Genomic DNA, 115,343 nt, shown 5'->3' on the forward strand with positions numbered 1-115,343 from the left:
GGCAATGGTATCAAACGTTACTCACACTAGCGGTATTGTACGTAAGTTTTGGTGGTGAATATTGGCAGCAGGGTCTGGCGCTGATCGGGTACGTCGTGTATCAGACATTACTCGTCTATGGCTATTATCAGCATCGTCAACGAGCAAATACTTCAGGCGTCTTTTATGGTGCAGTGGTAGCAGCGATCTTACCATTGGCATTGAGTAAAGTCACCCCTTTCTTTGTTGGGCATGCCTCACTGATTTATTTCTTGGGCATCTCTTATCTGACCTTCAAATCGGTGCAAATGATCATGGAGATACGGGATGGCCTGATCAAAGAATACCATCCTTGGCGTTATATCCAGTTTTTACTATACTTTCCAACGATTTCTTCGGGACCGATCGATCGTTATCGTCGCTTTGAGAAAGATCTGCTGAATCCACCGACAAAAGAAGTGTATCTCGACTATTTAAACAAAGGAGTCGCCAAAATAATGCTAGGGCTCCTGTATAAGTTCATTCTTGGTTATTATCTCGGTCAAGTATTACTACCGATCGTGACCAAAGAAGCCCTGCAAAATGGACTGTTCTCTTGGGGAATGCTAGGGTATATGTATGTCTATAGTATGTATCTGTTCTTTGATTTTGCTGGTTATAGTTTATTTGCAATTGGTATCAGCAACTTCATGGGTTATGATACACCAGCTAACTTCAATAAACCTTTTCTGGCGCCCAATATCAAAGAATTCTGGAATCGTTGGCACATGAGTCTGTCTTTTTGGTTCCGAGACTACGTATACATGCGATTGATGTTCACCCTGATCAAAAAGAAAGTTTTCAAAAGTCGTATAGTAGCATCTAATGTCGGTTATTTCGCCCTGTTTCTATTAATGGGCATTTGGCACGGTCTTACCTGGTATTACATTTTATACGGGGTATATCATGCGACACTGATTTGCGGAAATGATGCGTGGATCCGTTGGAAGAAAAAACAAGGAAATCTACCTTCGAACAAACTAACCAAAGCGGTGTCCACTGTATTGACCTTCCAAGCAGTTTGCTTTAGTTTCCTGATTTTCTCAGGAATCTTAGACAAATTATTCGTTAAATAAAAGGAGAAAAGAATATGACAACCAAAGAAGCAGTATTAGACATTTTAGTATCAGTTACAGGAAGTGACGAAGTAAAAGAAAACGAAACAATCGATCTTTTTGATGGAGGATTATTAGATTCATTAGGATCTGTTCAATTGCTGGTTGAACTAGAAGGGCGGTTAGGAATTGAGTTTCCTGTATCAGAATTTGACCGGGCAGAGTGGAATACACCAGCAAAAATCATTGAGAAAGTCGACACGCTGCAAAGCCGATGATGAAAAAACGACTATTCACGGCTTTTGGACCGCTTCTTTGTGCGGTGATTCTTGTCGGGGGACTCTTCCTTGGCCCTTGGAAGATCAATAGCCACGATCCGAAAGTCATCGCTCAAGCGGCGACGGCAATGAATGATGCGGTGTTTCGTGGGGATCATATCAAAAATGAGGCAATAGCAACAGGAAAATATGTCCCATTTTTTGGCTCATCCGAACTAAACCGTGTGAGTGCCACACATCCTTCCGTATTGGTGCAGAAATATCACCGTTCTTATACGCCATTTTTGATTGGTGCACCTGGCACCCAGTCGCTGACCCAGTACGCCATCATTCAATCAATGGCGAAAGAATTAGCAGGGAAAAAAGCAGTCTTCATCGTTTCCCCTCAATGGTTCGTTCCTAAAGGGTTGAAAGGAGACTATTTCAACCATCATTATTCCGAACAGCATGTGTACGATTGGCTCTCTTCGTTAAAGAAAATCTCTGACACCGATCAATACTATGCCGAACGTCTCTTAGACTATTCGAAAGTGAGAGAAAATCGCTTGACGGAACAAGTCTTGAATGAAGTGAAATCCGGTAAGATACCAACTGATTGGCAGAAAAAACAGATTGATCTGCAACGATCTATTTTGAAACGGGAAGATGAGCTTTTTAGTGGTCTTGGGTTGGGGCATAACTTGACTGACAAAATCACTGCTGCTGCAAAGAAATTACCTTCTACCTATAATCTCGCTCAAATAGAACAAGTAGCCGATAATGAAGGAAAAGCAGAAACGACTAATAATTCTTTAGGGATCAAGAATTCTTTTTACCAACATAATCTGCAAAGCCGCATAGATAAAATGAAAGGCTCTCAAAAGAAATGGGATTATCGTTTTGGACCAGAATATAGTGACTTTCAACTAGTACTGACAGAATTTGCTCGCAACAATGTGGATGTCTTATTTGTGATTCCGCCTATCAATCAGAAGTGGATGGATTATACTGGCTTACCGCAAGAGGTGTTGACTGGTTTTGACAAAAAGATCCGCTACCAGTTAAGAAGTCAAGGCTTTATGAATATCGCTGATTTATCAACGAAAGGCAATCAACCCTATTTTATGGAAGATACGATTCACTTAGGCTGGCGTGGCTGGCTAGCAGCAGATGAATACATTCAGCCATTCTTGGATTCTAAGGGCAAAGAGAAACCATCTTATGAAATCAACCATTATTTCCTATCCAAAAATTGGCAGCAAGAAGCACCAAAAGATATTCAGGGGGAATGAAAAAGGAGGACTGTTGGAGAATAGAAATGTTGGAGGCTTTATTCAATGAGTAGACATACGAAAAAACATGCAAAAAGAAACGTTCATAAACTAGTGCTTGGGATTGATATCCTTGTGATTATTTGTGGTCTCATTGGCCTCTACTACTTGTTTTTACCAACGGAACCAACGGATGCTTCTGATCATTTCAGTGAGCAAGTTGTACATTCCAGTACTGCCAGCAGCTACTCTTCCAAAAATGAGCAGCCCGCATCCAACAAGAAACAGGACTTGTTGGATGCGGGAAACTATGACAATCTCATTAGTAATCAAGAAGTCATCACACCTGAAGGAGCTATCTACGATCAGAAAATTATTTCCAGTGGCTTTATCGGAAGTGCATTGGTTGTAAAAAATGGGAAAGTCCTGCTGCATAAAGGGTACGGATATGCGGACAAGGCAGCTGATATTAAAAATACTCCGACAACATTATTCAATATTGGCTCGATACAAAAAGGTCTAACAGCTGTCTTGATTATGCGAGCAGTTAGGGACGGGAAATTATCCTTGACAGATACGTTAGCCCGCTTTTATCCCTATATTCCTGGTGCTGCTAATATTACGATTCAGCAAATGCTGCAGATGGCTTCCGGACTCAAGCTTTCAGAAAATCCCCAAGGACTGGAAGACGTGCAGCAGATTCTCGACTGGGATGCTGCACATGCTGTCTTATCCGGAACCCAAGGAACATTCAAATACAGTCCCATCAACTACAATTTACTAGCAGGCATTTTGACAAAAGTAACAGGAAAAAGTTATGATATGCTGTTAACGGATTATTTTATCAATAAGAATGGGTTGAAACACTCTTTCTTATATAAAGTTTTTTTGCAGCAGGATCATCCTACGGTCAATTACAAAACGGATGGTGAAACAGATCCTTATGGGAACCCTAACGATATTTCCTCAGCTAACTTGGCAGCTGAGGTAGGAACTGGAAATCTCTATATGTCAGTTGGCGATTTGTATCGCTATTATGATTTATTATTGAATGGGAAACTGTTAGATAAAGCTTCGCTGGAGCAAATGTGGCAACCAGCCGCTGGCGGATTCTATGCAGCAGGTTTTTATGACAAAGGGACTTATTTCCGTGCTCATGGTGGTAAAGGAGGATTCGAATCGTTTGGGTTGTTTTCTAAAGATAATAAAACTAGTGTGATTCTGCTCTCTAATCGTGGACGTAAAAGCGACACGGAATTAATGAATCAACTGTATCATCCGCTTTCAAATATTGATGTCTCTTTTTAATCAAATTATATGAGGAAATCAATTATGATATATGCTTGATTTCCTTTGTCTAAATATTATAATTCTGTTGATAGGACTCATTTTTATGATATCGCAGATTTTATGTATCAATACTGCATCTTCGGCATAAAATATTAAAAAATTTTTGTTTATCTGTGTATTAACAATGAAACAATGTATGGTTCTTATTCAGAATTGATATGGAACAATCTATTAGCTATCACTAAGTAGTAAGTGATAACTAAAATACATACAAACCAAGATAGCGGTTTCATATTTAGATTTTATAGTGTTGCCAAAGCTGTGCTATATTGCTTATCCGATTAATTTTTAAATTAATACTTTGAGGTGGTTCTATTTACAGCCTTTTTTTTCACAAGTGATAGAAGAAGTCGTAGACTGCCAATCTTGTGGATTGTCATCAATTCTTGCTCCACAACCAGTATAATTACCTTCTTTTCTATGAATTTTTCCGTTTTCAGATTTCTTTGTGTCATTACCAACATATTTTATGTTTGCCATAATGCTTCCTCCTAATAATAGTATTTCTTTTTTTATTTTTGGCACTACTACTAAATCTTAAGTCTATTTTAATTCAAAAAAGTATAAAATGCTAATTATATTTGAAAAATGATGTATGAATAATTTCAGTTTACATAACATAGATTTTATACAAAGTTGTCTCTTTTAAAAAGCTATAAATCAATATAATTAAAAACATGTAAATGTTTATGTTAACTAAAAATCTCGATCTCTTAAGCAACATGATAGTTCGACCCCTACTCTTCCATCAAATGGCGCCCTATTATCAAACAAACTACAAGATTACCTGTACCAATGATGGTTTATATTTGAATCTTGAGGTTCTTTCACTATTTAATGGAATGGCAATATTGTTTTCTTGTAACTATGATTCTATTCATTTATATCTCCTCTTTCTTCAATTTCTATTTCAATCTTAGCTATCGTAAATATTTTTATAGATATTGTTTTTCAGAAAATACGAAACTCAAAATCCTTTTCATCTACTCCTCTTAAAAAAAAATATCTTGTTGGAATTTGAAGCTGATTACTTTTTTAAATTATTTTATAAATCTAGTCATCAGTTAAATAATTAATCATACTATATTTATATAGATATTTTCTTTTTTCAGCACATCGTTTAGTTAGGGGATTCAAAGGCCAGCAGAGTATACTCTGTTGGACACTCCTTTAAACAGATTTTTAAATCATTAATAGTGTCCATGTAGATTGTGCAAAAAGCTTTCTCGAATCATAAAAAATTCATAATGAGTTATTTTGAGTAAGAGTGTTCAGAAAATGACTAATTTCTGGACACTCTTTTTAGATACTGTAATTTATGTGTATCACTCTATTTTTGTGTTCATAAACTCGTAGCTAAATCATTGTTCAATTAAAATTTAGGTTTATGAGTATTAGGACAAATCTTGGATGTGGTCAAAAACTTAAGGGTTTATGAGCTCTCTTTGATTGCTATAACTATAAAAGAGTTCAAGATAGAATATTCTTTAACAGTTCTTCTATGCTAAATTAACCTATAGTGAGAGTACTAACTATGCTATTAATTCCTATTTACTTAGAAATTATGAGTAAACAACTTGACCTTATATAGATGGTTGTCTATATTACATATATAGACAACCATCTATATAAGGAGGGTCGAAGAATGAATTATGAATCTCTTTCATTAGTATTAAAATCTCTAGCGGATCCAAATCGTATGAAAATAGTAGATGTGCTTTCTTGCGGTAGTTTGTGTGCATGTGATTTACTTGAATATTTTGATTTTACGCAGCCTACACTTTCTCATCATATGAAAGTACTTGAAAAAGCGGGTGTCGTTTGTGTAAGTAAAAAAGGGCAATGGCACCATTATTCATTGAGGGAAGAATTTGTTGTAGAATTTATGGAATCTATTCAACAATTACTTGTAAATAATGAAGACAACTGTGTATGCAAAGTAAAAGAAGGATCTAAGTAGGAGGAAAGTAAAAATGAAATCAAAAGGTAAAGCTGAAGGGTTAGGCTTTTTTGAAAAGTATTTAACTCTATGGGTAATCTTGTGTATGATAATCGGAGTATTGATTGGACAGTTTGCTCCAGCTATTCCTGATACATTAAGTCAATTTGAGTATTTTCAGGTCTCAATTCCAACGGCTATTTTGATATGGTTGATGATTTATCCTATGATGTTAAAAATTGATTTTACCAGTATTGTTCGTGCTGCTAAAAAACCTAAGGGATTAGTTATCACGTGCGTTACTAATTGGCTTATTAAACCGTTTACGATGTATGGCATTTCAGCACTCTTTTTTTATGTGATTTTCCAACAATTGATTCCAATAGAACTAGCAAAAGAATACGTCGCTGGTGCAGTTATTCTAGGAGCAGCACCATGTACAGCGATGGTTTTTGTGTGGAGCTACCTAACAAAAGGTGACTCTGCCTATACTTTGGTTCAAGTCGCAATCAACGATTTAATTATCCTAGTATTATTTGCACCTATTGTTGCTTTCTTGTTAGGTGTTGATAATGTAAGTGTCCCCTTAGCTACTTTATTACTGTCTACTGTTCTTTTTGTAGTTGTTCCATTGTTTTTAGGCTTCATTACTCGAGTGTTGATCATAAAAAAAAGAGGTTTAACCTATTTTGAAAATGTCTTCTTGAAGAAATTTGATTCAGTGACGATTATTGGTTTATTACTAACTCTGATCATTATCTTCTCCTTCCAAGGTGAAAGAATCATTGCTAATCCATTGCATATTTTATTGATTGCAATTCCTTTAACGATTCAAACGATTTTAATATTTACAATTGCTTATAGTTGGGCAAGATTTTGGAAGTTGCCACATAATATTGCTTCTCCTGCTGGAATGATAGGAGCAAGTAACTTTTTTGAGTTGGCAGTAGCGGTATCAATATCACTTTTTGGATTACAGTCGGGAGCAACTTTAGCAACAGTCGTAGGCGTACTTGTGGAAGTGCCAGTTATGTTACTTTTAGTTAAGGTTTCTAATAAAACAAAAGACTGGTTCATAAATCCGGAATCTTTGAGTGAAATCAAGAACGTATAAAGGATAGGTGCGGAGAAATGAAAATCATCATTATTGGATCTGTCGCTGCTGGAACAAGTGTCGCTGCAAAAGCAAGAAGAAATACGGAAGATGCAGAGATTGTTTTGTATGATAAAGATATGGATGTGTCTTACGCAGTTTGTGGGATTCCATATGCAGTGGGGGGAGAAGTGGAAAACTTTGATGAACTGACGCCTCGTAATGCTGAATGGTTTAAAAAAAGGTACGACGTAGATATTCATACCTCTCATGAAATAACTCAGGTTGACTATGATAAAAAATTGGTGCACGGAATCAATCTAATTACAAAAAAATCATTTACCAATAATTTTGATGTTTTAGTGTTGGCCACAGGATCGGTTTATAATACCCCAGAAATATTTGTTAATAGACATTTTGAGAATGTTTTTCAGGTGAAAAATATTTCGAGTGGGAAAAGTATCAAGAAGTTTGTAGATGAAAACGAGCCAAAAAAAGCAGTTGTCATTGGTGCTGGATATATTGGTTTAGAAATGGCCGAGCAGTTACAGAGACTAGGTCTTGAGGTCTCGTTACTTCAACGAAGTAAATATCCCATGTCCCATTTAGACTGGGACATGTCTTCAAGAATCATTAATGAAATGAAAAGGAAAAACACTGCCTTTTTCCCTGAAGAAACCGTCAGAAAAGTTAACGGTGATGGTAGTCTGAAGTCTATTGAAACGGCTAAAGGAACTATCTTTTCGGCAGATATTTTTGTATTAGCTACCGGAGTAAAGCCGAACACCGCATTAGCAAAATCCATGGGAATTAAATTAGGAATTACCGGAGCTATAGAAGTAAACGATAAGTTAGAAACCAATTTTCCAAATGTTTATGCTGTAGGTGATGTTGCAGAAAGTTTTGATCGCATAACTAGGCGACCAATTTATCGACCTTTAGCTTCAACAGCCAATAAAATGGGAAGGATCGCAGGAGATGTTATTACAGGTGGCAATCTACGACACAAGGGAATCTTAGGAACTGGTATTTTACGATTCTTTGATTTAACAATTGCTCAAACTGGTCTCACAGAAAAAGATGCTTTAGCAAATAATATAGCTATTACTACTTTATATAATATTAAACCTAATAAGCCGGACTATATGAATGGTAAAGAAATGGTGATCAAAGCAATCGCAAATAAAGAAAATGGGAAGATACTTGGGGCTCAAATCATAGGTTATGATGGGGTAGATAAGCGGATCGATGTGCTTGCTACTGCTATTTCATTTGGCGCAGCTGCTGAAGATTTATTTCACTTGGATTTAGCATATGCTCCACCTTTTTCTACAACAAAAGATCCCATTCATTATACTGGGATGGCTTTGAACAACGATATAAATAATGATACCCCGTTAATGACCCCTATAGAGCTATTGAGAAGAATTGATAGCGGCGAGAAATTACAAATTATTGATACCAGATCAAGAAAACAGTTTGAAACTTCGAAAGTTGAGGGAGCAATTCACATACCTTTAGCTGAGTTAAGAGATCGATATGAGGAATTGGATAAAGAATGTGTGACAGTAACTTATTGTAATAAAGGCGTTACTGGAAATGCAGCACAAAATATTTTACTGAACAAAGGATTTAAACAAGTTTATAATTTATCCGGAGGAAATAAAAACTATCAAGAAGTTTGTGAAACGATACAAAAATTATGATAGAATTACAAATATTGGAATAATTAGGAAGAAACTTATTTTGAGGTTTGACGTAACATTTGTATTTTTTTCAAGCTTCATTTTTTTATATATTATGGACTACTAGAGGTGAAATTGAAGATGGTAGATTTAACTAAAATTGAATACCGAGTTTTGATTTCATTATATGAATGCGAGGGAGGGATAACAAAACGTAACTTTGTAAAAAAATACCCAGAATTTAAGCTGAATACAGCTTATTTAGTTATTGATCGGCTAGTAGACAAAGGGTACTTAGAAATGAATTACTCAAAAAAAACTGAATTATCAGAAAAATTGTTTAGTCCAATCAAATCAATAACTGACTTCTATTCTGATATGTTTGGTATTTGCGCAGTTGATCGTACGGTGAAAAAAGTAATACGTGAACTAACTGATTATAGTCAAACAAGTTTTATTCTAGATAAAATAAGAGAAACAAAAAGATATGCAAAATAAATTTATATAGTTGGAATGAAAAGGTAAAATCTCATACTTATAGTCTTGGTATACAGTAAAAAAGAAATGGAGAAATGTCTATGGGACTTTTACATTTGCTTTATGTAATATTGTATTCAATTATAGTAATTAGCTTACTTATTTCCTATGATTTATTTGTAAAAAATTTTAAGAAACTCCATTTACGATATTCTTTTAAAATAATTATTGGTTTAATATTATTTGTATCGCAAATGTATTTTATCATAACTTTTGAGAGTGTAAAATATTTTGTGTAAATAGAAAAAAGGAAGTCCCTTCTGTAGAATAGAGTTACCACAACACATTCACAGAAGAGAGGACTTCCCTATGAACGATTCTACTACAGAAATTCTAAAGACTCTAGCGAACAAAGGCGATTTGAATGAATTATTCCGTGTCCATTTGGAGAAAGCAGTCAATACGCTTCTCAAAACGGAGTTAACGGCTTTCCTAGATTACGAAAAGTATGATCGCATTGGTTTTAACACGGGTAATTCTCGTAACGGCTCCTATGACCGTACGGTCAAGACCGAGTATGGGGAACTTCATCTCCAGATTCCGCGCGACCGCAATGGCGAGTTCAAGCAACAGACTGTTCCTGCTTATAGACGGACGAATGACACGTTAGAGGAGACCGTCATTCACCTCTTCCGAAAAGGTATTACCATGTCGGAAATCGCAGACTTGATTGAGAAAATGTATGGGCATCACTACACGCCCCAAACCATGTCCAATATAACAAAATCATTTACAGAAGAGGTAACGGCGTTTAAAGGGCGGGAGCTTCATGACCGTTATGCTGCTATTTATATGGACGCAACGTATATTCCGTTAAAGCGGAAAACCGTCGCCAAGGAAGCTATTCATATCGCAGTTGGCATTCGCCCGGACGGATCAAAGGAAGTATTGAGCTATGCGATTGCACCGACTGAATCCATCACGATTTGGGAGGAAATTTTATTGGACCTTCAAGAGCACGGTTTGAAAAATGTCCTCCTGTTCATCACGGATGGCTTAAAGGGGATGGTAGGAGCGATTAGTCGGTTCTATCCCAAAGCTCGTTTTCAACATTGTTGTGTACACGTTTCCCGTAATATCAGTCACAAAGTGCGTGTCAATAATCGTAAGGAAGTCTGTGATGATTTTAAAATGGTGTATCAAGCCTCATCTAAAGAGGTGGCGTTGGAAGCACGTGGTGCTTTTGCGAAAAAATGGAAAACCAGCTATCCAAAAGTGGTTGAATCGATTCTTTCGAACGATCACTTGCTCACTTTCTATGATTTCCCCTTGGCCATACGCAAGAGTATTTATTCTACGAACTTGATTGAATCCTTTAATAAGCAAATCAAGAAATACAGCCACCGCAAGGAACAGTTCCAAAACGAAGAGTCGATGGAACGTTTCTTAGTCTCGTCTTTTGATACTTACAACCAAAAATTCCTAGGTCGCAGTCATAAAGGCTTTCAACAGGCCGAAGGCGAACTTGAACAAATGCTAAGCCAACTGATTGAGAATTAGAAACAATCTGCAGTAGGGAAGAATCATTTACACAAAATTATTGACGCTCCCTAACTTTTTCGATAAATAATGTGGGGTATGTTTATTATGAATATACATTACCTTTATTTATCTTATACTTTAACTCATTCAAAATGAAAAATTATTTTCTTTTATTGGCTCTAATGATGGTGTTTATCAGACTATCGTAATAAGTATTATTGATATCAAGACATTACTTAGTATTCTAGTTCTAAGTATACTGGCATTCACTTTTAGTTTCGTAATTAAAAAAAGCTTTTATAAATATAAAATACAGATACCGTTTTATATATTTTTTGTTTTAATTACTCTAATGATGGCTGGATTGAATTCTATGCTCTTTTTTGAATATAAACTTACTTTTTGGGAATATCTATCTTTGTTTATAGGGTCTATAATTATTTGTATTTCTTGGCAATACTATCTAAGTACTCAAAAATAATTCTTAAAAGATATAAATAGAAAACTTATTGGGAGAAACTACGATGAATTGACGAAAGTTAAAAATATTAGAAGCTTAAATCAAGACGTAGATAGTATGACAGAGGTTGAAAAGGAAAAGCTTATTTTTGTTATGATGGATTTAGATCATTTTAAAAGAATTAATGATCACTATGGACACATTACAGGAAATCGTGCTTTAATATTCTTTTCAAAAAAAATAACAACTTTTCTTAGTGAAGCACACCAAGATCAAGTAGAGGTTTATAGATATGGAGGCGAAGAATTTTTAGTTATTTTCAAAGACAGTACATTAAAGTCTGTTCAAAAGACTATATTAAGATTTCAGGCATTCTTATTAAAAAATAAGTTGAATATTGGAGGGGAAAGAAAGATTACGCTTTATTTTTCTGCTGGCATTTCTAAGTATGATTCTTCTTTAGATGTATATGAACTCATTAATCAGGCTGATCAAGCGCTGTATGCTGCAAAAAAAAGAGGTAGAAACACACTTGTTGTTTATTCTTGATTTATTATGCAATTAAACATGATTTTGGCTTGATCAAGATCTCTTGGACGGTTCATTAAAATAGTATTGTTTAACAAGGGCATTTTACTTGCTATATATAAATAATTGTTCTAAAATTTTCTAGTGTGTCTCATTAAAAGAGTAGCGGGGAAAGCAGATTGGGGAAGTCTTCTTTTTATATGTTGCTTTTATATTTATAGGTGAGTAAATCTACTGTAATGATAATATATTTATCATTTTTCAGAAGGTTTCATCAAAGGACGCAAAGAGAAAGTTCTATTTTTCTCTTTGCGTCCTTTTCTAAACTATTTATTGGAAAGTAAAGATCTAATAAACTGAAACCGGTCATTGATATAACAAATCATGCACATAACTTAATATTTCTCATGCTATTGGAGGGCTTATGGAAGAAAATAAATACATCGAGATTGTTAAAGTGTTCTCAAAACTTGGGTTCTTTGCTTTTGGTGGACCAGCTGCTCATATCGCTATGATGGAAGAAGAAGTCGTGGATAAAAGGCAATGGATGTCTAAGGAAGAGTTTCTAGATTTATTAGGATTTACTAACTTGATTCCTGGTCCAAACTCTACAGAGATGGCAATTATATTAGGTCATCGGCGTGCTGGAAAATGGGGATTATTTTTAGCAGGTATTTCATTTATTTTACCAGCAATGGTCATTGTAATGATTATAGGGCACTTTTATAAATTATATGGAGACCTTCCTAGAGTTCAAACAATTCTGGAGTATATAAAGCCTGTCATTGTAGCAATTATTGTAGCAGCTCTAATAAAGCTTTTTAAAACAGCTATAAAAGATATGTCTACATTTATTGTTTTTTGCCTGTCTCTGCTTTTGGTTGTTTTTGGTGCTTCGGAACTCACTGTGTTAATAGTTGCCGCAATACTCTTACTATTAATAAAAAAAGATTGGAATTTTAAAAATTATGTCATAGAGCCATTTAGTCTCTCAATTTTATTTTTAACTTTCCTGAAAATAGGTTTACTTTTATATGGTAGTGGCTATGTATTACTTGCGTTTATCCAATCAGAATTTGTTGATAAGTTACAAGTATTGACCCAAGTTCAAATGATAGATGCCATATCTGTAGGCGAATTTACTCCTGGGCCTGTATTTACTACAGCAACTTTTATTGGATATTTACTTTTCGGTATCCCAGGTGCTTTGGTAGCTACAGTAGGGATTTTTTTACCATCGTTTCTACTGGTTCTTATATTAGCACCACTATTTTCCAAGCTTAAACAATCCAATACATTTTCCAAAATGTTAATTGGTATAAATGCGGCAGCATTAGCATTGATGGCTAATGTTACCATCCAATTAGGACAAAATATATTTGTTGAATGGTATTTCATTTTAATTTTTTTTATTAGTCTATTAGGTATTCTTAAATACAAAATTAACTCTGCATTCTTCATTTTAGGGGGAATTCTATTAGGTCTATTTTTATGATTTAGATTAGATGATCTATTGATAAGAGTTTTGCATAAGAATGTTAGGGTATTTATGTATAAAAACAATAGATTTTTTTGTAGGTAAGGGGTAACATACTATTGTAAAGATATCTGATGTTGAATTGAAATTTATTTGATTACGTAATATGTATTTTTAAATAGCAGAAGTGGTTAGTTAATCTCTCTTTTCGCTGAGTTTTTTATTAAGGGAAGGACGTGATTTTCCTGAAAGTTGAGAAAGAAGAATTTAAACGAGTTATTAATGACGCGTCTCACTTAGAATATAATTATATTCATCGGGATTTAGAAAAGATTACTGATCCTAACTTGAAGGACGAAGAAGTAGAGTATTTGATTGTAAATCAGATACATCACAGACTTTTAAAAAGTTCACACAGATCGTTATTTGGAAATAAAATAATAATAAAAAGTATTGATGAAAAAGATTACAAGTTATTAAGATATTATGTGGAAGCATTATCGGAAAACCACTATAGAATAAAATAATATTCCTTAAAGTCTTAGGTTTCGAAAAGTTAATTATTACTTATGTGAATGGTTTTTAAATAAATGATTGCTTGATAAAAAATGATTATGAATTCTACAATATTGATTTTAACGGATCAGAAATTATAGGATTTTGCTCTATTTTAAAATCGAGCTGAAGCTGGATCTAAGAATAGGAGACAATAAATAGATGTACTGCTTTATTAACATAAAAAAAGCAATTTTTAATCTGTGATGATTGGCTTGCTAGTTTGTGATATTTTTTAGTTAAAAGTTACTTGCATTTGCTATGTCTAACTGTAGGTAATACCATTTTGGAGGGATGATATGGAAGAAAGTGAGAGTTTTGAACAGCACTGGCTATTGTCATCTAGTATCCAACGTGTAAAATATCTGAAACTTCTTTCCGCCTATCCAAAAACTACTTGGACGGAGGAGGAAAAGAAGGTATTTCTCTGGTTGTGTCAGATGGATATCGATACACTTGAAACAATGGAGATCATTTTTAGCAAATTAGCACACAAAAAATGAATAAGACAGCTACTCATTCTTACAAGTAGCTGCCTTTAATATGAAAAGAGCTTGGCCATTAGAGAGTTTCACTCCTTATGCTAGTTTTTCTAATTCATGTACTGCATTTTCGATTGTAGTACCGGTTGCCACTTTGGTTTCATCATTTTTAGAAAAAACAATAAACAAGTTTAAGTTAGTGTCCAAAGTAACACGATAATCAATTGTTTTGTTAGTGAATGTCATAATACATTCTCCTCTCTCAAATAGTGACGAAAGGTAACGATAACGTTCATAGCGAAATTCTATATAGATAGTATAGCACATTAAAAATAAAATAGTGTATAGTGAGTGATAAGTTTATAAAAAAATAATATTTTTATGTAAAGTTGCAACTAAAGAGTTTGTGTGGTATACTACTTGTAGTGATAAACTTTGAAACGTATTAAGAGTGCTATACATAAATTTATACTCTCCTTTTGCTTATCAAACAATTATTGCAACAAAACGCATTCGTAATGATGCACAAGGAGGAAATAGTATGAATAAAGGTACAGTAAAATGGTTTAATTCAGATAAAGGTTTTGGGTTCATTACAGGAGAAGATGGTCAAGATGTCTTTGCTCATTTTTCAGCGATTCAAGCGGATGGATTTAAATCTTTAGATGAAGGTCAAGCAGTTACTTTTGATACTGAAGAAGGTCAACGCGGTTTGCAAGCTGCTAATATCTATAAAGCATAAAAGTGCCTTTTAACCCGTCTCAACATGTGTGAGGCGGTTTTTTCATACTTCAAAGGAGGGGTAAGAATGAGTTTTTCACAATGGAAACCACAACAACTTTCAATAGAAGGCCAAGCTTTTCATATAGATCAACAGGTCATATTTCGATATAGAAAAAAACAAGCAGCTGGAACAATTATAAAGCTACTCAGCAATTCGGCAGTTGTAACCCTTTCAAATTCAGAAGTGACGAATACTACGGAAAGAACAGTTATAAATTATAAAAATTTAATGAGTAACTGAAATCAATGAAGAATAGATTGAGTTTTTTAATCACGTACTATGTATATGTAAACTGGATAGACGATTGGTTTGAGTGGAGGAATAAAATGCAAAAAGAAGCTATTCATCAGTTAATCGTAAAATTGACACTTAACAAAAATTGGCTTAATGACCCAATGATTGTTAATGAAGTGAAATATCTAGGAGATCAACTTTCTTGTACACGACGTTCTCCGATTAATTATAATCAGATTCAGGGAATCAATGTTTATTATCTGGATGGTTCTGAAAAAATGTATACTTCTTTAAAAAGTTGCTGTGAAGGAGAAAAACTCTTCAAAGGAACCATCCAGAAATATATTTTATCTGATTCACCCATAGCAGATGGCAGATATTTCTGTGTCATTCGCTAATCTATAAACTTCTAAATCCGCCACCATAAGTTTAGCGATAAATATTTCTTTTTATTAAGCAGATTAAGGATGAACATTTAGTTCATTAGATACAGATATACAAAAAAACTAGTTATGATCAGCTAGTTAAATTATTTATACATAAGAGAGTTACATCTAGATTTAGCTTCCTCTAAAGTAGAAAATTTTTCGATATCAATATCGTAAATAAATAATTTGAGTTGAATATTGCGCAACTCTTTCAAATTTAGCACAGCAAATGACGTGATCAAAGGTGGTCTCGATTGAAAATCATACAAATTTGTTTTTGCTTTTGATGAATATAAACGGTAGTCCGAACTAAAAACTTCCACTGGATAAAAATTAGTATTCATATTTGAACACCTACTTTCATGGTACTTATCCAGTATAGCACTTAAAAGAAGTCAAAAGTAAAAATAGAAAAAACGTAAGGGATTCCTAAGCATTGCTTCTACATCGTAATTACTTGCAAAAAAGAAATATATAGCGTAGGCTGATTAAGCAACATGCATTAATCTAAGAAGAGTACCGGCACAGAAAACTTGGGGAAGTTTTTCTGGACTGCGCCGAATACTCTTCGTTTTTTTATTTTAACATTATTCTTACTTAATAAACATTAGAATATGAGAAGTTGCATTTAACTGATTTTATCTATTGCTTAATATTTTAATAGTCTACGGAATGTGAGGAGGTATTTAGTGTAGTATTAGCATAGAGACAAGAGGCTTCTGGTTTCTCTAGAGTTAACTCCATGGTTTATTATAAATAAGAAGAATGAGGAGGAGATTCGATGAATATAAAAAAGCAGCTGAAATGTTTGATTTAAGTGTGGATACACTAAGCTATTATGAGCGTGTTGGCGAGATACCACCCGTTCACCGCCACGAGAGCGGCTACCGAGATTATACTACCAATGATTTAAATTGGATTTATCTAGCAAAAAACTTACGAAATGCTGGATTGTCGATTGAATCTTTAATTGATTTTGCTCAACTAGCTCAATCACGTGAAGCACAAAATGATGCTATATAGATAGAAGGAAAAATTTGGGAGGTTATCATTCTGGATGAAAAATAAGCGTAGCTATTAAAGAATTTTACATTTAACTGCTGAAAAGGGATGGTAAGATTCTCCAAAAATTGTCAATGAGGTTCAAACGATAGAAACAACTATTTTAGACGGACGCGCTTCGCCCATGAACTATTAGGAGTCAAACGGAATAAGAGTTACTGAATCATAAGAACAATGTCAGAAACTATGCAACGATCAGTGGCTGCGTAGCTAACGAACTACCGTGTCGAGTAATTATTACAAAACTTATTAAGAATAAAAGTAAAGCAAACGACGGTAGAATCTTCACTACCTTCAAATTTTTTCATATTTTTTTATTATGATATACTTAAATTTGTATATTTAGAGTTGCGCTGCCCGTTATTGAAGTTTCAGGCAGTGCTCTTTCCAATACCTGTCTTCATTGATTTCCTTGAAATTACATGTTAAAATATACATGCAAATGAATTATTGGACATGAAAACACCACGAAACCCCAGAGAGGTCGGATTCTCTGGGGTTTCATTTTGTGGGCTGATGTCGCCTTCGTTGCTTTACTTCTTGTCTCGATTATTCAGCCAATACTCGAAGAGGGCTACTAGTAAGCCGACAAGAAGGGGGCAAATGAAGAATTGAATCATGAAAACACCTCCCTCCAGTCGCAAGACTGTCGGATAGGCGACTACTAATTTTAACATATTAAAAGTTCGTGCACTAGATTGATTACTAGTAAGTGATCCCACGCAAGTGTCACAATAGGTCAATTTTAATTATGTTCATTATTTTTAAGAATACATAATTATTTTAGTTTACATAAGATATATTATACAAAGTTATCGGTGATAAATAGCTTTAAATCAGCATGATTATTGTGTTGATTATATTTATGTCAACTAATTTCTCGTTATCATAAATATAATCAACTTAGCTAGATGAATTTTACTTGATTGGCTATCTTGATAACAAAGCTATTCATAATTACGTGATTTAAAAAAGAAATCATACAATTAGTTGATCCATTTCTTTTTTTATTCGGTAAACTGTTTGCCTAGTCACATTATAGTCTTTTGCAATCTTTGAGATAGCAACTCCATTCTCCAGATCCTGAACGATGCTTTTATAAACAAGGCGTCGCTGAGGATCTTTTGTTTCTGCACTGTATAACTTAGGACGACCTTTATAGACGCCGTTTGCTTTAGCAATCTTAATTCCTTGTGCCTGGCGTCGTTTAGATTCAGTACGCTCTTGTTCGGCAATCATGGCTAAGATTTGAATGATTAAGTCTTTGATGAATTTATCCAGGAGAGGATTTCCGATTGCTTCAGCCATGATTGGTAAACTGGTGATAATAAGTCGCACATTCTTCTTCTTTAGATAATTAACTGAATCGATAATTTCGTCATAATTTCGTCCAAGTCGATCAATGGCTTCTACAATAAAAATATCTTGCTCTCTGACAAAATCTAAAGCTTCCTGAAAAATTGGCCGATGACTGATAGTTGCTCCAGATTGCTTTTCTATAAAAATTTTTTCAGCGCCAAACTTTTCCATTTCTTCAATTTGGCGTTGTTCATTTTGATCGATGGATGAAACTCGAATATAAGCAATTTTCAAATTTATTTCCTACTTTTCTTAAGCATTTAAAATACACCCTAATCATACGTCAGAACGCTAGATTTTTCAACATAATATCAATGTGTATTTAGGGTACGCTTTAAATATACAATTTGATTTAGAATGATAAAAGCGGTTCTGTTGCAAAGTTTTAAATAAAGAATAAAATCCCTTATGGTATCTATGATTTAAGCTGGGATTCCCAATAATACCTTGATTTCAGTACAGACCGAAAACCCGAAGAGAGTACCTTCTTTTCGGGTTTTCTTATATAATCCTAGAATGGCTTCCATGCCTTTAATCGTGGTAGAGGCAGTGCGTAAACTTCGATAGAATTTATTGCGTCTCTTTACTGGACGATGGTCTTGTTCAATCAAATTATTCAGGTATTTAATGGTACGATGTTCTGTCCCTTGATAAAAGCCGTATTCTTTTAGTTTCTTAAAGGCACTTGTAATAGAGGGGGCTTTATCTGTGACTACAACCTTCGGTTCATCAAACTGCTTCACTAACCGCTTAAGAAAAGCATAGGCTGCTTGTGTGTCCCGTTTTTTACGTAACCAAATATCCAAGGTTAAACCATCTGCATCGATGGCTCGATACAAATAATGCCATTTTCCTTTAATTTTGATGTACGTTTCATCCATTTTCCATGAATAAAAGGATTTTTTATTTTTCTTTTTCCAAATTTGATAGAGTAGTTTGCCATATTCTTGCACCCAACGATAAATCGTCGTATGAGAAACGTTAATGCCACGATCATATAAGATTTCTTGAACTTCACGATAGCTAAGGTTATAACGAAGATAGTAGCCCACGGCTACAATAATCACATCCTGCTGAAATTGCTTTCCTTTAAAATGATTCATCGTCATTCCTCCTGCTATCTTTTTCTATTATTCTACCTTATTTGATAGTAGATTTAAAACTTTGCAACAGAACCCTAAATAGTATAGAACCATATTTTCGTTACAAGGTTAAGAATGACGACTATAGTTTTTCATCTACTAATTTTGTTTTATTGCTCTCCATGACTTTAAAAAATGGATAGTAGATGAAGATGCTGATGACGATCAACAGTAGGCAAAAGAGAATATTGCGCCAGTCCATACTTGAAAGATAAGCTTGTGCAAAAAAAGGTGTGAAGGAAGGATCGACGATAAATCCAATCCCAATCCATCCTAGTTGCTGAGCAAAGTAGGTCAGCAATAATGAAATGATGGGCGTAATCAAAAATGGAATTGCCAAAATAGGGTTAAAAACGATAGGTAATCCGAAAATCACTGGTTCGTTGATGGAACAGATTCCAGGAACCAATGACAATTTTCCAATTGTGCGATATTCGGGTACTTTGCTTCGCATCATCAATAAAACCAAACCCAAAGTACCACCGGCTCCACCAAGTACAGAAATACGGAACATTTGTAAGTTCATTAAGTGTGTCATGGTCTCACCATTTGCCAGTTGTTCAGCATTCAAACCAGTTTGAGCCATTCCCAATGTAAAGACGATAGGGAAAATAATTGACGAGCCATTGATACCAAATAGCCATAGGATGTTACCCAAAGTCACGATCAATAAGAAACCACCTAGACTGCCAGCGATGTTCGTTGCTGGAGTCAGGACTTCCATCACTGCTTCAGGGAAGATTTTGTTTGTTGCTGCCAAGAAAATCAGATTGATGCCATAAAAGATGAATATATTTGTCAGCAGTGGAACGAGCATATTGATAAAGGTTGCTACCATGGGTGGAACTGTATCTGGGAGTTTCAACTTAATATTTTTTACTTCAAATAGTCGGTTGATTTCCACTACTAGCAAGCCGATGATAATTGCGACGAACAATCCGTTTGTCCCAAGGAAATTAAGATTGATGGCACCTTCTTCCACTGGTGTACAAACCATTAGATAAATGACAGATGCAACCATGCCATTCATGGAAGGATTAATTTTGTATTCATTGGCAAGGGAAAATGCAATGCCAAAAACACTAATGAATCCGATGATTCCCATTGTCAAATTATAAGGGGCTGTGATGAGATCATAATTTGCTACGGCAAAATCTTTCCAGCTGGCCATAAATTTCATGAAAATATTAGCTGTATCTGGATTGTATTGATCAATATTGATGGGTGGATTTGCAAAAATCAGAAAAAAAGAACCGATAACAATAAAGGGTAGGCCAAACATCATACCGCTGGATATAGCTTTTAGGTGGCGCTGATTACCTATCTTGGCTGCGATGGGGCTAAGTATGTCATTCAGTTTCATGATAAACGCAGAATTTTCCATATAACTTCCTCCTATACTTGCCAAGGATTAAATGAAAACGTACTTGGCACGACGTGATCTGGATCATAGGTCTCGATGATTTTTTCGTATTGTTCCTTGTAGTCATTATCAACTTTTGCTTGGGGGATCACTTTACTTGCTTCATGCAAAAAGTGTTCTGAACCACGCCCCATTGCCTGTCCCCGAACAGTATGTTTATCCAACGCAATATCAGGAATTTCTGGAATATATCCCATAGCGAAACTCTTGATAACAATGTTCTTAAGTAAATCCGATGAACGATCTTTTTCAGATTGGCATAGGTAACGAATCGCGTGGAAAAAATACATCGCACGATCGGATTCATTGTATTGGAATTCTTTGCGCATGGCGTTTAAGTTATTGATCATGATGGCGGCCATAGGATTGCCCATGCCCACATCCTCAACACTGATCGCCAATAGCCTTCTCCAGAGTTTCTCTTCAAATTGTGGTGAGGTGATATACATTTCATAAGCAAATTCACATGCTTCTTTTTCTTTGCCTCGACGAATCGATTTCTGTAATGCTGAGATAGCTTCATCTCCACGTAAGCCGTTACGGGTAGTCATTTTTGACCACGGATCTTGAATAAATTTCGTTTCTGTCATGATATAATACTCCTATTAGATAAAATTTGAGGTGAATCTTATGGATGTTGAAATGCTTATAGATAAATACCAACTGAATGACTCAGAAGCTGAAGTCTTACGATTTATGAAAAAAAATCGTCAGTCTTTAAAAAATATTGGGATTCGTGACGTTGCCAAAGCATCGTATGTTTCTACTGCAACGATTATCAATATGGCGAAGAAAATTGGATATTCCGGTTATAGTGAGTTGGTATTTGCTCTAGGAAACAGCCAATCTGACATTACGATGCCAAGCACATTCTCCAATGAGGAGAAGGAAGCATTCATACATTTAATGTCTGCGTATCGCGATAAACGGATTATGATTCTTGGCTCAGGTTTTTCGCAAAATCTAGCCAATTATTTTTCGGAATCTCTTAATCTATATGGATTTCGTGCGACGGCCAATAGTCATTTAGAATTTCTTAGACGGCAAGTGCAACAAGATATTCTGCTTTTTATTATTTCCAATTCTGGTGATACAGTTCGATTAGCCGAATTAGCTAAAATTGCGAACGATCACTTTATCGATGTGATCGCATTTGTTGGGCAAAAAAATTCAAAAATCGGTACGCTGGCAACATTAACCATTAGCACGGAAACCTATATTCCACAAAAAATATCTGATTACCAACCAAATCTTTTCTTTGGCACGACACTGAATCAATTTGAGCTTTTGTTGAGCGCGGCGCTGAAGGCTATTTATAAATAGAAGAACGCTGTGGCCACTGTTTCTTCAAAATCTAGTATAAAGAATCTTCTTTAGAATGTAAGTGTTTTCTGTGTGTTCTGAACATGTTTAGGAATTTCCAAACTTGTTTAGAAAACTTTCTCATTCCCTCCGCTGTAGAATTGAACTCACATAAAAAACATCTAAACCAAAATATCTACAAGCTTGGAAAGGATAATAGGTTGTTATTAAAAATAATTTTTATTCCTGAATAATTCATAGCTTTAATTCTTTGACAAATCATATTCTTATAAATTAGACAAGAGAAAATAAATATTCCATATCTACTTTATTGGATCCATAACATGACTAAATTCTGAATACTTTTTAAAGCTTATCATTTGGTAAAACTGAATATAAGTTAATTTTATAGACTGAAAATTTTGAATTTTCAGAATAGAATAACTTAAAAGTACTGACAAAATTTTTTAAAGGGACAATATTAATGTTCTGAGATAATCAAATCTTACCGAAAATATCAAAACCCTAATGTGACACAATCAGATTATGTCACATTCGCTAAAATCGCTCCATCCTTAGAGGCTCTAAGAGGAAATCACTTTTCTTTTAGGGCCTTGTCATTTTAATATTTAAATGGCGCATAGTTTGCTTCATAACTAGCGTTCAAAAAAACTAAAAATGTATCATAAAAAGAAGGCACGCTTATAAACATGCCTTCTTTTATTTGTTGTGTTATTTAACTTTCATCAATCGTAATCCGTTTAATGTTACTAAAAGCGTTGCTCCCATATCTGCTACAATAGCAATCCATAGTGTTAGCCAACCTGGTATGACTAGTAGTAGAGCTAATAGTTTTATACCTAATGAGAAGGTGATATTTTGCTTAATTACTTTTAGAGTTTGGCGGCTAAGTCTAACAATGAATGGTAATTTTTGTAAATCGTCGCCCATTAGAGCAACATCAGCAGTTTCGAGAGCCGTATCTGTTCCTGCACCGCCCATTGCAATACCAACCGTCGATGCAGCTAATGCTGGTGCATCATTAATGCCGTCGCCCACCATTGCTACTTTATTATAAGTTGTCCGCAACGCTTTAATCGAATCTAATTTTTCTTGAGGCATTAGATCTCCTTTTATTTCAGTCACACCTAATTGCTTACCAATAGATTCAGCGGTTTTAGTATTATCACCAGTAAGCATAATAGTGTGTTCAATTGACAACTTGTGGAGTTCAGAAATAACGGCAGCACTTGAATCTCTTACTTCATCCGCGACAGCAATTACTCCTAAAATTTGTTCGTCAGTACCGAAATACATGGCGGTTTTCCCTTGTTCTTGAAATTGTCTGTATTGTACTTTGACCGCTGTTTCTTCGATTACTGATGCAGAAAACAGTTTAGGGCTTCCAATATAGTAACGTATGTTTTGATGTATACCTGTAAGTCCTTTACCTGTGATAGATTGGAAATCCTCGATTTGTATTGACTTGTAATCCACATTAGTTTTATCCGCTTCGTTTAAAATAGCAGAAGCTAATGGGTGTTGAGAAAGAGATTCCAACGATGAAATAATCGATAGATAATTTATATCAGTTTCAGAACTGGTTGCAATGAAATCCGTTACGACAGGCTTTCCTTTTGTTAAGGTTCCAGTCTTATCGAAAGCAATTGCTCTCAAATGACCAATTTCTTCCAGATAGACTCCGCCTTTTACTAAAACACCATTTTTTGCTGCATTACCAATAGCCGAAACAATTGAAACAGGTGTTGAGATCACTAATGAACAAGGACATCCGACAACTAAAATGGATAACCCTTGGTAAAGCCATTTATTCCAGTCACCACCAAAGAATAGCGGAGGAACAACCACTATCAAAAGGGCCATAATAATTATGAATGGCGTATAGTATTTTGCAAATTTATCTACAAAGGCTTGTGCAGGAGCTCGTTCTCCTTGCGCTTCTTCAACTAAGTGAATGATTTTGGCAATCGTTGTATCCGTTACTTTTTTTGTTACTTTGACTTCAAGAACACCTTCTTCATTTAGTGTTCCTGCAAACACTTCATCATCTAACTGTTTTTCAACAGGAACCGATTCTCCTGTTATTGCTGCTTGATTTACTGAAGAATGACCGTTGATAACAAGCCCATCCATGGCTATTTTTTGTCCGGGTTTAATGATCATAATATCGTCGATATCGATTTTATCGACACTGACTAATTGCTCTACATTGTTTCTCCTGATAAGAGCTTCTTTGGGAGCTATATCCATAAGAGAACGAATCGACTGTCTTGCTTTATCCATTGAAAATCGTTCCAAAGCTTCGCTAATAGCAAATAGTATTACTACAATAGAACCTTCGGCCCATTCTCCAATAAATGCGGCCCCAATAATTGCAATAGTCATTAAAGATTCCATGGAGAAGTCCAATTTGATCAAATCAGAGAACCCTTCTTTAAATAAATCAAATCCACCAATTATTATTGCCAATATATAAAGAGCTTTCGTTAATAAATGATCTTCGCCCAATGATAGTTGGGAAATCACAGCAACAAGTATAAAACCAAGAGAGATGATTAAAGCGATATTCCGTTTAATAAAAGACTCTTTTGATCTAACTTGTTCATCATTTTCTTGATCATCACGAATGATAAGATTTTCGAAGGCTCCCGCTTCTTCGAGTTCTTCAATTGTTGTTTGGCCTTCTACTGAAATCTTACTTGCACCAAAGTTTACTGTTGCACTCGTAACTCCTGGCAACTGTTTTACATTTTTTTCAAATTTACCTGCACAATTTGTACAGCTTAATCCTTCTATTCGATAGGTTTTTTCGGTCATTTTCTCACTCATGCTAGCACCTCTTCTTTAAAATTTACGCCAAGCTCCATAAGATTTAAGATTTTGATATTTTTAATAAAATAGTAGACTAACTTACCATCCTTGTGACTATCAACTACTCCCAATTTTTTTAAGGAGTTCAGATGGTGTGAAGTTGTTGCGACCGAAGCATCAATGATATTAGCAATATCACAAACACATAGCTCATCTTCATGGACTAAAGCATGTACAATTTTAAGTCGATTTTCATCTGACAATATTTTAAAGAAACCACTTACTGACGGAGTATCAAAGTTTGCTAGTTTAGATTTAGCACGATTAACTTTGTCTTCATGAATACAAGTTATTTCACAAATTTCATTATTCATACGATCATTCCTTTACATTCAAATGTTTGTTTGAATGTATTGTATCAGAACATCCATCTATATTCAAGTGAATGTTTGAATGTTCATAAAATGACTAATTTCTGGACACTCTTTTTAGATACAACGATTGATGTATATTGCTCTATTTTTATGTTCATAAACTCGTAACTAAATCATTGTTCAATTAATATTTAAATTTATGAGTATTAGGACAAATCTTGGATGTGGTCAGAAACTTAAAAGTTTTTGATCCTTTGTTTATTTCCTTAATTCATAGATCATTCATTGGCTCACTTAATTATGTTCAATAAGATATTGATTTCGATCATTATAGTGTTCTTATCTGTATGCTTTTGGTGATCAGACTGATAGATATATCAAAGGTTTTAAATGAAAAATAAACAATAAAAGAGCTGCCGACAGAAATCAAGTAATCGCATTGATTTTCAAACTAATGAATAGATTAGTGGTATAATAACGTTGTTTATAAATATATTTTCATGGAAAAATTATATGACCTTAGACGCAGCAATATTCCTTATTCTAAATTAATTTAAATATTTGGAGGATAGAATGACTGAATTGAGTATTTTTATGCTTAAGAATAAAAAAAGTAGTAGCATAAACAGTTTTATAGACGAAAAATACCTCAGATATTCTTCTGAGGATCTATTCGAAAATGCAGAAGATATCAATGAGTTTAATTTAGCTATATTTCCTTTAGATGATCAGTTGAGAAGAAATCATAATGTAACCGGGAAAATATTTATACTGCAAGAGAAACAAGCAGAAGTAAGGTGGTTAGAGAGCGTCAATTTATTTTCTGAAAGGCAGATAGATTTTACTACGCCTAATATACTTAATAAACCATTAATTATTATTAAAAGTACCAGCAGTAGTATCTATGCTATTTCATATTCTTATGGATATACTCTATTAAATAGAGAACATGTAGTACCTGATTTTGGATTAAATATCGCTAGAAAAGAACTAAAGTTACATACTATAAAGCGTGTAAAGAACACGAACTTCTCAGACACACTATATGTGAGTAATTTTTCTAGCAATAATAAGATTAATTTAAATGAAATTTCCACTTCACAATCCACTCCCAATATAGTTGATGAAATCTTTGGGGAAATGACAATTAGTTTTACAGATGGAAATAATAATATAAAAGCATTAAATATATTTGCGAGTAGTAAAGATTCAATTAAGATTAATGGTAATTTTTCTATAGAAGACGATCTCGTTCCAATTTTAAAACAATTAGGTAATACATACAGACAAAGGAGATCAAAAAGAACGTTTTTGGATAAAGAGATCCTAGCAGTATCACCTAGAAAGAAAGAGTATCTTAATAAGAATCTTGATGATTATCTATCCAAGTTGATGGTCACTTTCAAAAATAATAGCAATGAATTTAAAGTAAATGATCTAGATAAATTATTTATAGATATACCCTTAAATAAAGTGAAGTTTAAAATTGAAGATTTAGAATTTAGAGTTCACAGTATTTTTAGGCCAGATGAGTATTTCAATTTTTTCGCTAATACTCAGGAAGAAATATTTTCTAAAATATTTTCATTTTTTTTAAAATACAACGTTCAAGAATTTGCTGATAAACTAAAATCTATAAAAGTATCTATAAAGAATCGGAAATCCGATTCATCGAAAGACACATCTATTGGAAATCTATTTTCCTGTCTATATCTGGAGTTAGATCATGATTCTGATAAATATATTTTGTATCAAGGAGATTGGCTTAGTGTAAATAAGAACGTTTGGCGTGAAACTAGAGATTTTGTTAATAGTCTATCTTCCGAGGCTCATGGTATAGACTTTAATGAGTTTAATAATGAGGATGCTAATGAAGGTGATTACAACATCAAGATTTCCAAACTAGATTCAAATAAGGGGTTGATATGCCTTGATAAAGAAAATTTCGGAAACCAAAATCTGGATGGTGGATTTGGCTTATACGAAATAAATGGGAGGAGTCAAATCGAACCATGTGATATTCTCAAAGTAAATGAAGATAGCGCATTTTTTTGTCATGTAAAAAGAGGAACAGCGACTTCAGGACTCTCACACTTGTTATCACAGGCGAGAGCCTCGTGCATCTTATTGAAAAAATCGGAAGACTTTGTAAATCATATTAATTCAGCAATAAAAACTGAATCGTCTGAGTCAGGAGCAATTTTTCTAAATGAAACAAACCTTAAACGTTCCAAAATAATTCTAGGAATTATTATTCCAGAAAAAAAAGTTCATTTTAAAAACTCAAAAGTATTTCCTGTCCTTTTTTCTCTAAACTTGGTAGCGTTAGTGAATGCATTATCCTTAGAAGGATTTGAGGTATCTTTGGTTAAAATACCTGATAAAAAGGGGAAAAAAAAGAAAACTTAGAATTTAGATATTTAAAAACCAATGAGACACAAGCTGGTTGTGTCTCATTGGTTGAACAGGCGCTATCCATTGTGGCTCTAAGAGAAATGCACATTTCTTTTTGAGCCTTTTTCTTTCACTCGTTTTAAATAAGACATATTAGATGTTATAATGGGATTAAGTCTTATTAGAAGGAAGAGAGAAAATGAAGACAGTTGAACCTATTCGAGACAAAAAAAAGATCGATGCCATGAAAGCAATTTTGGCTTCAGGAAAATATGGCCAACGAAATTTGGTTCTTTTTTCAATCGGGATCAATACGGCGTATCGAATTTCTGATTTGCGTCAATTAAAACTGGCCGATGTGTTAGAAATTACTCGTGGCCGAGTAGTGGTAAAAGATCGACTATCAATGAAGGAACAAAAAACGGCGAAACACAATTCGGTGTACATTTCCAATAAATTGCGAAAAACGATTTTAGAATATGTGCAGCAAGAATTTCCGGAGCAGCTCCTTCAGCAGGAATTTGATCACTACTTGTTTCCAAGTCGCAAAGGAACAAACGAACCGCTCAATCGCCAAAGTCTTTGGCGAATCATTCATGATGCTGGAACTGCAATCGGGTTAAAAGATATTGGGCCGCATTCGATGCGAAAAACGTTTGGCTACTTTCTCTACAAGCAAGGAACCAAAACAGAAATCATTCAATCGCTGCTTAACCATTCCTCCCAGCGTGAAACGTTACGTTACATAGGGATCACGCAAGAAGATAAAGATACCGCAGTGAAAAGTTTAGATCTATAATTCGAGTTAACAATGGAAAGTGGAGGAATGTAATGGAATTTTTGAAAAAAAATAAAAAATTTGTAGCGTGGGCTTTGTTGGTTACACTTGTCCTAATCCCTTTATTTATTCAAGTACTTATTAATTGGGACACCATGAATAATGGATCAGATGATGGATGGTTAGGTTTTTGGGGTGGATATCTTGGATCTATTATTGGAGTCGTAGGAGCCTTAATCGTGATTCAAATCCAGTTGTCCAATGATAAGGAGCGTTTTGACAAGGAGACAAAAGCTAAAAATAAAGAGTTAGCAGAAGATAAGAAGCGCTTTGAATTACAAATTTTAGCTAGAGATAAAGAGCTAGAAGAAGAGAGAAAGGCTAGAAAATCAGAGCAAGTAGATAATACCTTCTTTAACTTGTTATTGCTTTTTAATGATCAAAAGAACACACTCTTGAAAGATAATAACCATTTTGAAGAATTAAGAGAAAGTATTTTTGATAATAGTGTTTTGGAATTAAGAAGAATGGGAATCGATAAATTATATGAGTCTAGTGATGAGTTAATTTCAATTTTGGAGAACATGATCAAAGAATTCGATATTGATTTTAATTCCAGAAAAACACAATATTCTCAGAATGTTCTAGATTGTTTAAGTGCTATCAGGAAAGATTACATAAACCAGACAGCATATCTTCATAAATTTCATGTAGGTGAGGAAGACTATGAAAGTATCCAACCAGAAATCGATATGGTACAAGTAGTTTTTATGATTGAGGATGATTTAATTCAAAATATTAAAAATAAAAGGTTTGCAGAAAGACCACAAACGCTTAATTACAATTTAAATAAGCTAATTAATGAATTACAAGCTGTTTCTAGAGTCGATTTCCTTGATTCAAAATCAAAAAAGAATTTGGAAAAATTTATAGGAAAACTATTGCCTTACACGGATACTAGCAATTTGAATTTATTAGAATTACCATATAAAAAAGTTGCTATTGAAAACTCTATCAATGGATATTACGCTTCGATTGACTCCTTCTTTTCTATGATTTTAAGAATTTTAAGCTATATCCATGCAAATGTAGATGAAGAAGAAAATGTAGGATTAAAAAGAGATTACATCAGTTTCTTACGAGCAAATATCAGTGAGATACAGTTAGTTATTCTGTATTATTTTGCCTATTATGCCGATAGAGGTGCTACTTTGAATAATGAACTATTAGAGACGTCATTTTTTGGTGAACAGGATGAATTGAGCAGTTTTGATAAGGCGTATTTTTTCCAAAAAGAGTCGCTTATATGGGGGGAAGAAGATTTAAAAAACATGCAGAAATTTTGCGTAAAAATTCTATAGTAATTGTGGAATAGAGCATATTAAGAACAAAAAATACGCACCAATTCGTTGAACTGTTATCAATTTTTGAGGAAAGGAAAAGTGGAGATAGAATGGATGATAAAGATGATTTTATGAAAAGTGAACTAACGTTTATAGATTTAATTGATACTTCAGAAGCTGAAAAAAAATTCTTAGAATTACTTGAACAGAAAAAAACATATTTTTTAAATGGTCCATGGGGTTCCGGAAAAACAACCTTTCTAGAAAATGTAGAAAAAATTGAAAGAAAAAAGAGAAATTGGAGATCACAAAAAAAGTTTATCTTTCTTGACCTATGGAACTTAAAAGATGATAGATCTACTATTCACATAGCAGCTTCTAGAATTAACCGAAAAATTTATCTTCTTTTTAGAATGGCTATTATTTCCTCAGTTGTAATCTCAATTTTAATGACACCCGCGTTTGATTTGGGACTTGGGCAGAAATTTTTAATACAAACGTTCAGACTACCAATTACTATAATTGCATTGTTTGTTTCAGTCTGGCAATTGCTTAAATTTAATAGTGATAGATTCTATACTGCATTATACGATTCGTGTATCGGAAGTTATTTATGTAGAAATAAAGTATTAATTATTGATGATTTTGATCGCATTTCTCCTGACACTCAAAAAAGTGCATATAAGCTTTTCAATGTATTAAATAATAAACTTCCTATTGTTTTTGTAGGTGATTTTGAGAATATAATTAATAATGAAAATGACTATCTAAGAAAGATTATTGATCAAAGGGTTGAACTTCCTTATGTTTTACATCCTCAAAAAATTTGGGGAGACTATTTTGAAAGATTGGGTACTATCTTTGATTTAGAAATTAAAGAAAGCTTAGCAACAATATTTATAGAAGATAATAGAAATTTACGTGACTTAGATCAATTTAGTTTTTACCTAAAACAAGAATTAATAAAATACAAGAAGCTAGGACATACACAAATTGAACAACAATTGGCAATTATTTATTTGTACTTATTTTATCCAGATAAGTACAAAGATACCCTTAAATCAAAAAAATTTTTAGGATCTGTGGAGTATCAAAAATATAAGAATGATGAAAAAATCCTACACGTAGTTACCAAAAAAAAACTGAAGACTTACTTTCAGATATACTTGAATATAATCAAAATTATCCCCAATGCTTCATTGATAATCCTGAGGGCTATTTTATTTATGAAAGTATCTCTAGCTTATCCATTGTAGACTGTGAAGAGATATTAAAAGATTCGGAACTTCTGAGAAAGAATATAAAAGGAGTAGAATCTTTTAATGACGATTTTTTCCATTTCATTAGAAGTAGGTTTGAAAATTTTGATTCTACTATGAGAGATAACTTATTACATCTGTCATGAGTTGACTGCAGAATCAGAAGATCTTGAAGTAACTGTCACTTATTCGCCAAACATGATCGAATCTACGGAGACCAAAGAGGTCAAGCAAACGATCCATTATGTTTATGAGGACGGTAAACAAGCCGCGTCAGACAAGACGGACACTGTGACTTTTACACGGACAGTGACAACGAATGAAGCAACAGGTGACAAAACTTTTGGTGAATGGCAAGCCAAAGATGATGATACAACGTTTGATGAAGTGAAAAGTCCTGAAATCAAAAACTATCACGCAGACAAAACAAGCATTGAGGAAGTCACAGGTTTGACAGCAGAGGACAAAGATCGCGAAGTGACTGTCACTTATTCGCCAAACATGATTGAATCTACGGAAACCAAAGAAGTCAAACAAACGATCCATTATATGTATGAAGACGGCAAAGAAGCCGCGTCAGACAATGTAGACACGGTCACGTTCACACGCACAGTGACAACGAATGAAGCAACAGGGGAAAATACCTATGGAGAATGGCAAGCCAAAGATGATGATACAACGTTTGATGAAGTGAAAAGTCCTGAAATCAAGAACTATCACGCAGACAAAACAAGCATTGAGGAAGTCACAGGTTTGACAGCAGAGGACAAAGATCGCGAAGTGACTATCACTTATTCGCCAAACATGATTGAATCTACGGAAACCAAAGAAGTCAAACAAACGATCCATTATATGAAGGCAGTGCTGTTTTTAAAAATAGCTACAATCCCGCAAAAGGAAGTGCGGTTCTAGAAGCAAGTAAAGAACTAACTGGCAAAGCACTAAGTGCAGATGAATATCGATTCCAGCTGTTGGACGAACAAGGGGAAGTGCTCCAAACCAAGACCAATGATGCCAACGGAAAAATTTACTTCGATGCAATCGACTATGACCAAGCTGGCACATACAAGTATACGATCCGAGAAGTCGTAGGGACAGATAGCACGATCACCTATGACCAAACAGAATACCATGTAACCGTAAATGTGGAAGACCAATCGGGGCAATTAGTGGCAAGTCCAAGCTATGAAGGCAGTGCTGTTTTTAAAAATAGCTACAATCCCGCAAAAGGAAGTGCGGTTCTAGAAGCAAGTAAAGAATTGACTGGCAAAGCACTAAGTGCAGATGAATTTCAATTCCAGCTGTTGGACGAACAAGGGGAAGTGATTCAAACCAAGAGCAATGATGCCAACGGAAAAATTTACTTCGATGCAATCGACTATGACCAAGCAGGCACATACAAGTATACGATCCGAGAAGTCGCAGGGACAGATAGCACGATCACTTATGACCAAACAGAATACCATGTAACCGTAAATGTGGAAGACCAATCTGGACAATTAGTGGCAAGTCCAGCGTACCAAGAATCGATTATTTTCAAGAATACTTATGTATCACCAAAACTTGGGAAAGTAACTCTGAAAAAAGTAGACAGCGAAACAGGAAAACTACTGGCAAATGCAGAGTTTGAGCTGCAAGATTCGAAAGGAAATATTGTACAAAAAAACATAGTTACGAGCAAAGATGGAAAGGTTGAGATAAGTAATTTAGAAGTAGGAGAGTATCAGTTGATTGAAACCAAAGCACCGAGTGGTTATCAAATTGATAAAACACCGATCAAATTTTCAATAAATGATCGCTCCACTAATATATCGAAGCCAAAAGTGTTAGAAAAAGAAAATAAAAGGATAAAAAAATCAGACAGTGCTGCTCTGCCTAAGACAGGAGAAACTGCAGATCAACGATATGTTCTCGTTGGATTGTTTTGTATTATTGGTTTCATCTTGTTAATGATATTTAAAATTTTAAAGGTCAAGAAACAATCTTAATCTTGCATACTATGAATGAGAAAAAGAGCTATCAAATAAGATTAGTCATATCAACAAAAGGAGCTGGATTCCCCAGCTCCTTTTATAATTGCTTTATACAGCTCAAAAAGTGGTGATAGTCACTATTTTGCAGGATTGCTTGTTGAATATCTTCACGATCCATCAACTCTAATAAAAGACTATAGATTTCTTCGGTATCTTCATATTCGTCTTTTTGAATCGCAAAGAGAAAGACGAATTTAACCAAATCACCATTTCCCCAATCAACGCCGTCAGGAATGATCGCCACTGAAACGGCTGAGCGTTTTGCCATCAAGGTCATGGGATGGGGGATAGCAAGCCACTCGTTAATATTGGTCTGATTGATTGCTTCTCGTTTTTTCACACTGTCATAAAAATCTTGGGGCACAAAATCTTTTTGGTACAGTTGCTGCGCCATTTTCTTTAGTAAGGTTTCTTTATCTGCATGATTTTCATGAAGAAAAAATGCTTTTTGAAACAATGAATAGATACCATCTTTTGATTCACTGAGCGTTTCAATGAACGGTTCGATTTTGCCAATTTCTTTATCTAGCTTGGCCATGTTGATGTAAATAGAAGGAACCGAGAACTGTTCTAATGGAACGGTTGTGATCACAAAATCAATGGCAGAAAGATCACATTGTTGTAGCTCGACGTAAGAAAAGCGATCAACGACTTCGATCGTTTCTTGATAGTGCTTGATAATTTTTGCTTCAATAATACGACTCATGGCTCGACCGGTTCCGCAAACAAGGATGACGCGATGTTTATGATGATTTCTGATGGAACTCCTTTCCATAGCACCTGCGATGTGCAAAGCGATATAGCCGATCTCATCAGGAGAAAAATAAAAACCGTGTTTCAGGCTTACCGTTTCTAAATGAGTCAAACATAAATCATAAGCCTGTGGAAAAGATTTTCTGATCGTTGCCAGCAATGGATTGCTACGGCGTGCATCCATTAGATTCATGTTGATAAAGCCCTCAATATGAGATGTCAAATCGTCTATTAGCATCTTGTCTGTCTCTAACGCATAGTTTGACGTCTGTTTGATCGCAGTTAATAATTCTTCCACAATGGCTTTCGCAGTTTTCGTGGAAGAATCGCTTGCATCGCCTGTTTCAACTAAACGTGGTGCATTCATCGCAAGATAGTAAATGAAGTATTGTTTTTCTCCAGCAGTCAATTGTATATCAAATGCATGATCGATTTCTTCTAAGAAGTGACCAACAACTTTCTGGGCGTCTTCTTTGAGCGCGGGCACGTGCAAGGGAAATTCGTTGATCTGATGGCCAGCTATAAAGCGACTGATTGCTAAAGCAAAATGAGAAAGAATGTTTTTATGATAGTAGTCAGAGTCTAACAAGTCTAAGGGCGCCAGATGATTTAATGACAATTCTTGCAAGCGGGTCAGATCAATCGTATCAAACAACTCAAGTTCCATTTCCGTAAAACCCACCAAATACTCTTGGAGATCTTTTTCAATCAAAAGATCACTGATTGCTTGTCGCTTGGCGAATTCGTTACCCAAGACTTCAAAGCCAATATTTGGACGATTTACTATTTTTAATTGATAGGTCGCTAAATTGTCTCGAGCCGTTTTTAAGTATGAGTAAAAGGTGTTTTTACTAATAAATAATCGATCAAGAAAATCATCTAAGGATAAAGGGTTTTCATTCTTAAATAAAAGGAAAAGTAGATAGGCTTGTCGTTCTTCACTCGTAGTTAGAAGGGACTCGGTAGTCGACATACTTTCAGTCCACCAGTCATGAAATCGTTCTTTTGAACCAATAGACAACAAATAGCCTTGCCCTCGAATCAACTTGATGGAGGCACCCACATTTGTTAACAAATCATTCAAATTTGCAATGTCGGTCCGAACCGTTCGCTCAGAAATCGAGAAGCTTTTTGTTAACTCCTTCATTGGTAGCGGCGCCGTTTGTCTAGTTAATACTTCCATTAGATCATCTAATCGTTGATAAGCAAGTTTTGACACTTGTTTCACCTCCGTGCTCTTTCTCATCATACAATAGAAAGAATAAGAATGAAATGCTTCACCAGTACCGAAAATTTCCAGAAGAGTTGGCAATCATTTTGGAAAACGCTTTACTAATGATTGCCACTTGAATTGGAAATTTGTTGTGTTTACATCGTGAATTAGAAACCGTAAATTAAACGTGTACAGAAAATAAACCACACGAATTACGCTAATGGTTTCATAATAAAGGAAAGGAGCAGATGAGATGGATTTTCAGAAAAAAAATATTCTCTTGAATGTGGCTGTTACATCAAAAGAAGAACTGTTTCACGTAATTGCGCATCATGCCTATGAATCAGGGATCGTTACCAATGCAGCAGATACATGTGCGGCATTCATTGAACGGGAAGCACAATATTCAACCGGCTTACAAGAAGGCTTTGCTATTCCACATGCAAAAGCTGAACCCGTTTTGGAACCGACCGTTTTGTTTATTCGTTTAGAGCAAGCCATCGAATGGGAAACCTTCGATGATTCAGCAGTCAAAAATGTGTTTGCTTTGATGGTTCCTAAAAAAGATGAAGGAACGGTGCATCTGCAAATGTTGAGTCGCCTAGCAACCGCATTGCTTGAAGAGACATTCATCCAGCAGATTCAACAATCAGAAGACAAAGCTTATTTAGCAGAATTGATCAAAAAGGAAATGATGGGAGAGAAAATTGTATGAAAATAGTAGGAATTTCCGCCTGTCCAGCTGGATTGGCACATACACCGATGGCGGCAAAAGCTTTAGAAAAAGCTGGTGTGAAACTTGGCTATGAGGTCAAGATCGAACAGCAAGGCTCATTAGGGCAAGTCAATGAGATCACTGCAGCCGAAGCAAAAGAAGCGGATTTCTTGCTTTTAGCGACTGACCAAAAAGTTGTTGGGATGGAACGGTTTGAAGGAAAACCGCAAATTCGAGTAAATATCAATACGTGTATCAAGGCACCGGAAGCGGTGCTGAAGAAATGTGTAGCTGCTGTTGAACAAAGAAACGCAAACTAAAGGAAAGAGGCAAGGATGATGAAAAGAGTTCTAGCAGATTTAAAAGGCCACTTGATGAGTGGAATTAGTTTTGTACTGCCATTGATTATTGGTGCTTCACTGGTTGTTGCCATTCCGAAAATGATTGCTCTTGGTATGGGGATCACAAGCTTAGATCCTTATGCTGACACGGAAGGCTTTAAACATGCGCTTTATTTGATTGAACAAGTAGGGTGGGCCGGAATCGGCTTGATCAATACTGTCTTGGCTGGTTTTATCGCGTATTCTGTTGGAGATAAGGCTGCGCTAGGTGCCGGCTTTATCGGTGGTGCAGTCGCTTCTAGCACCAATGCTGGGTTTTTAGGGGCAGTTATTGCTGGGTTCTTAGCAGGATACTTAGTGAAGTGGGCGAAAGAACATATCAAATTACCGGAGTCGTTTGCTGGGGTGATGCCGTTGGTAATTTTACCTTTGATTGCTACATTGTCCGTAGCAATCGTCATGGGCGCCTTACTCTCTGAGCCCTTGGCGTGGATCAATACTAGTTTGGTTGAATGGATCCGAACCATGATTGAAAATGACGTTAACAAAATTTTACTGGCATTCATCATGGGGGCAATGATTGGCTCTGACTTAGGGGGACCTGTAAACAAAGCTGCTTGGATGGCAGGAAATGTGTTACTAGCGGAAGGAGTCTATTTACCAGCCATCATCGTGAACGTTGCGATTTGTGCGGTACCATTTGGATATGCCTTAGCAACTTTGTTCCACAAAAATCGATTCAACAAAGAGCTACTGGATGCTGGGCGTAATAACTTTATTATGGGGTTCATCGGAATCACAGAAGGAGCAATTCCTTTTACATTAGTCAATCCATTACGGCTTGTGCCGATCAACATGTTGGGAGGTGCAATTGCTTCTGGTTTGGGGATCGCATTAGGAATGTATGACAAAATGCCACCAGTTGGGGGAATCTACGGCTTCTTCACTGTTGGAAACGGTTGGGCGTATTTGATTGGACTATTTGCAGGAGCAGCCTTCATCGGTTTTGTCGCGCCTTTATTCGTGAATTTCAATAAGCAAGAAGAACAAACAGAAGATATTGCCCTCGATGATATTGAAGTGAGCTTTGAAAACTAAGTAACAAGGCTGATTAGCTAAATAGTAGCAAAAGAAAAGGCACGAGCAGGTGATTTTTCAAGAACGCTTTAAGGTATCTGACAAGGACAAGACTTGGGGAAGAAAACAAGAGTATTTGAAGAGAAACGATTTTCAAAATTCGAAGCATTTATGTAAGGATCAAATGATGCGTACCAGATGGTAAAAAAATTGAGAAAAATTAATAGGCACGAACGACACCCATCGTTACGTGCCTTTTTTAATCACGGGAGAGGAATGATTGAATGAAAAAAACAGTACATGTCGTACCCCACAGTCATTGGGATCGCGAATGGTATTTTACGACGAGTCGCTCGAAAATCTATTTGATGCACGATCTAAAAAACGTCATTGAACAACTAGAAAAGGATGATCCTTATGAAAGTTTCATTTTAGATGGACAGGCTTCTCTGTTAGATGATTACTTGAAATGGCGCCCACAGGACAAAGAAAGGATTCAACAACTTGTTCAACAAGGAAAATTGATCATTGGCCCATGGTACACACAAACCGATCAATTAGTGATCTCGGGAGAAAGCATTGTTCGTAATATGTTATATGGCATGAAAATTTGTGAAGCATTCGGAACCTACATGAATGTCGGCTATGTGCCAGATTCTTTCGGACAAGCAGCTAGTATGCCACAAATCTATCGTGAGTTTGGTATCACAGACACAATGTTTTGGCGCGGTGTCAGTGATGACGATGTTAAACACACAGAGTACAAATGGCGTGGAGAAGATGGTTCTGTGGTCAATGTTTACCAGATCCCAAGTGGGTACTACATTGGCGGTGCCATTCCTGAACGAGAAGCAGAATTAGCAGAGTTCTTACATCAAGAACCGTTTAAAACGACTTGGGGGCGCAGTGCAACGGATCAAGTGTATTTTCCAAATGGTTTCGACCAAGCACCAGTTAGAGAAAATCTTCCAGAATTGGTTGATCGAATGAATCAACTGTATCAGGATGAGTATGAGTTACAATTTTCAACGATCGAAAAATACATTGCTGCGGTCAAAGTACGCCATCCTGAGTTGGAAGAAATCGCTGGTGAACTGATCAACGGCAAATTGATGCGAATTCACAAAACGATTTTTTCTTCACGTCCTGATTTGAAGGCGATGAACACACAGATCCAACATTACTTAGTCAATGTCATGGAGCCTATCTTAACCATGGCTATGCAATTAGGATTTGAGTACCCCGTAGAAACAGTCATAGAGATTTGGAAGTTAATGTTTGAAAATGCGGCGCATGATTCGATCGGTTCTTGTGTTTCTGATACGACCAACGAAGATATCTATATGCGCTATAAGCAAGCGCGAGATATTTCTATGAATCTTGTCGAATTGATGTTACGACAGATTTCTACTGCAATCAACAACCCACAAGCAAAAGAAATTACTTTTACGCTTTTCAATACCTATGACACAAAACGTAATGGGGTGATCGAAGCAGAGGTTTATTTGCCGCAAAAAGATTTTGCGATCCTTGACCAGTCAGGTCAGGCGTTACCTTATACGATTTTAGAGCTTACCGACCAAACGGAGTATGTGTTGAATCAGGGGAACATATTAGATCCAGTCAAGGAGATCTATTTGCCGGAGAAAGTCTATAAAGCAAAGATTGCCATAGAAACGACTGATGTGCCGAGTATGGGGTATACCCAGCTGACAATTGATTTAAAAGGTGATACAAGCGCACCATTGCAGGAGATTACAACCAATACGATCGAAAATGAGTACTATCAGATCACTGTCAATAGCAATGGCTCGTTAGATATTCTAGATAAAACCAATCAGGTGCTTTATCAAAATCAAGGGATCATTGAAGAAAATGGCGACGATGGTGATTCATTCAATTATTCACCACCTGTGAAAGATTTTGTGATTTCATCAATTGATGCGCAACCAACGATCTCGATTCAGCAATCAGCAATCTACCAAAAGATTGATGTGGTATTCACGCTGAGGGTTCCGAAGGATTTAGCTGAACGTGCAGAAAAGAAGGTCTCGGCTTCACTACCGATCCAATTGACGATCGTGTTGAAAAAACAATCGCAACAAATTGATTTCAACTTAACGGTTGAAAACCAACAAGTGGATAGTCATCGGGTATGTGTGCTATTTGATACCGGAATTGCCTCGAAATTTTCGCTGGCTGACCAACAGTTTGGCACGTTGCAGCGCCCTGTTGTGTTTGAAAAAGAAATGGCTCTTTGGGAAGCTAATAAAGAGCAATGGAATGAGCAGCCGATCGCCATAGAAACTTGTCAATCGTTTGTCGGTTTATTCGATGCATCCCATGGCGTAGCAGTCATGCCCAAGGGTGTACGTGAATATGAGATCGTGGGGAAAGCGTTTGATACGATTCGCTTAACGATTTTCCGAACCTATGGCTTCATGGGGAAAGAGAATCTACTGTATCGACCAGGGCGTGCTTCAGGAGAATCAGTGATTGCGACACCAGCTGCGCAGTGCCACAAAACGATGCATTTTGATTTCTCTGTTGCTTACTTTGCTAAAGGATTTGATCAAGCAAATGTTGCACAGAGTGCCAAACAAGCAGTAACACCGATCACTCTTTATCAATCCGCAGAATTCCTGAATTCCCGCTTGATATTTACTTTAGGACCGGTTGAACCAACCTTACCGGCAAACTTTAGTCTTTTTGAGATCAATGGCAATTTGACCCTGAGTGTATTGAAAAAAGCCGAAGATCGTCTAGGTTATATTTTGCGTCTATACAATGGGCTTTTAGATGAAGGTGGACACGCAACGATCACATTCAACCATCCAGTGAAGTTAGTAGAAACAGTCGATTTAAAAGAAGCTACAAAAGAAGCACTGGTTGTGGAAAAGAATGTAGTCACTCTTGAAAAGATAGGCCACGCAAAATTTGTGACATTGTATGTAGAGTAATTGCTACTGAGAAAAAGTCACGCGAAGCGGCGAGTCCGCTTGTGCCATAGAAAAGTGAAAAAGGTTCGTAAGTCTTATCAAAGTATTTACGAGCCTTTTTTAATACTAATGCGAAACAGACGAGAATCTTTGTAGGTTGAATGCCAATAGCGAATGTATACCTAAGCCATCCTTTCCAAGGTATGCAAAAATCTCTCCTCTGTACGAGTTGCACGAAAGGAGGAAAGTCAGAAGGCAGCTTGTCGGTTTTCTTTTAATTCTTATTTCAATCTCAGTTTATGTAGTTTTTGGTATTTCACATCAGCGGCGCAGAACGGGCTTTCTTGACAAATAAGCATTCTAAAAATATAGTTGAGTCAAAAGCTGCAAGACAGGAGAATATCATGAAAATTAGAGCCGCAGCATTGTCTGATCATAAAGAACTAACTCATTTGTCGAAAGTACTAGGCTATCCAATCGAAGAAGAAGTATTGATCGAAGGCCTAAAGAGAATTTTAGCTGAGGAGGATCATCTCTTGCTTGTTGCCGAAATAAAGGGTAAAGCAGTTGGGATGATTGAAGCACAGCCGTATTCAACAGTTTATTCTGCTGGGCAATTTTTTAATGTCCTAGGTTTGGTAGTGGATGATCAAGTGCAAAAGCAAGGCGTTGGCGGGAAACTACTGTCGGCAATTGAAGAAGAAGCCCGACAGCGAGGAATGCAAGGCATTCGATTAAATTCGAATGTTAAACGCCATGCTGCTCACAGGTTTTATGAAAATCATGGCTACCACAGCAGTCATGAACAGAAACGGTTTATCAAGGAATTATAAAAATACAAAGACGCTGGAGGAGTGACAAACGACACTCCAGCGTCTTTTTTTGTATTCACTTTAATTGGTTCAAAAGACTAATATTTATGGAATCAATGCTAACAACAGCCGTTTAATCTCCTCATAAACCTCTCCGGTTTCCGGCGTCACACGTTGACGATTCTGAATGATAAAAAGATCACGATAGCGGTACTCTGGATCAAGTTCCTGCCAAGGCAACTCTTCTGGTAATGAAAGTTTCGAAATGATCGATTTGCCGATGTTTTGTTTTAGTAGGGACAAAATCACTTCGCTATTATTGGCTTTGATGATTTGCGGATTTAGGTGCTGTGCGTAAAGATAGGTTTCGTTAATGTAATACATCCCCGAGTCGTTTTCTCGCAAGACCCAAAAATCAGAAGCGAGGTTGCCTGCTAACACCAATTCATCGCGATAAACGAATTCTTTTTGGATCAATGGCGAAACGATTGATTTTTCGATCAGGCCGATATGGGCTTTGTTTGATTCGACGGCATCGATCACTTCTTGCGAATTCATGATTTTGATTTCAAAGGCAAATGTTGGAAATTCTGCAATCAGCTGTGCCATGATGCTAGGCAGTAAGTAAACGGCGGTGGTATTCGAACAAGCGAGCACACACGCTGTTTTAAAATTTTTGGTGTCTTTGGCTTGCGAAAAAATAGTGGACAATGAGCGGAGGGACTCGACCACACGAGGATACAAAAACTCCGCTTGGCTAGTGGGTAAAATCAATTGTTTTCCTTTACGTTCAAAAAGTTTGAAGCCAAGTTCCGCCTCTAATCGTTGGATTTGCAAGGAGATCGTTGGCTGAGTTTTATAGAGCTGTTTTGCGGCAAGACTAAAGTTTCTCGTTTCATAAACAACAATGAAGGTTTTGAGCAATTCAATCATTTTGCGGACTCCTTTATTATTAATAATATTTATAATTAGTATTTAAAAGTACAATTTTACAAATAGTTATCAGGTGATTATAGTATAAGTGTAGAGAAAAAAGAAAGCAAATTTAATTGAAATTTTCATACGTTAAGAAAGGATGAGTTGATGAAAACATCGATCCAGCATTTTTTACATTCATTGCCAATCCCGATTTGCGGCTTGATTTTAGGCACTGTGTCTTTGGGGAATTTATTGTATTCAGAAGGAATGGAGACGGTTGGAAATGCGTTTTGCACCCTTGGTATTTTCATCATGGGGCTCTTCCTTCTGAAAGTATGCTTTACATTTAAGCACACGATGTCAGAGTTGCAAAACCCAATCGTTGCTTCGGTGGCGCCGACCTTTACGATGGCGCTGATGGTGATCTCCACTGTTTTTGAACGGGTCATTCCCAATGCAGTGGTGAATGATCTGCTCTGGTGGGGGGCTATCGGCTTACATTTTGCTCTAATGATCTATTTTGTTGTCGTGCATATTTTGCCTGTCGACCTTTCGCTGGAATACATTTATCCAAGCTGGTTTATTACCTTCGTCGGGATTGGCGTAATTCCCAATACTTCTGCTGTCTTTTTTAAAGAGCTAGGGGAAGTGATCGTCTGGATCGCATTGGTATTGTATTTTACGCTTTTGCCGATTATTTTAAAGCGAGTCGTCCATCAAAAGCTGACGGAACGTGCGGCAGTTCCTTTGATCACGATTTTAACAGCACCAGGTTCTCTTTGCTTAGCAGGTTACCTTTCCGTATTTGAACAAGGCTCTGCTTGGTTTGTCGCCTTTATGCTGTTATTGTCACAAACGATTTATTTCTGTGTTGTCGCTTATATGAAAAACATGCTGGCAGTCGGGTTTTACCCAAGCTATGCGGCATTTACGTTTCCTCTTGTGATCTCGGCGACTGCAATGTTCAAATCAGCACTGTTTTTTGCGAATCACCCACTGATATTTGGGTTTCTACAAGCCTTAACGATTATTGAAACCAGCTTTGCCGTGATTGTCGTCTGCTATGTGTTAGGAAAATATGCTGTTCATTTGTATCAGCAAACCAAAGCGCTGATTGCCGGTCATAGTTATTAAGGAAACACAAAAAATCATCCATTTTTTGAGAAAATGCGTACTCTACGCAAAACAATAGCACAAGTATTTGAAAAGAAAGGGAAGGGATCGCACATGAAAAGTACAAGCAGAAAAGTTGTCGTTGTCGGAACAGGTTTCGTTGGAACGAGCATTGCGTATTCCATGATCAATCAAGGACTAATCAATGAATTGGTCTTGATCGATGTCAATCGAGACAAAGCAGAAGGAGAAGCCCTCGATTTGTTAGACGGTATGTCATGGGGGCAAGAAAACATCAAAGTTTGGGCGGGAGAGTACTCGGAATGTAAAGATGCTGATATCGTCGTTATTACTGCAGGGATCAACCAAAAGCCAGGACAAACACGGCTTGAATTGATCGATGTGAACGCCGAAATTATGGCAAGCGTCACAAAACAAGTGATGGCTTCAGGCTTTGATGGCGTGCTTGTCATCGCTTCAAACCCAGTCGATGTCTTAACTTATCAAGCATGGCGTGTGTCAGGGCTGCCAGCCAATCGTGTTGTTGGTACGGGAACGACCCTCGATACCACAAGACTTCGAAAAGAAGTGGCGGCAAAATTAGCCATCGATCCACGGAATATTCATGGGTATATCATTGGGGAACACGGTGATTCGGAAGTCGCTGTCTGGTCCCATACAACGATCGGTGGTCAACCGATCGTAGAATTGATCAAGCAAAAGGATCGTTTGACCGTTGCCGATCTAGCGGTTCTTTCTGAACGAGTAAAAAATGCCGCCTATGAAATCATCGATCGAAAACAAGCAACATTTTACGGGATAGGGATGAGTGTCGCAAGAATCGTTCGAGCGATCTTAAATGATGAGCAAGCGATTCTGCCGGTGTCTTCCTACCTTGATGGGGAATATGGCATCAACGATTTATTCACAGGTGTTCCTGCAGTCGTGGACCAAAACGGCGTCCGCGAAATTATTGAATTGACGCTTACCCCTGAGGAAAAACGGCAGTTTGATACTTCGTGTCATCAGTTACGAGCAGTAATTTCCACAATTGGACAAAGCAAAGTCAGCTGATCTCAAGAATACTAGTAATGAAATCCTCGTGTTCGTTTTTGCCAAAGCATGGTTCGACTATTTACGGTCGGCCATGCTTTTTTTACATCTAGCCAAGAATGTTAAAAGGAAATGGCGTATTTTACGCGAAACGCCCACTATTCAACTCTCTTTTTTCTCACTCCTTTAGAAAAAACATCCTCAGTGAATGACAGAAAAAGAATGATCGATCAACCTTGCAAACATTTCGAGTTGTAAAAAGTGACAAAGTGTCACCTTGTGTGGTATTCTTCAAAAAGTGACACTTTGTCAACATTTGGAAAACAGGAGGAAAGAGCAATGTTTCTGGCTATAAAAGAAATGCGTTATTCAAAATTAAGATATGGGCTGATCGTAGGAATCATGTTTTTGATTGCCTATGTTGTTTTTATATTGTCTGGCTTAGCTACCGGACTTAACTGGGATTTTAAAAAGGCCATCGTCGACTGGGATTCATCCGCGATCGTTTTATCAGAAGATGCGAATGACACATTTGCGGCTTCGCAATTGACGAGAGGGGATCTAGACCGTGTAGCAGGAACCCAAAAAGCCCCGATTGGTTTATATAGCAGTGTCATCACGGTCAACGATGAACAAGTCAATGTGACTGTTTTTGGTACACAAGACGATGCGTTCTTGTTACCAGAAGTTTTAGAGGGCAAGCTGTTTTCAAAAGAAAATGAGATCACGATTTCAGAAAACTTAGCAGAAGAAGGTATCAAGGTCGGGGATCAAGTGAAAATCGGACGTTCAGATGAAACCTTCAAAGTCGTTGGGATCACCCCAGAAACGTCTTATACGGTGTCACCAGTGATTTATACTTCCCTCGATACTTGGACGAAAATGAAGTTTGCTAATCAACCATTTCCATCTGATAAGGAGCAGCCCATCAATATCATTGTGACCAAATCAAGTGATCCGAGAGTCGATAACCAAGAAGGAACCCAGCTCAAAGTCTTGGCAACGGAAGACTTTATTGAAAAGCTTCCCGGATTTTCTGCCCAAAACTTGACCTTAAATGCCATGATCTACTTCTTATTTGTTGTTGCAACGGCAATCGTGGGGATTTTCATGTATGTGATCACCCTACAAAAAACGGCGATTTTTGGTGTGATGAAAGCCCAAGGGATTCGGACCAGCTTTATTGCTAAATCAATTATTGCGCAAGCATTTATGGTCGGTGTGATCGGGGTAGCCCTAGCCTTTGCGGCGGCATACGGCACCAGTTTGTTTTTACCAGATGCCATGCCATTTTTCTTTGAATTAAAGCAATGGCTGCTTTATAGCGGCATCTTGATTCTCGTGGCAGTTCTAGGCGGCTTATTCTCCATTCGGACGGTCACAAAAGTCGATCCAATTACGGCAATAGGAGGGTAACAAAGATGAAAGACATTTTAGTAATGAAGGATATTATAAAAAAATTTGGCAAGCTGCATACCGAAGTAACGGCATTAAAAGGACTGAATTTTCACGTTCAAGAAGGGGAGTTTGTCAGTATCATCGGCCCTTCTGGTTCAGGAAAAAGTACCTTTTTGACCATCGCTGGCGGCTTACAAAGTCCAACATCGGGAGAGATCATCATCAACCAGGTGAACTTTTCCCAATTAAATGAAAAGCAACGAGGAAAGTTGCGTTTTAAAGAGATTGGGTTTATCTTGCAAAGCTCGAATTTGATCCCTTTTCTAACGGTAAAGGAACAATTTTATTTGGTCGACAAAGTTTCAAGAAAAGCCAAGGAAAAGGAACGGATTGATGAATTGCTTGCTTCATTAGATATTCTCGATCTTCAAGACAAGTTTCCCCGCGATTTATCTGGTGGGGAACGTCAACGAGTAGCAATCGGCAGGGCGTTGTTTAATGACCCAAGCTTGATTTTGGCGGATGAACCAACTGCCAGTTTAGACACCGATCATGCGTATGAAGTCGTGAAGTTATTGGTGAAAGAAGCGCATGAGAAAAAGAAAGCGACAGTCATGGTCACTCACGACGAGCGAATGATCCAATGGAGTGATCGCATTTTCCGAATGGAAGATGGCAATCTGATCGAACAAAACGCCCCGTCAAGAGAAACTGCACAAGTCTGAGTGGAAAAGTAGAGGGATTTGTTTATAATAGAGGGAGTAGATTGCGAATGATGGAGGAGAATCCCTTGCCAAGTACAACATTTTTTCATTTAAAACAAGAGAAAAAAGAAAAAATCGATGCCGTGCTTTTAGAAGAATTCTTCAGCAAGCACATCAGTCAAGTCAAGGTCTCTGCCATCGTCGAAAAGTCGCACATTTCTAGAGGGGCGTTTTACAAGTACTTTCAAAACTTAGAAGATGCCTATGACTATGCGATCGCCGACTATTCAAACCAAATCCATTCCGCGATTTTTACGTTTATCAATCGCAACAAAAATGATTTTTTCAAAGGGATCGAAGAATACTTGGCTTGGTGCAGTCAATGGTCACCTGAAGATGATCATTGGAAAATGATCCACTTATGTACCCAAAGCAATGCCTGGACGAAGCGCGATGCGATCCCTGACGATTCGCCCATGATTCGTCAGTGGTTGGAGCTGTTGGAAGAAAATCGCTTTACGATCCATGATACGCAAGAAGCTGTCAGTTTCCTTTATTTTATTATGGCGGTCGTGATGGATAGTCTGACAGATTTTATTTCGAATGAATGGACCGCAAAAGAGCTGATCAAAGATTTTCGCTATAAGGTGCAATGGATCAAGTATGGAATCAAAGAGGAAAATGACGAAGAATGAACGCTTCGGCAAGAGGATGGAGCAAATGCCTCGCACAGCGGAAAAGTTCATATATAAGGAAAGAGGTGCCCGACAACCGAAATAGTTGTCGGACACCTCTTTTTTGAGGGAATGATTATTTTTTATTTACACGTTTCGCAATGATCGGCAAGATCAAGCCAATCAAAAGAAAGGCGATTGGCGTAATGATATTTAAGGCCAATTGGAAGAACCAAGCTTGCGGATCTGCCGCATAATCAAGCTTAGGAACCATCCCTAAAATGCAGGCAAAGGCCGTGAACAAGAAGCACCATAAGCCGATCCCAAAGCCAACCTTGGTGTTTTTCACGAATTTATAATCGGAAGTAAAGCGATTGGCGTGTTTGTTGACTAACATAAAGGCTAAGAAGACCCATAAGTAACGCAATGGCATGACAACTGAATTCAAGTTCAACAACCAACGATACAGTTCGGTCATATTGCCGATTCCTAGTGCTGGAATAATGATCAAAATGCTGACTAGGATACCAGTCATAATATACCCATTTACTGGTGTTCCTTTTTTGTTTAGTTTTGCTAAGCCATTTGGTACAAATTCTGAATCAGCATCAGACAATAATATTTTCAATGGGGCATCAATTGAAAAAGCCAAAGCAGAAATTTGCGCCAACGCATTGGCGATGGAATAAAGAATGACAAAGAAATTGCCGATTCCGTAGAAGTTTCCTAGTCGTTGAAAGGCTTCATAAGCGCCGTTGACCATCAAATCTTCTGGAATATGGTTGGCATCAAAAAGCATCCCCATAGCAATCGAGCCTAGCAAGGCACATAACGCCACCATACCGGCTAAAAAGATCATGCCTTTTGGAAATTCTTTGGCAGGATTTTTTGTGTTATTTACGTAAGGCGAGATTTTTTCACAGCCACCTACCGCAAATACCAGCATCGAGATCGTGGTTAAATAGGTAAAGTCAAATTTAGGGATATAGGTTGAAACAGATGACATATTTGGTGTAGCAATCTCAGCACCAGTCATTGCTGGAGCAGTCACTGCTAAAAGAATAAAAAGAATCGACATCACGAACATGGCTGTTCCGGCGATGTTCCCAATCATTTTTAAGGTCGTCAATCCTTTAGAGGCAATCCATAAAAAGAATAGAAAAATAGCTAAACAAATCAACGAGACTTCCATGGAGCCCATCGTTGATACAAATGTACCATTTCCTTTAAATAACCAACTCAATGACACTAAGATTCCTTGGGGTTTTTGTGCCAAATAAGGCACGTGAACGACCCAATAAGTCCAAGCAGCAAAAAAAGCCAACCGCTTTGTTGAGGTTTCTTTGATCCATGAGGAAACCCCACCACTTGACTCTTTGAAGGTCGATCCTAACTGACCAACACTTAATGCATAGGGTACAAAATAAAGAGCCATAATTAATAGCCACGAAACAACAACAGTCAATCCTTGTTGAGCGTAGTTGTTTACAACATTTCCCAGTCCCCAAACAGAGACGAACGCCATCAGCGCAATATTATACCAGCGTAATTGTTTCTCATTCATCGCTTTCTCCTTCTTAAAATGATTTTTCTGACTGGTTAAAATAGAGCGTTTTTTGAAATTTAGTGAGAAAAAAATTTCTTTCCATAAGCGCTTGATCACTATCAAGTTTCTTATGCATTTTTTCACAAATGTCAAAGATCAAATTGAAAAAAAATTTTCATTTGCTTCTTTTTATCCAGTCGTTGATTTTCCATAGTTAGGATAAACCTCTGAATTCTTTTGGTCAAGAAAAATTAAATTGTTATTTAAAAAAAATAATAAATTTCTGATGATTGAAAAAGCAAACATCATCATTCATTAATAATTTGAAAGGAATCCAACTACATTTGGTCAAGGGCATGGATGAAAGAGGGAGTGTTTCATTTAAATGAATGGACGTACAAAGATGGAAGAAACCCTTTCGTAAGGCTTTTCGCTGGTACTTTTTGGATTGATATTTAAGCAAAGAAAGTAGGAGAGTAGTCGTAGTTTTTTTGGTTTTCTAAGAAAAATTTTACGCGAACATTCTTTCAAAGAAACACTAAAACAAAGTTAGCCGAATGCTTCGTTCCATCGAAATCACTCGTTTTTTTTCGCCAACTTATAGGAGGTGGGTGTTATTCGCTCAAATACTGGCCATAAAATCAGATAAAAGACGAAGTTTCCGCTGGCATGGAAGAAATCGAACAGTAGTCCTTGAAGGTAATAGGCAAGAAACGAAGGAAACTGATAAAGCCAAACTTCCATCAACGAAACGATCAAGCCATAAAGAAGTCCGCAAAGAAAGGCAAAGAAAGCTTGCAAGAAGCGGTTTTTCTTGATGATCGGTATTTTTCCAATCTGATGAAAAAGAACGATGGTGACAGTAAGTGCAGCCAATTGACTGATCGTCCAGAGACCCATGCCTAGATAGATATTTGTTCCGAGCAAACTTAATAAGGCAATCACCAACGCATCGGATAAACGGTAAGAAAAAGCCACTAAAAATAAAAGGGCACTCATAGGCTGAATGTTAGGGATAAAGACAAAAACTAACCGTCCAACGATACAAGCCGCAGTGATCAGTGCTAAATGAGAAATTCTTTGGATAGAAAATATCTTGGTTTGGGGAGGAAGCATGAGAATCGCCGTCTTTCTAATTGATAATCATTCTCATTATACATGGAAAATAATAAAATTCAAGATTGAAATGCACATTATATAGTACGATAATAAAAAACGAGAACAATATGTTGTGTTTTAGAAGGCGAGGGAAAGAAATGGAATACAAAAAACAAACGATTGAGAAATTGAACGAGGATATCAAGTTGTTCCAAGAAGTTTCGGCGATCACACCAGAAATGACCCAAACATTTGAGGGAATCGCTCGTTTGATTATGCTGGATCGTTATTCATACAAGGATCAAACCCATCAAACATTGCGTAAGGATGATTTGGTGATTTTGACAACGAAAGCTGATCCTAAATATCCTGCGCGAGGAATCGGTGTTGTGAAAGCAATCGATGGGGAACTAGTCTCTATCGAAGTGGAAGAGGCCTATCGCTCAGCGTTAGAAGATATTGATGAACAAGCCAATGGACTTGTTAAAAGAAGAAAAAGTGACATTGAAAAACCGTTAGAACTCTTTTTTGAGCAAGTGGCGCATCGTGTAGCCAAAGGGATTTCTGCCAACGAGTCCCATGACCAGGAGCACTTCTTTGAGGCGTTTTACCAACAAATCGTGGCGCAAAACCTAATTCCCGCAGGCAGAGTACTTTATGGAGCAGGAACAAATTCTCAAGTTACCTACTTCAATTGCTTTGTGATGCCTTTCATCCATGATTCCCGAAAAGGGATTGCTGTTCATCGACAAGAAGTTATGGAAATCATGAGTCGAGGTGGCGGGGTTGGAACCAATGGGTCGACTTTGCGACCAAAATCAAGTGTGGTCCACGGTGTCAGTGGTCGGTCTTCTGGGGCAGTTTCTTGGTTGAATGATTTGGCAAACTTGACGAACCTTGTCGAACAAGGAGGTAGCCGCCGTGGAGCGCAGATGATTATGATGGCAGATTGGCATCCAGATATTTTTACGTTTATTCTTTCTAAAGTTCAAAATCCTGCTGTATTGCTTCACCTGAAAAAAACAGTCACGAATGCAGCAATCAAACAACTGATCAATGAAAAACTGCAATTTGATCCTTTGACAAAAATGGAAGAAAGAATGTTCACTTATCTAGCGCAACTGCCTGAATCGTCAGATAAGGAACATAATGACATGATCCAAAAGGCAAAAGAAAAATTGCGCATAGGTGGCAGCTATACGGTAAAAGAAAGTGATTTCTTAACTGGTGCGAATATTTCAGTCTGCTTGACAGGAGAATTCATGGAAGCAGTGAAGACAGATGGGTGGTATGAGCTGCGCTTTCCAGATATTGACAATTATTCAGAAGCAGAGATGGCGCAATATGATGCAAAATGGGCGGAAGTCGGGGATGTGCGAGAATGGGCAGCTGCTGGTCATAAAGTCAAAACCTATCAAAGAATCAAAGCTCGTGAGTTATGGGAGTTGATTACTTTTTGTGCAACGTATTCTGCTGAGCCTGGTATTTTCTTTATCGATAATGCCAACAAGATGACGAATGCTACAGCATACGGACAAAAAGTCGTGGCAACCAATCCGTGCGGTGAACAGCCCCTAACCCCTTATGCCGTCTGTAACTTGGCAGCCATCAATCTCGCAAACATGGCGGATCGCCAGAAAGGCACCGTTGATTTTGCCAAACTAAAAGAAACCGTGAAAACAGCAGTTCGTTTCCAAGACAATGTTATTGACGCAACGCCTTACTTTTTTGACAAAAATGAGCAGCAGGCGAAAGGGGAAAGACGTGTTGGATTAGGGATCATGGGCTTGGCAGATTTATTGATCTACTGTGGGAAAAAATACGGATCGGCAGAAGGGAATCAATTCGTTGATCAAATTTTCGAGGCAATGGCAGTCACTGCCTATGAGGCATCCATTGAATTGGCGAAAGAAAAAGGCAGCTTTCCCTTCCTGATTGGAAAAAATGACCAAGAGACGCAAGCGTTGCGGAAGAAATTTATCGATACAGGATACATGAAAAAAATGCCAGCGCACATCCGCGAAGGCGTGCTGCGAATCGGTATTCGCAACTCTCATCTTTTGACTGTTGCGCCAACAGGATCGACAGGCACGATGACGGGAGTTTCAACTGGTTTAGAACCTTACTACTCCTTTTCTTATTTTAGAAGCGGTCGACTAGGTAAGTTTATTGAAATCAATGCGGAAATCGTTGACGAATACCTGATGGATCATCCTGAACGAACCAAAGCGGAGTTGCCGGCATGGTTCATTTCCGCTATGGAGTTGACACCCGAAGAGCATGTCGGTGTGCAATGCACCATTCAACGCTGGGTGGATAGCTCCATTTCAAAAACGGTCAATGCACCAAAAGGATATACAGTAAGCCAAGTAGCCAAGGTTTATCGAGATCTTTATGAAGGAGGAGCCAAAGGAGGGACCGTCTATGTAGACGGCAGCCGAGATTCACAAGTACTTACCTTAGAAGCGGTTGAAAATGAGCTGACCGCACAAGTTGAACCGCTGCCTGTCGTTCAAGTAGATGAACCCGTCGCCTCTGGTAAAATCTGTCCCATCTGCCATGAAGGAACCATTGAGGAAATCGGCGGCTGCAGTACCTGCACAAACTGTAAAATCCAATTAAAATGCGGGCTCTAAGAAAAACGGGATTGATAAAATAACTCTTATCCGCATATTGGATAGAAAAACGATTAGTATTTTGACTATTGGAGAGGAAGAAATAGATGAAAAAAGTATTTGTCGTATTCATGCTAGTGAACACACTACTCGTCGCTACAGGATGCCAACAGGTAAGTGTAACGTCAGAAAGCACGCAGCAAAGTTCCTTGAAGCAAGAACAAGGAACAGCTACGATCGTCATCCAAAATCAAGAAGCTGTGACCTCAAAAGAAGTAACGTTCCGAGAAAATGAGTCGCTGCTGGAAGTAATGAAAGAAAACTTTGCGATCAAAGAAAAAGATGGCTTTATCACTTCGATTGACGGCATCAGCCAAGATCAAAAAGCCAATCTATTTTGGGTCTATACCGTCAATGACCAAATGACCGATAAAGGGGCACAAGAGTTGTTTTTAAAAAACAATGACACTATCACATTTGATTTGAAAGCATTCTGATTTGTTTGATTCTAAGGATCTTTACTGGTACAAAAGAACTTGCCCATAAAGATCTTTATCTATACAGATAGACTCTTGCGTTGATTTTGGAGGCAGTTTTGCACTCAAGTTCTACTCAAGAGTCTATTCTTGTTTTTCTATCAGAGTTTGGAGTGGTGGCTTATTTTATTTTAAAATTGGAATAATAGAAATAAAGATACCATTACATACATAAGTTTTAGCCATGATGTTTCTTTCGTATTTTGGCTTTCGTTCCTATTTTTTGTAGAAAATAATTTTTTTATAGTAGAGTGGAAATGGACAAAAATTTGATTTATCCGTTAGCTTAAGTGGCTAACGCTTCTATTCTCTAATATATGATTTTACTTACTATTTTTCTTGCGATTGTTTCCCAATCTGCTTGTTGTTCATAAAAACAATGTTATCATTGTATCATCAGATGTGGGTGGCGAACAGTGGTCTAAAACACGAGCGTTGATTACAAATAAGGTTTTTTCGTTCTCTTTGTTTATTGTTCGAAAAAGGTAGGAGGAGAATAATGGTTGAGGTACTTTTGATGTGTGGCGTTAGTGGTGCAGGCAAAACCACTTACTCAAAACAAAAAGAGCAAGAAGGCTATGTAAGACTAGCAATAGATGAATTGATTTGGGAAGATTATGGCGTTTATGGTGTTGATTACCCTTCGGAGAAATATGCAAAAGTTTCTTCATTATCTTCAGTTAAATTGAAAGAGCTTACAGTGAAGGCTGTTCAAGAAGGAAAAAACGTAGTTGTCGATTCTAGTTTTTGGGCTAAAAGTCACCGAGACGCTTATAGAGAACTACTGGCAGCATATGATGTGACGATTAAAGTAATCTATCTAAAAGCTGATTATGATACTTTACGAAAACGATTAGCGATCAGAAATAAAGTCCAGACTGCAAATTCCGCTTTTCCTATTACAGAAGAAATCCTTCAACGTTTTTTTTCAGGATTCGAAGAACCGATAAATGAAGATGAAGTAGTGATTGAGCAAAAGAATAAATGAAGTAGCATCAAAACGTTTTTTACTCTTTTTCAATACAGTTAGTCTTATTCCTGTGCAGGACACGAAGGACAGTCATGCTAGAAGCAAAATAGTGATTGGCAATTTCTTTTCTTGTTGCATTCTTCGATTAATAAACGAATCAAAAAGCAAGCCGCTGAAGACAAAATGACTATGACAGCTGTTAAAGACCAAGAATCAATACATGAAACCGCCCATTGGATAAATAGGACGGCAAACAGTAAGCACCTTGAGCAATCGAAACCACAAGTTAGTCCGTATATCAATGCACTAGATTTTCTTTTTTCTGAGCAAATGATCTTTGAATATGAGGAACTCGAAAAAAAGATAAAATATGATCCATTATTGAAAGAAAAAAAAGAGCGATTTGATAGGATTATTCATTATATTGAGGAATATTTTAATATAGTGATAACAGATAATCGGGAGAAACTTCTGGTAGATTTATGTAATGCTGCGAACATTCATTTTGGTCCCCCATTTATTTTATACGATAAATTCAAGAGGTTTTCTGAAGAGGTGATGAAGTATAATAAAACTTTTTTTATCGAAATAAAAAAGGTTTTTATGTCTCAATTCCCCAATGAACCAGCTTATGTGATTGATACTTACCTGTATATGATTATAACGCATTGGCCACAACTGCTGATATCACTTAATAAAATGATTAGTCAAATCCGTATTTCTTTAGTATTTGATAGTGATATTGAACATATGGAAATGATTGGAAATCTAATCGAGATACTATTTCCTAGGAGGTTTACAATAAAAATCGTTTCACACTTTACGAGATTGGAGGAATTAAAGAATATTATTGATACGCAATTAGTTGTCACTAATATTTGTGATTTAAATATTCCAAAAAAAGATATAATCGTTATATCACTATATCCTTCTGAAAATGAATTAAAAATGTTGCGCGAATATTATGAAAATAATGTAGATTGATCTGATGTAAAAATGCTAGCTCTTATTAAAAAACTAGATATTAGTCAACATGAATGTTCTACAAATTTTGTACTGCAGTTACTTATTAAGAATCCATCGCTGATTAAGCTGTCCAGTATTATTGATAATGGGTAACTTAATCAATGAGAAATAATGTACTTACTTTCTAATGAGTAAAGTTATACAAAATTGTTTGGAAGTGGAGATAAATTATTCTTAAATGACTATTAACTAGGTAATAAATGAATGTTTCACAAAAATATCAAATTATGAATTTAGTACTAGATATACAGGGTCATAAACTTAAAAAGTTTTTGATCCTTTTTAATTTCTCATTTAATAGCTCTTTAAGCAGCTCAATTAATTAGGTCAGAAAGTATTTCATATAGCGGTCAGCAGAGTATACCTTGTTGGTCTATTTTCCGATTGAAATATATAAACGTTTTTTGACGGTCAGATATGTTGAGCAAATTAGATTTCAAAAAAATAGAATGTGTATAATGAAATTGTTAAAAAGAGTGTTCAGAAATGACGATTTTCTGAACACTCTCTTTAGATACCATAATTGATATGGAGTGCTCAATTTTTGTGTTCATAAACTCGTAACTAAATCATTGTTCAATTAAAGTTTGGATTTATGAGTATTAGTACAAATCTTAGATAGGGTCAGAAACTTAATGGTTTTTTATCCTTTTACTATATTAAAATATTGAAGAATAAATTATAATGAAAAAATTTTATCTTTAGAATCAATGGCTATTGAGAACACACTGTCTCATGTTATGGGTCTTGTTGTATCGAATAAGCGAGAGCAACTTTCTCCCGAGCTAGATTTCTTAGATGTCTATGCGGACCAATTAAACTTTAGAAATGTGTTCAGTGCTCGGATCCAAAATCAATCGGGGACGTTTGTTAATCAGTTAGAGGTTATTGCATCAATTTATAATGAAGATCAAACAGAAAGCCTCTATTCCACAGAGGCATCAGGAATGCAAATGGTGCCTCACTCCAATTTTGCCTTTCCAATTCCTTTGAATGGTGAGTCATTTGTCCCACGTAATTATGTTCTTCATCTACAAGCAAATTCTGGAGAATTGAAATGGGAGTGGACGAGATCATTTGAGGTAGATGATCATATATCTAAGACATTTAACCGACAAGATATAACTATTCCTAGCCAAAATAAATACTGGGTATTAGTTTCTATTTTTCTTGTTATACTATTACTTTTAGTGCTTTTTATGTTAACGGCAACGATAAAATGTAGGAAAATGGCAATTTAAAATTGTTGGTTTTCCTACATTTTTGTATGCTCTTCTTATCCCAAATGAAACGGAGGTTCAGGGATGAGAAAAGATATACGCGAAGGAGTGATGATCTACGTGATCAACGAAATCAAACCGAACTATGCCGCATTAGCCAAACAATATGACTGTGATTATCGAACAGTCAAAAATGCATACGAAGAAGCTAAGGGTGAAACGTCCACACCTACCCCGCGCAAGAAACGTCCAAGCAAGTTGGATCCATATAAAGAAATTATCCAAGACAAAGTCAAGGGGCATTGTAGTGCCTACAGTATCTTCAAATTTATCGAACGCAAAGGATTTGACGGGAGCTACAGCCTAGTAAAAGCTTACTGTCGCGAGTTCAAACAAGAAAAAGTGCAAAAGGCCACCATTCGTGTCGAGCATAACCCGGGACTTTCCACCCAGGTTGATTGGAAGGAAGATATGCGCTTAATCAGTAATCAAGGAGAAGTTTTTGAATTTAATATCTTCTTATACGTCCTTCCTTACTCGAAGAAAAAATTCATTACTTTAACCTTTGACCGTAAGCAAGATACCCTGTTTGAATGTCTGGATGATGCCTTCTATCACACCGGTGGTGTGCCAAAAGAAATCTGGTTCGACAATATGAAGACGGTGGTTGATCATTCTCGCAGTCAGTTTTCAAAAGCGTATTTCAACGAACGCTTTTATGCCTTCAGTAAAGACGCCAGCTTCACGCCAATTGCCTGTCGTCCCTTTCGACCACAAACAAAAGGATGTGTAGAAGCGTTAGCCAGAACTGTTGATCGACTGAAGGTCTATAACCATGAATTTTATGATACCGTAGAGCTATGTCATCTAGTGAATGACCTATGTTCTGAGTTAAATAGTGAAGTCTCCCAGGCAACGGACCAGACGCCAGATGAGCGTTGGTGGACAAACGAAAAAGAGCACCTACATGAATTACCGAAAAACCTTTTGAATCCTTATTTTGAGGACTTTATTAGCCGTAAAGTCACGAAGGAAGCCATGGTCGTTTTCCGTAAATGCAGGTACTCTGTAGATCCTCGCTATATCGGTAAAGAGGTTGAAATCGAGCTCTCCGACAAGGAAGACCAAGTACAAATTCATTATAACGGAGAACTGATCCGGTCGCATCCCTTAACGAAAAAACAATTGAACTATCATGAGGAGGACTATTTCCAAATCCTAAAGTCAGATGTCATGAGCCATAAAGAGGACGATGACATCAGAGCTTATACTCGCGAAAGTCTAAAACAATATGATTTGGTGGAGATTGCTGATGAAGAATAGCCATTATCAAGAACTGATGACCAACCTAGAAACGCTCGGTTTGAATCACATGCGGGAGTATGTTCCCAATTATATCGAGGTTGCCAATCGAGAGGAGCTTTCCTTGACGGAAGCTCTTCTGGAATTAACGCGAAAGGAAGTCAATCATCAACATAACCAGAAAATGAATCGCGTGATAGAGCGAGCGCGCTTTCCTAAACGGACCAGTCTAGAGGAATTTGATTTTACCTTCCAGCCAAGTATTAATAAACGTGAACTGCTGGATTTAAAGCACATGGGTTTCGTAGAAAAGCATGAGAACCTGGTCTTTATTGGGAGCCCAGGAGTTGGGAAAACGCATCTAACGATTGCCTTAGGAATTGAAGCCTGCCATCAAGGGTACCGGACTTTATTCATCCCTTGTCATGAGCTTCTTTTACGCTTACGAGCTGCCTATGAGAAAGGCACGCTTGAGCGAGTACTAAACCGATATGCACGATATGATGTGTCGATTATTGATGAGATTGGCTATCTACCGATACAAAAACAAGAAGCCGATTTGTTCTTCCAGCTTCTGGCCATGCGTTATGAACACCGCTCTACGATTATTACGACAAATATCGTCTTATCTCGATGGGGTGAATTGTTTCAAAGCCCAGAAATCGCGGCAGCGATCCTTGACCGACTGGTTCATCATGTCAAAGTGTTCAAGATTACCGGCAAGTCTTATCGTATGAGAAATAAAATCTAAACTGGCGATTGCCGACAATTCCTATTGCCGAAAACCTACATTTTTATTCTGCCCAAAACCAAAGGTGATAAACGTTTCATCTGTAAATAGTGGGTCTTTGATCTCAAAATAACCGTCTTTTTTGGTGCTTTGTTTTAAAGCACTTGCGTAGGCTAATGCCTGGCTTGGTTTTTCAGCTAAAATAACCGTACTCATTAACTATCCCTCTTTTCTTTGTTTTTTCTTTGATCTACTGTCACGTTATATCTTGCTCGATACCTTCTAAACGTTCGGCGATTGATTCAGTTTTGTGAAGAGTACAAATTGGTGAAATAAGGCTGGTTACATTCATCAACAAAAATAACTTATCTGTTTTGGAGGAAAATACTGTGTTAAAAACAATTAAACCCCGCGCACTAACGATGGTGTTTTTGGGGAGTACAATCTTATCTTTTGGCTTATTTAATATCCATTCCTTCAGTGGTGTGACTGAAGGTGGTGGTCTGGGGCTGACCCTGTTACTAGATCATTGGTTTCATTTGTCACCAGCAATCACTGGGTTCATCTTCAATATGTTATGTTATGCGGCTGGCTGGAAAATATTAGGGCGAGAGTTCATATTTTATTCCATTGTCGCTTCTGTGGGTTTTTCTGCTAGCTATAGTCTTTTTGAAGCAATCGGACCTTTTTGGCCCCATATCGGTGATACGCCCCTTTTGGCAGCAGTAGTAGGAGCTATCTTTGTCGGGGGTGGCTGTGGGCTTTGTGTTCGAGCAGGTGGTGCCCCGGGTGGAGATGATGCTATGGCCATGAGTATTGCCAAAGTTTTTAAAATGAAAATTCAGTGGGCCTACCTTGCTAGTGATTTGGTCGTCTTGGTATTGTCTTTGAGCTATATTCCCTTGAATCGCATTGGTTTTTCATTGCTGACAGTCATACTTTCAGGACAACTCATCGGTATCGTACAAGAATTTCATTTGCCAGCTTGGATGCATCAGGAAAAGCCGGCTAAGGTGGAGTAATCAACTTTTCTAGCAAGCTTAAATACAAAAGCGTAAAGGCAAGCAACCTTGAAAGAGGGCTTGCCTTTTTTTAGACTTGGTATTATAAAGTTTTCACAAGTGAAAACTCCATAATACCAAGTCTACAATCCGGCTGATTCTCCGGTAGCAAGGCAATCTTGTTTTCTAATTGATAGGAGGGGATGAAGGTAGCTTTGGGAGTAGCGCATTTCTTTAAAAAAACTGAAAAAAAGATACGTGAAAGCGGTTGACATTTAAAAAAGGTTGCGCTATTCTTTAATAGAGTTAGTTAGTTAAGCTAAACAACCTATTTGATGGAGGGATTTTCAATGAGTTATTTTCCAAGTATCGACAAGATTCAATATGAAGGCACAGACACAAAAAATATGTTTGCATTCCGCCACTACAATCCAGATGAAGTAGTGATGGGCAAAAAAATGAAGGATCATCTTCGTTTTGCCATTGCTTATTGGCATACAATGACTCAAGATGGTTCGGATCCATTTGGTAATCCAGTCAACCAACGCCCTTGGTTTGGTGAAACGCCAATGGAAACTGCCAAAAATCGGGTAGAAGCCTTCTTTGAAATTTGCGAAAAATTAGGCGCAGAATACTTCTGTTTCCATGATGTAGATATCGCACCAGAAGGCGATAGCTTAGAAGAATTCTTTGCAAATGTTGATGAAATTACTGACTTGATCAAAGAAAAAATGGATCAAACAGGGATTAAATTGCTTTGGAACACTGCCAACATGTTTTCTAATCCACGTTTTGTTAACGGCGCGGCTTCAACAAATAACGCTGAAGTTTATGCGATTGCTGCAGCACAAGTGAAAAAAGGCTTAGACATCTCCAAAAAACTTGGCGGTGAAAACTATGTCTTCTGGGGTGGCCGTGAAGGATACGAAACTTTACTGAATACCAACATGAAACTTGAACAAGACAATATAGCTCGTCTTTTCAAAATGGCGATTGCTTATGGTGAAAAAATTGGTCACAAACCACAGTTCTTGTTGGAACCAAAACCAAAAGAACCTTCAAAACATCAATATGACTTTGATGCAGCGACTACGATGGCCTTTATCCAACATTACGGTTTAGAAGGCGACTTCAAGTTGAACTTGGAAGCGAACCATGCTACTTTAGCTGGTCATACATTTGAACACGAAATTGCAGTGGCACGTTGCTACGATTCATTGGGTTCATTGGATGCCAACCAAGGGGATGTTTTGTTAGGTTGGGATACGGATGAATTCCCTACCAATGTCATGGACGTGACTTTGGCGATGTACGAAGTCTTGGAAAATGGCGGTATCGCTCCTGGTGGGATCAACTTTGACTCCAAAGTACGTCGTTCCGCTTTCGAAGCAGAAGACTTGTTCTTGGCTCATATTGCTGGGATGGATACTTTCGCTCGCGGTTTGAAAAATGCAGCGAAATTAAAAGAAGATCGTTTCTTCGATGATTTGAAAGAAGAACGCTATGCTTCCTTTAACGAAGGCCTCGGCGAAAAAATCATGAAGGATGAAGAAGACTTGGAAAGCTTATACGATTATGCTGTTAGCCATGAAGATCCAGTCCTGAAATCTAGCCATATCGAATATGTGAAAAATATCTTGAACGATTATTTATAAGCCGTTTAAATGATGAGGGGTCTTCTTAGGCCCCTTTTCTTGTACAAAAAATTAATGAAGGTTAGGTGGACTGATGACTCGCGATTTATGTTGGTTACGAAAAGTAGCCAGTCATTATTTTCAACATTTCTCATTGCCTGCGGATGATTTAGTGGCAAGAAGTATTCGCCGAGAAGTAGGCACATTACTGAATTTGACAAAAGAAGTAGCAAGTGAAGGGGACTTGGCCTTTTCACTTGTAACAGAAGAGTGTTTGGGAAGGGAAGGCTATCGAGTAAAAGGGGAGCAAAATCATGTTGCTATTCAGAGTAATACGACAAAAGGCTTACTCTATGGCTTATTTGCCTTGTATGAAAAATTGATATTGGGAGAAGCTTTCACTTCTTTTACAAGTGTGCCAGACCAAGCGCTACGGATGATTAATCACTGGGATAATATGGATGGAACAATTGAACGAGGCTATGCCGGAGATTCCATTTTCTTTAAAGACAATGAATTTCGTAAGGATTACCAACTGATTGAGTCCTACGCTCGTCTTTTAGCATCTGTGGGAATTAATGCTATCTCAATTAATAACGTGAATGTTCGTGGTGCAGCCAAAGCCCTCATTTGCGAGGAGCATTTTGGCGAATTGCGACTTATTGATGAAATTTTGGGCTCTTACGGAATTAAGCTATACCTTAGTGTGAACTTTGCCGCCCCTAAAGCGATTGGTGGTTTGGAAACAGCGGATCCTCTTGCTAAAGAAGTCATCGCTTTCTGGCAAGAAAAAATTGATGCTTTATATCGTTATATTCCTGATTTTGGGGGCTTTGTAGTGAAAGCGGATTCGGAAGGGGAACCAGGGCCTTTTGCTTATGGTCGTGGGCATGATGATGGGGCCAATATGTTTGGCAGGCTATTGCAACCTCATGGTGGACATTTGGTATGGCGTTGTTTTGTTTATAATCATCAGCAAAACTGGCGGGACCGTAGCATTGACCGTGCCAAAGCAGCGTATGATCATTTTATGCCTTTGGATGGGAAATTTGTTGAAAATGTTAGCCTACAAATTAAGCTTGGCCCATTGGATTTCCAAGTGCGAGAGCCCACTTCTCCTTTGTTGAGTGGGTTGCGAAAGACCAATCATATCATTGAGTTTCAATTGACTCAGGAATATACGGGGCATCAAAAAGCCGTTTATTATCAATTGCCCGTGTGGAAAGAAGCATTGGATTTTGATTGTCGCAATGAAGACGTACCAGGCCAAGTGAAGGAATTATTGAAAAACACTTCACCACAACCAGCTTACAGTGGTATTTGTGCCGTAGGAGTGGTGGGCATGTCAGAAAACTGGACTGGCCATAAGCTGATGCAAATCAATCTCTATGGTTATGGCAAACTGTGTTGGAACAATCAGCTGACCACCCAAGACTGTGCCCAACGTTGGATTGGCTTAACTTTCGATTTAGCTGAGGATCAAACGAAAAAGTTGGCAGATCTTTTGGTGACTTCTCGGGAAACCTATGGCATGTATACAGCCCCTCGAGGTGTCGGTTTTATGGTGACGCCAAGAACCCACGATGGGCCCAATATCGATGGTTATGAATATGATCGGTGGGGAACGTATCATTTTGCTGACCATCTGGGTATTGGCAATGATCGAACAACTTCAGGAACGGATTACGTGTCACAATATGCGCCAGCTATCCGAGATTACTTTAATGACTTAACAACTTGTCCCGATGAGTTGTTGTTATGGTTTCACCATGTACCTTACACGCATCGACTACACAATAGCAAAACCCTGATTCAAGACATCTATGATACGCATTTTGAAGGTGTTAAACGAGTTGAGGACTATCAAGCTGTTTGGGAAGAAATCGGTCCTCATGTTGACCAGAATTCTTATCAAAATGTCAAAGAGTTGCTGCAATGGCAACGAGAACTGGCAGTGGAGTGGCGAGATCAAATCAATACTTATTTCTGGCGAAAATCGGGTATTGCCGATCAAGCAGGGCGTAAAGTATATCCATAAAGTTACGCTTATAAAGGGTTCTACGCTTTCAAGCCTTGAAAAATAAATACGAGGCCATCTGACGCGGGATATACGAAGGTTTTGAGGTAAAAAAGAACTTTAGTCTTTAGAAAATAGTATGACGGTAGCTAAACTAGCCCTGTCAAAAGAAAAACGAATTTTTTGTCTGTCGGTTTCGCTATAACCTGATGAAGTTGTTGGGGGGCGAGACCGACTTTTTTTAAGGAGTAAAGGGTTCGTGCATAGTTGTTCATTAGTGGTTAATAGACGGATAGTGGTGTAGCAAAAAAAACAAAAAAATTGTTCTGTAAGCGGTTGACTTGTGTCAAGAGGTGTTTTATCATTTAGAAAGTTAGTAAAGCATACAAACTGAACTAGCTGACTCATTTTAATAGCGCCTTATTTCAGGGATGCTAGCTGGTGTCCCTCTTCCTTAGCAATTAAAAATGAGAAACGAGGCTAACCATGAATACTTTTACTAATCCAGTTTTGAAGGGCTTTTCTCCAGATCCAAGCGTTTGCGGGGTAGGAGAAGATTTCTATTTAGTGACCTCGACGTTTGCTTATTTTCCAGGTGTTCCCATTTATCACAGCAAAGATTTGGTAAATTGGACACAAATTGGCAATGTCTTAGAGCGGGATAGCCAGTTGCCTTTAGACCAGGCGGGGCATTCCCAAGGGATATTTGCACCTTGTCTTCGTTACCATGAAGGAACTTTCTATATGATTACCACCAATGTTACCCATGGTGGCAACTTTGTGGTGACAGCAACCGATCCCAAGGGGCCGTGGTCTGATCCCTATTATTTAGAAGATGCTCCAGGTATTGATCCCAGTCTATTCTTTGATGAAGATGGACGTTGTTATTATGTAGGCACGCGCCCGAATCCAAAAGGTGTCACTTACAATGGTGATTGGGAAGTATGGTTGCAAGAACTTGATCTAAATACCATGCGTCTGATTGGTGTGAGTACTTCTTTGTGGAAAGGTGCTATGCGAGATGTAGTTTGGCCTGAGGGACCACATCTTTATAAAAAAGACGGCTATTATTATCTGATGATTGCGGAAGGGGGAACTGGCTTTAACCATTGTGTGACGATTGCTCGAAGTCAACAAGTGGCAGGGCCTTATTTGGGAAATCCCAATAACCCTATTTTGACTCATCGACATTTGGGTAAAGATTTTCCTGTTTGCAATGTCGGGCATGGGGATTTAGTAGAAACGACAACAGGCAAGTGGTATATGACTTGTTTGGCTAGTCGAAACTATGAAGGTTACAGCAATCTTGGACGTGAAACGTTTCTCGCTGAAGTTGTCTGGGAAGACGGCTGGCCGGTAGTCAATCCAGGTCATGGGCAGCTTTTAGACGTCCAAGAACATGCACTGCCCCTCATTCCAGTCCCAGAAACAAGCCAGTTTTCATTGGCTGAAGAAAACGTTGCCTTTGTCTATTTGCGTAATCCGCATCCTGCTGATTACAATCGGACTGTTCGTCCAGGCTGGTTGCGATTGACACCCGGGGAAGCGACTTTATCAGATGTGGCTTCACCCACTTATATTGGGTTACGACAAAAAGCGATGAATTACCATTTTCGTGTCGATATCCAACCATCCTTGGCTAAAGGGGAAGCATGTGGCTTGGCGTTGATTCAAAGCAATGACTACCATGTACGTTTGGAAATTACCGAAACAGAAAATGGCTATCTAGCCCAGCTCATCCGTACTCTAGCTGGCGTAGAAGAAACACTAGGGAGGACGACCTTTACCGGTGATCGTTTCGTATTGCAATTTACCGGTGCGTTGCAACAATTGACAGCCAAGGTAATTGTAGCTGAAGAAGAACATCTTGTCGCAGAAGCGGTGGCTATTCATTATTTAAGTACAGAAATTGCTGGTGGTTTTGTAGGCTGTACAATGGGTCTATATGCTACCAGAACAGCACCACAGGCTACAGGATATGTGGATGCTTATCAAATTGAACACCAGGTCAATTAAGAGAAGGGAATAATCGCTATGAAACAAATTTTAGGCTTAGATCTCGGAACGAGCGCGTTAAAAGGACTCCTTTTTGATGAGGGCGGGAACCTGCTAGCATCAGCAGATAGTGCTTATCCTTTAGATACACCACAAGCTGGTTACAGTGAACAAAATCCGAATCATTGGCAAAAAGCAGCGGAAATTGTGATGACAAAACTGTTGGATTTGCGTCCAGATATGAAGGATGCGTTGGTGGGGATTAGTTTTTCCGGTCAAATGCATAGTTTGGTGTTATTAGACGATGCCAACCAAGTTATTCGTCCAGCAATTTTGTGGAATGACGTACGAACAACCAAAGAATGTCAAGAAATCATGGCAACTTTTGGGGACCAATTGTTAGCCATTACGAAAAACGTGGCTCTCGAAGGATTTACCTTGCCTAAAATTCGTTGGGTTCAAAAAAATGAACCAGCCAACTGGGAAAAAGTGGCTCATGTGATGTTGCCAAAGGATTATTTGGCGTTTTGGCTGACAGGCCGATATTCGATGGACTACTCTGATGCAGCCGGTACATTGTTATTGGATGTAGAAGAAAAAGTTTGGTCAGCGGCTATTTTGAAACAGTTTGATATCGATGAAGCGGTCTTACCAACACTACATGAATCAGCTGGATTAGTCGGCAAGATAGTACCAGAATTGCAATTGAAATTTGGTTTTACCCAAGAAGTAGCGATTTTTGCTGGTGGGGCAGATAATGCCTGTGCTGCATTGGGAGCTGGGATTATTAAAGAAGGCTTAGCGATGGCCTCTATCGGAACAAGCGGCGTCTTCTTGTCTTATGAAGCAGATGAAACAGTGGATTATCAAGGAAAACTCCATCTCTTTAATCATAGCGTCAAAGACAAATTGTATGGGATGGGCGTGACTTTGGCCGCCGGAAATTCATTGAGCTGGTTTCGGGATACCTTTGCGCCAGAAGAAGATTTTGCGACCTTATTAGCGGATGTGGGGACTGTGGCAGCTGGCTCAGATGGGCTGTTGTTCACTCCTTATATCGTAGGGGAACGGACACCTTATAGTGATGCCAAGATTCGTGGCAGTTTTATTGGCATTGACACTCATCATCGATTGCGCCATTTTGGCCGTGCAGTTTTGGAGGGCATCACTTTTTCTTTAAAGGATTCTCAACAAATCATGGCAGATACGACGGGGCGCCATTTTAAACAGATTGTCTCCGTTGGTGGTGGGGCGAAAAACCCTGATTGGCTGCAAATGCAAGCAGATATTTTCGATGCTGAAATCTTAACGTTGACTACCGAACAAGGTCCAGGCATGGGAGCTGCCATGTTAGCAGCTATCGGAGCGGGATTATTCCCAGATGCTGAAAGTTGTGCCGAGGTTTTTGTGCACTATGACAAACACATCATGCCTGATCCACAACAAGTAGCGAAATATGCGAAAATTTATGAGATTTATCAAGATGTTTATCCCCAAACTGCACCAATCTGTCATCGTTTACTGACAGAAGAGTAAAAAAATGCCTCATTGCCTTGAAAGGTAAATAAGACATCGGATAATCAGCAAGTCGGCTGATTACTCGATGGCTTTCTTTAAAAAAACGATGGAACCGTATTCGTTTGCCCTGGATAGCGGAAGTTTCATGATGAATGGTAGCTAGTAAGCTTGGGACAAAAAGACTTATAGCCACTTAACATCGTAAAAATTGCTCATGGGTTTCGCCATGAGCAATTGGAAGAAGCCTACTTTTTAAGCATTCCTAGTCTTAAGTTTTGGATTTTTAAAAAGTGGGAAGTAGCCTGGGCAATGCCACCGTATAGCGGGGCATGATCCCCTAACAGGCTCGTCTGAATGGTGATACTTTGCGTAAAACGAGAGACCATTTTTCGACGTATCCGGGGAAGAAGATCGGGAATTTTACGATAGACAGAGCTATTGACGATCAATAACTCAGGATCTTCTGCCACGATGATATTGTTTAGGCCGATACTTAAATAGTCAACATTTTCTAGGGCTAGACGGATGGCATCCACATCACCGGCATTATAGGCGGCTGCAAAAATATCAGAATTAACAAAATCCAAGTCTTTTAATTTGGCAAAAGTATCAAATAACACTCTGTTGGAGGCATATTGTTCGAGACAGCCCTTATTACCACAAGGACAGAATTTGCCATTAGGGAAAAGCGTGCTGTGTCCTAATTCTCCAGAGAAGCCATGGGAGCCAGATTGTAAAGAACCATTGGCTACTGTGCCAGCGCCAATTCCGCTATGAATACTCAGACTGATAATTTTTTGGTAGTCGCCAGTTGTCATAAAGCAGTATTCCCCGACAGCATTAAGGTTGGCTTCGTTTTCTACAAAGACCGGCACACTGAAAAGTTGCTCTAGGGGTTCTTTGATATCCAAGCCAGACAAATCGTAGTAAGGAGTAAAGGTGATGCGGTTATCGTTGACAATCCCGTGGATGGCCAATGAAATCCCCACTAGACCATGGGGCGTCACTGGGGCCTGACTTAAAAAATTGGTGATAATGCTTTGAACAGTGGGCAAGATATTTTCGCTATTGATTGGGGTATTTTTTCTTTCTTCGAGGCGAATCACTTCCCCATCGAGATAAGCCAACATCCCTGCCACATAGTTATAGCCCACATCAAAAGCAAGCGCCAATCCGCAGCGTCCATTAAAGTGCAGCTGAATCGGTTTTCGCCCCCCCATCGAACTAGCGTTACCGATACCAACTTCTTCTACGATATCGTTTTCAATTAGGTTTTTGATAATTTGCGAAACCGAGGCCTTATTTAGATTGGTTAAAGTGGAGATGTTGGCTCGGGAAATATTTTTATTTTCAATAATCGCTTTTAGTACAGTCGCTTCATTTTGCTCACGAATGTCAAGTTTATTAATAATCATGGACAATCCCCTTTTTAAAGTACGTCTTAGAGTTAGTATACTGTGCAAATTAACTGATTACAACTGAAAAAAGGGGGATTCATAAAGTTTTGTAACAAATGTTAGCCAATTATAGTTAAAACCACTAGCCAAAATGGTTGTTTTTTTAACTAACTATTACGAGGAGAAGAAAAAATGGAAACTATTCAATTGACAAAAAATATGACAGTTAGCTCATTTCACAATTTTGCGGATGATTGTATTGGTACTGGCCGGATGGGCTTGGCTCTACAGCGGCAATACCAAGAACAATTACGTCTCGTACAAGAAAAAATTGGGTTCAAGTATATTCGCGGTCATGGCTTATTTAGCGATGACATGGCAATCTACCAAGAATACGAAGACGAAACGGGACAAAAAGTCGCGGAATATAATTTTACCTACTTGGACATGGTGATGGATTTTTATCAAGAAGTGGGTATAAAACCCTATTTAGAGTTGGGCTTCATGCCACAAAAACTAGCTTCTGGGGATCAGACGGTCTTTTATTGGCAGGGAAACGTGACCCCGCCTCGCTCATACGAAGGTTGGTGCCAATTAGTCCAAGCGACCTTACAACACTTAATCACACGCTATGGTCGGGCTGAGGTAGTGACTTGGCCGGTGGAAGTTTGGAATGAGCCGAATTTGCCAGGTTTTTGGCAAGATGCTGATATGACCGAATACTTTAAGTTATTCAAAGAAACTTTTTTTGCGGTGAAAGCTGTCGATGACCAATTCAAAGTTGGGGGACCAGCGATTTGTGGGGTAGATGATATCAATTGGCTACAACAGTTTATGGCCTTTTGTCACGAGGAACAATTGGCGATTGATACGGTGACCCGCCATTTTTACACCATTTCTGATCCAGAGACCGCCGGACATTATAGCTATGTGACTTTGCGAGAAGCACAGGAATCCCTGACTGAGTTGGATATTTCCCGTAGTATTATCGATGACTATCCAGAATATCGTGGCTTGCCGATGCATATTACGGAGTTCAATACGTCTTATCGGCCGGATAGCCCTTTGCATGATACGAATTTGAACGCAGCCTATATCGCTCAGTTGCTTTCAAGATTAGGAGAAACCAGTGCCTCGTATTCTTATTGGACGTTTGGGGATATCTTTGAAGAAATGGGGGTTCCCTTCACACCGTTTCATGGAGGTTTTGGGCTAGTCGCCAATGGCAATATTCCTAAACCAACTTTTTGGACCTTTGCTTTTTATAAAAAACTACAAAAGAACTGTCTTTATAAAGGGGAACACGGCATAGTAACTTCAGATGGCAAGGAGCGCTTTGCTGGCGTTTTTTGGAATTTAACAGCTGAAGCGATGTCTTTCCAACTAGATTTCCCAGAAGAGGTTGAAAAATGGTGTATCACTTCAGAAGTGGTGGATCAACAAACAACCAACCCATTGCAAAGTTGGCATGATTTGGGAGAGCCAGCCAATTTGAGTGCTGAACAACGAGCGCTTTTGCAGCAAATTGCTCAGCCAAAAGTGACTACCACGGTCACGTCTAACAGCTATTCATTTACTGTACAGCCTCATGGAGTTCATTATTTCGAGGCGCGGCCAAGAAAGCAAACATCTGATCGAGGCTATGATTATCAACGAGTCTTGGCTGGTAGATAAGAAAATTTGTTTATTTGGATTTGATGGGTTTGAAAATTGGTGTGTGGACCACTAATCAAACTACTCGCAATTATTATATTTAGGAGGCTACTATGAGTTATCAATTATTGAATTATCAACGAGAAGCTAAAGAAACAGAGCTTTATGATACTCGGCTGGGATTGGCGATGCATTTAGCATTGGCAGATGAATCAGGAGTGTTTCAGCCATTAAATCAAAACTTTGGGGTCTTGTTTGCCAAAGCACATTCTTTACCAGATGGGTTTTTAGTAGCAAAAGCCCTTAAAAAAACTTGGATTTGTCAGGGAAAAGAGAAATTTTACATCATCGGGATTCGGGTAAATGCCGATGGAACGTTGGATGAAACCAGTGTGGGTAGCATTTTAGTTTTTGAAACGGAAAACTTTATTCAGTATCAAGAACTACCTTTGCTCCACCTAAGTGAAATGCCTCTGATGGATGTTCAATTGGCTTATACGGATGAAGGGTATCAAATCCGGTGGTTAGATAGCTGTGATCAGGCTTATCAAGTGACGACCCCAAGCTTAGATCATGTGGATGAGACTAAAAAGGTTGCCATTCAGTGGCAACCACTTTTGGAAGTAGCAACGGATATTGAAGGGGCAATTCCGAGGAATAGTTTGACCATTAGTGAGGAACAAGGAGACTATTTACAAAAAAAATTGATAACACCCCATCATATCACTGTGGACTTACCGGATGAAGTCGTTGTTGAAAACATGGAAGAACTTACCACGATGAAAGCAACCTTGCGCTATAGTGATGGCTCGAGTCGCCAAGCCGGAATTGATTGGTTTGATTTACCAGCAAGTGCTACTGAAAAAGCTTTTGTAGCAAAGGGTCAAGTGCACCAGGAACATTTTTCTTTCCCGATTTCGACTTATCGCGCGGATCCTTGTATCGGCAAATGGCAAGGGGAATACTACTTTATTGCCACGAATGATTATGATGATAACCGTAGTCTCTATATCCGTAAAGCCAAGACGATTGCTGAGTTAGTTACTGCCCAAGAGATGAAGATTTTGGATAGCGAGATGTACCCTGAAATTGCCAATCTCTTGTGGGCACCAGAATTTCATATTATTAATGATCGTTTGTATATTTTCCACGGTGCAACACCAGGTCCTTTTGAAGAGGAACAATCCCACGTAATGGCTTTGAAAGAAGGCGGCAATCCCTTGGTGCTAGCAGATTGGCAGCGACCGCAAAAAGTCGTAAAAGCAGATGGATCGCCTTTGATTACAGGAGGCATCACTTTGGATATGACGGTGATTAAAGATAGTGGCCGAATCTATGCCGCTTGGTCGCAACGTCAGTTTTTTCCAGTGGATTTAGGTGCGTGGATTTATTTTGCGGAGCTCAATCCTGATCAACCGTGGCAATTATTGACAGAACCAGTAGTCTTAGCAAAACCAGATTATGGATGGGACAATAATCATACCTTTGTCGATGAAGGTCCCTATGCCTTGTATCGAGGAGAAGACATCTATTTAACCATTTCCGGCGCAGCTGTCGACAGTAGCTATTGTGTGGGGTATCTAAAAGCCAAAGTTGGCAGTGACTTGCTCAATCCAGCGGTCTGGGAAAAATCAAATTACCCATTGTTGACTTCTCTGAATGTTCCAGGAGAATTTGGACCTGGACACAATGCTTATGTAGAAGATGAAGAAGGCAATATCTGGAACACTTATCATGCACGTCCAGGTATCGATGCTCCCCGTTCTTCAGGTATCCGGCGGGTACATTTTGATGTAGATGGACAGCCAATTTTGGGAATGACGGAAGCAATGGATGTCAATCCTGAGTTATCTTTGGTGCAAGTAAAAGTAAAGGTAAAATAAAGCGTAAAAACAGCCTGTGAGACTAAATACTCACGGGCTGTTTTTTTGAATCACGGGTTGCAAAGGATCAATCAAAATCAGATTGTTAAAGGTTTTGTTGTTGAAATTGACGAGGAGTCAGCTCAAATTCCTTTTTAAAGGCTTTAATAAAATGAGAATAATTAGTAAAACCAGCATCGTTGCAGGCAATCGTAATTGTGGCCCCTTCTAATAAACGCTCTTTGGCATAGAGCAGTTTCCGTTTTTGGATGTAGGCATGGGGACTAAAGCCGGTATGACGCTTAAATTCCCTAGTAAGGTGTTCGCGGCTAATAAACTGGGCTTTGGCTAGGGTCTCGACTTTGACGGGCTCTGATAAATGGTCTTGGATATAGTGAATGGCGTGGCGAACAACATGATTTTCTTTACTATTCGTCAAGGGAGTATTTTCTTTTTGCAAAGCTAAAAAGCGTTGATTGAGAAAAAGCAGAAACTCGTTAAAACATTGGGTATAGCGCAAGTCACTACCATATTCTTCAGAGGCACTATGTTTTTGTAAATCTTGAATAAAAGGTCGAACTTCGGTTAAACTTGTAGGCAAAAAATGACTTTGGCGGTTATTGATACGGGAAAAGCATAACGTCAAATCTGTTTTAGCGGAAGAATAACGGTGTAAATAAGATTCGTCAAAATAACAGAAAACGCGCTCATAACGGGCAGAAGGTAAGGTTAGCATCATGTGATGGATATCATGATGATGAATTAACAGGATATTTCCTGGTTGCATATGATAGACACAATCTTCCACGTAGTAATCCACTTCCCCATCTAATAGACAATAGATCTCATGAAAATCATGGTAGTGGTACTCTGGTAAAAATGTGATGGGGGTTTCGAAACAGGAATCTTTATAATAAAAATCGAAATCTTTTGAATGAAGATGATCTTGAATCGTTGCTACTGGTTTCGTCGGGGGTCACTCCTTTTTCGCAAGTTTCTCTGATGATATCACATCTAGCATGAAATGGGTCACATTATAGCGTTTTTATTATTTATAAATGTACGTATAATAGCCGTAACAAAACAAGAAAGAAGGTTCATTTAATGAACAACTTCACCATCACCGGTTTCGCAGATGAAATCGCAAGTGACTTAGATACACAAATCAAAGGACTGAAAGAAAACGGCATTGCCCATATCGAAGTCCGAGGCATCAATGGCGTCAATGTCAGTGAATTGACGCTGGATCAAGTACTTACTTACAAAGAAACACTCCATGAAAACGGGATCAAGATTTCTTCCATCGGCTCTCCCATCGGTAAAATCAGTATTGAGGATCCTTTTGAAGAGCATTTAGCGTTATTCAAACATGTTCTCGATGTAGCAGTAGCTTTTGAAAGTCCCTATGTCCGGATGTTTAGTTTCTTCATTCCAGAAGGCAAACCTGCCGACGACTTTCACGAAGAAGTGGTGAAGCGATGGAACCAATTTTTAGAGGTAGCCAAAGATTATCCTCAAATTACCTTGCTTCATGAAAATGAAAAAGACATTTACGGAGATATTCCAGAACGTTGTGCCAAACTTTTGACCGAACTGAACAATCCACAAGTCAAAGCGGCCTTTGATCCGGCCAACTTTGTCCAATGTGATGTGGAAGTCTATCCCCATGCCTATGAATTATTAAAAGATGAAATTGGCTATATGCACATTAAAGATGCCCATTTCGCAGATCATAAAGTCACACCGGCTGGACTTGGCGATGGGCAAGTGGAAGCTGTCTTGCGGGCACTTGTGGCAAACGGCTTTACAGGCTTTGCTTCCTTGGAACCCCATTTGTCAATTTTTGATGGCTTTGCGGCGTTGGAAAAAGAGGGCGTCTCCATTGAAGAAACAAAATCCGATGGTGAAAAACTGTTCACTGTCGCTAGTAATGCATTGAAAAAAATCCTTGTGGAAAACATGGGTCAGGAGTGGAACTAATATGGAAACAGTAAAAATCGGTATCGTCGGCGTCGGTAATATCGGCTCCTTTCATATGCGCAATGTCTTAGGTGGTGAATTAAAAAACGCTGAATTGGTGGCATTGTGTGATAACAATCCAGAAAAATTGGACCGTATCCAGGAACAATACGGGGATCAATTCAAATTATATGATGATGTGGATAACTTGTTGGCAGATCCAGAAGTGGACGCAATCATTATCTCTACGCCCCACTATGATCATCCTGTGATTGCCATTAAAGGTTTGCAAGCAGGCAAACATGTCTTAGTAGAAAAACCGGCTGGGGTGTATACGAAAAAAGTTCGGGAAATGATTGAAGAATCAGAAAAACATCCAGAACTGTCCTTGTCTTTGGTGTATAACCAACGGATGAACCCGACTTATCAAAAGGCCAAAGAACTCGTAGAATCCGGTCAAATCGGTGAATTGCGTCGGACCAACTGGATCATCACCAACTGGTATCGGTCCCAAAGCTATTACAATTCTGGCGGCTGGCGGGCCACTTGGAAAGGGGAAGGTGGCGGTGTCCTCTTAAACCAAGATCCCCATCAATTGGACTTGTGGCAATGGATTTGTGGCATGCCGGAACGGATTTTCTCCTTTGCCTATTATGGCAAACGTCGGGATGTGGAAGTGGAAACAGAAGTAACGGCCTATTGTGAATACGCAAATGGGGCCACTGGGGTCTTTGTGACAACCACTACGGAAACGCCTGGGACCAATCGTTTTGAAATCGTGGGTTCTCAAGGAAAAATCGTGATTGAAGATGAACAGTTGAAATTCTGGCGGACCGTTACCGATGAAAAAGAATGGAACGATACTTACACCGGCGGCTTTGGCGAACCGGAAGTTTGGGAAATCAAGATTCCTGTTGAATTTGACGGCAGCACCGGCCATTTGCGAGTGACGCAAAACTTTGTCAACAATATTCTCTTTGGCGAAAAACTGGTGGCACCAGCGACAGATGGGATTTATGGCTTGTCCATTTCTAACGCCATTCACCTCTCTTCTTGGTTAGGCCAATGGGTTGAGTTGCCGATTGACGAGGAGTTGTTCTTGGAAGAGTTAAACAAGAAAATTGCGGGCTCAAAATACAAAGATGTGAAAGAAAAAGTCTTGGATACTGAAAATACTTACTAAAAAGAGTGTGAAAAGATGATACGATTCGGAATTGTGGGCTGTGGCAATATCTCCGGTACCCATGCAGAAGCCCTTCAGAAAATTCAAGAAGCCCAGTTGACGGCTTGTTGCGACATAGATGAAGTAAAAGGGCGACGCTTTGGGGAAAAACATGGCTGTAGTTTTTATGGGAATTACCTAGACATGCTAAAAAATGGTGAGATTGACGCAGTAATCATCGCTACGCCGCATTATCTCCATGGCCAAATGACCCTGCAAGCTTTTGAAGCCGGGAAACATGTCCTATGTGAAAAACCGATGGCCATAACGGTCCAAGAAGCTGAACAGGTTTTAGCCAAATGGGAGGAACAGCCAGACTTGCATTATGCCGTGTGTTATCAAAATCGCTTCAACCCTTCCTATGCCCAACTGAAAACGATGATTTCCCAACAAGCTTTCGGGCAGTTAAAAGGAATCAAATGCGAGCTAACCTGGCATCGGGATAAAGGGTATTATGAGGCGGCATCATGGAAAGGTACTTGGAAAAAAGAAGGTGGGGGTACCTTGATCAATCAAGCCATCCATACCTTAGATGTGGTGACTTGGATGATTGAGTTACCAGAGAAAATCAAAGGCAAGATAATGACCACGCTTTTGGAGGAAACCATCGAAGTAGAAGACGCGGCGATGGCGACAGCAGTGCTTCCAGATGACGTGCCGGTGGTCATTCATGCCTCCAACAACTACTCTTCAGATCCCGCCCCATCCGTCACCTTTGATTTTGAAGAAGCCAGAGTGGTGTTGACCGCTGACAAACTGGTAGTCAATGACGTAGCGGCACCTCTTGAAGAAGGCATGGTAAGCGAAGTAGCTAAAGCTTACTGGGGAGCAGGACACCTGCGCTTTGTACGAGCCTTTGTCAATCAGTTAGTCGGCTTGCCAGATCCTCACGCAGAGTACCTCGCCGTTGCGGATGCGTTGGATTCTTTGAAGATGGTTTGTGGGATTTATGAGTCGGATCGTAGTGGGCAGTGGGTTCAACTGAATAAATAGTAAAAAACCATGGAGACTAGTTGGACTAGTGCTTCATGGTTTTTTGCTGAGGTGCATTCAATTTACTACAACAATTGTTGGTAGTAGAGATTGTCAAAGCGAATCAATGTCGGCTCCTTTCGTCCGCTACGGGCATTTTTCCGATAATCTTTTGGGGAGTGACCAATTTTCTGCAAAAAATTACGATTGAAGGTTCGCGTGTTTTGAAAACCAGATAAGCTAGCGACTTCTGTTATAGAATAATCGGAGTTTGCTAGTAAATAGCAAGCTTGATTGATGCGGTACTGGTTGATTAGTTTTGGAAAGGTGGACTCAAGTTTTTGGGTAATGACCTTGGATACGTAATCTTTACTATAGCCGATATCTTCACTCAGCTGACTCAAAGTAACTTCATTTTGAAAATGAGAAGAGACCCACAATAGAATTAATTCTAAAATATTCTCTTTGCCTCGTGTTTTGACTAGCTTGGTATGTTGCTCATATAGATATAAGATTTCATATAAAGCGGCTTTGTGTCTAAAAAATGAGTTGCTCTCAAATAATGAATCGTAGAGCTGATTAGATTTAGTGCGTCCCACCGGAATGACAGGATTTAAGAAGGATTTCCCTTTAATTAATGGAAGATAGTCTTCTAGATACTCGGGAGAAAAAATCCAAATATGACCAGAGTTTTCCATTTCAGCTTCTACTTGATGGGTTTGATAGGGGAGAATTAGGGCGATATCGCCAGCTTTTAAGGTGTGAATTTCAGAATCGATTGTCAATAGAAATTCGCCAGTTTCACCAAACCATAATTCGAAACTCCGATGAAGATGCTCAGGATAGCTGAGATTCTCCGGATGATATTCCACGTGGGAAATTTTTTCCCCGAAGTGATAGGATTCCAATTCAGTCATTTTTAACCCTCCCATTTAAGAAATCATAGTCAACTGATTACGTCTATTAGTGTACTGAAATTGTCTTGTTTTTGCAAGCGTTTCAGAGTAAAGTTGAATCAAGGAAGAGAAGTAAGCGCTATTAATTTATTTGAATCAGGGTTTAGAAGGAAGTTGTGTCGCAAGGTTTTTTTATGCATCAATGTTTGTTATTTAAACATACCAACGGAGGGGAAACACATGAAAAAGTTTGGAAAAGTTGCAGTGACAGCAATGGCACTAGCTTTATTGGCTGGGTGCGGTAGTGGAAATGGTAAAGGAGACAAAGATGGTGGCACGCAAGCCACAGATAGTGATGGCAATAAAAAATATACAGCCTTTATGGCGGTACCTGGTTCTGAAGTTCCCGATGATTCTCGTTTAAACAATGTTTTTGCAGAAGAATTTGGTTGGCGAGTGAAAGTTAGCTGGCTGACGGGTCAAACTGCAAAAGAACGGATTGGGGTTATGGTATCTGGTGGCGAGTATCCAGATATCGTGGATGCTTCCGATGGTCGTTCAGCGATGATTGATGCTGGAGCTTATGTTCCCTTAGAGGATAAGCTAGATGACTATCCGAATTTGAAAGCCACATTAAGTGATATTCAATGGGAAAAAATTAAAGCTGATAATGATGGCCATATTTATACGATTCCACAATTTGCTCAAAAAGATGGTACCGTGGATACGGCAACTAGTTATGGTGGCGAAGCTTTCTGGATTCAAAAACGTGTCCTCAAATGGGCGAACTATCCAGAAATTAATACTGTCGAACAGTATTTTGATTTGATCAATAAGTATTTAGCTGAAAATCCTGATACTGATGGTCAAAAAAATATCGGTTTTGAAATCTTATCTGATGACTGGCGTTACTTCTGTTTGGAAAACCCACCGCAATTCTTAGCGGGATATCCAAATGATGGCGCAGCTATTGTCGATCCAGACACAATGAAAGCAAAAGTATATGACAAAATTCCAGAAGCCAAAGAATACTACAAGATTTTGTCTGAACAATTTGAAAAAGGAACGATTGACCCTGAAACCTTTACTGCTAAATATGACCAGTATATTGCAAAATTATCTTCTGGTCGAGTGTTGGGGATGATCGACCAAGGTTGGAACTTCCAATCTGCAAGAGATTCATTGGTTTCTCAAGGGAAAGATGAATTAACTTGGGCACCTCTTGATTTGACTTTGGATGAAAATGTTCAACCACAATACCGAGAAGGTGGCGTCTTGTCTACTCAAGGTGGGATTGGGATTACCACTAGCTGTAAAGATGTTGATGGCGTATTGCAAATGTGGGATGACATGGTTTCTGAAAAAGGGATGATCCTACGCAACTGGGGCGAAAAAGGCGTTGACTATGAAGTTGACGACGACGGCATGTTCTACCGCACTGACGAACAATGGGCAAATTGGAAAGATACCGATTATGTTCAAAAGAATAGTGTAGCGTTTGGTTATATGCCTGGTTACCGTGGTTACTTGCCAGATGGAAAAAATACAATTTTGCCTTCTGAACAAATCTCTGAATTCCGCAAAACATTGTCTGATATCGATAAAGAAGTGTTGGATGCTTATAAAGTAGACAACTGGACTCAAATGGTACGCTTGCAAGATCCAATTCAACCATGGTTCCCAATCTATACAGAACGGAACAAATGGACTTCTTCTGATCCAGCTGGGATTGCTAGTCAAAACATGCAAGAAGTGAAAATGCAATGGTTACCAAAAGTCATCATGGGCGGACCAGCAGCTTACGAACAAAACTGGGAAGATTATATGACTGCTTATGATAGTCAAATCGATTACAAAGCCTTTGAAGATACATTGACTAAAGAAGTGAAACGTCGGGTAGAAATCGAAAAAGAACTAGAAGCAAAAGTTGACAAATAGTCTGCTGTAGCGAGGTGATGGGAGTTGTGAAAATAACAACTCCCACAATCTTGCTTTGCTACATACTCGAAGATTTGGGGGAATAAGAAATGAGCGGAAATTCAACGATGTTAGATTCAAACGAGGGTATTCCAAAAGCAAAACGAAAAACATTTTGGGAACGTGTCTGGGCTCAAAAAGATCTGTGTTTACTTTGTCTGCCATTTGTCATTTACATTCTTTTCTTTAATTATGCACCGTTATCTGGCTGGTTGATGGCTTTCCAAAAATACCGTCCTGGTACTGGTCTTTTTGATCAAGAATGGATTGGACTTGAAAATTTCCGAATGTTGTTTGCTGATCCAAACTTTTTACGGGTTGTCCGCAATACTTTGGCAATGAGTTTAATCAATTTGACTTTGGGTTTTGTTTTCTCGATTGGCTTTGCGGTCTTATTGAATGAAGTCAAAAATAAACATTTAAAGAAAATCATGCAAACTGTCTCTTATCTGCCTTACTTTTTATCATGGATTATTGTAACAGGGATCGTGTTGGATGTGCTGAGTCCTGAAACGGGGATTATTAACCAACTACTGATGCAATTTAACTTTGTAGACAAGCCGATTAGTTTCCTTTCCGAACCGAAATATTTCTGGTGGATTGTTGGTTTCTCTAATGTTTGGAAAAGTACTGGTTGGGGAAGTATCATCTACCTTTCTGCGATGTCAGCTATCAACGAAGAACTGTATGAATCCGCCGAAATGGATGGTGCCAGCCGCTTGCGGAAAATCTGGCATATCACTTTACCAGGAATTAAACCAACAATCTTTATCCTCTTATTAATCAATATCGGAAATATCCTAAATGCTGGGTTTGAAGTGCAATACTTGTTAGGGAATGGCTTAGTTCAACAAGTTTCCCAAACTATTGATATTTTCGTGTTGAAATATGGGATTAGCTTGAACAACTACTCCTTTGCCACAGCAGCCGGGATTTTCAATGGTGTGATCAGTATCATCTTGATTACATTAGGTAATAAACTTGCCAAAGTTGCTGGCGAAGAAAGTTTGTTCTAATCAGAGGAGGAAAAAAAGATGAAACGAGTTGCGATTTCAGATCGACTATTCGATATATTTAAGTGGATTTTTCTAATTTTATTCACGTTGGCAACCCTGTATCCAATCTTAAACACCTTAGCAGTCGCCTTTAACGACGGACTAGATGCTTTGCGTGGAGGGATTTATCTGTGGCCACGAACTTTTACCTTGGATAATTTCAAAGCTGTTTTAGCCAAACAATCGTTACTAAACGCAGCTTTTATCTCGGTGGCTCGAACGGTGATTGCTACTTTATCACAATTGTTTTTAACATCATTGTTGGCTTATATCCTTAGCCGAAAAGAATTTATCTTTCGGACACCGGTTACTTTATTGTTCATCTTCACCATGTATTTGAATGCTGGGATAATTCCTAATTACATGTGGTTGAATAAAATCGGTTTGACGAATACATTTTGGGTTTATATCTTGCCGGGGATGATCAGTGCTTTTAACTTATTGGTTATCCGGACTTATATCCATGGAATCCCTGAAAGTTTAGTCGAAAGTGCCAAAATCGATGGGGCCAGTCATATCCGGATTTTCTGGAGCATTATCTTGCCATTGTGTAAACCAGTGTTGGCAACCGTTGCTTTATTTATCGCTGTTGGTCAATGGAACTCTTGGTTTGATGCGATGTTGTACAACGGCTTTAATGAAAAACTTAGTACGTTGCAATACGAATTGATGAAACTCTTGTCTTCTGTAACAAGTCAAGGGGCCAACGCCAATGATATGCAAAATGCCGCTCAAGCAGGTGGTGGCGGCATGGTGACCCCAACTTCGGTACGGGCAGCTACGACAATCGTCACAGCCTTGCCAATCGTCTGCCTGTATCCATTCTTGCAAAAATACTTTATCAGTGGTCTGACTATTGGTGGGGTTAAGGGTTAATTTAAGGCTTAAAAGAAAGGTTTTAAAAGGTGTTTATTATGAGAAAATCTGGAAATAGTCAAGCGATTATGGACAAGTTGAGTTTGGTAGCCGATTACTTATTGGTAGGCGTGCTCTGGCTACTTTGCTCAGTACCGCTTGTTACGACGGGGGCAGCAACTAGTGCCATGTATCGCACGGTTTATCAATGCATGTTCCAAAAAGAAGGCTATGTCTTAGGGACTTTTTTCAAGGCATTTAAACAGTCCTTTTTCCAAAGTTCATTGATTTGGACGGGGTATCTGGTGTTGGCAAGTTCTTTTCTGATAAATCGTCAACAACTTGCTGGGAGTTATTCCTTGCTTTCAGATGCTATCCAAATTGTTTTAGGGATTTGTTTGTTGGTTCTCTTGCCCTTGGTGGTGTTGGTATTGGCTTATATTGCTCGTTTTGAAGATCCTTTAAGAATAATTTTACGCAATTGCGGTCTTTTAGCGCTAACCCATCTTGGAAAAATGATCCAAATGCTCGTCTTGTATACCGTAGTGATCGTAGGGATTTGGCTATTACCAGTTTTTGCTCTGGTGTTATTACCTGTTGTAGTGAAAAAAACAGTACCCATTTGTGAAAGCTTATTTGGATTTTGTACCATTGAAAATGCATCATAAGGATTAATTATCAAGATAAATCACATTCAGAAACACGGGAATATTCGAGCTAAATACATTGTAATGCCACTGTTTCCAGAAGCTGTCCGGTAAATCCTACAGGCTGTAGCAGCAATGCCAATTTAGTTCGGATATTTTTCTTGCAGAAACGACTACTCTTCTTGTTTGATCAGCTGCATGATTTTGTAGTATATCCCAGTTGATCGTAGCAGAGTATTGTCGGATTGTTTCTTATTGTAAAGTTGAAAGAATGTTGGAGGAAAAAACATGATTACCCATTCAGAGGCAAAAGTTGAAGCACAAAAAATTGTGGCACAAATGACCATAGACGAAAAAATTGGTCAAATCAATTTCCGCGCCCCAGCCATCCAACGCTTGGGCATTACGGATTATAACTATTGGAATGAAGCCCTTCATGGCGTGGCGCGGGCGGGGGTTGCCACCGTCTTTCCGCAAGCGATTGGCTTAGCAGCAATCTTTGATGATCAGTTGATGGAAGAAATTGCTGGGGTGATTGCTGAAGAAGGCCGTGCAAAATACAACCAGTACCACGCAGAAGGAGACAATGATATCTACAAAGGGTTGACATATTGGTCGCCTAATATCAACATTTTTCGGGATCCACGTTGGGGTCGCGGGCAAGAGACTTATGGCGAAGATCCTTATTTGACGTCTCGACTTGGTGTGGCTTTTATCAAAGGCTTGCAAGGGGACGGCCCTTATCTGAAATTAGCGGCCTGCGCCAAGCATTTTGCGGTTCATAGTGGACCAGAAGCGGATCGCCATTCTTTCGACGCGGTAGTGAATGATAAAGATTTGTATGAAACTTATCTACCTGCTTTTGAAGCTGCTGTAAAAGAAGCCGATGTGGAAAGTTTCATGGGAGCCTACAATGCAGTAAACGGGATTCCAGCATGTGTGCACCCCGAATTGTTACAAGATATTTTACGTGGTAAATGGGCGTTTGAAGGGCATGTTGTCTCAGACTTTGGCGCTTTGGAAGATGTTCATGAGCACCATCACTATACTGAAAATGCGGCGCAAACCATGGCCTTGGCGATGAAGATTGGTTGCAATCTATGTGCAGGGAATGTTTCTGATAGCTTGCATCAAGCGTTAGCAGAAGGCTTGGTGACAGAAGCAGAAATTACGCAAGCAGTAGTAGAACTTTACACAACTCGCGTTCGTTTGGGCATGTTTGATGAGACCAATCCTTATAATGCTATTCCTTATGAAGCCAATGATAGTAAGGAGCATATGGCACTATCTTTGAAGGCTGCCGAAAAAGCTTTAGTTTTGTTGAAAAATGACGGCATCTTACCGATTAAAAAAGAAAGCGTAAAAAATGTGGCAGTCATTGGCCCAAATGCTCGTAGTATCGAAGCATTGCAAGGCAATTATTTTGGTGTTGCTTCGCGAAATGTGACTTTCTTAGATGGCATTCAAGACTATCTGGAAGATGATGCACGGGTGTATTATGCGCCAGGTTGTCACTTGTTCCAAGAATATGCAGAATCGACCTTGTCTCGTCCTCATGAGCGAGCATCAGAAGCAATCATCGCTGCCAAACATGCTGATACCGTGGTGATGTGCCTTGGTTTGGATCCGACAATCGAAGGAGAACAGGGAGATTCCGGTAATGTCTACGGTTCTGGTGACAAAGAGACGTTGGGCTTGCCGGCAGAACAGATTCGCTTGTTAGATCAAATTTTAGCATTGGATAAACCAGTGATTTTGGTAGTGGCAGCTGGTTCAGCAATTTCTCTGTATGGTCGAGAAGAGCATCCAAATCTTCATGCCATCCTTCATGCTTGGTATCCTGGTAGCCAGGGTGGAAAAGCGTTAGCGAAAGTCTTGTTTGGCGAAATTAGCCCAAGTGGTAAATTACCAGTGACATTCTATCGGACCACTGACAATCTACCGGATTTCAAAGATTACGGCATGAAAAATCGGACTTATCGTTACTTGGAGGAAAGTCCCTTGTATCCATTTGGTTACGGTTTGACGTATGGCCAAATTGCTTTGGCTGATCTGCAAGTAGAGACGCAAGAAAAAGACTACTTGATCAAGGGAACCATTACCAATACCAGCGATTGCGCTATGGAAGAAGTACTACAAGTTTACGTTAAAACCGATTCGAAACATGAAACGTTAAATGGTAAACTCGTGGCCTATAAACGTGTAGCATTGGCACCCGGAGAAACAAAAACGGTGACGGTACCTGTTGCCAAAATCAATCTTACTGTGGTTAATGAAGCGGGGGAACGATTATTTGATGGCGAACAAATTACCTTTACGTTAGGGACAACCGCGCCATGTTCACGGGCTCAAGAATTAGGCCAACCGGCACCACTTGTGGCAACAGTCCCACTTGTGGAAACCGTAGTAATTTAGTAGGAGAAACGGATGAAAACATATACGAATCTTTTTAAAACATATGGTTATGATGAAAATGAAATCCAAGACCGTTTAACGCAAATCTGGGAAGAAATTTTTGTCGGACCGGATAAGGTTTATTTTGAAACAGCAGATGCAGGTTATCTAGTGGATACCGGAAACGATGATGTACGGACAGAGGGCATGAGTTACGGCATGTTGATGGCGGTTCAGTACGACAAAAAGGAAGTCTTTGACCGGCTTTGGCGCTGGGTGATGACTTATATGTATATGGATAGCGGGGAACATGCCCATTATTTCGCTTGGTCGGTCGCTCCTTCTGGTCAGAAAAATGCTTATGGACCCGCTCCGGATGGGGAAGAATTCTTTGCCTTGGCGCTGTTTTTTGCAGCCAATCGCTGGGGGGATGGAGAAGGGATATTCAATTACTCTCATCATGCCCGAGAATTGTTGAACTATTGTATTCATAAAGGGACTGAATTTCCTGGCATGCCTATGTGGAACAATGAAAATAAATTAATCAAGTTCATCCCAGAAGTAGAATTTACCGATCCTTCTTATCATGTACCGCATTTTTATGAACAATTTGCTCTTTATACAGAACCTAGCGACCGGCCGTTTTGGAAAGAGGCGGCGAGGGCTAGTCGAAGGTATTTGAAAAAGGCCATTCATCCAGAAACTGGGTTGAATCCAGAATACAGTTGGTACGATGGCAGTCCACAATTGGAAAGTGAACATCCGCATTTCTTTAGTGATGCCTATCGGACAGCCATGAATGTGGCGCTTGATATGCAGTGGTATGGTGAAGATGTTGTACTCAAAGATCGGTTGGCTCATTTGCAACAATTTTTCCATGCACTACCAGCTGGGGCAGAAAATTACATTTATACTGTGGAAGGGGAAAATACTGGAGAAGAAATCTTACATCCAGTAGGCTTGCTAGCAACCTTAGCCGCGGCCTCCCTTGCAAATCCTGAAACAGAAATCGCCCGAGAATTTGTGACACGTTTCTGGCAAACGCCCCTTCGTAAAGGCGTGCGCCGATATTATGATAATTTTTTGTATGCTTTTGCCTTTATGGCTTTGAGTGGTAACTATCGTATTTACTAATTTTTTGACTGGTCAGCAGAGGTATTGAGGAAAATCTCAGACTAGGCTGACCAGTTTTTTTACATAGGGAATTTCATTTAGGAGGAATAAATGGCGTGTGGCAACGAATTTGGGAATATCAGGAACAGGATTACCGCAGTGCTCCTTGCGAGATTGAACAACAAGTACAAGTAGTGCGAATTCGGTTAAATCATTATGGGGATCAATGGCGTGTATTGTTTTCTAACCTTTATGGTAGAGGGCCGTTAGTGTTTGATAAGGTGACTGCACAGGTGAAATCGGCAGAGCTCATTGCACGCACACCGGTAGTTCCCCTGACTCTTCATGGAAAGTCGGAAATACAGCTAGCCCCTGGTTGTGAGCAGTTGGCAAGTGATCCTATTTTATTATCAGCTGCACCAGGAGAAGTGTTAGAAATCACTACTTATCTAGCCAAACCGGTGCAACTGACTAGTTTTCTAGTGAGTTATGCTCGTTTGCAACAGGAAGTGCTGAATTATCGTTGGGTTGAGAATTTCTGGACCCATCCCTTGGATAATTATCAGCTCTTTCAAAATGCGTTGTGGAATCCACGAATGTACGTTATCTATGGTATTTCGGGCCTACAATTGCAAGGAAACAGTCAGACCCTGATAGCTTTTGGGGATTCGTTGACACAACAGGGATTTTGGACGGATCATTTCAAACAGCGCCTGGTGACAGAGGGCTTTTCACAAGTGGCACTCGTAAATCGTGGCATTGGGGGAAACCGGGTATTGCTAGATACAGATGCTACAGCCGATGACTTTAGCCGTCATGGGCGAGCTGGGGTGAAGCGGTTTTTGTCAGACGTTTTTGCGGATGGACCAGTTAGTGGCTTGATCCTTTTTCATGGTATTAATGATTGTTTGACGATTGGCGAGAGACCTGTCGCTGAGGGATTAGCCGAATTAACCGCGGCTTTTCGGTTTATGATTGAGGAAGCCCATTTGCGGCAAGTACCAGTGATTGGAGTGACACTTCTTCCTTTTAATCAATCAGCCTTTTACAGTGAAAAGGCCGAAAGTTTGCGTCAAGGATTGAATCATTGGCTGCGTAATAAAGCGCCAATTGAGGCACTATGGGACTTTGATCAAGTCGCCGGAGATCCTCAAGATTCTCAAAAACTCTACCAATTATTTGATAGTGGCGACGGGTTGCATATTTCCAGTGTAGGTGGGAATCATTTGGCGGCTGCGGTTGATTTCCAGCAGTTGGCTACGTTACTTGGTATTGATTAAGCGAAAAATGGAGGGGTTCAAATGAAAGTCTTTACTACGTTACTATATGACAACAAACCCAATGTATCCTATACAAGTTATCTTCATGAAGGCTCAGAGGAAATTGATAAAGACCGGCAATTTCCGGCCATGATTATTTGTGGTGGGGGAGCATATCTAGGGATTTCTGATCGCGAAAAAGAACCGGTGGCCTTGCATTATCTGCAAGCCGGTTTTCAAGTCTTTGTATTGGATTATCAAACAGAAGCCACTGGTAATGCGCAATATCCGAATCCACTTTTAGATTTGGCGATGTTGATGAAACAAATTCGCCTGCAAGGGGAAACGTGGCAGATTGATAACGATAAAATTGCCATTATCGGCTTTTCAGCAGGAGCCAATCTTTGTGCTCAATTAGCAACCCATTGGCACAATCGTTGGCTAGCAGAAGGGGTTGGAACCGGCGATAATCAGCTTCTGAAACCCAATGCTGTTATTCTCGCTTATCCGTTATTGGACTTCATTGTCCAAGAAAAATATGCCAATCTAGATCCTCGGATTGACCTAAGTCTCAGCTATACCGATACCACGAAGCGAGATTTTATGCATCATGCCAATAAAGTCTTTTTAGGCAAAGAGTATACAGAAAATCGGATGAAAGAGGCGAGCCCTTATTATTTCTTATCAGGAAAAACACCGCCTACATTCCTTTGGACAACAGCCCAAGATGATCTTGTCTACCCGCAACAATGTTTGCGTTATGCTAATAAAATGATGGAACTAGGTGTGCCAGTAGAGTTGCATTTATTTGAAGAAGGGCAGCATGGCCTCTCGTTGGGAACCTACCAAGCATCTGGTGATCCCACGTTGCAAAATGCTGATGTCGCTCAGTGGCAAAATTTAGCTTTACGTTTTTTACACCGGCGTTTCGGTGAATTTTAAAAGAATGAGGAAAACAGATGAAGAAAAGCCTTGAAACAATTCAGAATCCGATTATTCCCTTGGATTATCCAGATCCAGACGTCATTCGGGTGGAAGATACGTATTATATGGTCACCACTACGATGCACTTTATGCCTGGCTGTGAAATTTTACGTTCTTACGATTTATTGCACTGGGAACATGCGGCATTTGTCTATGAGCGCTTGGATAGTACGGCAGGCCAGCGCTTAGCAGAGGGGAAAGACAGTTATGGCAAAGGAATGTGGGCGGCCTGTTTACGATATCATGAAGGACGTTTTTATGTCTTTTTTGTCGCCAATGATACCGGCTTGACCTATTGTTATACTGCTGAAAAAATTGAGGGACCTTGGGATAAGAAAATCATTGAAGGTTTCTATCATGATTGTTCCGTGTTGTTTGAAAAGGAACGTGTTTTTATCGTCTATGGAAACAGTAATGTCTGGTTGACGGAATTGAAACCCGATCTCAGTGGCCCGAAAGCTGGGGGCATCCATCGTGTGATTGTCTCAGAAAAAAATCCTCGGTTAGGCTATGAAGGAGCTCATTTTTATCAAATCAATGGCAAGTATTACATTTTCTTGATTCACTCAGATCCAAAGGTTTGGCGACGGATTGAGGCTTGCTTTGTGGCGGAGGATTTGGAAGGTGAATTTGTCGGCGGTGATGTCTTTAATGATGATAACGGGTATTGCAATCAAGGCATTGCCCAAGGTGGTATCGTGGATACGCCAAAGGGAGACTGGTACGCGATCTTGTTTCAAGATTATGGTGCAGTAGGACGGTTACCCATACTTTTACCAGTAACTTGGCAAGACGATTTTCCAGTTTTTGGCGAAGAAGAAAAGACGCCACAGCAATTTTTTATTACCGACAATCGACCGGAATATGTGTATTCGCCTCTTGTAGGGAGTGATGATTTTAAAACGTTAGCCAAAACGCCTTACCGACTAAAACCGCAATGGCAATTTAATCACGAACCGGATTTGTCTGGCTTCTTATTGGATCCAAAACGTGGCTGTGTGGAATTAACGACGACACGGCTTGCACAATCTGTGACAACGACGCCAAACGTCTTAACACAGCGGATGCGCTATCCAAAATGTGTAGCCACCGTGACAATCGATGGGACAAAAATGAAAGATGGGGATTGTGCCGGATTAGCTGCCTTTCAATCCGCTTATGGTTTTATTGGTTTATCCAAAGAGGAAGGCCAGTATTATCTTGTCATGGAGACCCGTGAACTAGATGATTCCAGTTTGCAAGCAATGCCTAAAGAGGCAACTAACGGTAAATCCACTCGTATTTTGTGGGAAAGTGGAAAAGTCACGCTAAAGGTAGCCGCTGATTTTCATGAAATGACGGATTTGACCCGGTTTTATTACCAAAACGAAGGGACTTTTTTGCAATTAGGAGAGGCACATCCGGTGGCATTTAAAATGGATCATTTTAGCGGCTGTCGTTTCGGGCTATTTATCTATAATAGGAAAACCATTGGAGGCACCGCGTCGTTTCAGTCTTTTGATTACCAAGTTTAAGAAGCGGGATTTGTTAGAAAAGCTCTAGGCCAATTGCTGTTTTGGTGGAAATATGTTATACTGTGTCTTACACGAAAGATATTGTTACGCGAGAAATACAAGGATATTTTTAAGAAATTTGATCCAACTGGCGCAGCTTCAGGGCTGCAAGGGTGTGTTAGTAGGTTATGGGAACACACTGTTTAAATGAGAAATACTTGATTTTAAGTAATAGTCTGATCTAACTTTAGAGTAAAGATATTGAGTAGTTAGATGGCCTTCTTCCGTTTGGGAGAGGGCCATCGTCCATTTTGGGGATGGCATCATCATAAATGCCGAGTAAAAGAAGCTGATCTGTGTTAGAGAGCAAGGGGGAAAAATAAAGGGCTCTTTGTCAATAAGGACTGATGAGTTGTGCAAAATCAAATCTGGGTCAGAATGAACCAGATTCTGGCTCAGATTTTTTGTTATCTTACATTGATTAATTGATTGATCAAAAAGATTCTAATTCTCATGTTCTCGAATGATTTAAATCCGTAGGATACTCGTTTCATTGTCTTTATGTGGGTATTCTTCGCTTCTATTTTTCCATTGGAATAAGGATAGATCATTGCGTTGGTGATGCCTTCTTCATAGGTCAGAAGGTTTTGAAGCTTTTCCCGAAAGCCGTCATCTAACGTTTCGGGAAGTTCTGCCAATAAGGAGAAAAATAAGTCAGGGTCTTTGTCTCGAAAGGCTTCAACTAATTCATGAAAAAAGCGATACGCCTCCTTTAGGGGCGGAGAAAACTCAAGCAATCGATCAATCATCATTGCTTCAGTAAGAAATGGGTATTTTGGTGCTCGGAAACTTTTCCATGTTTTGTATTCATAATGGTTGATGTTTGCACGATTTTTTAGCAAAAAGCGCCAGTTCTTTTTCAGTTTTTCTGCCTGGCTTTTCTGTCCGGCTTTACGAAGTTCATTCATTTCACGGATACGCAACTCATTGAACGCTTGATTCATGTGTTTGACAATATGAAACCGATCAATCACGACTTTCGCATTTGGCAGAACACGTTTGGTGAGCTGGAAGTAGGCGGCGTTCATGTCTGTCACCAAGAATTCTACTTCTTCTGGATTGGTACAACCTAAGAAATAGCTTGTTAATCGAGGTAATTTACGCGTAGGCAAAACATCTATTAATTTTCCTGTTTCGCCATCTGCACAAATAAAGCTCATTTTATCTTCTATGGAAGCATGCGAACGAAATTCATCAACCATCAATACTCTTGGGAGAATCTTCTTAGATTGCTTTGGTAAATAGCTTTTAAACTCTTTCAATGTACGAATAACGGTGGTCAAAGATACCTGACAGCTTTTCGCAATAAAAGATAAAGATACTTTTTCAGTCAGTAAAGAAGCAATTTTATATCTAACATGATTTGCGATTGAATGTCTGGGTTGGACAAAATAACTTTGAGCAGTCCAATGGGTGCGACAGTTTTTACAGGTATAGCGCTGCTTTTTTAGGCGCATAACCAAAGGCATATGATTGTATTGTTCAAAACGGACAATTGTTTCCTTCTTCCCATTTTTCACTATAATTGCTTTCCCGTTTCCATCTACCACAGTAGAACCACAACTTCTACAAGCACGAGGAGTAGGCGAGAGAACAGCATCGACGACCAACGTCTTTTTCTTCTGAAGGGTCTCGTAAGAGACCTCTGTAATCATCAAATCTTTCTCTATTATTCTCAGCATTTTTTTGATAGAATCATTCATATAGCATATCGTCCTCTCAGTTGTTTATTTTGTGGTGATTTAATCATACTAGAGAACGATATGTTTTTTAATACCTAAAATGAAAATGGGGCTGAAGAATCAATTCTGATTCATCAGTCCCATAAATTATAGAGCCAAATAAAGTCCGTCTAGGTGTTAACGGCAACGATAAAATGTAGGAAAATGGCAATTTAAAATTGTTGGTTTTCCTACATTTTTGTATGCTCTTCTTATCCCAAATGAAACGGAGGTTCAGGGATGAGAAAAGATATACGCGAAGGAGTGATGATCTACGTGATCAACGAAATCAAACCGAACTATGCCGCATTAGCCAAACAACAAAGCTTACGAGAAACAGCACCTAAGGCCGTCAGATGATGCTTTCCCTCAGAAATTTTTTTCTGATAAAACGCGCGAAAAACAGGATCACATTGAGAAGCAACTAGAGCAGCTGAAAACAAGGCTTTTCGTAAGTATGGAGATCCACGCTTGCTCATAACATTATGTGTTGCTTCGTATTGCCCAGATTGGGACACAGACGCGTCTATGCCAGCATAAGCAACCAGTTTTTTCGGATTAGAAAATTTGCGAATGTCTCCAATTTCACCAAGAATTGTCGCGCCATTTATAGGGCCGATTCCAGGGATTGTGAGAATAACAGAGTCTAAATTACTCATTATGCGCTTAATTTCTTTTTCAGTTTCTTTTACTTGGCTTTCGATGAATTTCAATTGTTCAATCATGGAGCGTAATTGAAATGTAAAAGCTTCTTGAGCAAATTTCACTCCAAAGGAGTTAGAAGCTGCTTGCTTCAATTGATCTGCTTTCTCTGGCTTTATTCGGTTCCTGCTTAACTCAGCTAAGTATTGAGCCAACGTTTCTGCCGAAATTTCTTCTAGCTCTATAGGAGAACTAAACTCAAGCAATAACTCTTTAGACGCTTTTCCGAAAATACCTTGTTTAGAAAAAATTGATGCATATTCAGGAAACACTTGATCTAGTACAGCTATGATTTTTCGTTTGAAGTCGCTTGCGGTACCTACTAAATAGGTTCGGTAACGTGAAAGTTGTTTTAACGAAAAAACATTTTCATCAGACAATACTGTTTCTACAAAGGAACCATAACGCATCAAGTCAGCAATCAAAACAGAATCAATAATATCATTTTTTCGTTTTCTGATTTCTGTTCCTTTGCGCCAGCCATCGGTTTGAAGAGGATTCACAACGTGAATCAAAAAGTCTGATTCGTGGAGGTATGAAAAGATGGAGAGCCAATAATGACCCGTAGCTTCCATTCCGACAATAAAGTCAGCGGGAGTCTCTGAATATTTTGAAAGCCGCTCAATCAGGGAATCAGCTCCTTCAGTAGTGTTAGGGAAAGAAAAACCTTTTAGGATCACTTTACCTTCTTCACTCATTAAAGAAGCCACGTGAGTTCGCTTGCCGATATCAATTCCTAAGAAGTACATACATTTGACCTTTCTAAAAAAATATTTTGGATTGAAACCCGCTCAACTGAAAAGCGTCACTACCTTGTACGAGATACGGAGTAAAGCAAAAACTTTCAACATCTAACTCATACGTAATCCACTTATCAGAGAGAGGTGCCAGTCTTTCGATTACGAGCTTCAAAACTCAAGGAGGCAACGGCATAGCCTCTCAATCCAATAAATATATTATCTCAAAATGAATGAGTTAATACCAAATTAAAATAACGATGGTTCATAGGGTTATCCAATCAAAACCGGAAGGTTAAAACCCTAACTCTAATATACAAGGAGAATAAATATGCTTCTATTTACAATAGAAAAAGATTATACAAACTATTTTTGGCAAGAATTAGGTGAGTCACGCAGAGATACAGTAGAAACTCGAGAGTATATTAATAAACACATAGTCAGACTGCTAGAGCTGACTGAGAATATTTCAAAAACAACATTTTGGCAAGACTTTCCAGAAATACTAGGGCTTGTTGCGAAGTTGAATCTTTTAGTGGAATTGAGCAAAATTCAAGAATTTTCAAGTACAGAAATCATTCGAATCACCAAAAACGATTATCGAACCTATTTTAAAGAGTTATGTACTATGATTTAAGCATGAAAACGAAAAACTCAATGATTTTTAATATCTCTTGATAATAGAAGGAAGTGAAAGTTAATCAATGTGTAAGTTACCTAAAAATTGTTTTAATCTTTGGAACATTCAGACTGCCAATACGATTTAAATTTTCCACATTTACAATAGACTTACCATACTTTTCAAGATAACTCAATATCAAACGCCGTCTAGTATACAGTGTTGATGAAGCAAGCAAAAACGATTAAGATTCTCTCTATTTGGTCACACTGTGAACGTGGAATGTAATATAGTAGTTTCCTTTTCTGTGTAGAGATACAGCTTTTTTTGATTACCAAGAAAAATTGACACAAACGGAAAAAACTATTTACTGAAAAGTCAATGGCGGAAGAATATGAAATCAAAACAAAGAACATTAAAAAATTGGTCTTTGTTTAGCATGAATTCTAACTTTTTACATTCCAGGATTTCACAAAGCATAAACAATGATTTTAAAAGTAATGCAGAAATAACTTTTTAATACGTGAAATATTGGATTTTGAGTTTCCCAGTCATGTCATAATAAGTAGATTGGAATTTATTACACGATCAAAAGACCTTAGTTATTAAGGATTGATTAGTTGTCCAAAATAAAATCTGTGTCAGATGAACCTAATTCTGGCTCAGATTTTTTGTTTTCCAACATTGAACAACTTATTATTAAAAAGCTCTTGATTCTCAATTTCCTAGATGATTCAAATCCGTGGGATACTCGTATTATTGTCTTTGTATGGGAATTGTTATCATTTATTTTTCTTTTAGAATGAGGATAAATCATCGCATTAGTGATGACTTTTTCTACTTATGTTAGAAGATTTACTCGAAAACCGTTATACAAAGTTTGGGGAAGTTTAACAAACAAGAAGAAAGAATAAATTCGGGTCTGTATCTGTAAAGGCTTCAATTAACTTTTAAACAGTGAGCTTTAGACGTTCGAAAATTCTGCTACATTATTTGATTGTTAAAAAGTATTTTTTGCAGGACTTCTTGAGCAGACGTGAAATTCTGATAATTAAAGTTAGAAGTTATTTTTAATTCATTTATACAGATTTTTAATCTGTGCTATTTCTTAATAAGTGATATATTTTATTGAATTTTGGATTGTGTATTAAATTACGTAATAAAGAAAAATATATACTGATAATATAACATTGATGGATTGAAATATTTAGAAGTTAAAATAATAATTTGTAATTCGAATCAATAATTTTGCATTTTTAATCATCATTGTTTGAAATCGTTTTAGTTATTTGTTTTATATGATAAAAGTGGATTAAGAAGTTGATAAACAGGCACAGAATATGTCAACTTCTACAAATAAATTTAGTAGCATAATGTAGGAGGGTGAAAAGAATGATAGAAATCAAAAACATCTATTATACAAATGGTAATAACTATTCTCCAAATGATCATTGCGAAAATGGTTGGGCTATCCTGTTGACGAAGAAAGGACTGTACATGGAGAAATCTGAGGTGGAAATAATTCTGATAGAATCTCATATGATTTTTCAATATCTTTCGCAGAGCCTATTGAATCAAATCATTATTGTCGAGTTGAATTTGTTCTGCGAGCCTTCTTCAAACTATATTAAAAAAATTGATCTGATAATCAATCAAGAGTTATCTAGCTTAATTCAATTACTTTTTACAAGGTTTGAAACGAGAGATCGAACGTATGTAGTGAATCCCGCTATCGAAATGATAATAAGAAAGACATTTAGATTGAATCTTTCAACGCTGAAAGAATACTTTGAAATATTTAAATTAATAGCATTTATACAAGAGAATTTATCTGGAAATTTGACCGTTAGTGACTTGGCGGAGTTTATGCATATGTCTAAACCAACTTTAAATCGATTTTGTATGAATAAAATAAATAAAGTGCCTCAGGATTTAATTAATGATATCAAAATTACGTTGGCGAAAAATTTGTTGGAATCGACAGATGAAAAAATTTTTGAGATTGGCGAGAAAACTGGTTTCTTTAACGCTAGTGCATTTACTATTTTTTTTAAAAGGGAAACTGGGGTATCTCCAAAAGAATATAGACAAAATTATTTTAATTCTTGGAAAGAGCATAGCTTAACTATTTAGAGGTGAAAGTGATATGGGAAGTAGAGAAATAGAAGCTCGTATAATAGAAATCATGGATGAGATTGTTACTTTATCAAAAGAATATGTTTTGTTAAAGAATCATAGATTTGACTACGACAAGAAAGTTTCGCAGGAGAGAGTTTATGAAGAATATATAAGAGAGAATGATTACCAAAAATATAAGAATAATTATGACATTATTTCGTTATATATAGCTTCTTTTTTTAAAGAAAAAGGTATTCCAACTAGATCTAAAACTATTTATGAATACTTGGTGAAAGAAAAGCTAGTATCTATATCTTATAGTAATTTGCAAAGCAACTATCTTAAGAGGATGCACGATGATGCTCAGATTAATGTTGAGCGAGCATATAGGGGATATTATCAATATAGAAGAAAATCAAAGTGAACGATAAATTTATCTAGTGGTGTCTTTAGTCACTAACAATTAATTGAAGATAGGGGGCATACTATTCTTTTAGAATCACTAGTCTTTGTGTTTTGGATCATCTACTTTTCAATATGTGTCATTCTAGCCTGTACTTATATATCTTCTGAAAAAAATTTGGTAAAACTATTTTAGAAAGGAACGCTTTCGTTCTTTTATTGCTCATTGATAACAGAATAGCCCATTTTCTAAATTCTTTTCAGTGATTAAGTAGCAGGCAACTTTTGGCGCCAAGATCTCTTAGATTTGAAGGAGCGATAGATCAAAAGTTGTGACTAAAGCATGGAAACTTTAGGCAAAGAGATAATTGTTGAAGATAATGATACTCACGTAAGCGTCCCGCTGATGAACAGGGGGAGGAGGAGACTCCTGTGTACCTTTTCCAAGGTGGTTTAGAAAATGTTTAAAATAAAAAAAGGAACAGCATAAATGTTTTCGAAATGCTTTCGCACCAACATTTACCTGTTCCGTGGGTTTGGCACCCAATGGGCCATGAAGGACTCGAACCTTCGACACCTTGATTAAGAGTCAAGTGCTCTACCAACTAAGCTAATGGCCCAAAATTTATTACTTTGATATAGTATCACTATTTTAAAATGTTGGCAACAATAATCTATGGTTTTTTTAGGAGGTAAAAATGGATCGAAACATTTATGACGTCATGTTTGAGAACTATAAAGATCTGGTTGGAATAAATGAATTGAGAGAAATGTTAGGAGGGATAGGTAGAAATAAAGCTTATGGGTTACTAAAAGCGAACAAGATAAAACATGTCAAGATAGGCAGCAACTACAAGATTCCTAAAAAGTGTGTGATCGAATACTTACAAGATGCCCAAAATGTGGCAGATGAGCATACGCAGGCTATGGTATAATAAAGGTGTTAGAATTGCGTTTTCCACAGCTTGCTTTTTTCAGTTTTAGGAGGATTTGAATTAAAATTACGAGCGAATATTGTAGAAAAAAGAGGAACTCTCCAAGTTGTTGTAACAATAAAAGATGATTTTGGAAAAACTTCTCAACGATGGAGAGATACCAAACTAAAAAAGAAAGGAAATAAAAAAAGAGCTGAAAGAATAAAAGACCAATTTATATCTGAGATTGAGCAAGAAATTGCTATGAAACAAGAGGATTATCTTGTTTTAAAACAGGAAAGAACCGAAACACCTTTTGTCGATTACCTATATAGTTATCTTGAAACTGCTAAACCACAACTGTCTAAAACGTCTTACTTTAGTTATAAACGTTACATCGATATCAGGATAAAGGATTATTTTGGACCAAGTGGAATTATGTTATCTGATTTAAAACCGGTCCACTTGCAAAGGTTCTATCAAAAAATATTAGACGATGGGTGCACTGGAAATACTGCTCTACACTATCACGCCTTTATTAGAAAAGCTTTACAGGAAGCTTTTATGACAGAACAGATAGATAAAAATATTGCTGACCGTGTACGTAGACCAAAAAAGGACTCCTTCGTGCCAAACTTTTACACAAAGGATGATGTGCTAAAACTACTTCAAATATTCAAAGGTGAGAAGCTCTATCCAATAATTCTATTAACAGTATTTTATGGATTTAGGAGAAGTGAAGTTTTAGGGCTTAAATGGGATGCGATTGATTTTGTGAATAAGACGATTACCATTAAACATGTAGTTTTGGAAAATAAAGAAGACTTAACAACTGTTCTTAAAGAAGACAGAACTAAAAATGCTTCCAGCTATCGTTCTGTTCCTTTAATAGAAACAGTTGAAGAGGAGTTAGTGAAATTAGCTAGGTGGAAGGAAAAAAATAAAAAGCTTTTCGGAGCTGAATATAATTACGAAGACGACGATTACCTCTTTACCATGGAAAATGGCAATATCATAAGACCAGATTTCGTTTCCAAACGATTTGCGAAGGTAATCAAGAGAAACAATATAAAAAGGATACGATTCCACGATTTGAGACACACAACCGCTTCTATAATGATTGGAAATGGTGAGCACATGAAGAAGGTTCAAGAGTGGCTTGGTCATGCCTCTTATACGACAACTGCTAATCTTTACGCACACCTTGATCCAAGCTTTAAATATGCTTCTGCAGAAAATTTAGCTAATACATTTGGATTCAAAAAATAAATAACAAAAAAGACTTGATCAAAATTGAATGGCAAGTCTTTGAACGATTACTATTAAAAAAAAATCTGTCATTTTGTTGGCAAATTGTTGGCAATAAAATGGCTTGAAGATTATCAACTAAGTAAACCTCATTAAAACCTCTACATATCAACTTTTATAAACATACCTCTACATAAGAGGGCAGGTGATTAAGAGTCAGCTGCTCTACCAACTGAGCTAACGGCCCGTACCAAAAGTACTTCATTATCTTAGCACTCCATTGTTGAAAAATCAATCATTCTTTTGAAAAAAATATGCGCTTTTTCAGTTGAGAAACTGGCGTTATCTTAATAAAACACCATTTGTTTCCCAAATTCAAATGATAGGAAATTCTTAAAAGATTGATCAGATTGCTTTAAAAACTAAGAAAACCGTGATAAAATGTATCTAGTTATCAAAACTAGATGATTAGTTTGTGATAATTTAACCTTCTGTTCGTCAAAATGGAGGATAACATGGAAAAATTACAAGCAGACATGAAAAATTGGGGCAATTCATTGCTGAAATTCCACCTGCCGAGATGGGAAGAATTGCCAACGCTGGAACTGTATATGGATCAGGTGATCACATTGATCGATCAATATTTATCGCCGGTGATCCAAACGGAAAAGCATCCGCTATTGACCTCTTCCATGGTCAATAATTATGTCAAAAAAGGGATGATTCCAGCACCAGAGAAGAAACGTTACAATCAAAAGCATCTCGCATTTTTGATTGCGATCACGATGCTCAAGCAAGTGCTGACGATTCCTGAAATAAAGACGGGGATCCTTTTTCAAGGGAAAGTTGTCGGCATCAGAAATGCCTACAATGTATTTTGTGAAGAACAAGAAAAAGCGATCCACCTTGTCGGCAAAGAAGCGATGGGAGAACCCGAACAAATGACGTCGGAACCGATCCCAATTGAATTAGTAGCCATGAAAGGTGCGACGCGTTCCTTTGCCAACAAACTATTGGCAGAAAAAACGATTGAATTAGAAGTCATTTATTTAGAAACACATAAAGGAGAAGCCCATGAATAAAGAGAAAATTGCCCTATTAGTTGATTCAGGTACCGATGTTCCCGCACAGATCATGGAGCAATACGGCATGTATATGCTGCCATTGCAAATAATCTACAAGGATCGGACCTATACCGATAAAGTTGATATTACTGCGGAAGAAATCTACGAGCGCTTGCCGCAAGAGATCCCTAGTACCTCGTTACCTGACGGTGCTGCGATCGGGGAAATCTTTGATCGGATCAAAGGCGATGGGTATGAGAAAGTCTTTGCCGTAACCATCTCCAGCGGATTGAGCGGAACGTTTAACGTCGTTCGCCTGTTGGGTGAACAACGGACGGATCTTGAGGTTTTCGTGCTTGATACGAAAAATATCGGGATCGGTGCAGGGCTGCAAGCGATTCGTGCAGCAGAACTGTTAGAAAAAGGCGTGACTTGGGAAGAACTGCGGGCACAATTAACGAATGAAGTGCCAAAAAACAAAGTCTTTTTCAACGTAGCTACCTTAGAGTATTTACAAAAAGGCGGCCGGATCGGTCTGGTTGCATCTATCTTAGGCAATGCCTTGAAATTGAATCCAATTATCTCTTGTAATGAAGAAGGGATCTACTATACGGTCGCAAAATCTCGTGGACGGAAGAAAAGCTTGGACAAAACCGTTGACTTGATCAAGCAATTCATCGGTGATCATCGCCATGTGCGTTTAGCCGTGGCGCAAGGTGATGCACTGCAAGAAGCCAAAGAGATGAAAGCACGATTAGAAGCCGAATTTCCTAAGGTCAAAGAAATCTTATTTGGACAAATTTCTCCCGCATTAGTCGTCCACACGGGTCCTGGGTTGTTAGGGATCGGTATCCAGCTTTTAGAAGAGTAAAAAAGAAAGGCCCCGTGCCTTTCTTTTTTTGTGCTTTCCTTAAGAATAAGGCCGCGGTTTTTGGGAAAGATGAAAAGCCCGTTTAAATAATGTATAATAAGTAAGAAACCAAAAAAAATTGAGGTGACATTTTTGAAAAAGATCCTAGTCGTGGACGATGAGAAACCAATTTCTGATATCGTCAAATTTAATTTAACCAAAGAAGGATATGAAGTATATACCGCCTATGATGGAGAAGAGGCATTAGAAAAAGTAGCCGAGGTCGATCCTGATCTGATTTTGCTTGATTTGATGCTACCAAAAATGGATGGGTTGGAAGTTGCACGGGAAGTGCGCAAAACCCATGACATGCCGATCATCATGGTCACAGCCAAAGATTCTGAAATCGATAAAGTACTAGGCCTCGAGCTTGGTGCGGACGATTATGTAACCAAACCATTTTCAAACCGGGAATTGGTGGCCCGCGTCAAAGCCAATCTGCGTCGCGGCTCGGCAGCTGCGAAGGAAGCAGACGATAACGCCAACAGCGAATTAACGATTGGTGATTTAACCATTCATCCTGATGCGTACATGGTCACTAAAAATGGTGCAGCCATCGAATTGACGCACCGGGAGTTTGAATTGATGCACTACTTGGCAAAACATCTTGGTCAAGTGATGACCCGGGAGCATTTATTGCAAACGGTTTGGGGCTATGACTACTTTGGTGATGTCCGGACCGTTGACGTGACGGTGCGTCGTTTACGTGAAAAAATCGAAGACAGCCCGAGCCATCCAAATTATTTGGTTACTCGTCGCGGAGTGGGCTATTACTTGCGGAACCCAGAACAGGAATAAGCTATGAAAAATAAAGTTCGCTTTTTTCAATCGGTGAACTTCAAAATCGCCCTGACTTTTATCTTGATCTTATTGATTGCGATCCAGATTATCGGGGCGTATTTTATTCGCGAATTGGAAAGAACAACGGTCGATGCCTTCAAACGCGACATGGAGGCACGTGCCAGCACGTTAGTGGTAACATTAGGCTCTGAATTGAGTCGAATGGATAATGATGACGGTTTAGATTGGGATTCCATGAATGCTTCCTTGAATCGAATCTTAACGAGTACCAACTCATCGGAAATTTTGGAGATGCGGGTGGTGGATGAGCAAGGGATCATTCGTGCAACCACCAATATCAATGATCGTGGCTCGGTGGGAGAAAAAAATGATTACCGTGATTACGATACGAACCGCAGTGAAGTCCTCTATGATGAATCCAGCGGCCAGCGGGTGTTCAATATCGTGCAGTCGATCCAATCTCCGACAGGGGATACCGTTTTAGGAACCCTTTATTTACGGAGCAATCTTGAGTCAAAATACAATGAAGTCAGTACGACTGCGGTCATTTTTGTGACAGCCTCGCTGATTGCGGCAGTGATTTCGATCATTGTGGCACTATTGGTCTCTCGTTCCATCACCCAACCGATCGGAGAGATGCGCGAACAAGCGATTCGCATCGCCAAAGGAGATTATAGCCGCAAGGTCGCGATTCATGGAAAAGATGAATTGGGGCAACTGGCGGAGACCTTTAATCAACTAGGAGAACGAATCGAAGAGACTCAAGAGGCGATGGAATCTGAGCGAAACCGCTTGGACAGCGTCTTGTCTCACATGACAGACGGCGTTGTTGCCACCGATCGACGAGGCAAAGTCATTACCATCAATGAGATGGCGATGTCCTTGTTAAATGTCAGCAACGAAGAAGCGATCGGGCAGTCGATTTTGACGTTATTGGAAATCGATGAAGAATACACGTTACGAAAGCTTTTGGAAAATCCTGAAGACATGCTGTTGGAGCGTCCTAGCAATGATTTGACGGGAACAAATATGATTTTGCGTATCGATTTCTCCATGATTCGTCGGGAGTCTGGCTTTATTTCTGGGTTAGTTGCGGTGATGCACGATGTTACAGAGCAAGAAAAAAATGAACAGGAACGGCGAGAGTTCGTTTCCAACGTTTCTCATGAGTTACGGACACCATTAACGAGTATGCGCAGCTACATCGAAGCGTTGAGTGAGGGTGCTTGGAAAGACCCGGAAATTGCGCCGAACTTTTTGAAAGTGACGTTGGATGAAACGGATCGAATGATTCGGATGATCAATGACTTGTTGAGTCTGTCGCGGATGGATAGCGGCAATTCGCAACTGCAGCTGGAATACATCAACTTCAATGAGATGGTCAATTTCGTGTTGGATCGTTTTGACATGATGGTGACGAATGAAAGCAAAAAATACTTGATTCGTCGGGAGTTCACTAAACGAGAATTGTGGGTGGAAGTCGACACCGATAAAATGATCCAAGTGATCGATAACATCATGAATAATGCCATCAAATATTCGCCAGATGGCGGGATCATTACGGTGAAATTGATGGAGACCCATAACAACATCGTACTTAGCATCAATGACCAAGGACTAGGGATTCCGAAAAAAGATCTCACGAAGATCTTTGATCGTTTTTACCGAGTCGACAAAGCTCGTGCCCGTCAGCAAGGAGGTACTGGCTTAGGATTGGCGATCTCACGAGAAGTCATCAAAGCTCATGGCGGTGCGATTTGGGCGGAAAGTCGAGAAAATCGCGGGTCAACATTTTACATCATGTTGCCGTATGAACCGTATGAGGAGGATTGGTGGGTATGAGAATCTCAGAAAAAATCATTCGTGTAGGCTTGATCGTGATGATCGCCTTGAGTTTTTATTTCTCCTATATGATTTGGCTGAATCCGACTGGGTTCAACAATGCCAGCACGGAAACAGATACCGGCGTCAATCCTTCGGTTCAAACCTACAAACAAAAAAGCGATTTGTTTTTGCCCCTGTATTTGACTTGGAATGACGAGGACGCGATCAAAGAAACCAACTCTGAAGCGGTGATTCGAGAGATCCAAGAGGTGATCAATGAGGCAACGATCAGTGATTTGACGCTGCGGACCTATGGCGAGGAACAAGCTTTTTCAAAAGCCCAAGAAGTCAATCAAGGGGTGTCCTTAAACTACTATACGACGTTTTACTTGAAAGATTATGAGAAAACCTTTGAAAAAGAGCTGTCCTTAGAGGACGAAAGTGAAACAGAGGATTTTCCGTTTTCCCGCATCCAGTTTGACTTTGAAGAAAACACGATCCAATTTGTTGATTTTACCCATCAACGAGTGGTGCGAGGCAAAATCGACTGGGACAAAAGCCAAGTAAAACACTTACTAGCAGACAACCCTCGGGAATGGACGACAATGGTGGCAGATGAAGAACGATCCAGCAAGCAATATTATACGCAGGATTCGATTAAGCTGAAAAAATACAGCTACTATTCTTCGACCCAATCTCAGAGCTTGTTTCGAGAAGCCTTTTTCAGCAATCCTAAAAACGTCAAGATCAATGATGAAAGTGTCGATACCTACTATTATGAAGGTGGGCAAAACATGACGGTCTTGCAAGATCAGCAGCAAGTCAAGTTTGAAACTACCACAGACGGTTCCGATGAAACGGACCTGGCGATGTTGAGTGCGGATTATATTATTCGTTTAGGCAACAATTTTGGGACGATTCGCTATTTTGATCAACAAGACAAGCACTTGGATTATCGGGTCTTCGTTGAAGGCTATCCAGTCTTTAGTACTGGTGGTCAAGGGGTGATCAGTGTGGCTTTTTCAGAAAGTGGTCAGACCGGCAGTCGGGAAATGACGATTTCTGCCAGTTTGAACGCGATTCAAGTGCCGATTCCTTCTGAAACCGAGATTGAATTGCCCTCTAGTTTGTCAGTCAAAAATGAGCTGATTGCGGCAGGGGCTGATCCGGAATTATTGCAACAGATCATCGTTGGCTATCAATGGGGGGAGATCAAAGATGCACCACTCGTTGATTTGACGCCTGCTTGGTATGTCAATTATGACTCGTCTTGGATCAGTTATGATGTATTAATGACAAAATTAGCAGAAACGGAGGAGAATTAATTGGATTTTAAACGAATCGAATGGATTTTTTTCCTCGCTTTTCTTGGTCTGAACGTCTTTTTATTCAATGTTTACAGTGAGGCTCGCAGCGAGCATCAGATGGTTTCACAATCAAACCAAACGATTCCTATCGAACAACGCCTCGAGTCTGAGGACATTCGGTATTCTGGCGAATTATCAGATGAGGTCTTGAGTGGCTATTATTTGAGCGGTGAACAGACGGATTTTGATGTGGAGTTACGAAATCCGCAACTCAATACGCAGTTCAAAAGAGGGTCGACGGTCAAAGGGCAGCAGTTGATCCATGTCTCAACCAATGGCTTTTACATCAGTGATGATTCCCAAACGGAAGAAACCGTCAATGGTTTTTTGCAACGAAAAGATCAAGTCCTGTTTGGGGATGAATATGACTATTTGGAAAACCTCTCTGTCTTGAACGCCAATCATCCGACCGTGGTGGCGGTTCAATCCTATGAAGGCATTCCTTTCAATGACAGCTCAAGTCGAATCGATATCACCTTAGAACAAACGGATGATCTATTGCAGATTGCCCGTTACACGCAAACACATATCTCCAATATTACGCCTCTAAGGGAAAAGATGACGGTTTATTCAGAAAAAGAAGCAGTAAATACGCTTTATCTAAACAACAAGCTGCCGAGTCACTCGAAAATTCTCTGGACGGAATTAGCCTATACGATGATTTTGAAGGTTAGGGAAAAAAATGTGTATATTCCTGCATGGTTTATTGCGTTCCAATTAGATGGCGATGACACCATCCAAATCGAAACGGTCAATGCCTTTAGCAATCGGATCATCACGAATAATGCCGTTCAAAAGGTAGAAAATCCATAAAAAAGCGGGTATAATGGAACTCGTTGAAACAACCAGAGAGGAAGTCACGTAAACCATGATGAAGGATAATGCCTTTCAAGTAAGTATTCTAGCCAGCGGAAGCTCAGGAAATTCGCTCTATATCGAAAGCAATAAAAAGCGGATCTTAGTGGATGCCGGTTTGAGCGGCAAGAAGATCACTTCATTATTGGATGAAGTAGGGCGTAAACCAGAAGATTTGGACGCCATTCTTGTGACCCACGAACATCGAGATCATATCCACGGTGTCGGAGTACTGGCGCGAAAATACAAACTTGATGTCTATGCGAATACAAAAACATGGCAAGCGATGGATCCAATGATCGGTAACGTCGCTGTCGAACAAAAACATATCTTTGAAATGGGAAAAGTGCTGACCTTGGGTGACTTGGACATTGAGAGCTTTGGCGTCTCTCACGATGCTGCAGCGCCGCAATTTTATCGTTTCCATAAAGACGGCAAATCATTCGTGATGTTGACGGATACCGGTTATTGCAGCGATCATGTACGAGGCATTATCAAAGGCGCCGATGCGTACCTTGTGGAAAGCAACCATGACCTAGAAATGCTGCGAATGGGCCCTTACCCATGGAGCCTCAAACAGCGAATTCTTGGAGACCGTGGTCACTTATCGAATGAAGATGGCGCTCTGGTCATGACGGATATCTTGACCGACAATACCAAACGGGTCTATCTTGGTCATTTAAGTAAAGAAAACAACTTGAAAGAGTTGGCGCACTTAACGATGGTCAACACCATGAAAGAACATGATCTAGGTGTTGGAGAAACATTTGAAGTCTATGATACCGATCCTGACAAAGCGACGGAGTTATTTGCAATCTAATCGATCAACAAAGGATAAAATTGTCGGGTGGAGGCAGCAGGTATGTTTGATGAAGAAAAAATCAAGCGTCTGAACGAGCTTGAAATGGCTGTTTATAAGTACATTGTCCAGCATTTTGAAGAGATCGATCAACTGACGATCCGCGAATTGTCAGCTGCATGCCATGTCTCGACCTCGACGATTTTACGATGTATCACGAAATTAGGCTATCGCGGGTATTCAGAGTTAAAGTATGCGATCTGTCAAAAAAAGGAACAAGATGCACGAGCGTTTGATCTTTTCTATGATGCAACGATCCAAGTCAATACATTCTTAAAAAAAGTCAATAATGAAGATTACCGTAAGTTTATCCAGCCAGCGGTAGAACTGATTCTTTCCGCACGCCATGTGGCGTTTTCAGGTATCGGCACAAGTGGCATTCTGGGCACCTATGGCAGCCGCTATTTTGCTAATTTAGGCATCAATGCCTATAGCATCGTCGATCCCTTTTTGCCAGTACCGCCTCGTGGGATGGAAAATACGTTAGCGATCATTTTATCAGTTTCGGGAGAAACCATTCAAATGATCAAGCAAACGGAGGACTTCAAACGGTATGGGGCAAAAGTACTCAGCATCACCAATGATGAAAAATCGACGATCGCCCAAATGGCAGATTACAATATTTCCTACTATATGCCCGTCGTCAGTGGGGGAAAAGAAGTCGATTTGAATCTGACGACGCAAGTCCCGGTGATTACACTGATCGAACTTTTAGCCCATCAAGTCTACAAGCAAATCTAAGTGATCGTAAAAAAACAGCTTCGGCTGTTTTTTTTGTTGGAACATGTTTCATAACTTAGAAAAGCTATAGGCAAGGGGAATATTATCCATTAAGATTTATTTGTAAGCGAATTCACTGGCCAGTGGATGGAATTTTATTTTAGGAGTGATGTGAGATGAACGAATGGATCAATGAGAAATTATTACCCCCAATATTAAAATTTGTCAATACGAAAGCAATCACTGCATTAAGAAACGGTATGCTCTATACGATGCCCTTTTCAATCGTAGGATCGATTTTCCTGCTATTAGCAAACTTTCCCGTCCAGTCGATTGCGGATTGGGTAACGAATAGCGGCTTAGGTGAATACTTCAACCAAGCCTATGGCGCCTCTTTTGCAATTATGGCCTTTTTCGCCGTAATGGGCATCGCCTATTCATATGTAAAAGCAGAAGGTTACGAAGGACTCCCTGCAGGAATGATTGGTTTAGTTATTTTCTTATTAACTATGGAGTCAAGTGTGACGGATGCTGAAGCAAATGTGACCATCGCAAATGTCATTGATAAGACGTGGACCGGTGGACAAGGAATGATCAGTGCCATCTTAGTGGGACTTTTTGTGGGTTGGGGCTATACGTGGTTCTTGAAACGCGACATCCGAATCAAACTGCCAGAGCAAGTACCCACCAATGTCGCAAACTCATTTACAGCATTGATTCCAGCCGCTGTTTTGACGACCATCGCATTAGGCATTTATATTTTCTTTGATAAAGTTTTTCAAACAACCGTGGTCGAATGGATCTACACCGTGATTCAAAGTCCGATGCAAGGGGTGACGGATTCCCTTGGTGGTGCAATGATGTTAGGCTTCTTAGTGCCATTCTTGTGGTTCTTTGGGGTTCACGGTTCGACGATCGTGGGCGGGATCATGGGACCAATTTTACAAGCCAATTCACTAGCCAATACGGCTATTCTTGAATCTGGTAAAGCATTGACATTAGAAAATGGCGGACACATCGTGACCCAGCAGTTTTTGGATCAATTTATGACGGTAACTGGCGCAGGAATGACGATTGGGATCGTGCTATACATGGTGGCTTTTGCCCGTTCGGCGCAGTTCAAACAATTAGGACGTCTTTCCTTGATCCCGGCATTCTTTAATATCAATGAACCAATTATTTTTGCGACACCGATCGTCATGAACCCAATCATGGTATTACCATTTATTTTGACACCGATGGTTTCAGGCGTGATCACGTATTTTGCACTTTATACCAGTATCGTACCGCTATTTACTGCTGTGCAAGTTCCCTGGACGACTCCGCCGATCATTTCAGGTTTTCTAGTAGGTGGCATTCGGACCGCTATTTTACAATTTGTTGTTTTAGCAATCGGCTTCTTTATTTACTATCCTTTCATTCGTAAGGTCGATAGTTTGAACTATAAACAAGAAACAGAGATCGTTTAATACCAAGGAAGCAGGTTGAATAGAAATGAATAAACTAAGAAGCGATTTTTTATGGGGTGGCGCAGTCGCTGCTCACCAATTGGAAGGCGGCTATCGTGCGGGTGGAAAAGGCGTGAGTGTCGCTGATGTCATGACTGTCGGAGGCAACGGAATTCCTCGCCGAATCACGGAAGGGATCCAACCGGGCGAAAGCTATCCCAATCATGAAGCGATCGATTTTTATCATCGGTATCCTGAAGACATCAAGCTTTTTGCCGAATTAGGGTTGAAGTGCTTCCGAACATCGATTGCCTGGACCCGTATTTTTCCAAAGGGGGATGAGCGCGAGCCGAATGAGGAAGGCCTGGCCTTTTATGATCAATTATTCGATGAGTGTTTACGCTATGGCATTGAGCCAGTCATTACCCTGTCTCACTTTGAAATGCCTTATCATTTAGTGACCGAATACGGAGGTTGGCGTAACCGTAAGTTGATCGATTTGTTTGTCCGCTTTGCAGAAGTTTGTTTTACGCGCTATCAAAAGAAAGTGAAGTATTGGATGACCTTCAATGAAATCAATAATCAAGCAAACTATAAAGAAGATTTTGCGCCATTTACCAATTCTGGTCTGTTCTTTACGGAAGGAGAAGACCGAGAAAAAGTCATGTACCAAGCAGCTCATTACGAGCTCGTTGCCAGTGCAAAAGCGGTGGCGCTAGGACATGCGATCAATCCTGCGTTTCAAATCGGATCGATGATCGCGATGTGCCCAATCTATCCGTATTCTTGCGATCCCAAAGACATGATGGCAGCCGCGGTGGCCATGCAACGGCGCTATTGGTTTTCAGATGTTCATGCCCGTGGGCACTATCCGAGTTATATGCGCAGCTATTTTGAAAGAAAACAATTTGATTTAGATATCACCCCTGAAGATGAAGCAGCTTTGGCAAAAGGTTGTGTTGACTACATTGGTTTTAGCTACTATATGTCTTTTGCGATCAAAGGCAAGGAGAATGATCCAACCTATGACTATGATGAGAGCCAAGATCTGGTGGACAATCCTTATGTCGATGCTTCTGAATGGGGCTGGCAGATTGATCCCGTAGGCTTGCGCTATGCCATGAACTGGTTTAACGAACGCTACGAATTGCCGCTTTTCATTGTAGAAAATGGCTTTGGTGCGGTGGATACGGTGGAAGAGGATGGACAGATTCACGATGACTACCGTATTGACTACCTAAAAGCCCATATCGAAATGATGAAAGAAGCAGTAGCTTATGATGGCGTCGACTTATTAGGTTATACACCGTGGGGCATCATTGACTTGGTTTCTGCGGGGACAGGGGAAATGAAGAAACGCTATGGTGTGATCTATGTGGACAAAGACAATGAAGGAAATGGAACCCTTGCTCGTCGGAAGAAAGATTCATTTGCATGGTATCAGCAAGTGATTGCGTCCAATGGCACGAAGGTCTAAAGAAAAAAACGTTACGCAAAATTTCTGCGTAGCGTTTTTTCTTTAGGGCATTTGGATATAGCCGTAATGAAGCAATAACTGAATAATAATAACTAAAGTGTTCATTCCCACATGGGTGATCATGGAAGTCCAAATACTGCCGGTCAAAGCATAAAGCCCGGAAAAGAACAGTCCTAAGAAAATATAGACTAAGAGATGATTGTCATTGTGGGCAAAGGCAAAGGCTACGGCGCTGACCACTACACCAACCCAAACATTGCTGTATTTCCCAATGATGCCAACTAAGGCTCTGCGGAAGACAAATTCCTCCATAATTGGCCCACCGACCATTGCTGCGAGAGCAAAGAGTGGGTTTTGCACCACGATGGCAATGATGTTTTCGGTATTTTGCGAAGCGCTGACTTCTCCGAAAAAGGATTCGATAAAGATGGCTAGATTTTGCAACAAAATCGCTGCGACAATGCCGGTTAGCCCGTAAATAAGAATCGCTGAGACTTTGGTTTTTTTGTGTTCAAACGATAGCGGTTCTGTTTGTTTGAAATACAAGAAAAACATGATCGCTGCACCAGCTAAGTAACCGATCGTTGTTGCTGCTACTTGATGTCCGCTAGGGACGAAGGCGATCGGTAGAAAAAAGACGATGCCGTAAGTAAGAATCGTGGACAAAGAATATTTTGATAAAGACATAGTTGTTTCCTCACACTCCTTTGCTTCATTATAGACTAGGTTGCTTCTAGAAACAAAAAATCCTACTATATTTATCAATCAATTAGAAATGCAAAAAAAAATTTAGCAAAAGGCTTGCAAAAATTTGGGAAAATGAGTAATATTGAAACTGTAAGTTAGCACTCGATACAAGAGAGTGCTAATGCTAAATTCTATAACATTCATTGGAGGGATTTATCGTGTTAAGACCATTAGGTGATCGTGTGATTATCGAAGTCGCAAAAGAAGAAGAAAAAACTGTAGGCGGAATCGTGCTTGCATCAGCAGCAAAAGAAAAACCACAAACGGGTACCGTTATTGCAGTCGGCGAAGGACGCACGCTCGAAAACGGTGAAAAAGCTCCTGTTGCTGTCAACGTTGGCGAACAAGTAATGTTCGAAAAATACGCTGGCACAGAAGTGAAATATGAAGGAACAGAATATTTGATCGTTGCTGCAAAAGATATCATTGCAGTAGTAGAATAAGAAAAATAAAAAATACTTGAGGTGATGAAATCATGGCAAAAGAAATCAAATTTGCAGAAGACGCACGCGCTGCAATGCTTCGTGGGGTAGATAAATTAGCAGATACAGTAAAAGTAACCTTAGGCCCTAAAGGTCGTAACGTGGTTTTAGAAAAATCTTACGGTTCACCATTGATCACAAATGACGGTGTAACGATCGCGAAAGAAATCGAATTAGAAGATCATTTTGAAAACATGGGCGCAAAACTTGTTTCTGAAGTCGCTTCAAAAACAAACGATATCGCTGGTGACGGAACAACGACTGCTACGTTATTGACACAAGCAATCGTTCGTGAAGGATTGAAAAATGTCACCGCTGGTGCGAACCCATTAGGTATTCGTCGTGGGATCGAAATGGCAACAAAAGTGGCTGTAGAAGAGCTACACAACATTTCATCAATCGTTGATTCAAAAGAAGCAATCGCACAAGTTGGTGCTGTTTCTTCTGGTAGTGAAAAAGTTGGTCAATACATCGCTGATGCAATGGAAAAAGTCGGCAATGACGGTGTTATCACTATTGAAGAATCAAAAGGGATCGAAACAGAATTAGATGTTGTGGAAGGAATGCAATTTGATCGTGGTTACTTATCACAATACATGGTAACTGACAACGATAAAATGGAAGCAGCGTTAGAAAATCCATACATCTTGATCACTGACAAAAAAATCTCTAACATCCAAGATATCTTGCCATTGTTAGAACAAATCTTACAACAATCAAAACCATTATTGATCATCGCTGATGACGTTGATGGCGAAGCATTACCAACACTTGTATTGAACAAAATCCGTGGAACATTCAATGTTGTTGCAGTGAAAGCACCAGGATTTGGTGACCGTCGTAAAGCAATGCTAGAAGACATTGCGATCTTAACTGGTGGTACAGTGATCACTGAAGACTTAGGTCTTGAGCTGAAAGATGCAACCATCGATAACTTAGGTCAAGCAAGCAAAGTGGTTGTGGATAAAGACAACACAACAATCGTTGAAGGTGCTGGTGAAAAAGAAGCAATTGACGCACGCGTTCAATTGATCAAAAACCAAATCGCTGATACAACTTCTGACTTTGACCGTGAAAAACTACAAGAACGCTTAGCAAAACTTGCTGGTGGGGTTGCTGTGATCAAAGTTGGGGCACCAACTGAAACTGAATTGAAAGAATTGAAATTACGTATTGAAGATGCATTGAATGCAACACGTGCCGCTGTTGAAGAAGGCATGGTCTCAGGTGGGGGAACTGCCTTAGTGAATGTCATCAACAAAGTTGCAGAAATCGAAACAGATGGCGATGCAGCAACAGGTGTCAAAATCGTTTTACGTGCCTTAGAAGAACCAGTTCGTCAAATTGCTGAAAATGCAGGCTACGAAGGTTCAGTGATCATCGACAAATTGAAAAACGCTGACTTAGGCGTTGGTTTCAATGCAGCAACTGGCGAATGGGTAAACATGCTAGAAGCTGGGATCGTTGACCCAACAAAAGTGACGCGTTCTGCATTACAAAACGCAGCTTCTGTTGCCGCATTATTGTTAACAACTGAAGCAGTCGTTGCCGACAAACCAGAACCAGCAGCGCCAGCAGCTCCTGCAATGGACCCGTCAATGGGTATGGGCGGCATGATGTAAGCAAGCCTTGAGAACTCCTCTTTTGAGGGGTTCTTTTTTTGTGCGATCTAAAAATACTTCAACACAGAAAAAGACAAAAAACCTTTCTTCTTAGTATTCTAAGCACCAAAGAATTGGTTCATTGCTTGAATAAAAGGAGAAAGGATTGGTAGATATAAGCTATCTATTTGTCTTGTAAAGGCAGCGAGTTTTGTAAGGAACGTCAATCACAACCGTTCCCAAAATCCCTGCGCAAAACCAGTAATAAATTCGTAGAGAGCCGGCAGTATCACCGAAATACATAAGACGACAAAGACCATTTTCTGAACAGCAGTTAATTGTTGGAGGAAATGGTTTTTTGTGAACAATAAATACGCGATACAGATAACGGCAAGCAGCTGCAATAGATCAAATAAAATGGACAAGAAAATCACCTTTTCTGATTAGATTGAATGGACGATAGAATGATGGATTCTCTCAACATAGAGCAAAGCGTTGAATGATATGGTTCTGAGAAAGCGTGAAGATCAACGTTTATAAAGAAACGGTATTTCGACGCCAAAGAATGCGAAGATCCCGCTTAAAAGAAAGTAAGTCAATAAGCCTAGATAAAAAAGGACTTTCCAATTCAATTTCTTTTTCATTCGATCCACTCCTTTTGTGTATCATAGCATAAAAAAACGATAATATAAATAAATAATCCAAAGATGCAAATTTGCATTTTTTAGCAAGTGTAAGCTCTCTCAAGCTACATTTTCGCTATCTTGAAAAACCTGAGCTAAAATAGAATTAGGAACAAAATCATGGCTCACTTTGATTTTTAAATGAACAACGAGTCGAAAGAAGGAGACATTTCTTTGAAAAAACCATGGATAAAACGCAAAAAGAAACAAAACGAAAATGAATTATTAACGGAACAGTCCGTTCAAGTCGAGCAAAGTCAAATGGGAGAAGAGTTGCAAGAAGAAGCGGAGTTTACTTCTTTTTTTGCGGATGTCATGAAGCGAATGCCGAAAAAATCGGCTGCCCTGGTGATGAAAGGCTATGACGGATCAAAAGCCCAGGCGGAAAAAGTGTTAGCGAAAAGCAAGGATCAATTTGATCAGGTATTTGAGGAGTTTTTGGTTGGCGTAGATGATGAAACGCGAAAAAAAGCCCACCGCACGATCCATGCGGCTTCTTTGACGGCGGCGATCATCGGCTGTTCACCGATTCCCTTTTCAGATGCAGTGTTACTTGTGCCAGTTCAAATGACGATGATGGCCCGTTTGTATCGTATTTTTGGGCGAACATGGCGTGAAGGGTTAGCGAAAAGCATTTCGAAAGAGCTAGTCGTTGTGAGTTTTGGTCGCAGTGCCGTTGGCAATATCTTGAAATTTGTCCCAGCAGTCGGCACCGTTGCTGGAGCTGCAATCAATGCCAGTGTGGCTAGCGGTATTACCGAAGCATTAGGCTGGGTGACGGTCAAGATGCTGAATGATGGGGAAGATGTGTTTGAGCAAGTGATGTCCTTTAAAGGCCAATTTCACACGCTGTTCAATGCGTTGAAAGTTGGCAAGAAATCTAAGTGAGACAAACAGAAGAAGAACAAAGCAGGTCCAGACGACTTGCTTTTGTTGCTTCTTTTTCTTCACAGCAAATAAAAAAAATTTAAGGAGTGAGTAAAATGAAACAACGAGTGACACGGGAAGAAGTCAAAGAACGGTTGGTCACCGATGCGTATTTTCAAAAAGGTCGTTCCGCTTTAAAGACCCGCCAAACGATTTTGACGATTCTTGCTTGGCTGATGGTCTTGGTTCCCTTTGTCTGGCTGGCCATTCCGTTGACGCTGCCGAATCTGGCGGATCGGATCGCCTTTCGGACCTATTTAGAAGAAGCAGTCACTTTCGAATTTCTAGCGTTATTTTTAGGCATTTCTTTTTTGATTTTAGTTCTTACGTTTACTTTATTAACTTTGAGGAACAACCGCCGCTTCAAACGATTGCTTCAAAAGCAATCGATGCATGATGAAGCTGCCTTGGAAAAACGCAAAGAGTTGCTAGAAGCATTTTACGAAGAACGCTTCGGGACGAAAGAAGAACGCCACGGGGCAAAATACTACGCAGTTGCACCGGAGCAAAACATCGGAGAAACGGAGATTCAAGAACTTTTCCGTAGAAATGGGGTGGGCTGATGGTTGTCAATTTTGATACTGGGTTCCCATGGTTGGATACATTTTTAACAGTCGTTTTGATGATTCTCTTCACGTATCCAATTTTAGGTGGCTTTGCTTGGTTCATCGGGGTGATCTGCAATCGTTTTTTGTTCCGTTATCGACAATTAGAGTGGATACCGATCCCCGAAGAGATCGAGCCGATGATCACGATTATGGTACCAGCTCACAATGAAGAAATCGTTATTGAAGACACGATTCATTATTTAATGAACAATCTGAACTACAGCAATTATGAGGTGTTGGTGACTGATGATGGCTCAACGGATCAAACTCCTGTGATACTAGACCGATTGATGGAACAGTACCCAAATCTAAGAGTGTTGCGCATCGAAAAAAACCAAGGAAAAGCCCATGCCTTTAATATTGGGGTAGGGTTTGCCAAAGGGGAATTGATCTTGAGCAACGATGCAGATACGGTTCCTGAACCTGATGCGTTATGGAAATATGTCAATTATTTCATTCGCCAAGACTCCATCAATATCTCTGCCATTACGGCGAATATGGATGTTCAAAATCGCACAACGATCGTAGGGAAATCACAAACCGTTGAATTTTCAAGTATCGTAGGGATTATCAAACGGACCCAGCAAGCCGTTTTCGGCGTCATCTATGCCTATAGCGGTGCCAATACGATGTATCGCCGCGCGGCATTGATGGACGTGGGTCTGTTTCGACAAAATCGAGCCACAGAAGACATCAGTATTGCCTGGGACCACCAATTCCGAGGTTGGCTGTCTTTATTTGCTTCACGAGTGATGTTTTTCATGGAGGTGCCAGAAACACTCAAGATGCTCTACCGACAACGGAAACGCTGGGCGAAGGGCGGTACAGAAGTATGGCTGACCAACTTTAAAAAGGTCTTTTTGCATCCTTTTGAAAACATTGGTCGAACCGCTATGTTTGTCGATCAAACATTAAGTATCATATGGTCATTCTTTTTCTGGCTTTCATCTGCCTTGTTTGTCTTCTATCTGATCTATTATGGTGCAACTGGGAATTACGAACGGATCTATCATATGTTTACGATGGCCTTTCTCTTCGTTTGTCTCGAGATGATTGCGGGGGTGATGCAGCTATTTACCAGCCTCCTGGCGGATGATAACCGCAGCAAGCTGAAGTATTTCCGTTTTGCCCCTTTTTACATGCTGTTTTACTGGATGATCAATGCCATAACGATCGTCACTACCTTTATTCCAGCCGTCAAGACTATCCTTGGCTACGGTAGCGGCGTTTGGGTCAGCCCTGAGCGAACGGCGAAAAAAACCGAAGAATCTAAACGAATTCACCTTCCCTGGACAATAAAAACAAGTCTGAGTTTTCTTCAGACTTGTTTTTTTGCCATTAAGGTTCAGAAAGATAGTAAATCTCACGATTTTGGTATGGATAACGAGTTTGCGAAAATTCGAAGGGCCGTCCGTCGGAGAGACGAGCAACTTGTTCTAATTCTAAGATCGGATCATTGGGATCGACTTCTAAATATTTGATATCATAGGAATCTGCTTTGTCGGCACGGATTTTACGTATGGCGGGACCTATTTTGAGATGTAAGGAATCAGTGATATATCGATAGATCGAGTGTTCAAGGATCGCCATATCAATATCGGGAATGGTTTTGATGGGCATGATCGTGTACTCCAATTCAAAGGGTTCGTTATCAACATAGCGCAGTCGTACGATATCATAAACAGGTTCGCTTTCTCGCAAGGACAAGTAATCCATTTCGTTGGCTTCTGGAAAACGAACATTGAAACTAATGATTTTACTTTGCACTTTATGCCGCCCGCCATATCGGTTGACTAGACCGATATACTCATTGATCTGTCCTTGATAGGTCGCTGAATTGACATATGTGCCATGACCTCTTTTGGTAGAAATCAGGCCTTCTTGCTTCAATTGATTTAGCGCTTTTTGGATCGTCATTCGTGAGGTTTGAAATCGTTTGGCTAACGCCGTTTGTTCCGGTAGTTTTGATAAAGCAGGAAAAACTCCTTCATAAATATCCGTCCGCAACTGATCAACGATCTCTTTGTATTTTGTCATAGTCATCACTCCTTATGTAAAGAAATTCATGGACTTGAGTTTTGTTTGAAGGGGATAAAAACAAGGTCTATCACTAAAGGATCCGCTGAAATTCACATGTATAGAAAAAGCTTTACATATATTTTTGAAAAATTTACATGCCTGTTTCACCTAATTATAATAGGTTTTGTAAGCGAATACAAATGATGGAGGAATCAATATGAAAAAATTTTACTGGGGAAACAGTGTCAGCAGTATGCAGACAGAAGGTGGTTGGAATGAAGGCGGTAAAAGCTTATCCGTTTATGATATACGGGAAGCTTCGGAACAGGCTAGCGATTGGCATGTAGCAAATGATAACTATCATGCGTATACAGAAGACTTTGATTATATGCAAGATTTGGGGATGAACATGTATCGTTTCCAAATTTCTTGGTCAAGGGTCGTTCACGATGGAGATGGTGCCTTTAATGAAGAAGGGATCGCCTATTACGATCGTTTTATTGATGATCTGTTAGCTCGAGGGATCGAGCCTATGATTTGTTTGTACCATTTTGATATGCCTCTGCATCTGGCGAAAACCTATAACGGGTTCATCAGCAAAGAAGTGAAGGACGCATTCATTCGTTTTGGAAAAGAAATGGTAGATCGTTTTGCGGATAAAGTCCATTATTGGTTAACCTTTAACGAACAAAATCTTTTCCACCAAGACCATGGTTTTAAGATCAGCGGTTATTTAGAAGGGGAAGAAACGACAGAAGAATTGTATCAGATTTTCCACAATGTCATGGTTTGCCATGCAGAAATCTGTAATTATCTTCATGAAACAACAAATGCGAAG

At 38.9% G+C, this 115,343-nt stretch carries 100 protein-coding genes, 1 tRNA gene and 3 pseudogenes (2 of these 104 only partly in view); 80 read left to right on the forward strand and 24 right to left on the reverse strand.

Annotated elements, in window-relative coordinates; genetic code table 11:
• The 4 genes in view from dltB to IGI71_RS03640 are tightly spaced (at most 45 nt apart) and all read left to right on the forward strand, a layout consistent with a single transcriptional unit that may run on beyond the window.
• On the forward strand, nt 1-1,094 hold the 3' portion of the coding sequence (dltB, locus tag IGI71_RS03625; protein ID WP_005237703.1) for a D-alanyl-lipoteichoic acid biosynthesis protein DltB. 106 nt of this gene lie to the left of the window's left edge; only the last 1,094 of its 1,200 coding nucleotides appear in the window; its start codon lies beyond the left edge, outside the window; the stop codon is at nt 1,092-1,094.
• A gap of 14 nt (nt 1,095-1,108) precedes the next feature.
• The gene (dltC, locus tag IGI71_RS03630; RefSeq protein ID WP_010748144.1) at nt 1,109-1,351 is read left to right on the forward strand and encodes a D-alanine--poly(phosphoribitol) ligase subunit DltC; all 243 of its coding nucleotides are present in this window, start codon (nt 1,109-1,111) and stop codon (nt 1,349-1,351) included.
• Nucleotides 1,348-2,622 (forward strand): D-alanyl-lipoteichoic acid biosynthesis protein DltD, encoded by a 1,275-nt coding sequence (gene dltD / locus IGI71_RS03635; protein WP_005237701.1) that lies wholly within the window; start codon nt 1,348-1,350, stop codon nt 2,620-2,622. The genes dltC and dltD overlap by 4 nt, the downstream gene beginning before the upstream one ends.
• A gap of 45 nt (nt 2,623-2,667) precedes the next feature.
• On the forward strand, nt 2,668-3,909 hold the full coding sequence (locus IGI71_RS03640) for a serine hydrolase domain-containing protein (RefSeq protein ID WP_005237700.1): 1,242 nt from the start codon (nt 2,668-2,670) through the stop codon (nt 3,907-3,909).
• A gap of 354 nt (nt 3,910-4,263) precedes the next feature.
• Here IGI71_RS03640 and IGI71_RS03645 read toward each other — a convergent pair whose 3' ends face one another.
• The gene (locus tag IGI71_RS03645; RefSeq protein ID WP_010748147.1) at nt 4,264-4,431 is read right to left on the reverse strand and encodes a hypothetical protein; all 168 of its coding nucleotides are present in this window, start codon (nt 4,429-4,431) and stop codon (nt 4,264-4,266) included.
• 1,165 nt (nt 4,432-5,596) lie between these two features.
• Here IGI71_RS03645 and IGI71_RS03650 point away from each other — a divergent pair.
• The 8 genes from IGI71_RS03650 to IGI71_RS03685 all read left to right on the forward strand — a co-directional run bounded on the left by IGI71_RS03650 (nt 5,597) and on the right by IGI71_RS03685 (nt 14,210).
• Nucleotides 5,597-5,911 (forward strand): ArsR/SmtB family transcription factor, encoded by a 315-nt coding sequence (locus IGI71_RS03650; protein WP_010748148.1) that lies wholly within the window; start codon nt 5,597-5,599, stop codon nt 5,909-5,911.
• 13 nt (nt 5,912-5,924) lie between these two features.
• Complete coding sequence (gene arsB, locus IGI71_RS03655) at nt 5,925-7,004, forward strand: ACR3 family arsenite efflux transporter (RefSeq protein WP_005237696.1); 1,080 nt, start codon at nt 5,925-5,927, stop codon at nt 7,002-7,004.
• A 17-nt stretch (nt 7,005-7,021) separates the two neighbouring features.
• On the forward strand, nt 7,022-8,689 hold the full coding sequence (locus IGI71_RS03660; RefSeq protein ID WP_086295851.1) for an FAD-dependent oxidoreductase: 1,668 nt from the start codon (nt 7,022-7,024) through the stop codon (nt 8,687-8,689).
• Between the two features lie 120 nt (nt 8,690-8,809).
• Nucleotides 8,810-9,166 (forward strand): hypothetical protein, encoded by a 357-nt coding sequence (locus IGI71_RS03665; protein WP_010748150.1) that lies wholly within the window; start codon nt 8,810-8,812, stop codon nt 9,164-9,166.
• Nucleotides 9,167-9,514: 348 nt separating this feature from the next.
• A complete protein-coding gene (locus IGI71_RS03670) occupies nt 9,515-10,705 on the forward strand; it encodes an IS256-like element ISLgar5 family transposase (protein ID WP_121262237.1) in 1,191 nt (396 codons plus the stop codon).
• 511 nt (nt 10,706-11,216) lie between these two features.
• Nucleotides 11,217-11,696: a GGDEF domain-containing protein gene (locus tag IGI71_RS03675; protein ID WP_010748153.1), complete on the forward strand. Its 480-nt coding sequence runs from the start codon at nt 11,217-11,219 to the stop codon at nt 11,694-11,696.
• A gap of 403 nt (nt 11,697-12,099) precedes the next feature.
• Nucleotides 12,100-13,170: a chromate transporter gene (locus IGI71_RS03680; protein ID WP_086295849.1), complete on the forward strand. Its 1,071-nt coding sequence runs from the start codon at nt 12,100-12,102 to the stop codon at nt 13,168-13,170.
• Between the two features lie 836 nt (nt 13,171-14,006).
• Nucleotides 14,007-14,210 (forward strand): hypothetical protein, encoded by a 204-nt coding sequence (locus IGI71_RS03685; protein WP_005225249.1) that lies wholly within the window; start codon nt 14,007-14,009, stop codon nt 14,208-14,210.
• Between the two features lie 75 nt (nt 14,211-14,285).
• On the opposite strand, the gene IGI71_RS03690 is transcribed toward IGI71_RS03685, so the two are convergent.
• Nucleotides 14,286-14,435 carry a hypothetical protein gene (locus IGI71_RS03690; protein ID WP_005237684.1) on the reverse strand — a complete coding sequence of 50 codons (150 nt, stop codon included), beginning with the start codon at nt 14,433-14,435 and terminating at the stop codon, nt 14,286-14,288.
• A gap of 295 nt (nt 14,436-14,730) precedes the next feature.
• On the opposite strand from IGI71_RS03690, the gene IGI71_RS03695 reads away from it, so the two are divergent.
• The 4 genes and pseudogenes from IGI71_RS03695 to IGI71_RS03710 form a co-directional block, all read left to right on the forward strand.
• A complete protein-coding gene (locus IGI71_RS03695) occupies nt 14,731-14,931 on the forward strand; it encodes a cold-shock protein (RefSeq protein WP_005237682.1) in 201 nt (66 codons plus the stop codon).
• Nucleotides 14,932-14,997: 66 nt separating this feature from the next.
• A complete protein-coding gene (locus IGI71_RS03700; protein WP_010748155.1) occupies nt 14,998-15,213 on the forward strand; it encodes a hypothetical protein in 216 nt (71 codons plus the stop codon).
• Between the two features lie 86 nt (nt 15,214-15,299).
• Complete coding sequence (locus tag IGI71_RS03705; RefSeq protein WP_034879067.1) at nt 15,300-15,605, forward strand: hypothetical protein; 306 nt, start codon at nt 15,300-15,302, stop codon at nt 15,603-15,605.
• 795 nt (nt 15,606-16,400) lie between these two features.
• Nucleotides 16,401-16,646, forward strand: a pseudogene (locus IGI71_RS03710) (MerR family transcriptional regulator); the annotation flags it as partial.
• A gap of 584 nt (nt 16,647-17,230) precedes the next feature.
• Here the strand turns inward: IGI71_RS03710 and IGI71_RS03715 are convergent.
• From IGI71_RS03715 to IGI71_RS03735, 5 genes are all read right to left on the reverse strand, one after another.
• The gene (locus tag IGI71_RS03715) at nt 17,231-17,374 is read right to left on the reverse strand and encodes a type I toxin-antitoxin system Fst family toxin (protein WP_306769983.1); all 144 of its coding nucleotides are present in this window, start codon (nt 17,372-17,374) and stop codon (nt 17,231-17,233) included.
• 301 nt (nt 17,375-17,675) lie between these two features.
• On the reverse strand, nt 17,676-18,290 hold the full coding sequence (locus IGI71_RS03720) for a recombinase family protein (RefSeq protein ID WP_002345745.1): 615 nt from the start codon (nt 18,288-18,290) through the stop codon (nt 17,676-17,678).
• A 188-nt stretch (nt 18,291-18,478) separates the two neighbouring features.
• The gene (locus IGI71_RS03725; protein WP_179190905.1) at nt 18,479-19,159 is read right to left on the reverse strand and encodes an IS6-like element IS1216 family transposase; all 681 of its coding nucleotides are present in this window, start codon (nt 19,157-19,159) and stop codon (nt 18,479-18,481) included.
• Between the two features lie 121 nt (nt 19,160-19,280).
• Complete coding sequence (locus IGI71_RS03730) at nt 19,281-20,582, reverse strand: PTS sugar transporter subunit IIC (RefSeq protein ID WP_002309705.1); 1,302 nt, start codon at nt 20,580-20,582, stop codon at nt 19,281-19,283.
• An 11-nt stretch (nt 20,583-20,593) separates the two neighbouring features.
• Entirely contained in the window at nt 20,594-21,211 is a 618-nt protein-coding gene (locus IGI71_RS03735) for a hypothetical protein (protein WP_002309706.1), read from the reverse strand.
• Nucleotides 21,212-21,251: 40 nt separating this feature from the next.
• On the opposite strand from IGI71_RS03735, the gene IGI71_RS03740 reads away from it, so the two are divergent.
• Complete coding sequence (locus IGI71_RS03740) at nt 21,252-21,944, forward strand: MurR/RpiR family transcriptional regulator (protein ID WP_269924369.1); 693 nt, start codon at nt 21,252-21,254, stop codon at nt 21,942-21,944.
• 711 nt (nt 21,945-22,655) lie between these two features.
• Here IGI71_RS03740 and IGI71_RS03745 read toward each other — a convergent pair.
• The gene (locus IGI71_RS03745) at nt 22,656-24,773 is read right to left on the reverse strand and encodes a heavy metal translocating P-type ATPase (protein WP_001291323.1); all 2,118 of its coding nucleotides are present in this window, start codon (nt 24,771-24,773) and stop codon (nt 22,656-22,658) included.
• Nucleotides 24,770-25,129, reverse strand: coding sequence for an ArsR/SmtB family transcription factor (locus IGI71_RS03750; protein WP_003726380.1), 360 nt, complete (start codon nt 25,127-25,129; stop codon nt 24,770-24,772). The genes IGI71_RS03745 and IGI71_RS03750 overlap by 4 nt, the downstream gene beginning before the upstream one ends.
• A gap of 573 nt (nt 25,130-25,702) precedes the next feature.
• Here IGI71_RS03750 and IGI71_RS03755 point away from each other — a divergent pair.
• The 6 genes from IGI71_RS03755 (at nt 25,703) to IGI71_RS03780 (ending at nt 32,891) form a co-directional block, all read left to right on the forward strand.
• Complete coding sequence (locus IGI71_RS03755; RefSeq protein ID WP_430599124.1) at nt 25,703-27,538, forward strand: DUF6119 family protein; 1,836 nt, start codon at nt 25,703-25,705, stop codon at nt 27,536-27,538.
• Between the two features lie 184 nt (nt 27,539-27,722).
• Nucleotides 27,723-28,322, forward strand: a complete 600-nt coding sequence (locus IGI71_RS03760) for a tyrosine-type recombinase/integrase (protein WP_005225257.1) — start codon at nt 27,723-27,725, stop codon at nt 28,320-28,322.
• Nucleotides 28,323-28,354: 32 nt separating this feature from the next.
• Nucleotides 28,355-29,662, forward strand: coding sequence for a putative phage abortive infection protein (locus IGI71_RS03765; protein WP_430599122.1), 1,308 nt, complete (start codon nt 28,355-28,357; stop codon nt 29,660-29,662).
• 92 nt (nt 29,663-29,754) lie between these two features.
• Nucleotides 29,755-30,900, forward strand: coding sequence for a P-loop NTPase fold protein (locus IGI71_RS03770; RefSeq protein ID WP_430599121.1), 1,146 nt, complete (start codon nt 29,755-29,757; stop codon nt 30,898-30,900).
• A gap of 150 nt (nt 30,901-31,050) precedes the next feature.
• Complete coding sequence (locus tag IGI71_RS03775) at nt 31,051-31,815, forward strand: mucin-binding protein (RefSeq protein WP_225001482.1); 765 nt, start codon at nt 31,051-31,053, stop codon at nt 31,813-31,815.
• Nucleotides 31,716-32,891, forward strand: a complete 1,176-nt coding sequence (locus IGI71_RS03780) for a Spy0128 family protein (protein ID WP_255209323.1) — start codon at nt 31,716-31,718, stop codon at nt 32,889-32,891. The genes IGI71_RS03775 and IGI71_RS03780 overlap by 100 nt, the downstream gene beginning before the upstream one ends.
• A gap of 82 nt (nt 32,892-32,973) precedes the next feature.
• Here the strand turns inward: IGI71_RS03780 and IGI71_RS03785 are convergent, their stop codons facing one another.
• Nucleotides 32,974-34,908 (reverse strand): BglG family transcription antiterminator, encoded by a 1,935-nt coding sequence (locus IGI71_RS03785; protein ID WP_413132682.1) that lies wholly within the window; start codon nt 34,906-34,908, stop codon nt 32,974-32,976.
• A 247-nt stretch (nt 34,909-35,155) separates the two neighbouring features.
• On the opposite strand from IGI71_RS03785, the gene IGI71_RS03790 reads away from it, so the two are divergent.
• From IGI71_RS03790 to IGI71_RS03810, 5 genes are all read left to right on the forward strand, one after another.
• Nucleotides 35,156-35,617 carry a PTS sugar transporter subunit IIA gene (locus IGI71_RS03790; RefSeq protein WP_005225261.1) on the forward strand — a complete coding sequence of 154 codons (462 nt, stop codon included), beginning with the start codon at nt 35,156-35,158 and terminating at the stop codon, nt 35,615-35,617.
• Complete coding sequence (locus tag IGI71_RS03795) at nt 35,614-35,937, forward strand: PTS fructose transporter subunit IIB (protein ID WP_005225262.1); 324 nt, start codon at nt 35,614-35,616, stop codon at nt 35,935-35,937. The genes IGI71_RS03790 and IGI71_RS03795 overlap by 4 nt, the downstream gene beginning before the upstream one ends.
• An 18-nt stretch (nt 35,938-35,955) precedes the next feature.
• A complete protein-coding gene (locus IGI71_RS03800; protein WP_060792679.1) occupies nt 35,956-37,056 on the forward strand; it encodes a PTS fructose transporter subunit IIC in 1,101 nt (366 codons plus the stop codon).
• A 263-nt stretch (nt 37,057-37,319) separates the two neighbouring features.
• Nucleotides 37,320-39,995, forward strand: a complete 2,676-nt coding sequence (gene mngB / locus IGI71_RS03805; protein WP_005225264.1) for a mannosylglycerate hydrolase — start codon at nt 37,320-37,322, stop codon at nt 39,993-39,995.
• Between the two features lie 383 nt (nt 39,996-40,378).
• Complete coding sequence (locus tag IGI71_RS03810; RefSeq protein ID WP_005225265.1) at nt 40,379-40,807, forward strand: GNAT family N-acetyltransferase; 429 nt, start codon at nt 40,379-40,381, stop codon at nt 40,805-40,807.
• Nucleotides 40,808-40,891: 84 nt separating this feature from the next.
• Here the strand turns inward: IGI71_RS03810 and IGI71_RS03815 are convergent, their stop codons facing one another.
• Nucleotides 40,892-41,719, reverse strand: a complete 828-nt coding sequence (locus IGI71_RS03815; protein WP_081117234.1) for a LysR family transcriptional regulator — start codon at nt 41,717-41,719, stop codon at nt 40,892-40,894.
• A gap of 150 nt (nt 41,720-41,869) precedes the next feature.
• On the opposite strand from IGI71_RS03815, the gene IGI71_RS03820 reads away from it, so the two are divergent.
• The 5 genes from IGI71_RS03820 to IGI71_RS03840 all read left to right on the forward strand — a co-directional run bounded on the left by IGI71_RS03820 (nt 41,870) and on the right by IGI71_RS03840 (nt 46,667).
• Nucleotides 41,870-42,838: a TDT family transporter gene (locus IGI71_RS03820; RefSeq protein WP_081117235.1), complete on the forward strand. Its 969-nt coding sequence runs from the start codon at nt 41,870-41,872 to the stop codon at nt 42,836-42,838.
• A gap of 93 nt (nt 42,839-42,931) precedes the next feature.
• Nucleotides 42,932-43,891, forward strand: a complete 960-nt coding sequence (locus tag IGI71_RS03825; RefSeq protein ID WP_010747562.1) for an L-lactate dehydrogenase — start codon at nt 42,932-42,934, stop codon at nt 43,889-43,891.
• Between the two features lie 318 nt (nt 43,892-44,209).
• Nucleotides 44,210-45,286 (forward strand): ABC transporter permease, encoded by a 1,077-nt coding sequence (locus IGI71_RS03830; protein ID WP_010747563.1) that lies wholly within the window; start codon nt 44,210-44,212, stop codon nt 45,284-45,286.
• 5 nt (nt 45,287-45,291) lie between these two features.
• Nucleotides 45,292-45,993 (forward strand): ABC transporter ATP-binding protein, encoded by a 702-nt coding sequence (locus IGI71_RS03835; RefSeq protein ID WP_010747564.1) that lies wholly within the window; start codon nt 45,292-45,294, stop codon nt 45,991-45,993.
• A 47-nt stretch (nt 45,994-46,040) separates the two neighbouring features.
• A complete protein-coding gene (locus tag IGI71_RS03840; protein WP_081117236.1) occupies nt 46,041-46,667 on the forward strand; it encodes a TetR family transcriptional regulator in 627 nt (208 codons plus the stop codon).
• 115 nt (nt 46,668-46,782) lie between these two features.
• Here IGI71_RS03840 and IGI71_RS03845 read toward each other — a convergent pair whose 3' ends face one another.
• Entirely contained in the window at nt 46,783-48,210 is a 1,428-nt protein-coding gene (locus tag IGI71_RS03845; protein ID WP_005225272.1) for an APC family permease, read from the reverse strand.
• Nucleotides 48,211-48,768: 558 nt separating this feature from the next.
• The gene (locus IGI71_RS03850; protein WP_010747566.1) at nt 48,769-49,308 is read right to left on the reverse strand and encodes a hypothetical protein; all 540 of its coding nucleotides are present in this window, start codon (nt 49,306-49,308) and stop codon (nt 48,769-48,771) included.
• A gap of 140 nt (nt 49,309-49,448) precedes the next feature.
• Between IGI71_RS03850 and IGI71_RS03855 the strand changes: the two genes are divergently transcribed.
• From IGI71_RS03855 to istB, 7 genes are all read left to right on the forward strand, one after another.
• A complete protein-coding gene (locus IGI71_RS03855; RefSeq protein ID WP_010747567.1) occupies nt 49,449-51,926 on the forward strand; it encodes a vitamin B12-dependent ribonucleotide reductase in 2,478 nt (825 codons plus the stop codon).
• A gap of 86 nt (nt 51,927-52,012) precedes the next feature.
• Entirely contained in the window at nt 52,013-52,402 is a 390-nt protein-coding gene (locus IGI71_RS03860) for a DUF4430 domain-containing protein (protein WP_010747568.1), read from the forward strand.
• Nucleotides 52,403-52,940: 538 nt separating this feature from the next.
• The gene (locus tag IGI71_RS03865) at nt 52,941-53,429 is read left to right on the forward strand and encodes an AAA family ATPase (RefSeq protein WP_010747569.1); all 489 of its coding nucleotides are present in this window, start codon (nt 52,941-52,943) and stop codon (nt 53,427-53,429) included.
• Between the two features lie 171 nt (nt 53,430-53,600).
• Nucleotides 53,601-54,395, forward strand: coding sequence for a hypothetical protein (locus IGI71_RS03870; protein WP_232624640.1), 795 nt, complete (start codon nt 53,601-53,603; stop codon nt 54,393-54,395).
• A gap of 752 nt (nt 54,396-55,147) precedes the next feature.
• Complete coding sequence (locus IGI71_RS03875; RefSeq protein WP_010747571.1) at nt 55,148-55,678, forward strand: DUF3324 domain-containing protein; 531 nt, start codon at nt 55,148-55,150, stop codon at nt 55,676-55,678.
• Between the two features lie 63 nt (nt 55,679-55,741).
• On the forward strand, nt 55,742-56,980 hold the full coding sequence (gene istA, locus IGI71_RS03880) for an IS21 family transposase (protein ID WP_010747572.1): 1,239 nt from the start codon (nt 55,742-55,744) through the stop codon (nt 56,978-56,980).
• On the forward strand, nt 56,970-57,710 hold the full coding sequence (istB, locus tag IGI71_RS03885) for an IS21-like element helper ATPase IstB (protein ID WP_010747573.1): 741 nt from the start codon (nt 56,970-56,972) through the stop codon (nt 57,708-57,710). Before istA ends, istB begins: the two co-directional genes overlap by 11 nt.
• A gap of 21 nt (nt 57,711-57,731) precedes the next feature.
• Here istB and IGI71_RS03890 read toward each other — a convergent pair whose 3' ends face one another.
• Complete coding sequence (locus IGI71_RS03890) at nt 57,732-57,905, reverse strand: hypothetical protein (RefSeq protein ID WP_010747574.1); 174 nt, start codon at nt 57,903-57,905, stop codon at nt 57,732-57,734.
• Nucleotides 57,905-57,991 (reverse strand): annotated as a pseudogene (locus IGI71_RS03895) (resolvase); the annotation flags it as partial. The gene IGI71_RS03890 and the pseudogene IGI71_RS03895, both read right to left, overlap by 1 nt.
• Nucleotides 57,992-58,078: 87 nt before the next feature.
• On the opposite strand from IGI71_RS03895, the gene IGI71_RS03900 reads away from it, so the two are divergent.
• The 5 genes from IGI71_RS03900 (at nt 58,079) to xylB (ending at nt 65,872) form a co-directional block, all read left to right on the forward strand.
• Complete coding sequence (locus IGI71_RS03900) at nt 58,079-58,711, forward strand: YitT family protein (protein ID WP_010747575.1); 633 nt, start codon at nt 58,079-58,081, stop codon at nt 58,709-58,711.
• A gap of 329 nt (nt 58,712-59,040) precedes the next feature.
• Complete coding sequence (gene xylA / locus IGI71_RS03905) at nt 59,041-60,345, forward strand: xylose isomerase (RefSeq protein WP_010747576.1); 1,305 nt, start codon at nt 59,041-59,043, stop codon at nt 60,343-60,345.
• Nucleotides 60,346-60,418: 73 nt separating this feature from the next.
• Nucleotides 60,419-62,362 carry a hypothetical protein gene (locus IGI71_RS03910; RefSeq protein WP_010747577.1) on the forward strand — a complete coding sequence of 648 codons (1,944 nt, stop codon included), beginning with the start codon at nt 60,419-60,421 and terminating at the stop codon, nt 62,360-62,362.
• Nucleotides 62,363-62,827: 465 nt separating this feature from the next.
• Entirely contained in the window at nt 62,828-64,357 is a 1,530-nt protein-coding gene (locus IGI71_RS03915; protein WP_010747578.1) for a glycoside hydrolase family 43 protein, read from the forward strand.
• A gap of 18 nt (nt 64,358-64,375) precedes the next feature.
• Nucleotides 64,376-65,872: a xylulokinase gene (gene xylB / locus IGI71_RS03920; protein ID WP_010747579.1), complete on the forward strand. Its 1,497-nt coding sequence runs from the start codon at nt 64,376-64,378 to the stop codon at nt 65,870-65,872.
• Nucleotides 65,873-66,099: 227 nt separating this feature from the next.
• On the opposite strand, the gene IGI71_RS03925 is transcribed toward xylB, so the two are convergent.
• A complete protein-coding gene (locus tag IGI71_RS03925) occupies nt 66,100-67,269 on the reverse strand; it encodes an ROK family protein (RefSeq protein WP_010747580.1) in 1,170 nt (389 codons plus the stop codon).
• Nucleotides 67,270-67,443: 174 nt separating this feature from the next.
• Here IGI71_RS03925 and IGI71_RS03930 point away from each other — a divergent pair, with 174 nt between their 5' ends.
• Complete coding sequence (locus IGI71_RS03930) at nt 67,444-68,925, forward strand: GH39 family glycosyl hydrolase (RefSeq protein WP_010747581.1); 1,482 nt, start codon at nt 67,444-67,446, stop codon at nt 68,923-68,925.
• Nucleotides 68,926-69,017: 92 nt separating this feature from the next.
• Nucleotides 69,018-70,787, forward strand: coding sequence for a family 43 glycosylhydrolase (locus tag IGI71_RS03935; protein WP_010747582.1), 1,770 nt, complete (start codon nt 69,018-69,020; stop codon nt 70,785-70,787).
• An 85-nt stretch (nt 70,788-70,872) separates the two neighbouring features.
• On the opposite strand, the gene IGI71_RS03940 is transcribed toward IGI71_RS03935, so the two are convergent.
• Entirely contained in the window at nt 70,873-71,718 is an 846-nt protein-coding gene (locus tag IGI71_RS03940; protein WP_306453150.1) for a helix-turn-helix domain-containing protein, read from the reverse strand.
• A gap of 152 nt (nt 71,719-71,870) precedes the next feature.
• Here IGI71_RS03940 and IGI71_RS03945 point away from each other — a divergent pair, with 152 nt between their 5' ends.
• Genes IGI71_RS03945 through IGI71_RS03955 form a run of 3 tightly spaced genes read left to right on the forward strand, consistent with a single transcriptional unit; the run spans nt 71,871 to nt 74,940 of the window.
• Nucleotides 71,871-72,746 carry a sugar phosphate isomerase/epimerase family protein gene (locus IGI71_RS03945; protein ID WP_010747584.1) on the forward strand — a complete coding sequence of 292 codons (876 nt, stop codon included), beginning with the start codon at nt 71,871-71,873 and terminating at the stop codon, nt 72,744-72,746.
• Nucleotide 72,747: 1 nt separating this feature from the next.
• The gene (locus IGI71_RS03950) at nt 72,748-73,908 is read left to right on the forward strand and encodes a Gfo/Idh/MocA family protein (protein WP_010747585.1); all 1,161 of its coding nucleotides are present in this window, start codon (nt 72,748-72,750) and stop codon (nt 73,906-73,908) included.
• A gap of 15 nt (nt 73,909-73,923) precedes the next feature.
• The gene (locus IGI71_RS03955; RefSeq protein ID WP_010747586.1) at nt 73,924-74,940 is read left to right on the forward strand and encodes a Gfo/Idh/MocA family protein; all 1,017 of its coding nucleotides are present in this window, start codon (nt 73,924-73,926) and stop codon (nt 74,938-74,940) included.
• A 65-nt stretch (nt 74,941-75,005) separates the two neighbouring features.
• Here IGI71_RS03955 and IGI71_RS03960 read toward each other — a convergent pair whose 3' ends face one another.
• Complete coding sequence (locus IGI71_RS03960) at nt 75,006-75,836, reverse strand: helix-turn-helix domain-containing protein (protein WP_010747587.1); 831 nt, start codon at nt 75,834-75,836, stop codon at nt 75,006-75,008.
• Nucleotides 75,837-76,055: 219 nt separating this feature from the next.
• Between IGI71_RS03960 and IGI71_RS03965 the strand changes: the two genes are divergently transcribed.
• The 9 genes from IGI71_RS03965 (at nt 76,056) to IGI71_RS04005 (ending at nt 87,613) form a co-directional block, all read left to right on the forward strand.
• A complete protein-coding gene (locus tag IGI71_RS03965; protein WP_010747588.1) occupies nt 76,056-77,753 on the forward strand; it encodes a hypothetical protein in 1,698 nt (565 codons plus the stop codon).
• Nucleotides 77,754-77,842: 89 nt separating this feature from the next.
• A complete protein-coding gene (locus IGI71_RS03970) occupies nt 77,843-78,808 on the forward strand; it encodes an ABC transporter permease (protein ID WP_080646945.1) in 966 nt (321 codons plus the stop codon).
• An 18-nt stretch (nt 78,809-78,826) separates the two neighbouring features.
• Nucleotides 78,827-79,723 (forward strand): carbohydrate ABC transporter permease, encoded by an 897-nt coding sequence (locus tag IGI71_RS03975; protein WP_010747590.1) that lies wholly within the window; start codon nt 78,827-78,829, stop codon nt 79,721-79,723.
• Nucleotides 79,724-79,761: 38 nt separating this feature from the next.
• On the forward strand, nt 79,762-80,370 hold the full coding sequence (locus IGI71_RS03980) for a YesL family protein (RefSeq protein ID WP_010747591.1): 609 nt from the start codon (nt 79,762-79,764) through the stop codon (nt 80,368-80,370).
• A 267-nt stretch (nt 80,371-80,637) separates the two neighbouring features.
• Nucleotides 80,638-82,764, forward strand: a complete 2,127-nt coding sequence (locus IGI71_RS03985; protein ID WP_010747592.1) for a glycoside hydrolase family 3 C-terminal domain-containing protein — start codon at nt 80,638-80,640, stop codon at nt 82,762-82,764.
• A 12-nt stretch (nt 82,765-82,776) separates the two neighbouring features.
• The gene (locus IGI71_RS03990) at nt 82,777-83,877 is read left to right on the forward strand and encodes a glycosyl hydrolase family 8 (RefSeq protein WP_010747593.1); all 1,101 of its coding nucleotides are present in this window, start codon (nt 82,777-82,779) and stop codon (nt 83,875-83,877) included.
• 95 nt (nt 83,878-83,972) lie between these two features.
• A complete protein-coding gene (locus IGI71_RS03995; protein ID WP_010747594.1) occupies nt 83,973-85,136 on the forward strand; it encodes a GDSL-type esterase/lipase family protein in 1,164 nt (387 codons plus the stop codon).
• 21 nt (nt 85,137-85,157) lie between these two features.
• Nucleotides 85,158-86,057 carry an alpha/beta hydrolase gene (locus tag IGI71_RS04000; RefSeq protein WP_010747595.1) on the forward strand — a complete coding sequence of 300 codons (900 nt, stop codon included), beginning with the start codon at nt 85,158-85,160 and terminating at the stop codon, nt 86,055-86,057.
• A 17-nt stretch (nt 86,058-86,074) separates the two neighbouring features.
• Complete coding sequence (locus IGI71_RS04005; protein WP_010747596.1) at nt 86,075-87,613, forward strand: glycoside hydrolase family 43 protein; 1,539 nt, start codon at nt 86,075-86,077, stop codon at nt 87,611-87,613.
• A gap of 446 nt (nt 87,614-88,059) precedes the next feature.
• Here IGI71_RS04005 and IGI71_RS04010 read toward each other — a convergent pair whose 3' ends face one another.
• Both IGI71_RS04010 and IGI71_RS04015 read right to left on the reverse strand, forming a co-directional pair.
• Nucleotides 88,060-89,355 carry an ISL3-like element ISEfa11 family transposase gene (locus tag IGI71_RS04010; protein WP_016249833.1) on the reverse strand — a complete coding sequence of 432 codons (1,296 nt, stop codon included), beginning with the start codon at nt 89,353-89,355 and terminating at the stop codon, nt 88,060-88,062.
• A 317-nt stretch (nt 89,356-89,672) separates the two neighbouring features.
• Entirely contained in the window at nt 89,673-90,824 is a 1,152-nt protein-coding gene (locus IGI71_RS04015) for an IS110 family transposase (RefSeq protein WP_010747599.1), read from the reverse strand.
• A gap of 319 nt (nt 90,825-91,143) precedes the next feature.
• Between IGI71_RS04015 and IGI71_RS04020 the strand changes: the two genes are divergently transcribed.
• From IGI71_RS04020 to IGI71_RS04030, 3 genes are all read left to right on the forward strand, one after another.
• On the forward strand, nt 91,144-91,449 hold the full coding sequence (locus tag IGI71_RS04020; RefSeq protein WP_010747600.1) for a DUF7006 family protein: 306 nt from the start codon (nt 91,144-91,146) through the stop codon (nt 91,447-91,449).
• 1,374 nt (nt 91,450-92,823) lie between these two features.
• Nucleotides 92,824-93,564: a helix-turn-helix domain-containing protein gene (locus tag IGI71_RS04025; RefSeq protein ID WP_010747601.1), complete on the forward strand. Its 741-nt coding sequence runs from the start codon at nt 92,824-92,826 to the stop codon at nt 93,562-93,564.
• Between the two features lie 13 nt (nt 93,565-93,577).
• Nucleotides 93,578-93,973, forward strand: coding sequence for a hypothetical protein (locus tag IGI71_RS04030; RefSeq protein ID WP_010747602.1), 396 nt, complete (start codon nt 93,578-93,580; stop codon nt 93,971-93,973).
• Nucleotides 93,974-94,498: 525 nt separating this feature from the next.
• Here the strand turns inward: IGI71_RS04030 and IGI71_RS04035 are convergent.
• Nucleotides 94,499-94,571 (reverse strand) — tRNA-Lys (locus tag IGI71_RS04035).
• 78 nt (nt 94,572-94,649) lie between these two features.
• Here IGI71_RS04035 and IGI71_RS04040 point away from each other — a divergent pair.
• From IGI71_RS04040 to IGI71_RS04095, 12 genes are all read left to right on the forward strand, one after another.
• Nucleotides 94,650-94,886: a helix-turn-helix domain-containing protein gene (locus IGI71_RS04040; RefSeq protein WP_010747603.1), complete on the forward strand. Its 237-nt coding sequence runs from the start codon at nt 94,650-94,652 to the stop codon at nt 94,884-94,886.
• 30 nt (nt 94,887-94,916) lie between these two features.
• The gene (locus tag IGI71_RS04045) at nt 94,917-96,134 is read left to right on the forward strand and encodes a tyrosine-type recombinase/integrase (RefSeq protein ID WP_086332098.1); all 1,218 of its coding nucleotides are present in this window, start codon (nt 94,917-94,919) and stop codon (nt 96,132-96,134) included.
• A gap of 494 nt (nt 96,135-96,628) precedes the next feature.
• Nucleotides 96,629-97,195, forward strand: coding sequence for a DUF1836 domain-containing protein (locus tag IGI71_RS04050; protein ID WP_010747605.1), 567 nt, complete (start codon nt 96,629-96,631; stop codon nt 97,193-97,195).
• Nucleotides 97,188-98,048 (forward strand): DegV family protein, encoded by an 861-nt coding sequence (locus tag IGI71_RS04055; RefSeq protein ID WP_010747606.1) that lies wholly within the window; start codon nt 97,188-97,190, stop codon nt 98,046-98,048. The genes IGI71_RS04050 and IGI71_RS04055 overlap by 8 nt, the downstream gene beginning before the upstream one ends.
• 132 nt (nt 98,049-98,180) lie before the next feature.
• A complete protein-coding gene (gene yycF, locus IGI71_RS04060) occupies nt 98,181-98,885 on the forward strand; it encodes a response regulator YycF (RefSeq protein WP_010747607.1) in 705 nt (234 codons plus the stop codon).
• 3 nt (nt 98,886-98,888) lie between these two features.
• The gene (gene walK, locus IGI71_RS04065; protein WP_005225283.1) at nt 98,889-100,730 is read left to right on the forward strand and encodes a cell wall metabolism sensor histidine kinase WalK; all 1,842 of its coding nucleotides are present in this window, start codon (nt 98,889-98,891) and stop codon (nt 100,728-100,730) included.
• Nucleotides 100,727-102,037: a YycH family regulatory protein gene (locus IGI71_RS04070; RefSeq protein ID WP_010747608.1), complete on the forward strand. Its 1,311-nt coding sequence runs from the start codon at nt 100,727-100,729 to the stop codon at nt 102,035-102,037. The genes walK and IGI71_RS04070 overlap by 4 nt, the downstream gene beginning before the upstream one ends.
• On the forward strand, nt 102,038-102,892 hold the full coding sequence (locus IGI71_RS04075) for a two-component system regulatory protein YycI (RefSeq protein WP_005225285.1): 855 nt from the start codon (nt 102,038-102,040) through the stop codon (nt 102,890-102,892).
• 55 nt (nt 102,893-102,947) lie between these two features.
• Nucleotides 102,948-103,754 (forward strand): MBL fold metallo-hydrolase, encoded by an 807-nt coding sequence (locus IGI71_RS04080; protein ID WP_010747609.1) that lies wholly within the window; start codon nt 102,948-102,950, stop codon nt 103,752-103,754.
• A gap of 42 nt (nt 103,755-103,796) precedes the next feature.
• Nucleotides 103,797-104,534, forward strand: coding sequence for a MurR/RpiR family transcriptional regulator (locus IGI71_RS04085; protein WP_010747610.1), 738 nt, complete (start codon nt 103,797-103,799; stop codon nt 104,532-104,534).
• Between the two features lie 155 nt (nt 104,535-104,689).
• Nucleotides 104,690-105,982, forward strand: a complete 1,293-nt coding sequence (locus tag IGI71_RS04090) for a PTS sugar transporter subunit IIC (protein WP_010747611.1) — start codon at nt 104,690-104,692, stop codon at nt 105,980-105,982.
• A 25-nt stretch (nt 105,983-106,007) separates the two neighbouring features.
• The gene (locus IGI71_RS04095; RefSeq protein ID WP_010747612.1) at nt 106,008-107,438 is read left to right on the forward strand and encodes a 6-phospho-beta-glucosidase; all 1,431 of its coding nucleotides are present in this window, start codon (nt 106,008-106,010) and stop codon (nt 107,436-107,438) included.
• Between the two features lie 42 nt (nt 107,439-107,480).
• On the opposite strand, the gene IGI71_RS04100 is transcribed toward IGI71_RS04095, so the two are convergent.
• A complete protein-coding gene (locus tag IGI71_RS04100; RefSeq protein ID WP_005225290.1) occupies nt 107,481-108,125 on the reverse strand; it encodes a CPBP family intramembrane glutamic endopeptidase in 645 nt (214 codons plus the stop codon).
• 218 nt (nt 108,126-108,343) lie between these two features.
• On the opposite strand from IGI71_RS04100, the gene groES reads away from it, so the two are divergent.
• On the forward strand, nt 108,344-108,628 hold the full coding sequence (gene groES, locus IGI71_RS04105; RefSeq protein WP_005225291.1) for a co-chaperone GroES: 285 nt from the start codon (nt 108,344-108,346) through the stop codon (nt 108,626-108,628).
• Between the two features lie 32 nt (nt 108,629-108,660).
• Complete coding sequence (gene groL / locus IGI71_RS04110; protein ID WP_005237384.1) at nt 108,661-110,289, forward strand: chaperonin GroEL; 1,629 nt, start codon at nt 108,661-108,663, stop codon at nt 110,287-110,289.
• 206 nt (nt 110,290-110,495) lie between these two features.
• Here the strand turns inward: groL and IGI71_RS04115 are convergent, their stop codons facing one another.
• A complete protein-coding gene (locus tag IGI71_RS04115; protein ID WP_080646947.1) occupies nt 110,496-110,693 on the reverse strand; it encodes a hypothetical protein in 198 nt (65 codons plus the stop codon).
• Nucleotides 110,694-111,092: 399 nt separating this feature from the next.
• Here IGI71_RS04115 and IGI71_RS04120 point away from each other — a divergent pair, with 399 nt between their 5' ends.
• The 3 genes and pseudogenes from IGI71_RS04120 to IGI71_RS04130 all read left to right on the forward strand — a co-directional run.
• On the forward strand, nt 111,093-111,839 hold the full coding sequence (locus IGI71_RS04120; protein WP_034695380.1) for a YcjF family protein: 747 nt from the start codon (nt 111,093-111,095) through the stop codon (nt 111,837-111,839).
• 95 nt (nt 111,840-111,934) lie between these two features.
• Nucleotides 111,935-112,441, forward strand: a complete 507-nt coding sequence (locus IGI71_RS04125) for a hypothetical protein (protein ID WP_010747614.1) — start codon at nt 111,935-111,937, stop codon at nt 112,439-112,441.
• A pseudogene (locus tag IGI71_RS04130) lies at nt 112,441-113,757 on the forward strand (glycosyltransferase family 2 protein); the annotation flags it as partial. The gene IGI71_RS04125 and the pseudogene IGI71_RS04130, both read left to right, overlap by 1 nt.
• Before the next feature lie 67 nt (nt 113,758-113,824).
• Here the strand turns inward: IGI71_RS04130 and IGI71_RS04135 are convergent.
• Nucleotides 113,825-114,523: a GntR family transcriptional regulator gene (locus IGI71_RS04135; protein WP_010747617.1), complete on the reverse strand. Its 699-nt coding sequence runs from the start codon at nt 114,521-114,523 to the stop codon at nt 113,825-113,827.
• Nucleotides 114,524-114,722: 199 nt separating this feature from the next.
• Between IGI71_RS04135 and IGI71_RS04140 the strand changes: the two genes are divergently transcribed.
• A protein-coding gene (locus IGI71_RS04140) for a glycoside hydrolase family 1 protein (RefSeq protein WP_010747618.1) crosses the window boundary here: on the forward strand, nt 114,723-115,343 show its start. It continues 759 nt past the right edge of the window; 621 of the gene's 1,380 nt are visible here — the first part of the coding sequence; it begins with the start codon at nt 114,723-114,725; its stop codon lies beyond the right edge, outside the window.

The sequence above is a fragment of the Enterococcus sp. DIV1279b genome (assembly GCF_050531515.1).
Taxonomy (GTDB): domain Bacteria; phylum Bacillota; class Bacilli; order Lactobacillales; family Enterococcaceae; genus Enterococcus_D; species Enterococcus_D casseliflavus.

Bases quoted from the DNA above. Each gene is read 5' to 3' on its own strand.
- dltC (WP_010748144.1), top strand. From the start codon at position 1,109: ATGACAACCAAAGAAGCAGTATTAGACATTTTAGTATCAGTTACAGGA.
- dltD (WP_005237701.1), top strand. From the start codon at position 1,348: ATGATGAAAAAACGACTATTCACGGCTTTTGGACCGCTTCTTTGTGCG.
- IGI71_RS03640 (WP_005237700.1), top strand. From the start codon at position 2,668: ATGAGTAGACATACGAAAAAACATGCAAAAAGAAACGTTCATAAACTA.
- IGI71_RS03645 (WP_010748147.1), bottom strand. From the start codon at position 4,431: ATGGCAAACATAAAATATGTTGGTAATGACACAAAGAAATCTGAAAAC.
- IGI71_RS03650 (WP_010748148.1), top strand. From the start codon at position 5,597: ATGAATTATGAATCTCTTTCATTAGTATTAAAATCTCTAGCGGATCCA.
- arsB (WP_005237696.1), top strand. From the start codon at position 5,925: ATGAAATCAAAAGGTAAAGCTGAAGGGTTAGGCTTTTTTGAAAAGTAT.
- IGI71_RS03660 (WP_086295851.1), top strand. From the start codon at position 7,022: ATGAAAATCATCATTATTGGATCTGTCGCTGCTGGAACAAGTGTCGCT.
- IGI71_RS03665 (WP_010748150.1), top strand. From the start codon at position 8,810: ATGGTAGATTTAACTAAAATTGAATACCGAGTTTTGATTTCATTATAT.
- IGI71_RS03670 (WP_121262237.1), top strand. From the start codon at position 9,515: ATGAACGATTCTACTACAGAAATTCTAAAGACTCTAGCGAACAAAGGC.
- IGI71_RS03680 (WP_086295849.1), top strand. From the start codon at position 12,100: ATGGAAGAAAATAAATACATCGAGATTGTTAAAGTGTTCTCAAAACTT.
- IGI71_RS03685 (WP_005225249.1), top strand. From the start codon at position 14,007: ATGGAAGAAAGTGAGAGTTTTGAACAGCACTGGCTATTGTCATCTAGT.
- IGI71_RS03690 (WP_005237684.1), bottom strand. From the start codon at position 14,435: ATGACATTCACTAACAAAACAATTGATTATCGTGTTACTTTGGACACT.
- IGI71_RS03695 (WP_005237682.1), top strand. From the start codon at position 14,731: ATGAATAAAGGTACAGTAAAATGGTTTAATTCAGATAAAGGTTTTGGG.
- IGI71_RS03700 (WP_010748155.1), top strand. From the start codon at position 14,998: ATGAGTTTTTCACAATGGAAACCACAACAACTTTCAATAGAAGGCCAA.
- IGI71_RS03705 (WP_034879067.1), top strand. From the start codon at position 15,300: ATGCAAAAAGAAGCTATTCATCAGTTAATCGTAAAATTGACACTTAAC.
- IGI71_RS03715 (WP_306769983.1), bottom strand. From the start codon at position 17,374: ATGTTAAAATTAGTAGTCGCCTATCCGACAGTCTTGCGACTGGAGGGA.
- IGI71_RS03725 (WP_179190905.1), bottom strand. From the start codon at position 19,159: ATGAATCATTTTAAAGGAAAGCAATTTCAGCAGGATGTGATTATTGTA.
- IGI71_RS03730 (WP_002309705.1), bottom strand. From the start codon at position 20,582: ATGGAAAATTCTGCGTTTATCATGAAACTGAATGACATACTTAGCCCC.
- IGI71_RS03735 (WP_002309706.1), bottom strand. From the start codon at position 21,211: ATGACAGAAACGAAATTTATTCAAGATCCGTGGTCAAAAATGACTACC.
- IGI71_RS03740 (WP_269924369.1), top strand. From the start codon at position 21,252: ATGGATGTTGAAATGCTTATAGATAAATACCAACTGAATGACTCAGAA.
- IGI71_RS03745 (WP_001291323.1), bottom strand. From the start codon at position 24,773: ATGAGTGAGAAAATGACCGAAAAAACCTATCGAATAGAAGGATTAAGC.
- IGI71_RS03750 (WP_003726380.1), bottom strand. From the start codon at position 25,129: ATGAATAATGAAATTTGTGAAATAACTTGTATTCATGAAGACAAAGTT.
- IGI71_RS03755 (WP_430599124.1), top strand. From the start codon at position 25,703: ATGACTGAATTGAGTATTTTTATGCTTAAGAATAAAAAAAGTAGTAGC.
- IGI71_RS03760 (WP_005225257.1), top strand. From the start codon at position 27,723: ATGAAGACAGTTGAACCTATTCGAGACAAAAAAAAGATCGATGCCATG.
- IGI71_RS03765 (WP_430599122.1), top strand. From the start codon at position 28,355: ATGGAATTTTTGAAAAAAAATAAAAAATTTGTAGCGTGGGCTTTGTTG.
- IGI71_RS03770 (WP_430599121.1), top strand. From the start codon at position 29,755: ATGGATGATAAAGATGATTTTATGAAAAGTGAACTAACGTTTATAGAT.
- IGI71_RS03790 (WP_005225261.1), top strand. From the start codon at position 35,156: ATGGATTTTCAGAAAAAAAATATTCTCTTGAATGTGGCTGTTACATCA.
- IGI71_RS03795 (WP_005225262.1), top strand. From the start codon at position 35,614: ATGAAAATAGTAGGAATTTCCGCCTGTCCAGCTGGATTGGCACATACA.
- IGI71_RS03800 (WP_060792679.1), top strand. From the start codon at position 35,956: ATGAAAAGAGTTCTAGCAGATTTAAAAGGCCACTTGATGAGTGGAATT.
- mngB (WP_005225264.1), top strand. From the start codon at position 37,320: ATGAAAAAAACAGTACATGTCGTACCCCACAGTCATTGGGATCGCGAA.
- IGI71_RS03810 (WP_005225265.1), top strand. From the start codon at position 40,379: ATGAAAATTAGAGCCGCAGCATTGTCTGATCATAAAGAACTAACTCAT.
- IGI71_RS03815 (WP_081117234.1), bottom strand. From the start codon at position 41,719: ATGATTGAATTGCTCAAAACCTTCATTGTTGTTTATGAAACGAGAAAC.
- IGI71_RS03820 (WP_081117235.1), top strand. From the start codon at position 41,870: ATGAAAACATCGATCCAGCATTTTTTACATTCATTGCCAATCCCGATT.
- IGI71_RS03825 (WP_010747562.1), top strand. From the start codon at position 42,932: ATGAAAAGTACAAGCAGAAAAGTTGTCGTTGTCGGAACAGGTTTCGTT.
- IGI71_RS03830 (WP_010747563.1), top strand. From the start codon at position 44,210: ATGTTTCTGGCTATAAAAGAAATGCGTTATTCAAAATTAAGATATGGG.
- IGI71_RS03835 (WP_010747564.1), top strand. From the start codon at position 45,292: ATGAAAGACATTTTAGTAATGAAGGATATTATAAAAAAATTTGGCAAG.
- IGI71_RS03840 (WP_081117236.1), top strand. From the start codon at position 46,041: ATGATGGAGGAGAATCCCTTGCCAAGTACAACATTTTTTCATTTAAAA.
- IGI71_RS03845 (WP_005225272.1), bottom strand. From the start codon at position 48,210: ATGAATGAGAAACAATTACGCTGGTATAATATTGCGCTGATGGCGTTC.
- IGI71_RS03850 (WP_010747566.1), bottom strand. From the start codon at position 49,308: ATGCTTCCTCCCCAAACCAAGATATTTTCTATCCAAAGAATTTCTCAT.
- IGI71_RS03855 (WP_010747567.1), top strand. From the start codon at position 49,449: ATGGAATACAAAAAACAAACGATTGAGAAATTGAACGAGGATATCAAG.
- IGI71_RS03860 (WP_010747568.1), top strand. From the start codon at position 52,013: ATGAAAAAAGTATTTGTCGTATTCATGCTAGTGAACACACTACTCGTC.
- IGI71_RS03865 (WP_010747569.1), top strand. From the start codon at position 52,941: ATGGTTGAGGTACTTTTGATGTGTGGCGTTAGTGGTGCAGGCAAAACC.
- IGI71_RS03870 (WP_232624640.1), top strand. From the start codon at position 53,601: ATGACAGCTGTTAAAGACCAAGAATCAATACATGAAACCGCCCATTGG.
- IGI71_RS03875 (WP_010747571.1), top strand. From the start codon at position 55,148: ATGGCTATTGAGAACACACTGTCTCATGTTATGGGTCTTGTTGTATCG.
- istA (WP_010747572.1), top strand. From the start codon at position 55,742: ATGAGAAAAGATATACGCGAAGGAGTGATGATCTACGTGATCAACGAA.
- istB (WP_010747573.1), top strand. From the start codon at position 56,970: ATGAAGAATAGCCATTATCAAGAACTGATGACCAACCTAGAAACGCTC.
- IGI71_RS03890 (WP_010747574.1), bottom strand. From the start codon at position 57,905: ATGAGTACGGTTATTTTAGCTGAAAAACCAAGCCAGGCATTAGCCTAC.
- xylA (WP_010747576.1), top strand. From the start codon at position 59,041: ATGAGTTATTTTCCAAGTATCGACAAGATTCAATATGAAGGCACAGAC.
- IGI71_RS03910 (WP_010747577.1), top strand. From the start codon at position 60,419: ATGACTCGCGATTTATGTTGGTTACGAAAAGTAGCCAGTCATTATTTT.
- IGI71_RS03915 (WP_010747578.1), top strand. From the start codon at position 62,828: ATGAATACTTTTACTAATCCAGTTTTGAAGGGCTTTTCTCCAGATCCA.
- xylB (WP_010747579.1), top strand. From the start codon at position 64,376: ATGAAACAAATTTTAGGCTTAGATCTCGGAACGAGCGCGTTAAAAGGA.
- IGI71_RS03925 (WP_010747580.1), bottom strand. From the start codon at position 67,269: ATGATTATTAATAAACTTGACATTCGTGAGCAAAATGAAGCGACTGTA.
- IGI71_RS03930 (WP_010747581.1), top strand. From the start codon at position 67,444: ATGGAAACTATTCAATTGACAAAAAATATGACAGTTAGCTCATTTCAC.
- IGI71_RS03935 (WP_010747582.1), top strand. From the start codon at position 69,018: ATGAGTTATCAATTATTGAATTATCAACGAGAAGCTAAAGAAACAGAG.
- IGI71_RS03945 (WP_010747584.1), top strand. From the start codon at position 71,871: ATGAACAACTTCACCATCACCGGTTTCGCAGATGAAATCGCAAGTGAC.
- IGI71_RS03950 (WP_010747585.1), top strand. From the start codon at position 72,748: ATGGAAACAGTAAAAATCGGTATCGTCGGCGTCGGTAATATCGGCTCC.
- IGI71_RS03955 (WP_010747586.1), top strand. From the start codon at position 73,924: ATGATACGATTCGGAATTGTGGGCTGTGGCAATATCTCCGGTACCCAT.
- IGI71_RS03960 (WP_010747587.1), bottom strand. From the start codon at position 75,836: ATGACTGAATTGGAATCCTATCACTTCGGGGAAAAAATTTCCCACGTG.
- IGI71_RS03965 (WP_010747588.1), top strand. From the start codon at position 76,056: ATGAAAAAGTTTGGAAAAGTTGCAGTGACAGCAATGGCACTAGCTTTA.
- IGI71_RS03970 (WP_080646945.1), top strand. From the start codon at position 77,843: ATGAGCGGAAATTCAACGATGTTAGATTCAAACGAGGGTATTCCAAAA.
- IGI71_RS03975 (WP_010747590.1), top strand. From the start codon at position 78,827: ATGAAACGAGTTGCGATTTCAGATCGACTATTCGATATATTTAAGTGG.
- IGI71_RS03980 (WP_010747591.1), top strand. From the start codon at position 79,762: ATGAGAAAATCTGGAAATAGTCAAGCGATTATGGACAAGTTGAGTTTG.
- IGI71_RS03985 (WP_010747592.1), top strand. From the start codon at position 80,638: ATGATTACCCATTCAGAGGCAAAAGTTGAAGCACAAAAAATTGTGGCA.
- IGI71_RS03990 (WP_010747593.1), top strand. From the start codon at position 82,777: ATGAAAACATATACGAATCTTTTTAAAACATATGGTTATGATGAAAAT.
- IGI71_RS04000 (WP_010747595.1), top strand. From the start codon at position 85,158: ATGAAAGTCTTTACTACGTTACTATATGACAACAAACCCAATGTATCC.
- IGI71_RS04005 (WP_010747596.1), top strand. From the start codon at position 86,075: ATGAAGAAAAGCCTTGAAACAATTCAGAATCCGATTATTCCCTTGGAT.
- IGI71_RS04010 (WP_016249833.1), bottom strand. From the start codon at position 89,355: ATGAATGATTCTATCAAAAAAATGCTGAGAATAATAGAGAAAGATTTG.
- IGI71_RS04015 (WP_010747599.1), bottom strand. From the start codon at position 90,824: ATGTACTTCTTAGGAATTGATATCGGCAAGCGAACTCACGTGGCTTCT.
- IGI71_RS04020 (WP_010747600.1), top strand. From the start codon at position 91,144: ATGCTTCTATTTACAATAGAAAAAGATTATACAAACTATTTTTGGCAA.
- IGI71_RS04025 (WP_010747601.1), top strand. From the start codon at position 92,824: ATGATAGAAATCAAAAACATCTATTATACAAATGGTAATAACTATTCT.
- IGI71_RS04030 (WP_010747602.1), top strand. From the start codon at position 93,578: ATGGGAAGTAGAGAAATAGAAGCTCGTATAATAGAAATCATGGATGAG.
- IGI71_RS04040 (WP_010747603.1), top strand. From the start codon at position 94,650: ATGGATCGAAACATTTATGACGTCATGTTTGAGAACTATAAAGATCTG.
- IGI71_RS04050 (WP_010747605.1), top strand. From the start codon at position 96,629: ATGGAAAAATTACAAGCAGACATGAAAAATTGGGGCAATTCATTGCTG.
- IGI71_RS04055 (WP_010747606.1), top strand. From the start codon at position 97,188: ATGAATAAAGAGAAAATTGCCCTATTAGTTGATTCAGGTACCGATGTT.
- walK (WP_005225283.1), top strand. From the start codon at position 98,889: ATGAAAAATAAAGTTCGCTTTTTTCAATCGGTGAACTTCAAAATCGCC.
- IGI71_RS04070 (WP_010747608.1), top strand. From the start codon at position 100,727: ATGAGAATCTCAGAAAAAATCATTCGTGTAGGCTTGATCGTGATGATC.
- IGI71_RS04080 (WP_010747609.1), top strand. From the start codon at position 102,948: ATGATGAAGGATAATGCCTTTCAAGTAAGTATTCTAGCCAGCGGAAGC.
- IGI71_RS04085 (WP_010747610.1), top strand. From the start codon at position 103,797: ATGTTTGATGAAGAAAAAATCAAGCGTCTGAACGAGCTTGAAATGGCT.
- IGI71_RS04090 (WP_010747611.1), top strand. From the start codon at position 104,690: ATGAACGAATGGATCAATGAGAAATTATTACCCCCAATATTAAAATTT.
- IGI71_RS04095 (WP_010747612.1), top strand. From the start codon at position 106,008: ATGAATAAACTAAGAAGCGATTTTTTATGGGGTGGCGCAGTCGCTGCT.
- IGI71_RS04100 (WP_005225290.1), bottom strand. From the start codon at position 108,125: ATGTCTTTATCAAAATATTCTTTGTCCACGATTCTTACTTACGGCATC.
- groL (WP_005237384.1), top strand. From the start codon at position 108,661: ATGGCAAAAGAAATCAAATTTGCAGAAGACGCACGCGCTGCAATGCTT.
- IGI71_RS04120 (WP_034695380.1), top strand. From the start codon at position 111,093: ATGAACAACGAGTCGAAAGAAGGAGACATTTCTTTGAAAAAACCATGG.
- IGI71_RS04125 (WP_010747614.1), top strand. From the start codon at position 111,935: ATGAAACAACGAGTGACACGGGAAGAAGTCAAAGAACGGTTGGTCACC.
- IGI71_RS04135 (WP_010747617.1), bottom strand. From the start codon at position 114,523: ATGACAAAATACAAAGAGATCGTTGATCAGTTGCGGACGGATATTTAT.